Genomic DNA, 115,343 nt, shown 5'->3' with positions numbered 1-115,343 from the left:
TAGAATAGCATAACAACAACGCCAAAGAGCCGTAAAAAAGCGCTGAAGCTAAAGCATGCCCGCTAGGGAAACTAAAGCCATGCGCGAAAACCAATTCGCCATTGGTTACAGGCCGTGGGCGCGCCACTAAAAGCTTAAGGGATTTTAAGGTGAATTCACCTAATAAGATGCTAAAGAAAAACCACACCCCCAAAGCGATGCGTTTTTGAAACCCAAACCACAAGCCAATGAGTAAGGCTATAGGGGTGGTGAGCTTGCTTTGCGCAAACCAAGTGCTAAAAAACACGAAAGAAAGCCACGCACTTTTTTGAATGGGGGCAGGGTTGCGGATCAAATCTATAAAAAACAAATCCAATTGTTGCACCCACTCTTTTTGAAAAGCCACCCCGCTTATCACAATGCCAAACAAAATAAAAAAGACCACCCCCACTATTCCAAGTGCCTTAGCCGCTTTTTTCTCTCTCACGCTGATTGTTCTGTCAAATACCATTCAAACCCCTTTTAAAAATGACTTTTAAAAATGGGATTATAGCTTATTTACCCCACAAATACAGAGCAAACGCAAGGAATAAAAAAATAATATTCTTTGATATAATGAAGCCTTTAAAGGGTGTGCGCCCAACGCCAAACAAAACCGCCAATCAAAAAACACAAAAAAGGGGCTTATATCATGGAAAACAACCCAAACAATAACCAAGCGTCATTAGAGCGCAACGAATTGCACAATACCATTTGGAAAGTGGCTAATGAATTGAGAGGCTCAGTGGATGGTTGGGATTTTAAGCAATATGTTTTAGGCATTCTTTTTTACCGCTACATTTCAGAGAACATGGCTCATTATATCAATAAAGAAGAGCGAAAGCGTGATCCGAGTTTTGATTACGCTTTATTAAGCGATGAAGAGGCCGAGAGTGCAAAAGAAGGCCTGATTGAAGAAAAAGGCTTTTTCATCCCGCCAAGCGCTTTATTTTGTAATGTGCTAAAAAACGCGCCCCATAACGAGGATCTCAATGTAACCTTACAAAATATTTTTAACGAAATAGAAAAATCCAGCCTTGGCACTCCATCAGAAGAAAACGTCAAAGGCTTGTTTGCGGATTTAGACGTCAATAGCAACAAATTAGGGAGCTCTCATTCAAAAAGGGTGGAAAAATTGACTAAAATCCTTCAAACCATAGGGGGCATGCAATTAGGCGACTACCAACAAAGCGGGATCGATGTTTTTGGCGACGCTTATGAATATTTAATGGCCATGTATGCAAGCAATGCCGGCAAAAGCGGAGGGGAATTTTTCACCCCCCAAGAAGTGAGCGAACTGCTCGCTAAAATCGCCCTGCACAACCAAGAGAGCGTCAATAAAGTTTATGACCCATGCTGTGGGAGCGGGAGCTTACTCTTGCAATTTTCTAAAGTGCTAGGCGATAAAAATGTTTCAAAAGGGTATTTTGGGCAAGAAATCAATTTGACCACTTACAACCTTTGCCGTATCAACATGTTTTTGCATGACATCAATTATTCTAAATTCCACATAGCGCTAGGGGACACGCTTTTAGACCCAAAACATGAAGACGATGAGCCTTTTGATGCGATCGTTTCCAACCCTCCCTATTCCACTAAATGGATAGGCGATAACAACCCCATTTTAATCAACGATGAGCGCTTTAGCCCGGCCGGTGTGTTAGCGCCCAAAGACAAGGCCGATCTCGCTTTCACCATGCACATGCTTTCTTATTTATCCAATAGCGGCACTTGCGCGATCGTGGAATTTCCCGGGGTGCTTTATAGGGGGAATGCTGAAGCAAAAATCAGAGAATATTTAATCAGAGAGAATTTCATTGACTGCGTGATCGCTTTACCAGAGAACCTCTTTTTTGGAACGAATATCGCTACTTGTATTTTAGTGCTTAAGAAAAACAAACCAGACGACACCACGCTTTTTATTGATGCGAGTAAGGAATTTGTCAAAGAGGGCAAGAAAAACAAGCTCAAAGAACACAACCGAGAAAAGATTTTGCAAACCTATATTGAAAGGAAAGTAATCAAACATTTTTCCGCCCTAGCCAATATAGAGAAAATCCAAGAAAACGATTACAACCTCTCCGTCAACCGCTACGTGGAGCAAGAAGACACGAAAGAAGCCATTGACATTAAGGCGCTTAATGGTGAGATTTCTCAAATCGTAGAAAAACAAAGTGCTTTAAGAAACAGCCTTGAATTTATCATCAAAGAGTTAGAAGGGGAGCAAAATGCATAAAATAGAGCGCTTACTCCAAACCTTAGCGCCTAAGGGGGTGGAGTTTAGGAAATTGGGGGAGGTGTGTGAAATAATTAGAGGTAAAAGGGTTACAAAAAAAGAAATATTAGATAAAGGAAAATATCCCGTTGTATCTGGTGGAATAGGATTTATGGGATATTTAAATGAATATAACAGAGAGGAAAATACAATCACTATAGCTCAATATGGAACTGCCGGATTTGTCAATTGGCAAAATCAAAAGTTTTGGGCAAATGATGTTTGTTTTTCTGTCATTCCAAAAGAAACCCTAATCAATAGATACCTTTATTATGTATTGACAAACATGCAAAATTATTTATATTCTATTTCAAATAGAAGCGCTATACCTTATAGTATTTCTAGTAATAATATTATGCAAATAACAATCCCCATCCCACCCCTAGAAATCCAACAAGAGATCGTTAAGATTTTGGACGCTTTCACAGAATTAAACACAGAATTAAACACAGAATTAAACACAGAATTAAAAGCGCGAAAAAAGCAATACCAGTATTACCAAAACATGCTTTTAGACTTTAAGGACATCAATCAAAACCACAAAGACGCAAAAATGAGCGCAAAAACCTACCCTAAACGCTTAAAAACCTTACTCCAAACCTTAGCGCCTAAGGGGGTGGAGTTTAAAACGCTTGAAGAGGTTTTTGAAATTAAAAATGGTTACACCCCATCAAAAAACAATCCTGAATTTTGGGAAAAAGGGACTATCCCTTGGTTTAGAATGGAGGACATTAGAGAAAATGGGAGGATTTTAAAAGACTCTATCCAACACATTACCCCAAAGGCTTTAAAGGGTAAGAAATTATTCCCTAAAAATTCTATTATTATTTCTACAACAGCAACCATAGGCGAACATGCCCTTTTAATCGTTGATTCGTTAGCGAATCAACAATTCACTTTTTTAAGCAAAAAAGCGAATTGTGATATTGCTTTAGACATGAAATTCTTTTTTTATCAATGTTTTCTTTTGGGGGAATGGTGCAAAAAAAATACTAATGTTTCAGGTTTTGCTTCTGTGGATATGACTGCTTTTAAAAAATATAAGTTCCCCATCCCGCCCCTAGAAATCCAACAAGAGATCGTTAAGATTTTGGATCAATTTTCACTTTTAACCACCGATTTATTAGCCGGTATCCCAGCTGAAATAGAAGCGAGAAAAAAGCAATACGAATATTACAGAGAAAAACTACTGACCTTCAAACCACTAACCCCCCATAAAGAAGTTGAAAAATGCTAAAAGCATTTTTTAATACTAAATAGCAAAGAGCTTGCGTAAGCAAGTGATAGTCTCTTGAAAAAAAGCGGTCTTGGGGGGTTAGGGGGATTTTAAGGGGGTTAAGGGGGGTGTTATCGCAAAATACCCCCCTATCCCCTTAAAAAAATGAGTTTGAAATATTTTTTAAAAGGAATAACATGCATTACGAAACGATCGCAGAAAGCAATGAAAGCACGGTAGTAGCGGAATTTCATAGCGATAATGAAAGGAAAAGCGCTTATGAGAGCGAGGCAGAGCTAGAAAGGGCGTTTATTAAGCTTTTAGAAAAACAAGGTTATGAATTTAAAGAAATCCACAAAGAACAAGAATTAAAAGACAATTTAAAAGAGCAGTTAGAAAAGCTTAATAATCATCATTTCACGCCTAAGGAATGGGAGATTCTTTATTCTCAATTCATCGCTAATAAAAACGATGATTATAAGGCTAAAACGAGAAAAATCCAAGAAGATCCGATTTTTAACCTAACACTTGAGGATGGGAAAACCAAAAACATTAAAATCATTGATAAGAAAAATATCCATAAAAACGCCTTGCAAGTGATCCACCAATACAGCGCTAAAGGGAAGTATGAGAACCGCTATGATGTGAGTATCCTTGTGAATGGCTTGCCTTTGGTGCATGTGGAATTGAAAAAAAGAGGCGTGGCGATTAGAGAGGCGTTCAATCAAATCAAGCGCTATAAAAGGGATAGTTTTAGCGCTGAAGACGGGCTTTTTGATTTCGTGCAGATTTTTGTTATCAGTAACGGCACGAGCTCTAAATACTATTCAAACACCACAAGAATAGCCCAGCTGGAAAAAAACAATAAAGCCGATACTTTTGAATTCACGAATTATTGGGCGGATAGCAAGAATAACAATATTGAAGATTTAATGGATTTCGCCCAGTCGTTTTTTGCAAAGCGCAGCCTTTTGAATGTTTTAACGCGCTATTGCGTTTTCACTAGCGAAGAGGTTTTATTGGTGATGCGGCCTTATCAAATCGTGGCGGCCGAAAGGATTTTAGAAAGAATCAAAGCCGCGCATGATAGTAAAACTTATAAGAAAAGCCAAAGCGCAGGCTATATCTGGCACACGACAGGGAGCGGTAAAACCTTAACGAGCTTTAAAAGCGCGGCTTTAGCTAAAGAATTAGAAGGCGTTTCAAAGGTTTTGTTTGTGGTGGATAGGAAGGATTTGGACTATCAAACCATGAAAGAATACGATAAATTCCAAAAAGATTTCGCCAATTCCAACACAAGCACTAAGATTTTAAAAGAACAGCTTGAAGATTCTAACGCTAAAATCATTATCACCACGATCCAAAAATTAGACAAATTCGTTAAATCCCACCTTAAAGGGCATGCGATTTTTAATGAAGAGGTGGTGGTAATTTTTGATGAATGCCATAGGAGTCAGCTAGGCTCAATGCATCAAGCCATCACTAAAGCGTTTAAAAAAACCCACCTTTTTGGCTTTACTGGCACGCCCATTTTTGCAGCTAATTGCGATAAAAGCAACCCTTTAGGCACGACAGAGCAGAAATTTGGGGATTGCCTCCACCAATACACCATTATTGATGCGATCAGGGATAAAAATGTTTTGCCCTTTAGAGTGGAATACCACAACACCATTAAAGCTAAAGAGGGCATTATAGATAATAAGGTCAGAGCGGTTGATGAAAAAAACGCCCTTTTGGATACTAGGAGGATCAAAGAAATTACTAAATGCATTGTAGAGCGTTTCAATCAAGCCACTAAAAATAAAAAATTCAATTCCATTCTGGCATGCTCTAATATAGAAGCGCTGAAAAAATACTACTTGGCTTTTAAAGAAGAAAAACACGACCTTAAAATCGCTATCATTTTCAGTTATAGCGCTAATGAAGAAATTGAAACGCTAGAAGATGAAAACAATGAAAGCGCTAGCGGGCTAGACAAAAGCTCAAGGGATTTTTTAGAGGGCGCGATTGCGGATTATAACGGGATGTTTAAAACTTCTTTTGACACTTCGGATCAAAAATTCCAAAGCTATTATAAGGATCTTTCTCAAAAAATGAAAAATCGTGAAATCGATCTTTTACTGGTGGTGAATATGTTTTTGACCGGGTTTGACGCTACAAGACTCAACACCCTTTGGGTGGATAAAAACCTCAAATACCATGGGCTAATCCAGGCTTTTTCACGCGCAAACCGCATTCTAGATAGCGTTAAAACGCATGGGAATATCGTGTGTTTCAGGGATTTAGAGCAGGATTTGAATGATGCGCTCATGCTTTTTGGCAATAAGGAAGCTCAATCTATTGCGCTATTAAGAAAATATGAAGATTATTTGAAAGGCTACACGGATAACAATAAAGAATACGAGGGCTATGAGGGTTTGATTGAAAGGCTTTTAAGCGAATTTCCCTTAAAAGAGCCAATCATTTCAGAAAGCCAAAAGAAGGATTTCATTAAGCTTTTTGGCAAGATTTTGAAATTAGAAAATATTTTAAACAGCTTTGAAAATTTTAACAAAGACGATTGCATCAACCCCAGGGATTTTCAAGATTATCAAAGCAAATACCTTGATTTTTACGATGAAATGAGGTCAGAAAAAGGGAAGGATAAAGAAGAGATTAACGACGATTTGATTTTTGAAATTGAACTCATTAAGCAAGTGGAAGTCAATATTGACTATATTTTAAACTTGATTGAAAAGTTCGCTAAAGAGCATGGGGTGGAAATTCAAGGCGTTAAAACCCAAATAGAGCCAATCATCAATTCCAGCATAGAATTAAGGAATAAAAGAGATTTGATCATGGGTTTCATTGACAAATACAACAAAGACCAGGAAGTCCATGCGCATTTTCAAAACTATATCCACCAAAAAAGAGAAGAGGAATTCCAAAATATCATAAAAGAAAACCGCTTGAATGAAGAAAAAGCCTATTCGTTCATGCAGCATGCCTTTAGTGGGGGTGAAATTAATTTCAGCGGGACAAAATTCCCTGAAATCATTGAAGAAAAACCCTCCATGTTTAGCCAAAATTCGCGCTATCAAGAGGTGAAAGAAAAAGTCGCTGCAAGCCTTTCTCGTTTTTTCCACCGCTTTTGTGATCTCACTAGCGCTATATTTAAGAAAAATGGGGTCAAAAAAGATGAGGTTAATGAAAAATAGTTCATGAACGCTTTTGTATTAAAACTCAAAAAAAGCGCCGTTTAATGGATTTTTTGTATAAAATAAAAAAAAATTTAAGGAGGTTCATCAAAATGTTGAAAGAATTACGCCAAAAACGCCCTTTAGTGCATAATATCACCAATTATGTGGTGGCGCAATTTGTGGCTAATGGTTTATTAGCCTTAGGGGCATCGCCTTTAATGAGCGATGCGATTGCTGAAATGCAAGATTTAGCGAAAATTTCTGACGCGCTCGCTATCAATATTGGCACCCTTAATGATCGCACTATTTTATGCGCTAAAGAGGCGATCAAACATTACAAGGCTTTGGATAAACCCATCGTGTTAGATCCTGTGGGGTGTTCAGCGAGCGCTTTGCGTCATGACACAAGTTTAGAGCTTTTGAAAAGTGGTGGGGTTAGCGCGCTTAGGGGCAATGCTGCAGAATTAGGCTCTTTGGTGGGTATTTCTTGCGAAAGTAAGGGGTTAGACTCTCATGATGCCAATACGCCTGTAGAAATAATCAAACGAGCGGCTCAAAAATATTCCGTGATAGCGGTAATGACGGGTAAAATAGATTACGTGAGCGATGGGAAAAAAGTTTTTAGTATTACTGGGGGGAGCGAGTATTTAGCGGTGATTACTGGGGCTGGGTGTTTGCATGCAGCAGCGTGCGCGAGCTTTTTGAGTTTGAAAAAAGGCCCCCTAGATTCTATGGTGCAACTTTGCGCTTTCTATAAACAAGCCGCTTTTAATGCGCAAAAAAAAGTGTTGGAAAATAACGGCTCTAATGGTTCGTTCTTGTTTTATTTTTTAGACGCTCTAAGCTTGCCCATAAAGTTAGAAAATAGTCTTATTAAGGAAGAGTTGTGAAAGTTTATCCGCAAGTTTTAAGCATTGCTGGCAGCGATAGCGGTGGGGGCGCTGGGATACAGGCCGATTTGAAAGCGTTCCAAACTTTGGGCGTGTTTGGGACAAGCGTGATCACTTGCATCACCGCTCAAAACACACAGGGCGTGCATGGGGTTTATCCATTGAGCGTAGAGAGCGTGAAAGCACAAATCTTAGCCATTAGAGATGATTTTTCCATCAAAGCGTTCAAAATGGGGGCGTTATGCAACGCTAAAATCATTGAATGCGTGGCAGACGCTTTAGAAACTTGTGATTTTGGGTTGTGCGTTTTAGATCCGGTGATGGTGGCAAAAAATGGGGCTTTGCTTTTAGAAGAAGAGGCGATTTTAAGCTTAAAAAAACGCCTTTTACCTAAAACCAATTTACTAACCCCTAACCTCCCTGAAGTCTATGCGCTCACAGGCGTTCAAGTGCGAGATGATAAAAGCGCTTCAAAAGCGATGGGCATTTTAAGGGATTTAGGCGTTAAAAACGCTGTGATTAAAGGGGGGCATACAGAGCGTTTTCAAGGGGAATTTAGCAACGATTGGGTGTTTTTAGAAGATATTGAATTTATCTTAAACGCCAAGCGATTCAACACCAAAAACACGCATGGCACGGGTTGTACTTTGTCTAGCTTGATTGTGGGCTTACTCGCTCAAGGGTTGGATTTAAAAAACGCTATCACAAAGGCTAAAGAGCTTTTAACTATCATCATTCAAAACCCCTTAAACATTGGGCATGGGCATGGGCCTTTGAATTTGTGGAGCATTAAAAAGCATGTTTGATGCGAATTGTTTGAAACTCATGTTTGTGGCTGGTTCGCAAGATTTCTACCACATAAAGGGCGGCAAAAACGATAGGATAAACGCGCTTTTAGACACTTTAGAATTAGCTTTACAATCTCAAATCACAGCGTTTCAATTCCGCCAAAAGGGCGATTTAGCCTTACAAGATCCCATTGAAATCAAACGATTAGCCCTAGAGTGTCAAAAATTATGCCAAAAATACGGCACGCCTTTTATTATTAATGATGAGGTGCGACTCGCGCTAGAATTAAAGGCTGATGGCGTGCATGTGGGGCAAGAAGACATGGCTATAGAAGAGGTAATAACTTTATGCAAAAAGCGCCTTTTTATCGGTTTGAGCGTCAATACTTTAGAGCAAGCCCTAAAAGCGCACCATTTAGATCATATAGCCTATTTAGGGGTAGGCCCTATTTTCCCCACACCATCTAAAAAAGACGCTAAACAAGTTGTAGGCGTAGAGCTTTTAAAAAAAATACGAGACAGCGGGGTAAAAAAACCTCTCATAGCGATTGGGGGCATCACGATGCATAACGCTCCAAAATTGCGCGAATATGGGGGTGTCGCAGTCATTAGCGCGATCACGCAAGCCAAAGATAAAGCCTTAGCGGTTGAAACACTTTTAAAAATGCGTGAGGGATTCTAAAATTTTGCAATGAAAATTTTTCTACCCTAGTGTGTCTAATAAGCGCTCTTCAAAAGCAAAAAGCATGGGGGTTTTTTCGCACACGATTTCCACAAAAGAAAAGCCTAAAAGGGTGTTTTGAGCCTCTTTTAAAACCTCTTTAGTCCTTTGGAGGGTGGTTTTTAAAAAAAGCTGTTTTTCTTTTTCTTTCAAGTAAATAACGCCGCCGATCTCGCCCAAGTTAGGATACAGAGCGTAAAAATCAACGCTTTGTTTTTTGGCTTTCATCTGTAAAAAGGCTTTTTTGCGTTCGTTTTCAACCACAAAGCTTAAAACCTGCGATTGCAAGCTTAAAAGCATGTTGGCTGTATTCAAAAATTCTTGAGAGCTTTTAGCATGGACTAATTTTTCGCTCAAAAGTTCTTTGTATTCTTTTAAAGGGGTGTTGTCTTTGGCGCTCAATATTTCTTTTAATTTCTTCATTTCAAGAGCGGGCAAATCGTCTAATGCGTCTAAGATTTTTGGGGCAGGCACTAAATTTTTAAGCACAATATCGCCCAGCTGATTTCTTTGCATAGTCGCAAAATAAGGCTGATTGATTTTTAATTCCTGTTCGCTTTTGGTGGGGATAATTTTATTACCCACTTGCAAAAGAAAAAGATCTTTATCTTGTTTTTCTAGCACTTTTAAAAGAATGGGTAAAGTGGCGTTAAAATGGTGCGCAGCGTTTTTGGAATGAAGAGCGTTAAGCTGGTTTAGGGCGTTTAGGGCTTCTAGCATTAAAGGGCGTTGTCTTTGATAAAATCAAGGATTTTAAAGCTCGCTTCTAATTTGTTCATAGAAGGGATTTTTTGGGTTTTTTTATGGCTAAAAAGCCACAATTCATTTTCTAATGATCCAAAAGGGCGTGAATCTTTAATGAGATTCAAAGCAACCACAGAGCAACCCTTGCCGTTATCTTGAAAAGGTTTTAAAAGATTTTGAGCGTTTTTGATAGCGTTTTGTTGATCGTCTTCAGCTTTAAAGCCGATTTTAACGAATTGGTTAGGATTGACAGAAGCCAGTAAATCCTTATTTTGAACGCATTCAATATTTAGGGTTTCGCCGATTTCGCTTTTTTTAAGCTTATAATTAAAAGAAGTTTTAGGCAAATAATCGCTAATGGCGGCTAAATTAAAGAGTAGGGGTTTTAAGGCATATTTTTGCAAGTTTTTAGCGGCGTTATTCAGGGCGTTTTCATAAGAAGCGGTGTCGCTAACGGGAACGCTTGTGATTTCTTTAGGCAAAGGGGTGGGGAAGTTGGATGCAATCAAAGTCACTTTGGCTCCCTTAAAATATAACGCTAAAGCCAAAGCGCTCGCTTGAATCCCGCTAGAAAGATTGCTAATAACTCTAACGCTGTCAATCTTTTCCATGCTCGCGCCGCCCATGACTATGACTTCTCTGCTTTCAAAATAAGCGTCTTTTAAGAGCGTTTGAGCGGCTTTAAAAAGGATTTCTAAAGGCTCAGCCATCGCTCCGTCGCCTTTAGTGTCGCATGCTAAAAGGCCGTTTTGCGTGTCTAAAATAATGTGGTTGGAATCTTTCAAGCGTTTTAAATTACTTTGAGTGATAGGGGAATTGAGCATGTTAGTGTTCATGCTAGGGGCTAGGATTTTAGGGGAAGCGCAAGCTAAAAAAGTCGCGCTGATGGTATTATCCGCTAAAGCGTGAGCGATTTTAGACAGGCTGTTAGCACTCAAAGGGGCAAAGATGAGTAAATCAGTACTAGCAGCGCATGCGATGTGGTTATGGTGCAAGGCGTTTTGGTGGTTGTAATACCATTTTTCATTACGATCATGCAAGACCTTATGGTGGCTCAAAGCTTCAAAACTTAAGGGTTTGATGAATTTTTTCGCACTCTTGCTCATCACCACTTGAATACTAGCCCCGCTTTTAAACAACAAACGCACTAATTCTAGGGATTTATACGCCGCAATAGAGCCGCTCACGAGCAATAAAACACGCTTGTTTTCTAACAATCTTAAGGGGTAAAATAAATCTTCTAAAAAATTCATAATAATTTTAACAAATCATCAGGCTCTAGCCATTGGTTATTAGTATGGCTGCTGTATTCAAAATCAGGGGCGACTTTTTGACCCTTTTCGTGGAGTTTGGTGAGCGTGTAATCTTTAGGCGTTTGGAAGCTTATAGTGGGCTGAATGATAAAAAAGTCTTCAAATTCTAGGGCTAAATGGCTTTCATCTTTAGGGATCATCACTTCATGGAGTTTTTCGCCCGGGCGAATGCCGATGATTTTAGTAGGGGTATTGGGGGCTAGGGCTTTAGCGAGATCCGTCATTTTCATGCTAGGGATTTTAGGCACAAAAATTTCACCCCCATGCATTCTTTTCAAGCTTTTAAGCACAAAAGAAACCCCCTCATCTAAGGTGATCCAAAATCGTGTCATGCGAATATCGGTAATGGGGATTTCACTCGCTTGGTTTTGGACTAATTTTTTAAAAAACGGCACCACGCTCCCACGACTCCCCACCACATTACCATAACGCACCACGCCAAATTGCGTTTGAGAAGAGCCTTTAAAGTTATTCGCGCTCACAAAGAGCTTGTCGCTGCACAATTTCGTTGCACCGTAGAGGTTAATGGGGTTAGCGGCTTTATCGGTACTTAGGGCGATGACCTGGCTCACTTCGTTTTTTAAGCATGCGTTAATCACATTGCTCGCTCCCATAATGTTAGTTTTAATGCATTCTAGGGGGTTGTATTCAGCGATAGGCACATGCTTGAGCGCGGCCGCATGGATACAAATATCCACGCCCTCTAAAGCGTAATTCAAGCGTTCTAAATCCCTCACATCGCCGATAAAAAAACGCATCCTAGGATCATTAAATTCCATGGCCATTTCGCTTTGTTTCAATTCATCTCGGCTATAAACGATGATTTTTTTAGCGTTGGTGGTGTCTAAAACTTTACGCACAAAGCGTTTGCCAAAACTCCCAGTGCCTCCGGTGATTAAAATCGTTTTGTTGTCTAGCATGTTTTGATGATTTGGCATGTTTTACCAGCGATAGCCTAAAGAGGCGCTAAAGATCCTCAATTGCCCAATGGTTGGGGATTGATACAAGCTGGAGCGGTTGCTTTTAAAAGTGAAACTCCCCGCTACGCCCAAATCAAAGCCCCTAAAATTGTATTTAGTCCCAAAAGCCACGGTATATCCATTAGAATCTGGGATACCTATCGCATCTTGGGGGCTTGGGGCTTGGTCATAATCAATAGCACCCATCAAACGCAAGCTTTTGCCCATGTAAGTTACCCCTAATCTAAAGGTGTTGGTGTCCCTCCAGCCAGCCCCCATGTTCATCACGCTTTTAAAATTCGCTAAGCCTACCATTTTTTTAAGCGTCTCAGAGTCTAGTGAAGCCACCGTTCCGCTCAAGCCCTTGTAAGTAGCGTTCGCAAAATCAGGGGTTACTAAAAATTTATTCCCTTGACTCCAAAAAGTGCGCTCAAACACCCCCTCTATTCTTAAATGGTCTTTAAAAAATTGGTGGGCGTAGGCTAGGCTTAGGGTTTGGGGGAGTGAAACATTGATATTCAAGTTGCCTTTAGTCAAAACGCTCCCTAAAGAAGGGCCAAGCTCTGTGATAGCCACTAAACCGCCTTTCATGTTGAATGTAACTGAAGAATTATACACCACCGAAAACATGCCATGATCAAACACACGCAAACTCGAACCCACTCTATACCCCCCTGATACGCCTTGCCCGTTAGATTTTTGCACGACTTGAGTCGTGCCATAAAGATTGGCGCTCGCTTTGATTAAACCGCTATAACCCATGATTTTTTTCAAGCCGTTGTAAAACTCTTGACAGCTCTGATCGCTCATATCCCCACCGGCTTTTTGGCAATTAAGCGCCGGTTGGTAGCCGATATTGCCCAATAAAGTCATCATGTTGCTTGGCACTTGATCGGCAAAAACATTGTTGGGTAAATTTAAGATTTGCTCCGCGCTCAAAACTGAAGCGCCTTCTAAAGGCACATAAACGGTGTTATTAAAGCTCCCGGTCGCATAAAGCCCTCTTAAGCCTACACCCACAGAAAAGCGTTTATTAATAGTATAGCTCATGCTAGGAGCAAGCTCTACCATCATGATAAACACATCATGCAAAAATTCCCCCCCTTTACCATTCCATTTCATGCCCAACCCGCTAGGAGCGGTGAAACTCCCCCCAAAAGTGAAGCCGTTATGCGTGCGCGTTTTATAAAAGAATTTGGGTAAAACAAAATTAGTCGTGCCCGTCCAGCCATTCACGATTTGAGTGTCAGGTTTTGAAGCGAGAGTTACGACTTTTTGATTGGTCAAGTTCATAAGCCCTTGAACACGATTGATAGCTTGTTGCAGGCCATTGGTAGCGGCCGTATTGCCAAGCGCTTTAAGGATATTGCCAAGCCCTATAGTGTTGATGATGCCTAAAATATTTTGTTGGTTTTTATCAATTTCTAAACTCGTAACCGAATACAATCCTTGATTAGTCGTAGGGACTTTAAAGCTAAAGGCTGGGATATTGATCACGGTGGTGGTCATTTCAAATTCGCTTCTGTTTTCACCCCAATCGTTAGTAAAGCCCATATTCGCCGGATTGTAAAAAGAAGCATCAGCCCCCCTAGCCCCAGCGACATACGCCGAGCCTAAAGCCGTGCCATTCAGGCTTTGCTCTTGGATTTTAAAGCCATTGGCATAAGAAAGCAAAGGCAAGCTCAAAGCGATTAAATGGCGTTTTTTGAGCTTTTTAAAACAACAAAGTGGGGAAAAGTTTTTCATTGAAGCTCGCTATCAGCGTTTTCATTATCTTCTAAATCTTGCAAAGAAGGCTCATAGGGTTCAATCCTAATAGCAATTTTTTGCGTCAAATTCTGGAAAGAAATCAGGCCATTTTTTCTTTCATAAAGGATAATTTCCCCGCTTTTTTGAAACCTTTGGATCACGTATTCAGGGGTTAGGTGGCGTTTCCCTAAGCCTTTAAAAATATCTCTCCCTAAAACAATGTCATCAAACAAATCCCCATAGCTCACCTTACCAAACAAATCCCTTGCAGCAATCCATTTAGCCGAACATTTTTGGCTAAAACAAATGTTTCGTTTAGTCATATAAATATCGCCCACTCTTTGGCTGAGCTTATAAAGGGTTACTTCAATATTATGGTCTTTATCGGTTTTAATCGTGCCGTAATCATAAAAGCGAAAAACCGGCGTGTTAATATAAATGAGCCTGAATTGGCGCAAGGCATTCAAAGTCTCTTCTCTTTTTTTATTGGCTTCTTCTTGTCTGATTTGCTCCCTAGTTTTGGGGGTTTGCTTAGAAAAAGGGTGCTTGGAGCAAGAGACAAAAAAAAGCGTCATGAAAAATAATAAAAAAGCGTTTTTAAAATACCGCATGATTATAGAGTAAGAGGGTTTATCCTCTCGCTCCGCTCAAAATACGATACCAAATCCTGCCGTCTAATTTAAGCTCCATGCTCACTTGACACAAACCATCTTTATAGATGGTCTCAGTGATTTCAGCGTTACGAATGAGAGCGTTGACTCTCGTTTTAATCACGGAATTTTGTAAAACCATGTCTTTGACGGTGTCTTGAGCGTTCACCCTAATACCATACATTTTTTCACCCAATTGGCGGTAGCCATCAACGATAGCCGCCCGCTTGGCCAAAGCTAGGGCTTGAGAGGGCGAAATGGTGGATTCTGGAGCCACGCCCATGCCCACTGCGTTCAATTCAATGACATTATTAGGCGTGAGAATGGGGGTGTTAGGGATAGCGTTAGTGGGGTTAGAGCTAATGATGGGCTGATTGTTATTCTCAAAGCGTGGGCTTGGGAGAGGCTGAATGCTCTTTCTGGGGGTGAAATTGGTTGGAGGATAAATGGGGGCTTGCAAGCCATTAGCTGAAGGGGGGATTAGCTGGGCGTTAGTGTTACGCTTTTTAAAGAGACTGCAACCGCTTATCAAAAGAGCGGCAACAAGCAACGAATTGATACCAAAAAAGGCAGAGTGCAAACGCATGGGCATTTCCTTAAAATGAGTTGATCAAGTCTATTATATCATTTTTGAATGGATTTGTCATGCGGATATTCTTAACTAATCTTATAAGGCTAGTGAGCTTTAAGTTTAAAGTCTAGGGGGTTATGATTTATTTTTTGGCTTTCCTAAAATTTTTAATAGGGATCACTCAATTTTTTAAAAAAGGGATTTTAATGGCTTGATTGTATCGTTTTGAGGTTTTATTTTACGATAAAACTCATTTTTTAAGTTTGATTTTTAAACCCATTTTCTTAATAGGATAGGGGGCATTTTGAAAAATCCTCCCCTACAACCCACAACTAAAATCCCCTTAAAGAGCGCTTTTTTAAGAGGTTATCGCTTGTTTTTTGAAAGATCTTTTTAATTATAAAAAATGCTTTGAATATTTTTTAAATAAGATTGGAAATAAAATAAAATTTTTTTAAATTCCTATGATAGTAAAAATAGTGCGAATGGTGTCCTTGGCGGGATTCGAACCCACGACCTTACGATTAGGAATCATACGCTCTATCCAGCTGAGCTACAAGGACATTTTATAAGAAAGCAAGAAGCTTACCATCTATTGATAAGCCCCTTGCTGAGTGGATCAAATTTACTTGCCTTCTTCAACTTTTTGTTTAAGGATTTTGCCGGGTTTGAATTTAGGTACTCGTTTGTCTTCGGTTTTATAAGTTTTATCGCTTCCTGGAACTTTACCCTCTTTGCCTTTTTGCTCTGCGGTTTCAAATTTGCCAAAACCAATCAACTCCACGCTTTCACCCTTGCTTAAAGCTGTTTCTACCGCTAGAGTAAAGGCGCTGATCGCTTCTTCGGCTTCTCTTTTGCTGCTGTATTTACCCGCTTCTTTAACCAAATCAATAAATTCCGCTTTGTTCATGTGGATAACCCCTTTTCTAATAGATGCCAAAACCAAGCGATTTAATCGCCTAGCCTGACTGATTGAGCGGTAATTATAATCAAATCCTAAAGATAAATCAAGCAAAAACGCTTTTTTAAGGGGGTTTAACGCATAAAAAATTTAATTTTGTTGGGTGCTCTTTTTATCTTTAGCGTTAAGGATTAAAGGCGTGCCTAAAAAATTAAATTCTTTCCTTAAGGTGTTGATCAAATAGCGTTTGTAACTGAAATGCAAGGCTTTAGGGCGATTCATAATAAGAGAGATTTGAGGGGGTTTGGTGGCAAATTGCGTGGCGTAATACACTTTCACTAATTTCCCTCCATCGCTTGGTAAGGGGTGTTTTTGGGTGGCTTGAGAAATCACGCTATTGAGCAAGCTCGTGGGAATGCGTTTGGAAAAACACTCATAGACTTCTATGATTTTATGCTTGATTTCATCTATATGGTGCGCTTTTAAGCAGCTGGTTGTGATCACAGGGGCGTATTCTAAAAAGCGGAATTTCCTTTTTAAGGTTGCCATGATCTCTTCATAAGGGGCGTAGCGGATGTCCCATTTGTTTAAAATGAGAATGATGCCTAAAGAGTGTTTATCCGCTAAAGAGCTGATCTTTTCGTCCAATTCCACAAAAGGAGCGCTCACGTCTAAAACTAAAAGCGCGATGTGGGATTTTTCTAAGGCTTTTTGCGTGCGTTCTAGTGCGTATTTTTCAATGCCTAAGATTTTACCCCTATGCCTGATGCCAGCGGTATCCACAAAGCAGATTTTTTGATCGCCTATTAGAATAGTTTCATCTATGGGGTCAATAGTCGTGCCAGCCACGCTAGAGACAAGGCTCCTTTCTTTTTTCGTGAGTGCGTTTAAAAGCGAGCTTTTGCCCACATTCACTCTCCCAATGATGCCTACTTGAATGATTTCTTCTTCTTTATTTTCTTCTAAAGCGTTATTAGGGGTTTCTAAGCTTTCTAAAATATCCGCATCCAAATCTTGCTCTATGATTTGGTTTAAATTCAATGCGTTCAATACCGCATCAATTAATGCGCTAATGCCTCTATTGTGCGAAACGGAGATGTTAAAACTCTTTGGCATGCCAAAAGAAGAAAACGCATAAGCTCGCTCTTTTTCTTTGTCGTTATCAATCTTATTGATCACTAAAAAGCAGTTAGGGTTGATCTTAAAAACCTCTCTAAAAAGCTTGATGTCTTCATCGCTAGGGATAGACTTGCCATCCACAACGTATAAAATCAAATCGCTCATTTGAGCGGCTTTTAAATTAAGGGCTTTGATTTCTTTAGACAAAAGAGCGTCTTTAGCCATGCCCCCTGTATCTAACAATTCCACTTCATGACCATTCAATGCGATTTTTCGTTTGTTAATGTCTCGTGTCGTGCCTGCAAAATCTGAAGTGATAGCGATCCTTTCTCTAGCTAAGCGGTTAAATAACGAGCTTTTCCCCACATTAGGCTGGCCTAAAATCGCAATGGTTTTTAAAGTTTTAGGGCTTGTATTCATCTTTTTTATCGCTTCAATTTAATCAAAATTAGATTACAATATTATAGTTATTTAAAGCTTAAATAAGGGTCTAGCATTGTTTTTAGTCAAAAAAATAGGCGTGGTAATAATGATTTTAGTCTGCTTTTTAGCTTGCTCGCAAGAGAGCTTTATCAAAATGCAAAAAAAAGCCCAAGAGCAAGAAAATGACGGCTCTAAACGCCCTAGCTATGTGGATTCGGATTACGAAGTCTTTAGCGAAACGATTTTTTTACAAAACATGGTGTATCAGCCTATAGAGGAAAGAAACGCTTTTTTCCAACTGACTAAAGATGAAGACAATTCTTTTAACCCTGAAACTTCTGTGATTTTATTGAATGAGCCAAGCGATAATAATGAAAAAAACCCGCCCTTATACCCAAATGATCCCAACAACAACGCTAATAATGCCAATAATGAAAAAAACCCGTTCCTTTACAAAAAAAGAAAAGCCAAAAATCCAAAACTCATTGAATATTCCCAACAAAATTTCTACCCCCTAAAGGATGGGGATATTATCATGAGTAAAGAAGGGGATCAATGGTTGATAGAAATCAAATCCAAAGCCTTGAAGCGTTTTTTAAAAGATCAAAACGATAAAGATCGCCAGATCCAAACTTTCACTTTTAATGACACTAAAACGCAAATCGCGCAATTTAAGGGCAAGATTTCTTCGTATGTTTATACCACCAATGACAGCGATTTGAGTTTAAGGCCTTTTTATGAATCCTTTTTGTTAGAAAAAAAGAGCGATGATCTTTATACGATAGGGGATAAGGCTTTAGACGCCATTGAGATTTCAAAGTGTCAAATGGTGTTAAAAAAGCATTCAACCGATAAATTAGACAGCCAGCATAAAGCCATCAGTATTGATTTGGATTTTAAAAAAGAGCGCTTTAAGAGCGATACGGAACTTTTTTTAGAATGCCAAAGTTAGGGCGTTTATTACGACAATTTAGATTTTTTTGGGTAGCATGTTAGCGTTTCAAAGGCATGGATATTGTTAAAAAGTAAGGAATGTTTATGTGGATCACCCAAGAAATCACGCCGTATTTGCGTAAAGAATACACCATAGAAGCGAAATTATTAGATGTTAGAAGCGAGCATAATATCTTAGAGATTTTTAAATCTAAGGATTTTGGTGAAATTGCAATGCTTAACCGCCAGTTGCTGTTCAAGAATTTTTTGCATATTGAAAGCGAGTTGCTCGCTCATATGGGGGGTTGCACCAAGAAAGAGCTTAAAGAAGTTTTGATTGTGGATGGGTTTGATTTGGAATTAGCCCACCAGCTTTTTAAATACGACACGCATATAGATTTTGTGCAAGCGGATGAAAAGATTTTAGACAGCTTCATCAGTTTTTTCCCCCATTTCCATGAAGTGAAAAATAATAAGAATTTCACGCACGCTAAACAACTATTAGATTTAGACATTAAAAAATACGATTTGATCCTTTGCTTGCAAGAGCCGGATATTCATAAAATAGATGGTTTAAAAAGAATGCTTAAAGAAGATGGGGTGTTTATTTCGGTAGCCAAACACCCATTATTAGAGCATGTGAGCATGCAAAACGCTCTTAAAAACATGGGTGGGTTTTTTCCTATTGCCATGCCTTTTGTAGCACCTTTAAGGATTTTAAGCAATAAAGGTTATATTTACGCTTCTTTTAAAACCCACCCCTTAAAAGATCTAATGACGCCAAAAATAGAAGCGTTAACAAGCGTGAGATACTATAACGAAGACATTCATAGGGCCGCATTCGCTTTGCCTAAAAATTTACAAGAAGTCTTTAAAGACAATATCAAATCTTAAAATGATCTTAAAAAACGCTATCGCTCTCACAGGGGGGATAGGCACCGGTAAAAGCACCACCATTAAAATATTGGAATCGCAAGGCTATGAGATTTTAGATGCGGATAAGATCGCTCATCAATTATTGCAAGAGCATCGGTTAAAAATCGCCCAACATTTTGGATCAGATATTTTAGAAAAAGATATTTTAAACAGAAAAAAACTTGGCGCGATCGTGTTTCAAAAGGCTAATGAGTTAAAATGGCTAGAGGATTTTTTACACCCCTTAATCCGTGAATGCATGCTTAAAAAAGCCTATGAATTAGAAAAGAATCATCAAGCGTATTTTTTAGACATCCCTTTGTTTTTTGAAGTGGGGGGTAAAAAACGCTATCCTGTGAGTAAAGTGGTTTTAATCTATGCGCCCAGGGCCTTACAAATTGAGCGCCTTTTAGAGCGAGACACACTCAAAGAGGCTGAAATCTTGCAACGCTTAGCTTGTCAAATGGATATAGAGCAAAAACGCACCATGAGCGATTATATTATAGACAACAGCTCCAGTTTAAAAGATTTAAATAAGCGAGTTGAACGCTTTTTAAAAACGCTCTTATAAGCTCGTTTTATATGTAAGCATGTTAAACTACTATTAAATTTTTTGTAAGGCTAAAAACATGATCACTTTAAAACAAGCCCTTTCTTTATCCCAAGATGAATTAGAAACCCTTAAAAACGAAATTGACGCTAAGGTTAGAGCTTCAGATTTGAACGCTTATATTAAAACCCCTAGCCTTAATGGCGCTAGCGCTAAAGGCGTGCCGATCCTTATTAAAGACAATATCAGCGTTAAAGGGTGGGAAATCACTTGCTCCAGTAAGATTTTAGAAGGCTATGTCGCTCCTTATCATGCGAGCGTGATGGAAAACTTGCACCAAAACAGCATGGCAGGGTTTGGGCTTTCTAACATGGACGAGTTTGCGATGGGAAGCACCACAGAGTCTAGTTGCTATGGGATCACCAAAAACCCACGAGACAAAAACAGAGTGCCTGGAGGGAGCAGTGGGGGGAGTGCGGCAGCGGTAGCGGGTGGATTAGCGGTGGCGGCTTTAGGGAGCGATACGGGCGGGTCTATCAGGCAACCGGCGAGCTATTGCGGGTGTGTGGGGTTAAAGCCCACTTATGGGAGGGTGAGCCGTTATGGTTTGATCGCGTATTGCTCTAGTTTTGATCAAATCGGGCCTATCACGCAAAATGTAGAAGACGCTTCTATTTTATTTGACGCTATTAGCGGGTATGATAATAAGGACTCCACGAGCGCGAATCTCAAACCCACGCAAACCTTTAAAAACCTTAACAGAGACAAACGCTTTAAAATCGCTATCTTAAGGGATCACATTAAAGACGCGAGCAATGAAGTGCAACTCGCTTATGAGAACACCCTTAAAGCCTTGAAAGAAATGGGGCATGAGATTGTAGAAAAAAAGATGTTGGATTCGCATTATCAAATCTCTATCTATTATATTATCAGCATGGCTGAAGCGAGTTCGAATCTGGCCAGATTCGATGGGGTGCGTTATGGGAGGAGGGCTCAAAACATTAAAGATTTGAAAGAATTGTATCTCAAAAGCCGCAGTGAAGGTTTTGGCGATGAGGTGAAACGGCGCATCATGTTAGGGAATTTTGTCTTAAGCAGCGGGTATTATGACGCTTATTATTTGAAAGCCCAGCAAATGCGATTGATAATCAAAGAGCAATACAACAAGATTTTTGAAGAAGTGGATTTGATTTTTACCCCTGTAGCCCCTACGAGCGCTCATTTATTCAACTACCATGCAAGCCCTCTAGAAATGTATTTGAGCGATATTTACACGATTGGGGCGAATTTGAGCGGTTTGCCAGCCCTTTCCTTGCCGGTCGCTAAAGATCCTTTAGGCTTGCCCATAGGGATGCAATTCATTGCTAAGGCTTTTGATGAACAAAGCCTTTTAGACGTTTCTTACGCTTTAGAGCAAGAATTGGATTTAAAATTAGATTAAGGATAGAAAATGAGAATTTTACAAAGGGCTTTGACTTTTGAAGACGTGTTGATGGTGCCTAGAAAATCCAGCGTTTTACCTAAAGACGTGAGCTTAAAATCTCGCTTAACTAAAAATATTCGTTTGAATATCCCCTTTATTAGCGCGGCTATGGATACGGTTACAGAGCATAAAACCGCTATCGCTATGGCGCGCCTTGGGGGTATTGGCATCGTGCATAAAAACATGGATATTCAAACGCAACTCAAAGAAATCACCAAGGTTAAAAAAAGCGAGAGCGGGGTGATTAATGATCCTATTTTTATCCATGCGCACAGGACGCTAGCGGACGCTAAAGTCATCACGGATAATTACAAGATTTCAGGCGTGCCTGTGGTAGATGATAAGGGGTTGTTGATTGGGATTTTAACCAACAGAGATGTGCGCTTTGAAACCGATTTGAGTAAAAAAGTGGGCGATGTGATGACTAAAATGCCTTTAGTTACCGCTCATGTGGGTATTAGCTTAGATGAAGCGAGCGATTTGATGCACAAGCATAAGATTGAAAAATTGCCTATTGTGGATAAAGATAATGTCTTAAAAGGCTTGATCACGATCAAGGACATTCAAAAACGCATTGAATACCCTGAGGCCAATAAAGATGATTTTGGGAGGTTGAGAGTGGGGGCGGCTATTGGAGTGGGGCAGTTGGATAGGGCTGAAATGTTAGTTAAAGCGGGGGTGGATGCACTGGTGCTAGACAGCGCGCATGGGCATTCAGCCAATATCTTACACACTTTAGAAGAGATTAAAAAAAGCTTGGTAGTGGATGTGATTGTGGGGAATGTGGTGACTAAAGAGGCCACAAGTGATTTGATTAGCGCGGGAGCGGACGCTGTTAAAGTGGGTATTGGGCCAGGAAGCATTTGCACCACTAGGATTGTGGCTGGGGTGGGAATGCCCCAAGTGAGCGCGATTGATAATTGCGTAGAAGTGGCGTCTAAATTTGATATTCCTGTGATTGCCGATGGAGGGATCCGCTATTCAGGCGATGTGGCTAAGGCTTTGGCTTTGGGGGCATCAAGCGTGATGATAGGCTCTTTACTCGCTGGCACAGAAGAATCTCCTGGGGATTTTATGATTTACCAAGGGAGGCAATATAAAAGCTATAGGGGCATGGGTAGCATTGGGGCTATGACTAAAGGGAGCTCTGATAGGTATTTTCAAGAGGGCGTGGCGAGTGAAAAGTTAGTCCCAGAAGGCATTGAGGGGCGTGTGCCTTATCGTGGTAAGGTTTCGGATATGATTTTCCAATTAGTAGGGGGCGTGCGCTCTTCTATGGGGTATCAGGGGGCGAAAAATATTTTGGAATTGTATCAAAACGCTGAATTTGTAGAAATCACTAGTGCGGGGTTAAAAGAAAGCCATGTGCATGGCGTGGATATTACCAAAGAAGCCCCTAATTATTATGGGTGAATTTTAAAAGAAAACAAGACAAATCGTTTAAAAACTCGTTAAAAAGCTTGGTTTAATGAGTTTTTAAAACTTAATTGCTACAATTAAGGAAATTTTCAATAAGGCTTAGAGAAACTTTTTCATGGAACACAGAGTATTTACTATTGCTAATTTTTTTAGCTCCAATCATGATTTTATCACCGGGTTTTTTGTCGTTTTGACAGCGGTTTTGATGTTTTTAATCTCGCTTGGCGCGTCGCGCAAAATGCAGATGGTGCCTATGGGTTTGCAGAATGTGTATGAGAGCATCATTAGCGCGATTTTGAGCGTGGCTAAGGATATTATAGGCGAAGAATTAGCCCGCAAATACTTCCCCCTAGCAGGCACGATCGCTTTGTATGTCTTTTTTTCTAACATGATAGGCATCATTCCTGGCTTTGAATCCCCTACGGCTAGCTGGAGCTTTACGCTGGTTTTAGCGCTGATTGTGTTTTTTTATTACCATTTTGAAGGCATTAGAGTGCAGGGCTTTTTTAAGTATTTCGCTCATTTTGCAGGTCCTGTGAAGTGGCTCGCTCCTTTCATGTTCCCTATTGAGATCATCTCGCATTTTTCTAGGATTGTGTCTTTATCGTTTCGTTTGTTTGGGAATATTAAGGGCGATGACATGTTCTTGCTCATCATGCTTTTATTAGTGCCTTGGGCGGTTCCTGTAGCGCCCTTTATGGTTTTGTTTTTTATGGGGATTTTACAAGCTTTTGTTTTTATGATCCTCACTTATGTGTATCTGGCAGGGGCTGTTTTAACCGATGAAGGGCATTAAACAAAGCGTCCTTGTTTGGCTTTAATGTTGTTTTTTAAAACTTTGTTTTATGGTAAAGCTTTTAAAAGGATAGGGGGGTGGTTTTGAAACCATGCTCCCCTTATCCCTTAATAACGCTTTTTAAAATTACCGCTTGCTTGTGTAAGTTCTATTTTATTATCAATACCCAATTTTAATAGCTTTTATAATTTTTTAAGCAATCATTAGATAAAATCCACCATACTTCTGTTTTGGATGTGTTTGGGTTTTAGAAGTGTTACTTTTTTATAACTTTTTCATATTCTTATGGGTATGTTGTCATTTTTTTACCGGAGAATTTTATCTTGAAAAACATTTATGTAGGGAATTTGGTTTATAGCGCTACCAGTGAGCAAGTCAAGGAGCTTTTCAGTCAATTTGGCAAAGTTTTTAATGTCAAACTGATTTATGACAGAGAAACGAAGAAACCTAAAGGTTTTGGCTTTGTAGAAATGCAAGAAGAGGGCGTTAGGGAAGCGATTGCTAAATTGGACAATACGGATTTTATGGGCAGAACGATTAGGGTAACCGAAGCCAATCCTAAAAAGTCTTAATCTTAAAGCATTAGAAAATTAGAAAATAATTTTCTGATGCACTTCATTTTCTTAATGCGTCTTATCTAGATCGTGCATAGAAGCTAAAAGAGGCTACAAACTCTTTTGAAATCCATTTAAAAATTCAATCCATTCTTAAAAGCGGTTAAAAACTGGTTTTGTTCCAATCAAATAGGGACAACTTTAAAACGCTCTTTAGTATTTTTATTATTGATTATACAAACTGCCAATATTTCAAATATTTGAAATGGAGTTCTCTCATTAGGGCGATTTTAGGGCTATAGGGTTCTTCTTTTCGCGCTATCGTAGAGATTTGCTCATCATCAGCGATCACAAAAGGTTGTAACACCAGATTTTTCACGCCATGGATAAAAGTAGCGTCCATTATCGTATCCACAGGAACAACCCATTTTCGGCTGTGTTTCAAAAAAACTTTGGCAATCTTGGGCGTGATCACATAGCCTTGAGTCCCCACCCCATGACTATAAGCCTTAATGATTCCCACACGCTCTTGTATCTCGTGGTTTTTATGGCTCAATGGCTCACTTTTCACACTGGCATCATACAATAAATGCATCAAGCGGATATAGCCTAACTCTTGGATGTGTTTTTCTAAAAAATCCAAGCCCTCTTTAAAATCCTCTTTCAAGGTTATATCGTCTTCTAAAATACAGATCGCTTCATTGAGCTCTATGCATTTTTGCCACAAGGAATAATGACTCGCATAGCACCCAAGCTCCCCCAAGCTCATAAACTTCGCATGGTATTTTAAAGCGTAATAAAATTTAGAAACCTCACTGATAGGATTGGTTATAATCCCCATGTCTTTGATGTTTTGCGTGATGAAATAAGGGTGTAAATGCTTTTTCACTAAGGGGTGCAACCCGCCTTCAAAAGTTTTAGAATAAATCGCATCAAAAATTTCGGCTTTGTGGTGGGTGGCATTGATGTTATTGAGTAAAGTTGTGGTGTCTCTAAAAACCAAACCAAATGTATCGCACACTTTTTGATTTAAAGAAATGACAAAAACACGCAAAGCTTAGACTCCCATAATTTTTAATAGAGTATATCGTTTTTGGCTCTGTTTTACAATAAAACTCTTAAGAGAATAGGGGGTATTAAAATAGTTCTCCCCCCTACAACCCCCAACTAAATCCCCACAACCCCCTAAGGAGCGCTTTTTTGATCAAACAAGTTCTTTTATTATATTGATTGTAAAAAATGTTTTGAGCGTTTTTAAATTTTGTGATCAATATTTAATTAAAACAAAGCAAGAGAACGAAATCGCATTGCAACTAAACAAAAAACTAAAATACCTTACAAGTTTTGAAGATCCAATGAATGTTTGAAGCGAGAACTTATAACCCTAAATCTAGGGTTATAAGCTTGATTTAATGGTGTTCTAAATAAGAAATCACGCTTAAGGCTGCCGTAGCGCCATCGCTTGCAGCACAAACCACTTGCTTAGGGGCAAAAATGCGAATATCTCCTGCCGCAAACAAGCCTTGAACATTCGTTTTCATGGAAAAATCCACGACAATAGAGCCGTATTCATCGCATTTGCACAGCATAGAGCCGTCTTCTTGTTTTAACACAGCGTTATTCACATCATAACCCACAAAAATAAAAAACCCCGGCACGACTAATTCTCTTTTTTCGTTAGTGGCTGTGTTTTTAATGCTTAAAGAAGACACGCCAGAAGCATCGCCCTTGATTTCTTCCACCACATAAGGGGTTAAAAACTCAATCTTATCATTGTTTTTAGCATGCTCTAAAGTGATAGGTGCGCACCTAAAACCATCTCTTCTGTGGATGAGATAGACTTTTTTGCAGATGTTGGCTAGATAAATCGCCTCTTCTACGGCGGTATCGCCTCCACCAAGCACCGCTACTTCCTTATTTTTGTAAAAGAAGCCATCGCATGTCGCACAAGTGCTAACGCCTTTACCCCAATATTCTGACTCGCCTTTGATGCCTGTGCGTTTAGGGCTACCACCGGTAGCGATAATCACGCTTTTAGCTTCAAAAGTCTTGCCATCTTCTGCCAAAATAACAAAATGAGAGTCTTTTTTAGAAACTCTTTGAACAGCGGTCATCTCATGCTTTAAGCCAAAGCGAAAGCATTGCTCCTGCCATGGTTGCATGAAATCCAACCCGCTCACCACTTCCTTAACGCCCGGATAGTTTTCAATCTCACTACTACCAGTGATTTGCCCTCCAGGCATTCCTTTTTCAAATAAAACGGCGTTTTTAACACCGCCTCTAGTGGCATAAAGCCCCGCGCTCAAACCTGCAGGACCACCTCCAATAATCGCGCAATCTATCATGGCTACTAGCCTAGAAGTTTGTTCAATTGCTCTTTTAAAGCAACTTTAGTTTGCACACCCACCAACTGATGGACGACTTCGCCATCTTTTGTGAATAAAAGCGTAGGAATGCTTCTAATCCCAAATTTCGCGCTCAATTCTTCTTGCTCATCGGTATTGACTTTACAAATCTTAGCCTTACCTTGATATTCGCTAGCTAATTCATCAATCACAGGGGATAGCATCTTGCAAGGACCACACCATGGCGCCCAAAAATCCACTAACGCAACCCCTTTTTTAATGGTGCTTTCAAAATTTTCTTCAGTTAATTCAATATAGTGACTCATTGGTTACTCCTAAATATTCTATGATTTTGATTAACGAGAATTATATTAGCTTAAGAATGTTAATGAAACCGCATTGATTTTGGATAAAAATCTAAAAAGTGATATTTTCTAAAAGTTCAAATTTACCATTTTTCACAATAATAGCGTCAATGCAAAAATCTCTATTGGGATCTTTTTGAGACAAATAACAGCGGATCGTTTTAATCATCTTTTTTAATTTGCTCGGCGTGATCGCATAAATGGGATCAAAATTTTCCCCGCTTTTGACTTCAATGAAATGCAAAACCCCTTTTTTCAAAGCGATGATATCAATTTCGCCAAATTTTGAAAAAAAATTCCTCTCCACCATTTCAAAACCCAGCGTTTTTAAAAATCCGCAAGCTTCTTCTTCAGCCTTTAAGCCCTTTTCTCTATGTTTGTTGTTCAAAAAACGCATTCAATTTTCCAAACGGATCATTTTAGGGGTATCCAACACGCTTTGTAAATTTTCAAGCTCTTTAAGGGCGTTCAGCATAGACTTTTCGTTGGTGGTGTGCGTGGAAAATAAGATTTTAGCCTTGTTGGATTGCGGGATTTCTTTTTGCAAGACATTGTTGAGCGAAATATCATTTTTAGCTAAAATCGCGCTGATTTGAGAAAAAACGCCTTTTTCATCGCTCACTAACAAGCGCGCATAATAAGCGCATTGGATTTCTTCTTTGGGTTTTAGGGGGAGTTTTTGAGGGGTTTCAAAGCCCAGCATTAGAGAGCTTTTTTTCCTTGCGATTTCTATAATATCGCTAATGACCGCGCTTGCGGTAGGCTCTCCTCCAGCCCCAGCCCCATAATACAAAGTCTCGCCCACCTTATCCCCTATGACGCTGATAGCGTTCATCACCCCATCCACTTTAGAGAGCATGCATTCGTTTTTAATCATGCTTGGATGCACCCTTAATTCAATGCAATCTTGGTGTTTTTTAGCGATGCCTAAAAGTTTGATGCTATAACCAAATTCTTTAGCAAACTCCATGTCGTCTGGCTCTATCTTTTCAATGCCTTCAATCAAAATTTCTTCTAATTTCGCATCAATGCCATACGCTAAAGACGCTAAAATCAATAATTTGTGCGCCGCATCAATGCCCTTAATGTCAAATTCAGGGTTCAATTCCGCATAGCCTAAATGCTGCGCGTCTTTCAAAGCGTCCTTAAAGCTCGCTTGATTTTTAAACATCTGGCTTAAAATGTAATTGCTCGTGCCGTTTAAAATCCCTTTAAAAGAAAGGATGTGATTAGCGCTCAAGCCGTCTTTTAAAGCCTTGATAATGGGGATACCCCCACACACGCTCGCTTCAAAGCCTATGGGGGTGTTTTTAGCGGTTTGTTCTAATTCATAGCGGTGGTACGCTAACATGGCTTTATTGGCCGTAACGAAGGCTTTTTGCTTGGCTAAAGTTTTTTTAGCTAAAAGATAAGGCGCTTCAACCCCACCCATAAGCTCCACAACAATATCAATCTCTTCATCTTCTATCAAGCTTTCTAAATCATCGCTGATTTCAAAAGCATAGCCTTTGTGCTTTTTCACGTCTCGCACCACCGCTTTTTTAATTTTAATTTCCACGCCGGCCCTGTCTTTAATGATTTCTTGATTTTCTTGTAAGATTTTAGCGACCGCGCTCCCCACACACCCTAAACCCACAAGCCCTATATTCAATTTTTTTTTCATGTTTTTTCCTTTATTTTCGTTTTTTTAAAACGGCGTTTTTTTCCTGCTCGCTCGCTTTTTCTATCGCTTCAAAACTCCCAAAATAATCCAATAATTTTTTCACGCTGGCTTCTCCTATGCCCTTTTCTTTTAAAAGAGCGATTTGTTTCATGTCTTTAAGTTTAGTGGATCTATGGAAGTTTATCGCATACCGGTGGCTTTCATCGCGCAATTTTTGCACCCATTGCAAGCGTTTGTCGCTAGGGAGCAATTTAAAAGTATGGCTGGGCGTATGGATGATGTCTTTAGCGCCCCCTTTAGCGCGATAAGCTTTAGAATCCCTTTTTTCTTTAGAAATAGCGATCACTTCTACAAAACTCCCGCTACTTTTTAAAATTTCTAAAGCGATGTTTAATTGCGCCCTCCCTCCATCAATCACCCACAAATTAGGCGGTGGCTCTTTAGCAAAGTCTAAGGCTCTTCTGGTGAGCAATTCGCTCATTTGATCGTATTCGTTAGAGCCTTTTAAATGGTAACGCCGATAAGAGTTTTTTTGAAATGCATTGTTTTCATACACGACCATTCCCCCCACGCATTGGCTGTTTGAATGGTGGCTTGTGTCAAAGATTTCCACCCTATAAGGCACGCACTCTAAATTGAAGAGCGATCGCGCTTCTTCTAAAATCCGATCTTCATTAGAGGTTTTTTCTTGGCTAAAAATCTCTTGAGCGTTTTTCATAGCGATTTCTATTAAAGCGAGCTTATCGCCCTTTTTAGGAATGCTAAGAGCGATTTTTTTAGAGTATTGATGAGAGATAAACTCTTGCAATTCTTTAAGCACTTCATTAGAACAAGCGCTCAATAAGATCTGTTCAGGCATCAAAGGCAAATGCGATTGGTAATGGTTGATAATGGCTTGTTTCATCGCCTCATCGGTGTCAAACCCATTGAGGGAGTGGATTTTTTCAAACGCAGAAGAAATGATTTTACCCCCACGCATAAACATTTTCACTAACACCGCCTTATTGTTCCCACTATAAAAAGCAAAAATATCCAAATCGTAGAGTTTGGCTAAATCCATGCAAGTGAAAGGGGCGATTTTTTGGATTTTTGCAATCCTATCCCTGTAAATTAGGGCTTCTTCAAAACGCAAGTTACTAGAAAGGCGCTCCATTTTCAATTCAAGCTCTTTGATGAGCCTGTCTTTATTTTCAATCATTTCTAAACATTCTTTAGCGATTTTTAAATACTCTTCTTTGGTGATTTTATTCTCACATGGGGCTTTACAACGCTCTATTTGATAAAACATGCATGCCTTTTTATCCTTGATGCAATTTTTCTTTTGAACCAAAGGGAGCAATTCATACAAGCTATCCAAAATATCCTTAGCCCCGCTCGTAAAAGGGCCAAAATATTTAACGCCAGGCTGTTTTAAAATTTTTCGTGTGATTAAAGGGATAGGGAAATCAGTGGAAAAATCCATGTAAATATAAGGGTAAGTTTTATCGTCTCTTAAAAGAATATTGTATTTGGGCTTGAGCTGCTTGATTAAAGAATTTTCTAAAATCAAAGCGTCTTGCTCGTTTTCCACTAAAATGGTTTCTAAAAAAGCGATTTGTTTGACCATCATTTGGATGCGTAAGCTTACGCGAGGATTGGGCGTGATTTCATTATTACGGATGGAAAAATAGCTTTTGATGCGCTTTTTTAAGTTTTTCGCCTTACCGATATAGAGTAATTGGCGGTTTTTATCAAAATATTGATACACGCCACTGCTATTAGAAAGGTTTTTCAAACTGGACAATAAATCAGCCATTCATTCCTCAAAAAAACTGCGTTGGTAGTGGATCAAAGCGCGTGCTTTTTCAAAACATTCATGCAAACGAGCGTCTTTAATGGGGTTATGGAACAACCCTAAAGCACTAGGGCGAAAAAAACGGGCTTGTTTTTTAATGGGGGCATAAAAATTGGCTTTTTCTAAGGAATCTTTAGGCACATAACCTAAAATTTCTAACCCATTCAACCCGTCAAACCCATAAGCATGCCCTTGCGTGTTTAAAAAACGGCTGATTTCTTTAGCGAATCGCTGGTTAAATTCCTTAGAAGCCCAAAGATCTTTAAACGCAAAAAGCAATTTAGAGTCTTTGATGAAGATAAAAAGCAAATTTTCTTGTAAACTTAAAGGCATAAAAACCTTAAGCTTTTTGAGTTTCAAAAGAGTTTCAAGCTTTTTATAAGACTTTTTTTGAATGAGTAAGGAGAAAATATTTTGTTCCATAAACTGATCTTAACATGCTTTTTAACGCTTGTGGCAATAACGATTCAAGCTTGCGGCTATAAAGCCCCCCCATTCAATGAAAAACCTGCTAAAAAAACTTCAAACAGCTCTAATTCTTCTATGCAAACGCCTGCTAACAACACCACGCCAGAATTTTTAAACGAGCCTTAAAAATCACTGCTCTTGTTTAAGGGCTTTGATTTCTAGGGTTTTTGTGGCCAACTTTTGCGCCTCTTCCTCATCATGCGTTACCATAATGAAAGTAGCGCAAGAATTTTGGTGTATTTCTTTGATGAGATCTTGCAAATTCTTACGATTAAAACTATCTAAAGCACTAAAAGGCTCATCTAATAAAATGAGTTCTGGCTTGTGGATAATCCCCCTAATAATGCCCACTCTTTGGGCTTGCCCCCCACTCAATTCATTGGGGAATTTATCCATAAGGCTCTCGTCTAACCCCATTTTTAACGCTAAGGCTTTGGCTTCTTTTTGAGCGGCTTGTTTGTTTATGCCTTGTAAATTAAGGCAAAAAGTCATGTTTTGCATGGCGTTTAAATGAGAAAATAAGGAATTGCCTTGAGCGATATAGCCTATTTTTTGGCGTAAAAAAGCGTTGTTTGAAAGGGTCTCATTAAAGATTTTAACGCTCCCAAGATTAGGTTTTAAAAGCCCTAAAATCAAGCCTAAAAGCGTGCTTTTACCGCTCCCGCTCTCCCCTAAAACGCATAAAAAATCCCCTTTTTCAATGCTTAAATTAAAATCCTTAAAAACAGCACGATTGTGGTAGTTAAAAGACACATTCTCTATTTTGACGATTTCTTTCATGCTTATAACCCCAAGCTTTCTAAAAAATCTTTAGCTACGATTTTAGGGCTTTTTTTCAACACTTCCACCTGATAGTTTAAATCTTGCATTTTTTCATCGTTAATTTTTGAATCCAATTTTTCTAAGATTTTTAACGCTTCAGGATACTTTTTGACAACTTCTTTTCTTATGATGATGCCGGCTTGATAATTAGGGAAAAACCCTTTATCGTCCTTAAGCACCTTTAAATCCAATTCTTTGATTTGAGCGTCTGTGGTGAAAACGTCTAAAGCGTTGATCTTATGAGATTCAAAACTTTTATAACGCAAATTAATATCCATTTCATGCAAACTTCTAAAATGAAAGCGATAAGCTTTCACTAAGCCCTTAAAAGCGTCCTCTCTTTCAAAAAAGTCAAACTCCGCTCCAAAATCAAAATTTGGGCTATGAAGGGCTAAATCGCTGAAAGTTTCAATCGCGTATTTTTGAGCGTCTTCTTTAGAAATCGCTAAGGAATAGGTGTTATTAAAGCCCAAAAGCCCCACCCATAAAAGATTAAATTCCTTCTCATAACGCTTTTTAATCGTTTCAAAATCCACTTTTTGAGTCAAAGGGTTTTTGAGCGTGTTCACCCAAGCGGTGCCGGTATATTCCACATACAAATCAAAATCGCCCCTAAGCAATGCCGGATGGATATTCATCGTCCCCCCGCCAATGCCGAACGCTCGCTTGATAGGGATATGGTGTTTTTCTAACAAAAGGCTTAAAATCTCGCCCAAAATATACTGCTCGCTGCTAGGTTTTGTCGCTACGACTAAGGGCTTTTCTTCTATGGCGTTTCTAGGAATGAGCCATAAAGCGCTCGCTAGCAATAAAAAAAGAAACACTGCTAAATTAAGATAAACTCTTCTTTTTTGTTTTTGGGTGGCGTTTTGAGAAAATAGGCGTTGCAAAGCGTTTTCATGCTGAAACACGCTCACAAATTGATCCGCTAAAACACTAAAAAGAGCTATGATCAAACTGCCAGCCACTAAAAGCGTGGTGTTTTGCGTGTTTAGCCCTCTAAAAATCGCCTGCCCTAAGCCTCCAGCCCCAATGAGTGCCCCAATTCCAGCCATCGCCACTAGCATCACCACCGCAATCCTTAAGCCCGCTAAAATTTGGGGGATAGCGAGCAAGAAGTGCACCCTAAAAAACAACTCTTTGGGGTTACACCCTAGCCCAATAGCGGCCTTAATCACCTCTTCTCTCACCTCTTTTAAAGCGTTATAAGTGCTATGGACAATGGGTAATAAGCCGTATAAGACCAACACTAAAAGCGCGTTTTTTAACCCCACCCCAATCACAGGAATGAATAACGCGAATAACGCCAACGATGGGATGGTGTAGAGGAAATTCACCACAGGGAGCAAAAACGCTCTAGCCTTTGAGTTATAAAACACCAAAACCCCAATCAAAACCCCAAACACCAGCACGAGAAGACTAGAAAGCGCAACGATGATAAAATGTTGCGCAATCAAGTCTATAAAGTAAATGAAGCGATCATGAAATTCTTTTATCAAATATTTTACCACGCTTATTTTTAACACCATAGCAACTAAATGCTGGATAACCATATCTATAGAATGGAGCAACCATTCATACAATTCTTTGATCAATTGTTTAAAAACGCCCATTTTTGGCATTATAACCAAATTTATTTGATATAAAAAGGTTTTTCTTAATTGGGTTTAAATCAAATTTTTACCATCAACAATAAGCGCAAACTTTTTTAAAACAAAGCCAAAAACGAGTAAAATTAAAACTGAAAGGTGCGTTTGCCTAAATTGGTGCTCACTTCTATCCATAGCGGCTGGTTTTCGCATAAAATCTCATAGGCTACGCTTTGATTCCTCACTAAAGAAACGCTTTTAGGCGTGGGGTAGAGCGAGCAAGAACGCCCCTGATTGATGTCAATCTTTAAAATAACCACGCTCTCCACTACAGCGCTCACTTTCAAATAATACGACTCCCTAGCCCCTTGCCATTCTAAATAGGGCGTTTCTTGGGGGACAATCTCTAACGCCACTAAAGGGCTTTGAGCCAGTTTCAAGCGTGTTTTTTGCTCCTGCTCTTTCAATTCTTGTTCTCTGTTGATCCCCTTATCAATCAAATCAAAAAGGTTTGAAGAAGCGTCCTTCTCTCTAGCAATAAGGCTCGCTAACAACAAAAAGATTAACAAAAAAATTGGTTTCATGCGATTCATTTTTGCTGTTTGTGGGGATTGAATTCTTCATCTAAAATAGAATGGATCTTGCTCAAATCGTTCGCATCGGTTGAAAAAAAGATTTCCACACGATTGTTTTTCATTCTGTTTTCTAGGGAATCATTAGGCGCGATAGGGTTGGTAGATCCGTAAGAAGAAAAAGACAATTGGTTAGGATCCACGCCGTATTGTATAAGGACTTTCATCACCCTATAAGCGCGATTGGCGGCTAATTCATAATGGCTTTTAAAACGGGTTTTATTTAAAGGCGTGTTGTCTGTAAAACCCCTTACATTAACATGCACCCTTTTAGGGAGTTTTTGAATGATTTTAGCGATCCGTTCAATATAGAGCATCATGTCTTGATTGATTGCATCTGATGTGGCGTTTTCAAACAGCAAACTAGAGGGGAGTTTTAAAACAGAGCCTTGATCAATTTGCTCTAAAACACTGCCTTCGCCTTTGCGAGCGATAGTGGCTTTTGTTTCGGTATTTTGCGAAGCCGGTTTGGAGCTTTCGCTCGCCATTTGCTCTTCTTCTTTCCCTGAATCAGGGGGGATCACTACAACCGGCTGCATCGCCTCTGGCTTTGGGGCGTAATTAAAAATCTTAATAAATTCGGTTTTTAAGGCTTCCACTTTGGATTTATTGACCGCTGAAATGGCATAAAGAGCGATAAAAAGCGCGAGCAACAACGACAAAAAGTCCGCATAAGGAACCGCCCATTTTTCGCCGGCGGGGCATTCGGTGGGTTTGTTTTTCTTAGCCATGTTTAGCCCTCAAATTGAGATTTTTTAGGCTCACCGGGAGCGATGTAGTTTAAGAGTTTGTTTTCTAAATCCCTTGGATTTTCCCCATTAGCGATGCCTAAAATCCCCTCTAAAAGAACGGTTTTTTCTTTGATAATGTCTTTAGACTTAGCCTTGAGCTTATGCCCAAAAGGGCCAAAAATCGCATAAGAACACATAATCCCTGTAACAGTAGCCGTAAATGCCCCAGCGATCCCTGCTGCCATTTCAGCCGGGTTGTCTAGTTTTTGCAAGGCTAACATAAGCCCCATAACCGCCCCCACTAACCCCATAGTAGGAGCGGTCTCACCGGCAGTCTCCCAATAATGAGCGGCGCCGTGGTAATACTCTTCCATTTCTTCAATGCTGATTTCTAAACTTTCCTTAACGGATTTTAGATCCTTGCCATCTATGATCATAGACAAGCCGTTACGGGTGAAATCGTCTTCAATTTGCGCCACTCGCCCCTCCAAACTCAACACCCCATCTTTTCTGGCTAAAGTGGCTAATTCCACTAAATTTTTAATGGTTTCGTTTAAATTGATTTTAGGGTTTAAAAAAACAATTTTTATTTCTTTATAAGCGGCTTTCACGTAACGAGCATGCGTGCCTGTCATGGCGGCAAAAAGCGAAGTAGGCACGATGATAATGACTGAACTCAAATGGATAATGTGCAACGGGTTACCATCTTCTAAAATATCGCCTAACGAAATAGAAGCGACCGCCAATACCAAGCCTAGTATGGTTGATAGATCCAAAACTTACCCCTTAATCTAAATTTCATAATCTTGTAAATGCGTGATTTTATGCGTGCCACAAACCCTACAATCAGGGTTTTTGGGTGCTTGAATTTTTTTAAAATCCATCGTTTTAATATCGGCTATAAGTAAAGTATTTATAAGTAAAGTTTCAAACCCTAAAAAATATTTAAGGCATTCGCTCGCTTGGATACACCCTAAAACTCCGGGTAAGACCCCAAAAAGCCCTGAAGTAGGATTCAATCCTTTTTTAGGGGGCTTATCAAAAACACACGCTAAGCATGCACTATGGGGTAAAACGCTCATGCTTTGCCCCCTGTATTTTAAAACCCCAGCATGCGAATAGGGTTTTTGGGCTAACACGCAAGCGTCATTGATCAAAAATTTAGCGTTAAAATTGTCCGTGGCGTCTATGATAAAATCATAAGGCTCTATGAGAGGAAGAGCGTTATGGGCCTTAAAGCGTTCTTCAAAAGCCTCTATTTCAATACTAGCATTGAGTTGTTTTAAGCGTGCTTTCGCGCTAGAGGTTTTAGAATGGTTTAAAAAATCCTGTGAATGGATGATTTGGCGTTGCAAATTACTCATACCCACCACATCAAAATCCACAATGCCTATTTTTCCTATCCCAGCAGTGCACAGATACATCAAAACCGCTGATCCAAGCCCACCGGCTCCAATGACTAAAACGCTAGATTTTAAAAGCTTCAATTGGCCTTCTTCGCCCACATCTTCTAGCATGATATGGCGCAAATAACGCTCTTTGTCTAGCCGGCTTAGCAATTAAGCCATCCTTGAAACCCAAATTTTAGAATGCTCTCTTTCGGCAAAAAAACTTGTTTTATCCCCATGCCCTGGATAAATCTCCATGTCTTTAGGGAAATCTAAATTTTGAAACCTTAACAGGGACTCTTTCATGTCTTTTTCATTAGAATAAGGGAAATCGTAACGGCCAATGCTGCGATAAAAGATAAAATCCCCGCTAAAAATCACCCCTCCAATTTCTACGATAGAACAACCGGGCGTGTGTCCGGGAAAATGCCAGTATTTAATGGTGGTGTTTGCTATCTCTAAAGTGGTGCAACCCTTATTACAAGGCACGCTAAATGTGGGGCTAAAAACCGGCATGCCCAAATGGAAAATATCATTTTCTAGCATGAACACATCGTCTTTGGGGGCGTAAATGGGGGTGTCTTTAAGGGCTTTTGACAATTGAGCGCTATCCCATACATGATCATAATGCCCATGCGTGATTAAAATCGCCTTAGGGTTTTTGGCGTTTTTTAACACCCATTCGCTGCTAGAAAATCCGGGATCGATAATAAAATCTATCCCACTAGAAAGCTTCACAATATAAGCGTTTTCTTCCACCGCCCCACATTCTCGCCTTAAAATTTCCACACTACTAACTCCCTACTAAACTAGCTTAAAAAGTCTTTATTATTGAATATCATAGCGCAAAAATAAGGCGATTTTGACTAGAATAGCGCTCTCTTATTGTTGGTTGAGATGAGTTTGAATAAAAGGAAAATCGTGCGTTCGTTTGGGAATTACATGCAAGAGTGGCTTTATGGAGAAAAGGGGTATTACAGAAAGGCGCTAATCGGTCCAAAAGGGGATTTTTACACTTCGGTGTCTTTGAGTAAGTTTTTTGGGGGCGCTATTGCGTTTTATATCATTAGGCTTTTAGAAGAAGAAAAATTATTTTTGCCTTTAAAAATTGTAGAAATTGGCTCTCATCATGGGCATTTTTTGAGCGATATAGCCAGTTTTTTAAACGCTTTGAGCGTGGGCGTAATGGAAAAATGCGAATTTGTCAGCTGTGAGCCTTTAAAGGAATTGCAAAATATCCAACGAACTATTTTCAAGCAAGCCACGCAATTGGATCTGATCAGTTGCGCTTTAGAAGAACTTGATTTTAAAGAAAAAAAAAGCGCGTTCGTTGTCTCTAACGAATTGTTTGACGCGTTCGCTTGCGAGATTGTTAAAGACAATCAAATGCTTTTTATCACCCATGATCATCAGGGCGTTTGGGGCGGTATTGATGAACCCACTAAAGAACTTCTTAAAAATTTGAATTTAAAAGAAGGGTGCGTGCCGTTATTTTTGAACGCTTTCATTAAAAATTTGTTAGAAAAATTGAACGAAGCTTCTTCTTGGGTGTTTTTGAGCTTTGATTATGGCGATGAAATAGAGCGAAAGGATCTGCATTTAAGGGCTTTTAAAAACCACCAAGCGCTGGATTTTAAGGATATTTTAAACCATCTGGCTTCTTTGTATCAGCAAAGCGATTTGACTTATGATGTCAATTTTTCTTTGGTGCGCTTTTTGTTTGAAAAACACGATGCGCGATTTTCATTCTTTAAATCGCAGGCTAACGCTTTGCTGGATATGGGGCTTATGGGATTGTTGGAAGCGTTTTCAAAGAGCGTGAGTTATGAAAGGTATTTAAAAGAAGCGGCTAAAATCAAGCCCCTAATTAGCCCTGGGGGTTTGGGGGAGCGCTTCAAGGCGTTGGAGTTCGTGAAAAAATAAAATATAAAAAAATGATCAAAAGTATTTTTACAATCTAATAACAAAGAGCTCGCGTATTTTTGAAGAGGGAATTGGTATTTTAGATTTTTTAGAATATTAAATACTAAGTATTTACTATTAAACGCTACGCTTTTGGGACTCGGTTTGTTTGAAAAGTTGGAGAGGAACTAATCCGCTTTCTCAGTTTAAAGGTAAGAGCGTCAGGACATTTTAATGAAAAAGTTGATTAAAATGCTAAGTTATAGTAAAGAAGGAAGGAATATAATACGCCTTTCGCTCTTACCTTAAGCGGCATTATACCAAAAAAAAAGATGTTATTTGAGCTTTATTTTTAACATTCTATTTTTCTTTTTTATAAAATGAAATACTTTTTGAGTTTATTTATTTATTTAATATTGGTGTTTAAAAGAAAGAATCGCTATAATTTTGAAACAATTTAAGCCTATTGATGGGATAAAGGGGGTTTTTTGAAAATTTTTCTTTCTTGCAAGTCTTTGTTGATTCAAAGGAGTTTGGAATTTTATTTGAGCGATTGTCTCTCTCCTATGGGAGTTTGCGATTTTGTTTTAAGCGATGATGAAACCCTAGAAACCAATAAGCCCCTATGCTTTATAGAAGAACGCTTAAGAAAGCCTTTCACCAAACAGAGCGTGAAAGAAGATGTCAAAAATTTTTACCGTGCTTTAAAAGAGAGCGAAAAACCTTGCGAAGAAATCCAATTTTCTAAAGAGCAAAAGATTCAGCAATTACTAGAAGAATACACCCAAAAATTATGCCAAATCATCAGCCAGTAAAAAAATTTAAGATTATTGGGGGGGCTTGTAAGGGATTGGGCTTGAATTTGCCTAACATTTCTAGCACGCGCCCCACGAAAGCGATCGTAAGAGAGTCGTTTTTTAACACCTTGCAAGCAGAAATTAGTGGAGTGCATTTTATAGAAGTGTTTTCAGGCAGCGCTTCTATGGGTTTAGAGGCTTTGAGTAGGGGGGCTAAAAGCGCGGTGTTTTTTGAGCAAAATAAAAGCGCTTATGCCACGCTTTTAGAAAATATTTCCCTTTTTAAAAACCGCCTGAAAAAGGAAATTGAAATTCAAACCTTTTTAGATGACGCTTTCAAGCTTTTGCCCACTCTGTGTTTAAAAAATGGCGTTTTGAATATCCTTTATTTTGATCCTCCTTTTGAAACAAGCGGGTTTTTAGGGATTTATGGAAAGTGTTTTCACGCTTTAGAAATGTTATTGAAACGCTCTAATCCAAAAAATCTTTTAGCGGTTTTTGAGCATGAAAGCGCGCATGAAATGCCTAAAAGTCTTGTAACTTTAGCTATAATCAAACAGAAAAAATTTGGAAAAACCACTTTAACTTATTTTCAATAGGAATAGGCATGGCAGAAGAACAAGAAAATACCGCGCAACAACCTCCCAAAAAAAGCAAAGCCCTTTTATTTGTCATTATTGGAAGCGTGTTAGTGATGCTTTTATTGGTAGGGGTGATTATCATGCTACTTATGGGGAATAAGGAAGAATCTAAAGAAAACGCCTCTAAAAACACCCAAGAAGTTCAAGCTAATCCTATGGCGAACAAAAATCAAGAGGCCAAAGAAGGCTCTAATATCCAGCAATATTTGGTGCTTGGGCCTTTGTATGCGATTGATGCGCCTTTTGCGGTGAATTTGGTTTCTCAAAATGGCAGACGCTACCTTAAGGCTTCTATCTCGTTAGAATTGAGTAATGAAAAGCTTTTAAATGAAGTCAAGGTTAAAGACACAGCGATTAAGGATACGATTATAGAGATTCTATCGTCTAAAAGCGTGGAAGAAGTGGTTACTAACAAAGGCAAAAACAAGCTTAAAGATGAAATTAAGAGCCATTTGAATTCGTTTTTGATTGATGGCTTTATTAAAAATGTCTTTTTCACTGATTTCATTATTCAATAATTTTAAATGATTGGCATAGATATTGTCTCTATTGCTAGGATAGAAAAGTGCGTGAAACGCTTTGAAATGAGATTTTTAGAGCGTTTTTTATCGCCAAGCGAGATTGTTTTGTGTAAGGATAAATCCAGCAGTATCGCCGGGTTTTTCGCGCTTAAAGAAGCTTGCTCTAAAGCCCTTCAAGTAGGCATTGGTAAGGAATTGAGCTTTTTAGATATGCGTATTTCTAAAAGCCCTAAAAACGCCCCCTTAATTACCCTTTCCAAAGAAAAAATGGACTATTTTAACGTCCAAAGCTTGAGCGCGAGCATCAGCCATGACGCTGGTTTTGCGATAGCGGTTGTAATGATCTCTCCGTAAAATTTATCAATAACGCGCCCTAAAACCCCCATAACATCCTGTTTTTAAAAAAACGCTTAGCAGCTTGTTTAAAAAACACTAAAAACCTTTTTCAAATCGTTTTGATAACGAATTACAAATAAAAAAATCAAACTTCAAAATTTAAGTTAATTATAATAATTATTTTTATAATATGCATCGGTTTGAATTAAATAAGAAAGGTTATCATAATGAATGGTTATTTGAGGGTAAAAACCCCGTATTTTTTAGCGTCGGTCGTTTTACTTTTTTGTTTTTTTAATTCTTTGGTATTAGCAAAAGATAAGCACCATTTTTTAAAAAAAGTGACAACCACCGAGCAAAAATTCAGTTCTAACGCCCCACTTTCATGGCAAAGCGAAGAGGTGCGTAATTCCACAAGCTCTCGCACGGTGATTTCCAACAAGGAACTCAAAAAAACGGGGAATTTGAATATTGAAAACGCCTTGCAAAACGTGCCAGGGATTCAAATCAGAGACGCTACAGGCACAGGCGTTCTGCCTAAAATTTCGGTGCGCGGTTTTGGTGGGGGCGGTAACGGGCATAGCAATACCAACATGATTTTAGTCAATGGTATCCCCATTTATGGTGCGCCGTATTCCAATATTGAGTTAGCGATTTTCCCTGTTACTTTCCAGTCAGTGGATAGGATTGATGTGATTAAGGGGGGAATGAGCGTCCAATACGGGCCTAACACTTTTGGAGGCGTGGTGAATGTCATCACTAAAGAAATCCCTAAAGAGTGGGAAAATCAAGCGGCTGAAAGGATCACTTTTTGGGGGCGATCTTCTAATGGGAATTTTGTAGATCCCAAGGAAAAAGGCAAGCCTTTAGCCCAAACTTTAGGAAACCAAATGCTGTTTAACACTTATGGGCGAACGGCTGGAATGTTGGGTAAGCATGTAGGAATTAGCGCCCAAGGCAATTGGATTAATGGGCAAGGTTTCAGGCAAAATAGCCCCACAAAGGTGCAAAACTACTTGCTTGATGCGATTTATAAGATTAATGCGACCAATACTTTTAAAGCTTATTACCAATATTATCAATACAATTCTTACCATCCAGGCACTTTGAGCGCGCAAGATTATGCCTATAATCGCTTCATCAACGAGCGCCCTGACAATCAAGATGGAGGGCGAGCCAAACGCTTTGGGATCGTGTATCAAAATTATTTTGGCGATCCGGATAGGAAAGTGGGGGGCGATTTTAAATTCACTTATTTCACGCATGACATGAGCAGGGATTTTGGCTTTTCCAACCAATACCAAAGCGTGTATATGAGCAGTCAAAATAAGATTTTACCTTTTAATGGCAAAGGAAAAATTAGCGCGACTAACCCTAATTGCGGTTTGTATTCTTATAGCGATACGAATAGCCCTTGTTGGCAGTTTTTTGATAATATCCGCCGTTTCGTGGTGAATGCCTTTGAGCCAAAACTCAATCTTATCGTCAATACCGGTAAAGTCAAACAAACTTTTAACATGGGAATGCGGTTTTTAACCGAAGATTTATACCGCCGATCCACCACCAGGAAAAACCCTAGTGTGCCTAATAATGGCAGTGGGTTTGATGCAGGAACTTCACTCAATAATTTCAACAATTATACCGCCGTGTATGCCAGCGATGAAATCAATTTCAATAACGGCATGCTAACGATCACGCCAGGATTGAGATACACTTTTTTAAATTATGAAAAAAAAGACGCTCTCCCTTTTAAAGCAGGCCAAACAGGAAAAACCATCAAAGATCGTTATAACCAATTAAATCCGGCAGTCAATGTCGGCTATAAACCCATTAAGGATTGGTTGTTTTATTTCAATTATCAAAGGAGCTATATCCCGCCCCAATTCAGCAATATCGGTAATTTTACAGGCACAAGCACGGATTATTTTCAAATCTTTAATGTCATGGAAGGCGGCTCAAGATATTATTTCAACAACCAAGTGAGTTTTAACGCGAATTATTTTGTGATTTTTGCGAATAACTATTTTACTGGGCGCTATGGGGATAATAAAGAGCCGGTCAATGCGAGATCGCAAGGAGTGGAGCTAGAACTCTACTACACGCCTATTAGAGGGCTTAATCTCCATGCGGCTTACACTTTTATAGACGCTAATATCACCAGCCACACAATGGTTACTAACCCTGCTAATCCTAAAGGGCCTAAAAAAGATATTTTTGGCAAAAAGCTCCCTTTTGTCAGCCCGCACCAATTTATTTTAGACGCGAGCTACACTTACGCTAAAACCACGATTGGGTTGAGTTCTTTCTTTTATAGCCGCGCTTATACAGATGTGTTAAACACCGTGCCTTTCACTCAATACGCGCCCACGATTAAAAACGGGGCTATCACTACCAAAACAGCGGGCATGACGCCGTGGTATTGGGTGTGGAATTTGCAAATTTCTAGCACTTTGTGGGAACGCAAAAAGCAAAGCGTTAGTGCGAGCTTGCAAATCAATAACATTTTTAACATGAAATATTGGTTTAGCGGGATAGGCACTAGCCCTAACGGGAAAGAAGCCGCGCCTCCTAGAAGCATCACAGCGTATGTGAGCTATAATTTTTAAGGCTTAATCTTTATGGCTGTAGTTGCTTAAGCAGTTGGGTATAAAAAACAACTCTTTGTTTTAAATGCTCTCTTAGAGCGCGGTAATTAGGGCAAAAGATTTTTACGCAACGCCAGAAATTTTTGGAATGGTTTTTGTGGATCGTGTGGGCGAGCTCATGGATGATGACATAATCAATCGCTTCTTTTTGGGCGCAAACCAATAAAAGAGCGAAACTCAAGCGGTTATGATAAGAGCAGCTCCCTAAAACTTTGGCGTTGTTTCTAACACTAAAACCGGTATAGGAAGTTTGCATTTTTTGAGCGATTAAGGGGAGTTTTTGCTCCAAATAAGTTTTTAAGATTTTTTTAAGTTCTGTTAGGGTGTAATCGTTGGCGTTTTTCACCTCATCAAACACAAGGATTTTATTTTGATAGGTTTGCGAGTGTAAAAGGGAGTATTTTTCTTGCATCGCTAAAAGGGTTTTTTTTAGCCAAGCTTCTTGTTCTTTTAAAAAAGCGCTCGCCCTAGCTTGAGGGCAAGAATCAGGCATTTTTAGAATCACTTCTAAAGAAGGCGTGATATTCAAGCTTAGGGTTTTGATTTTTTTACTTTTTTGAATGGTAATAGGAATATCATCTAACATGATGCGTATTTTACTAAAATTTGTGCTAGAATGTAAGTCTGTTTAATATTGATTTTATTTGTATTAAGAATTAAGGCTAGTATGCGTGTTTTTATTATTCATTTAAGCCCAAAAACCTGTCACAATTTTTCTTTAAAAGAAACTCATATAACCCCCCTTTTAGAGAGCCTTAAACTTCAAGGGATCTCTTATGAAATTTTTGATGCGATCTATTCTAAAATCTCTCCCACTCAATTACACCCCTTGATTTTAGAGCATTTGCACCCTTCTTTTATGATTGAAGATTTATTGGCTTTTTGTAAGAATAAAAAACACCCCCCTTGCGCGTTAAAAAATTTCTTTCATGCGATCAAGCATTGCGGGAAGAGGATGGGGTTTGGGGAGCTTGGGTGCTATGCGAGCCATTATTCCTTGTGGCAAAAATGCATAGAGCTCAATGAAGCGATCTGTATTTTAGAAGACGATATAACCCTAAAAGAGCGTTTTAAAGAAAGCCTAGAGTTTTGTGATAAACACATCAACGAATTAGGCTATATCCGCTTGATGCATTTAGAAGAAAATGTGGCTAAACAAAAAACTCCCGTTAAAGGGGTTTCTCAAATCCTAAATTTTAAAGATGGCATTGGCACTCAAGGGTATGTTTTAGCCCCAAAAGCCGCGCAAAAATTATTGAAATACAGCGCGAAAGAATGGGTGATGCCTATAGATTGCGTGATGGATAGGCATTATTGGCATGGGGTCAAAAACTATGTGTTAGAGGAATTTGCGATCGCTTGCGACGAGATGAACGCTCAAAACTCCAACACAGAAAAACAAAGGCCTAAAAAATTACCTTTAAGCATTAGGATTGGCCGTTCTTTGCATAAAAGCGCGGTTAAAATTTTGGATAAAGTTTTTAGGTATAGCCCAAAATTAATCATTAGAAAAAACTAATCATTAGGCTTTGCAAACATTAGAATAAGTCTTTGAGCATTTCTTGCATGATAGGGGAAGTTTCATTCAATTGATTTAAAGGTTTTAGCGGTTTGCTAAATAAAGCAATAAAGTAATCATCGTTATTAAACATGCTATATTTCTTTTTTCTATAAAACTCAATATTATTGAATAAAACTAGGGAGTTAGAATGATCTTAAGAAGAGTTACTGAAGCTTTAGAAGCGTATAAAAATGGCGAAATGCTCATTGTCATGGACGATGAAGACAGGGAAAATGAGGGGGATTTGGTTTTAGCTGGGATTTTTTCTACCCCTGAGAAAATCAATTTCATGGCTACGCACGCTAGGGGGTTGATTTGCGTGTCTTTGACCAAAGATTTAGCGAAAAAATTTGAATTGCCCCCTATGGTTAGCGTGAATGATTCTAACCATGAGACCGCTTTCACGGTTTCCATTGACGCTAAAGAAGCCAAAACCGGGATTTCTGCTTTTGAAAGGCATTTGACGATTGAATTATTGTGTAAAGACACCACTAAACCGAGCGATTTTGTGCGCCCGGGGCATATTTTCCCTTTGATTGCAAAAGATGGAGGCGTGTTAGCGCGCACAGGCCATACTGAAGCGAGCGTGGATTTATGCAAATTAGCTGGATTAAAGCCCGTGAGCGTGATTTGTGAAATCATGAAAGAAGACGGCTCTATGGCGAGAAGGGGGGATAAATTTTTGAGCGACTTTGCCCTTAAACACAACCTTAAAACTCTCTATGTCTCTGATTTGATTAGCTATCGTTTAGAAAATGAAAGTTTGCTGAAAATGTTTTGCCAAGAAGAGAGAGAATTTTTAAAACACCAAACGCAATGCTACACTTTTTTAGACCACCAGCAAAAAAACCATTACGCTTTTAAGTTTAAAGGCGCAAAAACCCATGATTTAGCCCCTTTAGTGCGTTTCCACCCTATCAAAGAGGATTTTGATTTTTTGACGACTGATGCGTTTGAAGTGTTTTTTAAAGCGTTAGAATATTTAAAGCACGAAGGGGGTTATTTGATCTTTATGAACACCCATTCTAAAGAAAACAATATCGTTAAAGATTTTGGGATCGGGGCGTTAGTGTTAAAAAATTTAGGGATAAAGGATTTTAGGCTGTTAAGCTCTTCTGAAGACAGGCAGTATAAGGCTTTGAGCGGGTTTGGGCTTAAGCTTGTAGAAACGATTAGCCTTTGAGGCTTGTTGAGCTTCATTGAATGTGTTGTAATGTTTTTAAGGTATAATAAACTCTTTTTAAGTCAAGCAATAAAGTTTGCAACCTGATGAGAGTAATAATAGAGTTTATGCTGATTTCATTAAAAACATTCCTAAAAATATTATTGAAAATATTCCTAAAAACCTTCCAAAAGATTTGGATGGTTTGCGTGGTGGTTTGGGGGTTGGGCTGTAGTTTTTTAAACGCTAACAGCATTCAATTAGAAGAAACGCTCAAACGAAGCCCTAAAAATCTTATTTGGCAACACTTTAAAAAGAAGTTTAAAAAGAGCAACACGATCCCTTATGCCCCAAATAGCCGTTGGAAATATTTAGGCACAAGTATAGGGATTTTGGGCGTGTCGTTGGTGATAGGGATTGTAGGGCTGTATCTCATGCCAGAGAGCGTAACGAATTGGGATAGAGAAAAGTTTGGCGTCAAAAGTTGGTTTGAAAATGTCCGCATGGGGCCAAAACTAGACAATGATAGTTTTATTTTTAATGAAATTTTGCACCCTTATTTTGGGGCTATGTATTATATGCAACCGCGCATGGCTGGGTTTGGTTGGATGGCATCAGCGTTTTTTTCTTTTATCACTTCTACGCTTTTTTGGGAATATGGCTTGGAAGCGTTTGTGGAAGTGCCTAGCTGGCAGGATTTGGTGATCACCCCTTTATTAGGCTCCATTTTAGGGGAAGGGTTTTACCAGCTCACGCGCTACATCCAACGCAACGAAGGCAAGCTTTTTGGCTCTTTATTTTTAGGGCGTTTGGTTATCGCTCTTATGGATCCTATCGGTTTTATCATTAGGGATTTAGGGCTTGGGGAAGCTTTAGGGATTTATAATAAACATGAAATCCGTTCTAATTTAAGCCCCAATGGTTTGAATTTAACTTACAAATTTTAAGAATTTAAAATTTAAGAAAATTATAAAGAGTTTTGATAGAATACCTTTTTTTAAAAGACGCGTTTTAAAACTAATTTTAGGAGTATCCTTGAAACGATTAGAAGTCTCTAACCAAGCCAAATTACCCACTCAATTTGGGGAGTTTTGTATCCAGTGTTTTAGAGAAAAGGGTTCTAATGGCTCTAAAGATCATTTAGTCATTTTCACCCCTAATTTTTCTCAAAACCCTTTAGTGCGTTTGCATTCAGAATGTTTAACCGGTGATGCTCTAGGCTCTCAAAAATGCGATTGCGGAGGGGCGTTGCAAATGGCGTTAGAAAGGATTTCTAAAGAGGGGGGGCTAGTGATTTATTTGCGCCAAGAAGGGCGTGGGATAGGGCTATTTAACAAAGTCAATGCCTACGCTTTACAAGACAAGGGCTATGATACCATTCAAGCCAATGAAATGATAGGGTTTAAAGACGATGAAAGGGATTATAGTATTGCGGGTGAGATTTTAGAATATTACCATATTAAAAAAATGCGCTTGCTCACGAATAACCCTAAAAAAATCGCCGCTTTAGAAAAATACGCTGAAGTAACAAGGGAGAGCTTGATCGTGTGCGCTAATGAGCACAATCAAGGGTATTTGGAAGTCAAAAAGCTCAAAATGGGGCATTTATTGTGAAAACTAAAAGCGCTTTTCAAAGAGGTTTTAAAAATATTTAAAATCATGCTTTTAAAAGATTCAATATAAGGGTAAATGATGGTAGAAGTGCGATTTTTTGGACCCATAAAAGAAGAAAATTTTTTCGTCAAAGCGGGTGATTTAAAGGAATTAAGAGCGATTTTACAAGAAAAAGAGGGCTTAAAAGAGTGGTTGGGCGTTTGCGCGATAGCCCTTAATGATCGTTTAATAGACAATTTAAACACGCCTTTAAAAGATGGCGATGTGATCAGTTTGTTGCCACCGGTTTGTGGGGGCTAGGTGTTAAAAATCATTCAAGGGGCATTAGATACGGAGAAGCTTTTGAAAGCCTACCAAGAAGAAGCTCACATGAAAAACTTTGGAGCGTTTTGTGTGTTTGTGGGGATTGTGAGGGAAGAGGGTAACATTCAAGGCTTGAGTTTTGATATTTATGAGGCGCTATTAAAGACTTGGTTTGAAAAATGGCACTATAAAGCCAAAGATTTGGGTGTGGTGCTAAAAATGGCGCACAGCTTGGGCGATGTTTTGATAGGACAAAGCTCATTTTTATGCGTTTTAATGGGAAAGAATAGAAAAAACGCCTTAGAACTATACCAAGATTTTATTGAAGATTTTAAGCGTAACGCTCCTATTTGGAAATACGATTTGATTGATAATAAACGCATTTACGCTAAAGAAAGAAGCCACCCTTTAAAAGGGAGTGGGCTTTTAGCTTAAAAAGGAATTAAAATGCAAACGATTCATATAGGCGTTTTGAGCGCGAGTGATAGGGCGTCAAAAGGGATTTATGAAGATTTAAGCGGCAAGGCGATACAAGAAGTGTTGAGCGAATACTTGCTCAATCCTTTAGAATTTCATTATGAAATTGTCGCTGATGAAAGGGATTTGATTGAAAAATCGCTGATTAAAATGTGCGATGAATACCAATGCGATCTGGTCGTTACTACAGGAGGCACAGGCCCTGCTTTAAGAGACATAACCCCAGAAGCCACAGAAAAAGTGTGCCAAAAAATGCTTCCTGGTTTTGGAGAGCTTATGCGAATGACTAGTTTAAAATACGTGCCTACAGCGATTCTATCGCGCCAGAGCGCTGGCATCAGGAATAAGAGTTTGATTATCAATCTCCCTGGTAAGCCAAAAAGCATTAGAGAGTGTTTAGAAGCGGTTTTTCCAGCGATTCCTTATTGCGTGGATTTGATTTTAGGGAATTATATGCAAGTGAATGAAAAAAACATTCAAGCGTTTCGCCCCAAACAATAGGATAAAAAAATGCCGCTCACTCATTTGAACGAAGAAAATCAGCCTAAAATGGTGGATATAGGGGATAAAGAAACCACTGAAAGAATCGCTCTAGCAAGCGGTCGTATCAGCATGAATAAAGAGGCTTATGACGCTATTATCAATCATGGCGCTAAAAAGGGTCCGGTGTTGCAGACTGCGATTATTGCTGGGATTATGGGGGCTAAAAAGACAAGCGAGCTCATTCCCATGTGCCATCCAATCATGCTCAATGGGGTGGATATTGATATTTTAGAAGAAAAAGAGACTTGCAGTTTTAAACTCTATGCGAGAGTCAAAACTCAAGCTAAAACGGGCGTAGAAATGGAAGCGCTAATGAGTGTGAGTATAGGGCTTTTAACCATTTATGACATGGTGAAAGCCATTGATAAGAGCATGACAATTAGCGGTGTGATGTTGGAGCATAAAAGTGGAGGCAAAAGCGGGGATTATAACGCTAAAAAATAGAAAAAAACTGATAATCTAAAGATGTTAGGGTAAAATAACATTTTGACAACAAAAGCGTGTTGGTTGCTTCGGGTTTGTTGTTATAGAAGTCTAAAATATTACAATCAAGGATAGAACGATGAAAGCAAATAATCATTTTAAAGATTTTGCATGGAAAAAATGCCTTTTAGGCGCGAGCGTGGTGGCTTTGTTAGTGGGATGCAGCCCGCATATTATTGAAACCAATGAAGTCGCTTTGAAATTGAATTACCATCCAGCTAGCGAGAAAGTTCAAGCGTTAGATGAAAAGATTTTACTTTTAAGGCCAGCTTTTCAATACAGCGATAACATCGCTAAAGAGTATGAAAACAAATTCAAGAATCAAACCACGCTTAAAGTTGAAGAGATCTTGCAAAATCAGGGCTACAAGGTTATTAGCGTAGATAGCAGCGATAAAGACGATCTTTCTTTTTCGCAAAAAAAAGAAGGGTATTTGGCGGTTGCTATGAATGGCGAAATTGTTTTACGCCCCGATCCTAAAAGAACCATACAGAAAAAATCAGAACCTGGGTTATTATTCTCCACCGGTTTGGATAAAATGGAAGGGGTTTTAATCCCGGCTGGGTTTGTCAAGGTTACCATACTAGAGCCTATGAGTGGGGAATCTTTAGATTCCTTTACGATGGATTTGAGCGAGTTGGACATTCAAGAAAAATTCTTAAAAACCACCCATTCAAGCCATAGCGGAGGGTTAGTTAGCACTATGGTTAAGGGAACGGACAATTCTAATGACGCGATCAAGAGCGCTTTGAACAAGATTTTTGCAAATATCATGCAAGAAATAGACAAAAAACTCACTCAAAAGAATTTAGAATCTTATCAAAAAGACGCCAAGGAATTGAAAAACAAGAGAAACCGATAAAGACAAATAACGCATAAGAAAAGAACGCTTGAATAAACTGCTTAAAGGGGGTGTTTTAGCGTTCTTTTTGAGCGTGTATTTAAGGGCTGATGATTTGGTTACTTACACCATCATCAAAGAAAAAGATCTAGGATACCAGCGGTTTTTAGCCAAGAAGTGTTTAAGGGGTAAAACCCACCCTCCGTGTTTTACTAAGCCTAAAAAGCCTAAAAGAAAACTTTTTAACATAGACAAAAGCTCCCACTATTATGGCACAAGCGTGGTGCAAATGTCATGGCTACAGAGTAGGGAAAGATTTGAAAACCATTCAAAATACCGAGACATTCCTTTTGCTGAAGTCAGTTTGATTTATGGCTATAAACAATTTTTTCCTAAAAAAGAGCACTATGGTTTCCGCTTTTATATTTCTTTGGATTACGCTTATGGCTTTTTTCTTAAAAATAAAGGCGCATTAGGCGATAGTTTGAGGGAGAGTTCGCAAATCCCTAAAAGCTATAGAGAAAAATTGCAAAGAAAAGAGACTTTTATTAACGCTATTTTTTATGGTGTGGGGGCTGACTTTTTATACAAACGCGCTTTCGGGACGCTGATTTTAGGGATGAATTTCGTGGGAGAAACCTGGTTTTATGAAACAAAGATTTTTAAAAAGTGGGCTAAAGATCCTTCAAGCGTTTATCACCCTTACATGTTTCAAGTGATGTTAAATGTAGGGTATCGTTACCGCTTTTCAAGGTATAAGAATTGGGCGATAGAATTTGGCGCGCGCATCCCTTTTTTAACCAATGATTATTTTAAAACCCCTTTATACACCCTTCATTTCAAGCGCAATATTTCTGTCTATCTCACTTCAACTTATGATTTTTAGTTTTTTCAATTTTTGAAAACTAGAATTAAAACCGCTTTTTATAAACCAGAATTAAAACAAATTAAGCTATAATGATACAAAAATTTAATTTTTTAGCCATTAAGGAAAAAAATGAATCTTGAAGTGAAAAAGATTGACACCGCTAACGCCCGTTTGAGCGCTAAACTTTCCATTGAAAATTTAGAGAAGCGTTATGATAAAATCGCTCAAAAAATCGCCCAAAAAGTTAAGATTGATGGCTTTAGGAGAGGTAAAGTCCCCCTTAGTTTAGTGAAAACCCGCTATCAAGCCCAAATTGATCAAGACGCTCAAGAAGAGATGATTCAAGAGGTTTTAAAAAACGCTCTTAAAAAATTAGGGATTGAAACTAAGGATCTCATCGGTAGCCCCAATTTCACTAAATTTGAAAAAAAAGACACGCATTTTGAAATAGAAGCGGATATTGGCTTAAAACCCACGATTGTTTTAGACAAGATCAAAGAGTGCGTGCCTAGCGTGGGAGTGGAAATCCCCAATGAAGAAAAAATTAATGAGCGTTTGAAACAGCTCGCTAAAGATTATGCGAAATTTGTGGATACTGACGCTCAAAGAAAAGCTCAAAACGACGATAAATTGACGATTGATTTTGAAGGCTTTATAGATAATGCGCCTTTTGAAGGGGGCAAGGCTGAGAATTTCAATTTGATTTTAGGCAGTAAGCAAATGCTAGAAGATTTTGAAAAGGCTCTTTTAGGCATGCAAGCGGGCGAAGAAAAAAAATTCCCTTTGACTTTCCCTAGCGGATACCACGCAGAGCATTTAGCCGACAAAGAAGCCCTTTTTAAAGTGAAATTACACCAGATCCAAGCGCGTGAAGCGTTAGAAATCAATGACGAACTCGCTAAAATCGTGCTAGCTAATGAAGAAAATGCGACTTTAAAGCTTTTAAAAGAAAGGGTTGAAGGGCAGTTGTTTTTAGAAAATAAAGCCAGGCTCTATAACGAAGAGCTGAAAGAAAAATTGATTGAAAATTTAGATGAAAAGATCGTTTTTGATTTGCCTAAAACGATCATAGAGCAAGAAATGGATTTGTTGTTCAGGAACGCTCTTTATTCCATGCAAGCTGAAGAAGTCAAATCCTTACAAGAAAGTCAAGAAAAAGCCAAAGAAAAGCGTGAGAGCTTTAGGAATGATGCGACAAAAAGCGTGAAAATCACTTTTATCATTGACGCTTTAGCGAAAGAAGAAAAAATTGGCGTGCATGACAATGAAGTCTTTCAAACTTTGTATTATGAAGCGATGATGACAGGGCAAAACCCAGAAAATCTCATTGAACAATACCGCAAAAATAACATGTTAGCGGCGGTGAAAATGGCGATGATTGAAGATAGGGTGTTGGCTTATTTGTTGGATAAAAATTTGCCTAAAGAGCAGCAAGAAATTTTAGAGAAAATGAGGCCTAACGCTCAAAAAACTCAAGTGGGTTAAACGATTAAAAGGGAAAAATGATGGGATACATTCCTTATGTAATAGAAAATACAGAGCGTGGCGAACGCAGTTATGATATTTACTCACGCCTTTTAAAGGATCGCATTGTTTTATTGAGCGGTGAGATTAACGATAGCGTGGCGTCTTCTATCGTGGCCCAACTCTTGTTTTTGGAAGCTGAAGACCCTGAAAAAGACATTGGCTTGTATATCAATTCTCCCGGTGGGGTGATAACAAGCGGTCTTAGCATTTATGATACGATGAATTTTATCCGCCCTGATGTCTCCACGATTTGCATCGGTCAAGCGGCTTCTATGGGGGCGTTTTTATTAAGCTGTGGGGCTAAGGGCAAGCGCTTTTCATTGCCTCATTCAAGGATTATGATCCACCAGCCTTTAGGGGGGGCTCAAGGGCAAGCGAGCGATATTGAAATCATTTCTAACGAGATCCTTAGGCTTAAGGGTTTGATGAATTCTATTCTGGCTCAAAACTCAGGGCAGAGTTTGGAGCAAATCGCTAAAGACACGGACAGGGATTTTTATATGAGCGCTAAAGAAGCTAAAGAGTATGGCTTGATTGATAAAGTGTTACAGAAAAACGTGAAGTGATTGCATGGCGTTATTAGAGATTATCCATTACCCTTCTAAAATTTTAAGAACGATTTCTAAAGAGGTCGTTTCTTTTGATGCAAAACTCCACCAACAACTAGACGACATGCATGAGACTATGATCGCTAGTGAGGGGATAGGGTTAGCCGCTATTCAAGTGGGTTTGCCTTTAAGAATGCTCATTATCAATCTCCCGCAAGAAGACGGCGTGCAACACAAAGAAGACTGCTTGGAAATCATTAACCCTAAGTTTATAGAAACTGGGGGATCAATGATGTATAGAGAAGGGTGCTTGTCTGTGCCGGGATTTTACGAAGAAGTGGAGCGCTTTGAAAAGGTTAAGATAGAGTATCAAAACCGCTTCGCTGAAATGAAAGTTTTAGAAGCGAGCGAGCTTTTAGCGGTAGCCATTCAGCATGAGATCGATCACCTTAATGGCGTGTTATTCGTGGATAAATTATCCATTTTGAAGCGTAAGAAATTTGAAAAAGAACTCAAAGAGCTGCAAAAACAACAAAAACGCGAGTAACAACCATGATCAACACGATATTTTGCGCGACCATGCAAAGGGGGGTGGCAGAAATCGTGGCTGTGGAAGCGACTTTCACAAGGGCTTTGCCGGCGTTTGTGATTTCAGGCCTGGCTAATAATTCTATCCAAGAAGCCAAGCAACGGGTCCAATCGGCTTTACAAAATAACGATTTCACTTTCCCGCCTTTAAAAATCACCATCAACCTTTCCCCTTCAGATTTGCCTAAATCCGGGAGTCATTTTGATTTGCCTATCGCTCTTTTAATCGCTTTGCAAAAACAAGAGCTGGCTTTTAAAGAGTGGTTTGCTTTTGGGGAGTTAGGGCTTGATGGCAAGATCAAACCCAATCCTAACATTTTCCCCATGCTTTTAGACATTGCCATTAAACACCCCCATGCTAAAGTCATTGCTCCTAAGGCCAATGAAGAGCTTTTTTCGCTCATTCCTAATTTGCAATGCTTTTTTGTGGAGCATTTTAAAGAAGCTTTAGAAATCTTACAAAACCCTGAAATCAGAGCAGACACCCACACGAAAAAACTACCCTTTAAAACGATAGAATTGGACGATAAAGAGTATTATTTTTCAGACGCCTATGCCTTAGATTTTAAAGAAGTTAAGGGGCAAGCTGTCGCTAAAGAAGCCGCTTTGATCGCTAGCGCTGGGTTTCATAATTTGATTTTAGAGGGAAGTCCAGGGTGTGGGAAAAGCATGATTATTAATCGCATGCGTTATATCTTGCCTCCATTAAGCTTGAATGAAATCCTAGAAGCGACAAAATTACGCATTTTAAGCGAGCAAGACAGTGCCTATTACCCCTTAAGGAGTTTTAGAAATCCCCACCAGAGCGCTTCAAAATCCAGCATTTTAGGCTCAAGCTCTCTAAAAGAGCCAAAACCTGGCGAAATCGCGCTCGCGCATAACGGCATGCTTTTTTTTGATGAATTGCCTCATTTTAAAAAGGATATTTTGGAAGCCTTGAGAGAGCCTTTAGAAAACAATAAATTGGTGATCTCACGAGTGCATAGCAAGATTGAATACGAAACCTCTTTTTTATTTGTAGGGGCTCAAAACCCTTGCTTGTGCGGGAATTTACTCAGCGCAACCAAAGCATGCCGTTGCCAAGATAGAGAAATCACGCAGTATAAAAACCGCTTAAGCGAGCCTTTTTTGGACAGGATTGATTTGTTTGTGCAAATGGAAGAGGGGAATTATAAAGACACGCCGTCGCATTCTTGGACTTCAAAAGAGATGCATCAATTAGTATTATTAGCTTTCAAACAGCAAAAATTAAGGAAACAGAGCGCTTTTAATGGTAAGCTTAATGAAGAGCAGATCGAACGATTTTGCCCTTTAAACGCTGAAGCAAAAAAGTTGTTAGAGCAGGCGGTTGAAAGGTTTAATCTGTCCATGCGCTCTGTTAATAAGGTCAAAAAAGTCGCTAGGACGATTGCGGATTTAAACGCTTGCGAGAATATAGAAAAATCTCACATGCTTAAAGCGCTGAGTTTTAGAAAGATTTCTTAAAAGGATTTTTATAAGGGAGAGAAAATGCAAGAATACCACATTCATAATTTGGATTGCCCTGATTGCGCGTCTAAATTAGAAAGGGATTTAAACAAACTAGATTGTGTGAAAAAAGCTCAAATCAATTTCAGCACTAGTAAGTTGTTTTTGGATACGAGCGATTTTGAAAAAGTTAAGGCTTTCATCAAGCAAAATGAACCGCATTTGAGCCTGTCTTTTAAAGAGGCTGCAGAAAAGCCCTTGAGTTTTACGCCACTCATGATTACGATCATTGTCTTTTTGGGCGCGATTTTAATCTTACACCTAAACCCTAGCCCTTTGATTGAAAAAGCGGTGTTTGTGGTTCTCGCTTTAGTGTATTTAGTGAGCGGTAAAGATGTGATTTTAGGGGCGTTTCGTGGGCTTAGAAAAGGGCAATTTTTTGATGAAAACGCTTTGATGCTCATTGCGACTATTGCGGCTTTTTGCGTGGGGGCTTATGAAGAGAGCGTCTCTATTATGGTGTTTTATTCAGCGGGCGAATTTTTGCAAAAACTCGCTATCGCTCGCTCTAAAAAATCCCTTAAGGCTTTGGTGGATGTCGCTCCTAATCTGGCTTATTTAAAAAAGGGCGATGCATTAGTGAGCGTTGCGCCTGAAGATTTAAGGGTTAATGACATTGTGGTGGTGAAAGTCGGCGAAAAAGTGCCTGTTGATGGCGTGGTGATCAAGGGCGAAAGTTTGCTAGATGAAAGGGCGTTGAGTGGGGAGTCTATGCCTGTTAATGTCAGCGAACGCTCTAAAGTTTTAGGGGGGAGCTTGAATTTAAAAGCGGTCCTTGAAATTCAAGTAGAAAAAATGTATAAAGATTCTTCTATCGCTAAAGTGGTGGATTTAGTCCAGCAAGCCACGAATGAAAAGAGCGAAACAGAGAAATTTATCACTAAATTTTCACGCTACTACACCCCAAGCGTTTTATTCATCGCCTTAATGATCGCTGTATTACCGCCCTTGTTTTCTATGGGGAGCTTTGATGAGTGGATTTATAGAGGGCTTGTGGCTTTAATGGTGAGCTGCCCTTGCGCGTTAGTGATTTCTGTGCCTTTAGGGTATTTTGGGGGCGTGGGAGCGGCGAGCCGAAAGGGCATTTTAATGAAAGGCGTGCATGTTTTAGAGGTGCTTACCCAAGCTAAAAGCATCGCTTTTGATAAAACCGGCACTTTGACTAAAGGCGTTTTTAAAGTAACAGATATTGTGCCGCAAAACGGGCATTCTAAAGAAGAAGTTTTGCATTACGCTTCTTGTTCGCAGCTCTTATCCACGCACCCTATCGCTTTATCCATTCAAAAAGCATGCGAAGAAATGTTAAAGGACGATAAGCACCAGCATGACATTAAAAATTACGAAGAAGTGAGCGGGATGGGGGTTAAAGCGCAATGCCATACGGATCTAATCATCGCAGGGAATGAAAAAATGCTCGATCAATTCCATATCGCGCACAGCCCTTCCAAAGAAAACGGCACGATCGTGCATGTGGCTTTTAACCAAACTTATATAGGCTATATCGTCATTAGCGATGAGATTAAAGATGACGCCATAGAGTGTTTAAGGGATTTAAAAGCGCAAGGGATAGAAAATTTTTGCATTTTGAGCGGGGACAGAAAAAGCGCGACTGAGAGCATCGCTCAAGCTCTAGGCTGTGAATATTATGCGAGCTTGTTGCCTGAAGAAAAAACGAGCGTGTTTAAAACCTTTAAAGAACGCTATAAAGCCCCAGCGATTTTTGTAGGCGATGGCATCAATGACGCTCCGACTCTAGCGAGCGCTGATGTGGGGATTGGCATGGGGAAAGGCTCAGAGTTGAGCAAGCAAAGTGCGGACATTGTGATCACTAATGACTCCTTAAGCTCTTTAGTTAAAGTTTTAGCGATCGCTAAAAAAACTAAAAGCATTATTTGGCAAAATATCTTGTTCGCTTTGGGGATTAAGGCGGTTTTTATCGTGCTAGGGCTTATGGGGGTAGCGAGCTTGTGGGAGGCGGTCTTTGGCGATGTGGGGGTTACGCTTTTAGCCTTAGCCAACTCCATGCGCGCGATGAGGGCTTAATGATCGCATTATCAAAGAGTTAGAAGGGGGGGGCAAAATGCATAAAATAGAGCGCTTACTCCAAACCTTAGCGCCTAAGGGGGTGGAGTTTAAAACGCTTGAAGAGGTTTTTGAAATTAAAAATGGTTACACCCCATCAAAAAACAATCCTGAATTTTGGGAAAAAGGGACTATCCCTTGGTTTAGAATGGAGGACATTAGAGAAAATGGGAGGATTTTAAAAGACTCTATCCAACACATTACCCCAAAGGCTTTAAAGGGTAAGAAATTATTCCCTAAAAATTCTATTATTATTTCTACAACAGCAACCATAGGCGAACATGCCCTTTTAATCGTTGATTCGTTAGCGAATCAACAATTCACTTTTTTAAGCAAAAAAGCGAATTGTGATATTGCTTTAGACATGAAATTCTTTTTTTATCAATGTTTTCTTTTGGGGGAATGGTGCAAAAAAAATACTAATGTTTCAGGTTTTGCTTCTGTGGATATGACTGCTTTTAAAAAATATAAGTTCCCCATCCCGCCCCTAGAAATCCAACAAGAGATCGTTAAGATTTTGGACGCTTTCACAGAATTAAACACAGAATTAAACACAGAATTAAACACAGAATTAAACACAGAATTAAAAGCGCGAAAAAAGCAATACCAGTATTACCAAAACATGCTTTTAGACTTTAAGGACATCAATCAAAACCACAAAGACGCAAAAATGAGCGCCAAAACCTACCCTAAACGCTTAAAAACCTTACTCCAAACCTTAGCGCCTAAGGGGGTGGAGTTTAGGAAATTGGGGGAGGTGTGTGAAATTTTAGATAATCGGCGTATCCCAATTGCGAAAAATAAAAGAAATCCGGGAATTTATCCTTATTATGGAGCAAATGGAATTCAAGATTATATTGATAGCTATATTTTTGATGGGGATTTTGTGCTAGTTGGTGAAGATGGGAGCGTTATCAATAAGGATAATACTCCTGTTGTGAATTGGGCAAGCGGAAAAATATGGGTGAACAATCATGCTCATGTGCTTCAAACAAAAAATGAACTAAAATTAAAGTTTTTGTATTTTTATTTACAAACGATAGATGTTAGCTATTGTGTTGCTGGAACTCCGCCAAAAATCAACCAAGAAAATTTAAAAAAAATAACAATCCCCATCCCACCCCTAGAAATCCAACAAGAGATCGTTAAGATTTTGGATCAATTCTTGGCCCTAACCACCGATTTATTAGCCGGTATCCCCGCTGAAATCAAAGCCCGAAAAAAGCAATACGAATATTACAGAGAAAAACTATTAACCTTCAAACCCCTAACCCCCCATAAAGAAGTTAAAAAATGCTAAAAGCGTTTTTACAATTAATTAAAAGAGCTTGCGTAGCAAGTGATATTTTCTAAAAAAAAGCGCTCTTTGGGGGGTTAGGGGGATCTTAAGGGGGTTAAGGGGGGTATTATCGCAAAATATCCCCCTATCCCCTTATAAAAAGAATTTGAAATATTTTTTAAAAGGAATAACATGAATTATGAGATTATCGCAGAAAGCAATGAAAAGCCCATTTTTAAAAATAAAAGTTTTAGTATCACAGAGCCAAAAATAGCGTAATAAAAAAGTTTAAAATTCTAACGCTTTTTTAAAAACAAGCCCTAAAATAGGCGATAAAGCGTTTTTTAGTGGCTATTTTTTCTAGGCGTTTTAACAAACCCTTAAAGGGTTGTTATTTAAAGAGGGTTTAGAGCTTCCACACGATTTCGGTGAAAATGTGGCTCCTGTCTTGATCGGTGGCGGGCTGGCTGTCTAATTTTGGCCCGTTCCACCCCATTTTATAGCCTTGATGCATCAACACATTATAATATTCAAATTTAATGTCGGCTGAGAAATTTTTAGTGAATTTATAACCCAAGTTGAGCGATAGGACTTGTTCGTTCGCCCTAGGCCCATAAGTCAAACGCCCCAATAAACCCCAAAGGAATTTCCTATGCACCCCACCGCCAAAGGCAAACACAGTAAAAGCGTTCGCATCCATCATGTAAGACAAAGAGTTAAGGGTGTTTGCATAAACGGTGTTCGTCCAAAAGTCAAAGCCCAAGCGGTTACCATGGTAGCCTATCATCCAGTTAGCGTTCCCAAAGGATTTATAAATCCCAAAACCAAAATTGTATTCATTCCATTCAAACTTTTGTTTGATCATCAAGCTGTGCGCGTTCTTACCGGCTGGCATGCCAAATTGATAGGTGTCCCAAAATCTTTTAGCATAAAAGGGATTAAGCACGGTAACATCGGTTTGAGAGCGAAACCCTAATCCAGTAAAAGTGGGGTTACTATCATAAGTGATCGTAAAGTTAGGGTCGTATTCGTTAAAGGGTGAAAAATAGACAAAAGGCTGAATGCTGAAACCCTTGTAATTCCAAATGATATAAAAGGCATGCACCCCAGGGTTTATGGTTTGCCCGTTTTTAAGAGTGTAGGTTTTAGGCGAATAGAAATTATAAAGCCACTCGTTATAGGCAAAACCACGACCAAAAGAGCTAAACCACCAGAATTTGAAATTCCCTAAATTTAAGGTCATGTCCAAGCCTTGGTTGTAACCACTCATATAGTCCGCCGGGGATTCGTATCTTCCGCCCCTAATTTCAAAAATATCTTTGTAGTTGTAGCGCAAGTAAGCGTTATAAATCACATAGTTTCTGGTGTGATCGGCATAACTTTTAGCGCAAGTGGAAGCCTCTAAAGCTTCTTGATTAGACAGCTGCGTCATTTCAGCTTGAGTCATCTTATCGTATTGGCCTTGGGTTAAATTCCCTGTGGCTAACCCGCAACTAGCCCATGGCTTTTGCCCCACAAGACCGCCCCAATAGCCCACATAGTTCCACGCCATAGCCCCATAGGTTTTCCCTGTAACTTCGTTAATAAAATCCTTAGTGGTATCATAAATTACAGCACCCCCCCAACCCCCAAGACTCCCGTCTAAATGGTGCCCGTTGGCCGTAGCGCTTTTGGGCAAAAGCTCCGTAAAATCCACTTGCATGTAAGCCATGATCGTCATAAAGGTTTCGGTAGGGTAAAGCCCTTTATTAGTGTTGATAGGTTTGTTATTGAAACCGACTTTAGAGAAACTTTCAGCACCCGCTTTAATTTTAGCGATTTTACCCAAATCAAAAGCTTGACTTTGAGAAGAGAATAAAAAAAGAAGCGTTGCAATATTTTTAGCAGATGCAACTTTGTAGTTCATGCGTTTAACCTTTAGTATAAACCAAAAATTCTAAATAGAGTAAGCCAACACCGTTCAAAGAAAATTTTTTCTTGCAGATCTTAAACATCTAATCAGTCTGTTCATCTTCCGTCCTTTTTTCTACGAAGTCCGACTTGCAAAGTTAATTCTTAACTAAGTCGTGCGTTAATACTAGCATAATATTATGGTTTTTTTTAATTTTGAGAATAAAATTTTTCTTTGTTAGTTAAATACAGACACTCAAAGCCTTATTTCATCTCAATATTATTTAATTTTTTAATTTATTCATTCCTCAACACGCTTAAAGCGTCAATAGTAGAAGCTTTTTTAGACGGGTAATAAGAAGAAAGGGCTACGATAATCACAGAGCCTATTAGAGTGAGCGTAAAATCCATTAAAGACAAATCCAAAGGCAAAGTGTTGATGCCATAGACATCAGCCGGGAGCGAGATGATAGGGAACACGCTTAAAAGATACATGCTTATAAACGCTAAAACCACCCCAAGAATCACACCGCCCAAACCAATGATATTACCCAAATAAAAAAAGGTTTTTTGGATTTCTTTTTGACTGCTCCCCATGCTAAAGAGTAGAGCGATTTCTTTACGCCTGTTCATCACCACCATTAAAAGCGAGCTGATGATATTCAAAGACGCCATTAAAATAATGAGCATGAGCACAATGAATAACGCTCTTTTTTCTAATTCCATCGCCGAGAAAAAATTCCCGTTTTGCTGCCACCACCCTTCAATGCCTATGCCATGATGGTTGATGGTTTTTAAAGCGTTGCGTAAAATTTCAATATCCTTCATAGGCGTTTTAGAATAGACATGCACCCCATCATAAAGCCCTAAAGGTAACCTCCTGATCGCGCTTATAGCTTGAAGGCTCGCATACATGTAGCTCATGTCGTAAGATTTTAGCCCTGAATCAAAATCACCTTTGATAGTAAAACGCTTCATGATAGGGGAGAGCGTGAGACCGGTTGGCTCTAATTCGGTGAAAAACAAATCGGCTTTTTGATTGAGATCTAAATTCAAGCTGTATCTCAAGCTTTTCCCCACGATCAAATTAAAAGGGTTTTTGAATAGATCGTTTTCATTAATGTTTTTTAAAGCGTCGTTTAAAACTTCATTGATGCGCCTTTCTTTAGAAAAATCAACCCCAAACACCACGCCACCATTCATGGAATGCGCGCTTTTAATCAAGCTTTGGGTTTGCAAATAGGGGCTAAAAAGCAAATTAGGGAACTTTTTTTCCAAAGCTTGAACCACTTCTTCGCTGATCCCATAAGGGCTTGTGGTATAGAGCGTTAAGGGGTAGTTCATCACAAAAAGCTTTTTTTCAAATTCCTTACTCATGCCGTTCATGATCGCCATAGCCACAATTAAAACCATCACGCCAACCGCCACGCCAAAGAAAGCCAACAAAGCGGTGATGCTAATAAATGGCTGGCTTTTATCAAAACGCAAATAACGCTTGATAAGGAAAAAAATCAACGATCTATTTGGCAAATAAGCCCTTTTTAGGCCCGCTTTTAGCGCAACAATCTTTATATTTTTTGCCGCTCCCACAAGGGCAAGGCTCGTTCCTTTTAGGGGTTTTAGCGAAAGCTTTCATGGCCACATTCAAATCTTCATCTAAGGCTTCTTCATGGCGGTAAGTTACGCTCTCATGCTCTCTTTCTTCGCTAAAGTTATCCAAATAACGCTCCGCATCGCTAGAATCTTGCTCATTTTCAAACTGGATCTTAGAAAAGGTTTTGATCGCTTCCACTTTAATGTCTTCAATGAACTCTAAGAAAAGGTTGTAACTCTCTTTTTTGTATTCTACAAGGGGGTCTTTTTGGTTATAGCCTCTTAAATTGATACCGGTTTTGAGATTATCCATCGTATAAAGGTGCTCTCGCCATGCGTTGTCTAAAATCTGCAAATACACGATGCGTTCGATCCGGCTTCTTTGTTCGCTGTCTAAAACTTTCATTTTGTTTTCATAATCGCTTTTTAATTTTTCTGCGACAAACTTTTCAATAGGGGAGGCTTTTTCTAAATCTTCTAATGCAACATGAGCGTTAAAATCTTCTTTTAAGATGTTTTTAAGCCCTAAAAGCTCCTCTTCAGACAGGTTTTGATGGTCAAAGGCTTTGAGTTTAGAAAAGATTTGATTGAGCGCGTATTCTCTGTTTTCAGCGATTTTAGCGCTAATATCGTAATTGATGTCTAATAATTCATCTCTAAATTTATACACGCTTTTTCGTTGCTCATTAGCCACATCATCGTATTCTAACAAATGCTTACGGCTTTCAAAATGCAAGTTCTCCACTTTTTTTTGCGCGTTTTCCACCGCTCTTGTTACGAGCTTGGATTCAATGTGTTCGCCGTCTTTAAGCCCTAATTTTTCCATCACCCCCTTAATCCTATCGCTCCCAAAAATGCGTAGCAGATTGTCTTCTAAACTCAAATAAAATTGACTCACCCCCGGATCGCCTTGGCGCCCGCTTCGCCCCCTTAATTGGTTGTCAATCCTACGGCTCTCATGCCTTTCAGTGCCAATGATATACAGCCCCCCAAGTTCTTTGATTTCATCAGTGAGTTTAATATCAACGCCTCTGCCTGCCATGTTGGTCGCAATCGTAACCGCCCCTTTAAGCCCGGCGTCTTTGATGATTTCAGCTTCTTTGGTGTGCTGTTTGGCGTTTAAAACGGTGTGAGGGATGCGTTCTTTTTTGAGTAAAGCGTGCAAGGTTTCACTTTTTTCAATGCTAGCCGTGCCAACTAAAACGGGCTGACCCTTATCGTGCAATTCTTTAATTTTGAGGATCACAGCGTCAAATTTTTCTTTTTCACTCTTATAGATCAAATCGTTCAAATCTTTGCGCTTGATCGCTAAATTAGTAGGGATAGACACCACTTCTAAATTATAGATTTCTAAAAATTCTGTGGCTTCGGTTTGAGCCGTGCCTGTCATGCCTGAAAGTTTAGAAAACATCCTGAAATAATTTTGGAAAGTAATATCGGCTAAGGTTTGGCTCTCTTCTTTAATGCTCACGCCCTCTTTAGCCTCTAAAGCCTGATGCAGGCCCTCACTAAAGCGCCTCCCCTCAGACAAACGGCCGGTAAATTCATCTACAATCACCACTTCATTATTGGCTACAATATAATCTTTATCAATAAAAAAGAGGTAATTCGCTTTCAAAGCCTGGTCTAAATGGTGCGATAGGGCGGCGTTTTCAATCTTGTATAAATTATCCACTCCAAAGAGGTTTTCGGCTTTTTTAATCCCCTCTTCAGTGATTAAAATCGCGCGGTTTTTTTCGTCTATGGTGAAATCTATTTCCACCTGCATGCTTTTAGCGACTTCATCAGCCTTGTTGTAATTTTCCATGCGCCTATCCACAGGCCCTGAAATGATTAAGGGGGTTCTCGCTTCATCAATTAAAATGGAATCCACCTCATCAACAATAGCGAATGCATGCGATTTTTGCACCTTATGCTCTAAAGAATATTTCATGTTATCCCTTAGATAATCAAAGCCAAATTCATTATTAGTGCCATAAACAATGTCTTTAGAATAAATTTCTAAGCGCTCATCATCATCTCGCACACTCGCGGTGATCGTGCCTACGCTATAACCTAAGAAGTGATACAGCGGCTCCATTTCTTTAGAATCCCTATGGGCTAGGTAATCATTAACGGTTACCACATACACGCTCTCGCCCTTTAAAGCGTTCAAAGCCACCGCTAAAGTAGCGACTAAAGTTTTACCCTCTCCAGTTTTCATTTCGGCGATTTTGCCATCGTTTAAGACCATGCCCCCAATGAGTTGCACGTCAAAATGGCGCATCTTTAAGATCCTTTTACTCGCTTCTCTAGTGATAGCAAAACTTTCTGGTAAAACTTCTAAAAGGGTTTTTTCTTGCAAATCTTTTTCTGTGGATCGCACTCGTTTTTTTAACTCTTCAAAAGCGTTTTGCAACTCAACATCGCTCATTTTTTCATAAGTAGGCTCTAAGGCGTTGATAGTTAGGACTTGTTTTTTGTATTGTTTGATCCAGCGATCGTTTCTGGTGCCAATGATTTTTCCAATGATTGCTTTTATCATAGTAGTAATAACCTTATTAAGAGTGCTTTAATCTTATTTATTTTATTAAAGCGTCAGTTTTTAGTCCCATTTTAGCATGGATAAAATAAAAGTCTTGTAAAATAAAGGGTTTTATTAAAGATGAGAGATTGTTTTAAGGTTTGATTAATGAAAGCTTTTTTAAAGATTGTAATGGTTTTGGTTTTTATGGGCGTCGCTCATGCTAAAAATCCTCCAACCCTTTCTAAAGAAGAAGAGGTCTTGCAGCATTTACAAAGTTTTAGCGCGCATTTCAAGCAGGTTTTAAAAAGTGAAAAGCCCTTAGTTTATTATGGGGTTTTAAAGGCTAAAGCCCCTAATTGGGCTTTATGGGTTTATGAAAAGCCTTTAAAAAAAGAAATTTACATGAACGATAAAGAAGTGGTGGTTTATGAGCCTAATTTGTTTCAAGCGACCATCACGCCCTTAAAAGACAAGACGGATTTTTTCACCATCCTCAAGCGCTTAAAAAAGCAAGATGACGGATCTTTTAAAACGACTATCAATAAAACCACTTATCGTTTAGTTTTTAAAGACGGCAAGCCTTTTTCGCTGGAATTTAAAGATGAAATGAACAATCTTGTAACGATCACTTTTTCTCAAGCAGAAATTAACCCTAAAATTCCTAATGAGATCTTTGTCTTTAACCCTAAAGATGAAAATATTGATATTGTGCGCCAATGATTTTTAGCCGCTCATTAATAAAAGTTAGTTACAATAACCAAGCTTTTAAAATCATGGGGCTGACTTGGATTTCGACAGATTTCTTGTCGCACAGATAGCATGCCAAGCGCTGCTTGTAAAACAGCAACAAAAATAACTGTAAACAACACAGATTACGCTCCAGCTTACGCTAAAGCTGCGTGAGTTAATCTCCTTTTGGAGCTGGACTGATTAGAATTTCTAGCGTTTTAATCGCTCCATAACCTTAAGCTAGACGCTTTTAAAAGGTGGTTCGCCTTTTAAACTAAGAAACAAGAACTCTTGAAACTACCTCAAGGTTTTAGAAAGTTGGACCAGAGCTAGTTTTAAGGCTAAAAAACTAACCAATTTTCTAAGCATTGTAGAAGTTTGTGTTTAGGACAAGATTTTTGGACTGGGGTTCGATTCCCCACAGCTCCACCATATTAAAAAGTATCGTTTTTAAGCGTATTTAAGGAAGGTAAATGCAGAAGTTTTTCTCTCGTTTTAGAAGGTGGGCGTTGCCCTTTTATTTTGTGAGCGCTTTAGCAGCGATTGATATTGATGAAGTAACAGAAGCTCAAGCCAACAGCATTAAATTAAGCGATCAGTTGGTAAGCCTGAGCGATAAGCTTTTAGAAAAAGCGGTTGATAGGGGGCGCAATACCGATCACTTAAAAGATCTTAACGATTTGCATGAAAAAATCAAACATTTGCGCTTGATCTTAGAGCCTAAACCTAAGGATAAAGAAAATAATCCTAACTTAAAAGATCATCAAGGCTCTGAAACGATTGAAATCGGCGAAGCGATTAAAAAGGCTTTAGGCGATCCGGTATTCCCCCAAGACGCGCTAGATGCCGCTTTGCAAATTGACAAACAACTGGATTCTTTCAAGCAAGATAATTTGATTAATGTTAAGCCCTTAAAAGATGTTTTAGCCCAACTAGAAGCCGAATTGAGAAAAGCCGTTGATTTCCAAAAACAATGGCTCAATTCTACCAAACCTAATTGATGGGGTTTAAAAAAAGAACTTCAAACTCACTATGAGGTTGCTCCTGTCTTGTGTGTTCGCTTTAAAGGCTTTATCAAAAGGGCTAGTGAGATCATTAACCTTATAGCCGTTGTGCATGCTCACCGCATAGTATTGTAAATTCACATCAACGCTAGCAAAAGAACCCCATTTATAGCCCAAGTGCAAGTTAATGGATCTTTCGCTCGCTCTAGTGGCGTAAGTGTATCTGCCTAAGATCCCCCATAAAAACCCTCTATACACGCCCCCACCAAAGACATACCCGCTAACAGAGTCTGCGGTAACAGCGTTACTAAAAACCAAACCATAAATGCTGTTGCTTCTTATGTCAAAAGGGATCGGGTTACCATACCAGCCAATCCTTGCGTTAGCGTTGCCAAAATTTTGGTAATAACCAAAGCCAAAGTTAAATTCGTTGTAGTCAAAGCGTTGGTGGATTAAAAGCGATGCACCCCATTCGCCAATCTTAGAGTTACGCCAATACACATCGTATAAATCTTTAGCATAAACGGGGAAAATCACATTGATAAGGGTTTGAGATCGTAACCCTAAACCTCTAAACTTCGGGTTGCTGTCAATATGGATTTTAATCCCGGGCGCTTCGTAAGTCTTAGGTGAAAAATAAAAAAAGGGCGTGGCTTGAACATGTTTATTAGAAAAATAGAGTTGCACTGCATGAATGCCATAATCAACATCTTTTCTGCCATCTTCAGTAACAATAGGGGCATACCAATCTCGTATCCATTGCCCCGCAGCTAAAGCCCTCCCAAAAGAGCTGAACCATTTTAACGCTATTTTAGAGTTGATTTTATAATCCAGTTCAAAGCCTTGCGTATAACCGCTCATAAAATCCATGTTAGAAAGGTAACGCCCTAGTTTTAGGTGGAATTTATCGCCGTAAGAATAAAACAAATAAGAATTATACAGCACATAATTACGGGTGTGAGCGTCAGATTCTATGCGGGAGTCTTTCCAAGGAGCGTCGCCTAAATACCCCCACCAACGCCCTATGAAGAAAAAAAGTTCTGATCCATAGACTTGATGCGTGGCTTGGTCTATGAGCGTTTTGGTAGAATCGTAAGCGAGCGCTCCTAAAATCCCGCCAACGCCTATTTTTAAGCTGTGTTTTTCAATGTTTTTAGGGAGCAGATTGGAATCCACTTGAAGCTTGATCGTAGCGGTTACAAAAGTGGCTGTAGGGAAAATCCCTTCTTTGGAATTGAGTTTGGAATGGTTAAACCCCACTTTAGAAAAAGATTCCGCTACCCCACTAAACTTATAATCAAAAGCCAACAAAGGGCTTTGATTGTAAAGAATGGAAACAAACAATAAGGGTAATTTTTGAAATTTTAACACAGAATAACCTTTGTTTAATTTTCGCTCGTATCACATTCCAATTTTATTAAAAAACCCATTAAAAATAAAAGTATTCAAATAATTATCTAAATATTATTCTTTTTTTGTTCCGCTTTCATTTTTTATCGGCTCAAAAGAATACCCTAAAGCCTGATAAATTTGATTGTGGTAACGGACCTGATTGTCTTCTAAACTTTCTTGAAAAGACTTTTTAAAATGCGGATCCAGTGTGTTTAAAAACACCTCTAGCCCTATCGCGCTGGAATAATTCACCCAATCATGCCTTAAATCGCTCTCCAATAAGGAGGCGTATTCTATCAGCGTTTCATCGCTATTTTGCAAGGCATTGACAATGAATAAATTCTTTCTGTCTTTAGGCTGGGTGAGTAAGAGTAAAGAGGGGTTGAAATTGATTTGTGTGGAAAGGATTTTAAAGGGCTTGTATTCTAAAAGCCCTATTTGAGAAAGGATCAGGCCGCTTTTAGTGGTAGGGGTGTTTAAAATCAAAATAGAATTTTTAAAAAACGCATCGTTTTTTCTAAAATTTTTAGAAAAACTGGTGGCTTGCTTGTAAGAAATATTTTCTTGGTGTTTGACTTCAATGCTTAAAGACTCCGTGATTTGCCTCAAGCGTTCGCCTATCAGGCCATCGTCATCGTATTCAATCACGGGCGAATTAGGGCTAATGAAAGTTGCGAGCATGCCTAATTGCTCTTTATAATCAATCCCCCCAAAATACAAGCGCTCGCTTAAAGAACGCTCAGTATGATTTTCTAATTGCGCTCTATTCACGGTAGGCACATAAGTAGGGGTGCTAATGGTCGTGTTTTGGAGCAAATTTTCCACGCCCTCTTTAGTCAATAAAGCTATCACAAAAGGGAATTTTTCTTTTTCAATTTCTTTATAGGTTTGCTCTAATTTTTCAGGGCTTTCTTCATCGCTGTCAAAGACTTGGATATTGAAATCGTTGTTTCTGGTGTTCAAATACGCTAAAAGGGTGTTCATCACCGAAATCGCATAACGCCCCACCACCTTTTTAGGCAGTAAAACCGCTAATTCAATCTTAGGCTCATAGCTTTCTTTAGCTGGAGTTTGAGAAGCGATGAATGCAGGGTTGAGTTTATTGAGTATGTCATGATAATAAGTTTTAAGGCTCTCATCATGGTTATTGTCATCGTATTGAGAAACAAAAGAAAAAATTTGATTTTGCAGCATCAAGTCTTTCAAGCATTCCAAAGAGCAAGGCTCTGTCTTAATGATTTGTTGGTGCGCTGGGGGCAAAGGGGAAAACAGATAGCTTTTAGCGTTCAAGCTTATTGCGCAAAAAGTGGAAACAATCAGCGCAAGGCGTTTGAAAAATCTTTTTCTTAAGGCGTATGGCATTTTTTAATATCTTTAAACTGAATTTCCTAAAATTTTATTATAGAATATTTAACCCTAACAAAGAGACTGATTTTACCCCTACAAAACTTGAGAGGATTTTCTAAAGCATGCGAGAGTAAACACGCTTGGACGCTCAAACCCTGTAAAATTCCCATTATATAAGGACACAGAGCGAGAACCAAACCCCCCAACTTTAATTTTTCAACCATTAAAGGATTGCATCATTGAATGGTGCATGCTTTCATGTTTGGATTATCCCTAGCGCCAATTATAAATATAAGGCCTTAAGCTAATGCAATAATCCCTAGTGCTTAATATATCCTTACGCATGTCCACTAATTGCCCAGATAAGACTTCTTGCACTTTTCTTAAATTGTTGATCTCAGTGTTTTGCGCGCTGATGATTTTTTTTAAATCCCTTATCTCTTTAATCAAATCCGCATTACTGATCGCCTTATTGGCCTGCACTGGATCCGCGCTTAAAAAACCTAACGCCACGCATAAACTCACAACGACTTTTTTCATCGCCACTCTCCTTTTTTATCCTCTCTCAACACTCAGTCATAGCCAAAGGGATCACCCCTTTTAATGGAAACAAAACTAGAGCCTGAAATTCTCCATTAAGTTAAAGTTCATGTAGCGATAGATCTTGTCTTTTTGGCTTTCTAGCTTTTCGCTCACTAAATTCATGTATTCTTCTTTAGTGGGGATTCTCCCTAGTAAAGCGCACGCCGCCCCAAGCTCCGCGCTGCCTAAATACACTTTAGCCCCTCTACCCATACGATTATCAAAATTGCGCGTGGAAGTGGAAAAGACGACCGCATTATCCCTAACCCTCGCTTGATTGCCCATGCACAAGCTACAGCCTGGGACTTCAGTCCTTGCCCCGGCAGCCCCAAAAATCGCATAATAGCCCTCATTAATAAGCTCTTGTTCGTCCATTTTACTGGGTGGCACTACCCAAAGGCGTGCTTGACTAGGGGGAGCGTTTTTAACGATTTCGCCAAAGGCTCTAAAATGCCCGATATTCGTCATGCAAGAGCCAATAAACACTTCATCAATAGCGTGGGGTCTTTTGCCGGTCGTATCCGCTAAAACTTCGCTCAAAGTAGCGACATCATCAGGGTCATTAGGGCATGCCAAAATAGGCTCCGTGATTTCTGCCACATCAATTTCAATGACAGCGGCGTATTGAGCGTTACTATCTGGCTCTAACAATACCGGATTATCCACCCAAGCTTGCATCGCATCTTTGCGTTTTTTCAAAGTCTCTTTGTCTTCATAACCGCTCGCAATCATCTCATCAATCAGCTTGATATTGGATTTCAAGTATTCAATCATCGGCTCTTTATTCAAACGCACCACGCAAGCAGCCGCACTCCTTTCTGCGCTTGCATCGCTTAGTTCAAAAGCCTGCTCCATTTTAATATCAGGCAAGCCTTCAATCTCCAAAATACGCCCGTTAAAGACATTGATTTTACCCTTTTTCTCCACCGTGAGTAACCCTTTTTTAATGGCATAATAAGGGATCGCATTCACTAAATCCCTTAAGGTGATCCCAGGATTCATTTCCCCTTTAAAACGCACTAACACGGATTCTGGCATGTTCAATGGCATCGTGCCTGTAACCGCTGCAAAAGCGACTAACCCGCTCCCTGCCGGGAAACTAATGCCTAAAGGGAAACGAGTGTGGCTATCCCCCCCTGTGCCTAAAGTGTCAGGCAGTCCCATGCGATTTAGCCATGTATGGATCACACCATCGCCCGGATGCAACGCCACACCGCCTCTTTGAGTGATAAAGCTAGGCAAGGTTGCATGCAAACTCACATCGCTAGGCTTTGGGTAAGCGGCGGTATGACAAAAACTCTGCAACACAAAAGGCGCATCAAACTTCAAACTCGCTAATTCTTTAACCTCATCTCTAGTCATCGCCCCTGTGGTGTCTTGACTGCCCACGGTGGTAACCTTTGGCTCACAATAAGTCCCAGGCAAGATCCCTTTTACCCCACAAGCATGGCCTACGATTTTTTGGGCTAAAGTGTAGCCTTTAGCGTCGCTTTTAGGAGCGGCCGGTTTTTTAAACGCTTCAGATTCGCCTAGCCCTAAAAATTTACGTGCTTTATTAGTCAAACCCCTACCGATGATTAAAGGGATACGCCCAGAAGCCCTAACTTCATCTAATAAGGTTTCAGGCTCTAGCTTAAAGGAGCTAACCACTTTATCGTTCAGCGTGATTTCGCCTTTATAAGGATAGATTTTAATCCTATCGCCCTCTTTTAAATCCTTAACGTCAGCCACAATGGGTAACGCCCCGCTATCTTCACAAGTCGCAAAGAAAATCGGAGCGATCACCCCCCCAATCACAATGCCCCCACTCCTTTTATTAGGCACAAAAGGAATGTCCTTACCAAAATGCCACATGATAGAGTTTGTCGCGCTTTTTCTAGAGCTTCCTGTGCCAACCACATCGCCCACATACGCTACAGGAACGCCTTTAGTTTTAATGGCTTTTATGCGTTGTTCGTAATTTTCAATCCGGTTTTTTAGCATGGCTTTGGCGTGTAAAGGAATATCGCTTCGTGTGAAAGCATCGCTCGCTGGGCTTAAATCATCAGTATTGGTTTCGCCATCAATCTTAAACACGCACGCTTCAATGCATTCATTCAAAGGCTCTTTATTCAAAAACCATTCGGCGTTCGCCCAAGACTCTAGCACTTCTTTAGCCAGAGCGTTAGTTTTGCTCATTGCGGCGATTTTATCAAACGATCCATAGACTAAAAGGGTGGTTTTTAAAGCTTTCGCGCTCTCTTTAGCGATGTTTTTGTCTTGACTTTCTAAGCCCACAATCAAAGGCTCTACATTATACCCCCCAAGCATCGTGCCTAAAAGAGTGGTCGCTTCTAAAGCGCTAATGTGTGCGCATTCTAGTTTTTTTTGAGACAATTGGGCTAAAAATTCCGCTTTCACTTTCGCCCCCTCATCAACCCCAGGGCTTACTCTATGAATGAGTAATTCTTTAGCGAAAGCGGCGTTTGTGGGATCTTTTGTTAAAATCTCAACGACGGCTTGAACTTGTTTAGCGTTTAAAGGGAGTGGCGGAATACCCTCACTTTCTCTTTCTAAAACGCTTTTTTTGTAATCTTCTAAAAAATCTTTCATCATTTCTCCTTTTTAAATAGCATTATTGGCTAATGCCCTAATCATTTTCCCCATGATAACAAAACTCTTTTTACTTTTAGTTAAGTTGTAAGAAACTTTAGCTACCATGCGATACAAAAAAGGATTTTAAGTGCGTTTTGGTAAAATTGATTATTTGAACATGCTCCCTTTTGATGTGTTTATCAAATCCTACCCCACCCCTTGTTATTTCAAACAATTCTTGCGGCTTAAAAAAACCTACCCCTCCAAACTCAATGAGAGTTTTTTATTCAGGCGCATTGATGCGGGGTTTATTTCTTCTATCGCTGGCCATTCATTCGCTCTTTGTTCTTATTCTCTAGGCATTGTCGCTTATAAGGAAGTTTTAAGCGTGCTGGTTGTAAATAGAGAAAACGCTTTTGACAAAGAAAGCGCTTCTTCAAACGCCCTCTCTCAAGCGCTAGGGTTAAAGGGCGAAGTTTTAATCGGTAATAAAGCACTGCAATTTTACTATTCTAACCCCAAAAAAGATTTTATAGATTTAGCCGCTCTGTGGTATGAAAAAAAACGCTTGCCGTTTGTTTTTGGGCGTTTGTGCTATTATCAAAACAAGGATTTTTACAAGCGTTTGTCTTTAGCTTTCAAACACAAAAAAACAAAAATCCCTTACTACATCCTTAAAGAAGCCACTTTGAAAACCAACTTGAAACGCCAAGATATTCTAAATTACTTGCAAAAAATTTACTACACTTTAGGCAAAAAGGAACAATTAGGCCTTAAAGCGTTCTATCGTGAATTGTTGTTCAAACGCATCCAAAAACCCAAGCGTTTTTAGTCATTCGCCAAGTAAAAAATTTTAGAAAGGGTGTTTTTAAGCAAGATTAGGTTACAATCACAAGTTTTATTAAAATTTTATTAATTAATTAAGAAGGGATCATGCAAGCAAAGATAAAAAACAAGCGGGTTTTGGTGAAATTTTCTGGGGAAGCGTTAGCTGGGGACAACCAGTTTGGGATTGACATTCATGTGTTAGATCACATCGCTAAAGAAATCAAAAGCTTAGTGGAAAACGATATTGAAGTGGGTATTGTGATTGGTGGAGGCAATATCATTAGGGGGGTTAGCGCGGCTCAAGGGGGGATTATCAGGCGTACCAGTGGGGATTATATGGGCATGTTAGCCACCGTGATTAATGCGGTAGCGATGCAAGAAGCTTTAGAGCATATCGGCTTAGACACAAGAGTGCAGAGTGCGATTGAAATCAAAGAGATTTGTGAAAGTTATATTTATAGGAAAGCGATCAGGCATTTAGAAAAGGGTAGGGTGGTGATTTTTGGCGCTGGCACGGGAAACCCGTTTTTCACTACGGATACGGCTGCCACTTTAAGAGCGATTGAAATCGGATCGGATCTAATCATTAAAGCGACTAAAGTGGATGGCATTTACGACAAAGACCCTAACAAATTCAAAGACGCTAAAAAATTAGACACTCTAAGCTATAACGATGCCTTGATAGGGGATATTGAAGTGATGGACGATACCGCTATTTCTTTAGCTAAAGACAATAAGCTCCCCATTGTGGTGTGTAACATGTTTAAAAAAGGGAATTTATTGCAAGTGATCAAGCACCAACAAGGCGTGTTTTCTATGGTAAAATAAGCCCTTTAACATTGGATAGAACTCAAAATAAAAGGATCAGTTTGAAAAAAGAGAGAACAGAGAGTTTAGTCGCTCAAGCCTTAAAAAATATCGGAAACGACCGCTACATGCTAGATAATTTAGTTTTCGCTCGTGTGAAGCAATTAAACGCCGGAGCCAAAACTTTAGTGAATATGGACCCTAAGCGTCATAAATTAGTGGATATTGCCATTAGAGAAATCGCTGAAGGGAAAATTGATATAGACAGGATAGATGAACGAAATTGACAAATCCGTTGATATCGGATTCTTACGGATTCTGGATGTTATCAAAAAAGTTACGACCCCAAAGGGTGGCATTGAAATCTTAAGGACTTTAATTGATTTCACGCCCAAAATTGAAAACGCCCTAAATTTAGCGACCAAAAGCCATAAGGGGCAATACAGAAAGAGCGGCGAGCCTTATATCGTCCATCCTATTTGTGTGGCAAGCGTGGTGGCGTTTTGTGGGGGCGATGAGGCGATGGTGTGCGCTGCGCTTTTGCATGATGTGGTGGAAGACACGCCTTGTAAGATTGAAACGATTGAGCGAGAATTTGGGCAAGATGTGGCTAATTTAGTGGATGCGCTCACTAAAATCACTGAAATCAGGAAAGAAGAATTAGGAGTGAGCTCTCAAGATCCTAGAATGGTGGTCTCAGCGCTCACTTTCAGAAAGATCCTTATTAGCGCGATACAAGATCCAAGAGCCTTAGTGGTAAAGATTAGCGACAGGTTGCACAACATGCTCACCTTAGACGCCTTGCCTCATGACAAGCAAGTGCGTATTTCTAAAGAGACTCTAGCGGTGTATGCCCCTATAGCGAGCCGATTGGGCATGTCTTCAATCAAAAATGAATTAGAAGACAAGAGCTTTTATTATATTTATCCGGAAGAATATAAAAATATTAAGGAATATTTGCACAAAAACAAGCAGTCTTTACTCTTAAAGCTCAACGCTTTTGCGAGCAAGTTAGAAAAAAAGCTTTTTGATAGCGGGTTTAGCCATTCGGATTTTAAACTCGTTACAAGGGTGAAACGCCCCTATTCTATCTATCTTAAGATGCAACGGAAGGGCGCGGTTAATATTGATGAAATTTTAGACTTGTTAGCCATTAGGATTTTGTTGAAAAACCCGATTGATTGCTATAAAGTTTTAGGGATTATCCATTTGAATTTCAAACCCATTGTTTCTCGTTTTAAAGATTACATCGCTTTACCCAAAGAAAATGGCTACAAGACGATACACACGACGATTTTTGATGAATCTTCTGTTTATGAAGTGCAGATCCGCACCTTTGATATGCACATGGGGGCGGAGTATGGTAATTCAGCCCATTGGAAGTATAAAGCTGGGGGCGTGGATAATGAAGAACATCATGAGGGCATGCGGTGGTTGCAAAATTTTAAATACCATGACAGCGATTTGAAAAACGACCCTAAAGAATTTTACGAACTCGCTAAGAACGATTTGTATCGTGAAGATATTGTCGTTTTTTCGCCTCATGGGGACACTTACACCTTACCGGTAGGAGCGATTGCTTTAGATTTTGCTTACATGGTGCATAGCGATTTGGGCGATAAAGCCACGGACGCTTATATCAATAGTAAAAAAGCCTTACTCAATCAGGAATTAAGAAGCGGAGATGTGGTTAAAATCGTTAAGGGCGATAAAGTAATACCTCGTTTCATTTGGATGGATCAGCTTAAAACTTCTAAGGCTAAAAACCATTTGCGCATCCAAAGAAGAAACCGCTTGAAAGAGATTGACACTAAGAGCATGATCAATATCTTAGCGACTTTTTTTGGGCGCTCTGTTTTTGAAGACATGGATTTAAAGGATTATAAAAACTTTGAAGAAAAATTAACAGATTGTGGGGTGGAGACCACTTTAACAGAAGCGATGAAAAGCTTTGAAAATTTAGCCAAGCTCACTGAAGAAATTGAAAATAAGGTGTTTTCTTTAAAAGAAGATGCGATTTTAGAATACCAAGAGATGAGTTTGTGGACTCGAGGTTTGAGGTATTTGGGTTTTAAAACCAATGTCTTGAATTTTTTAGCCCCCAATCGGCAGTGGCAGTGTAAGGAATTAGAACATTTTAGCGTTTGTTCAAGCAACGCTTTAGAAATCAAACAGGTGTTGTTGAATGATTGTTGTTACCCTAAATATGGCGATGAAATCATTGCGATTGTAACGGATTTAAAAGATCCAAAGGCGGTTGCGCACCATAAATTTTGCAAAAAAGCGATGGCGGAAGTGGACGCTAAAGCGCCTATGGTTTATATAGAATGGCACAATCGGGATCGAACGATTTATAAAATGATGTTTTATTTAGGCGAAAAAAAGTCGGTTTTAGCGGGTTTGTTAACTTTTTTAAACAGGAATGAATGCAATATTGTGGGCGTGTCTTACTTAGGCTATAAAGACAAATATTCTAGCCATTGCGAAGTGAGTTTTGAAATAGCCACGGATAAGGCGGATTGGATGAGGGCTTTAATCAATCGCAAATACCAGGATAGGATTGTAGAATTATCCAGTCTGGATGACGCTTATGAGCTACAATAAGCCTAATTAAGGGATAAACATGGAACAAAAAATCAGTGTGGCCTTAAAAGAGATCAAAAGAGGCGCTAATGAAATCATTGGATTAGAATACATTGAAAAGCTGGTTAGGAAATATTATGAAACCAATGAACGCTTTATCGTTAAGGCCGGTTTTGATCCTACCGCTCCCGATTTGCATTTAGGGCATACGGTGTTGATCCAAAAACTGGCTTTGTTGCAGCAATATGGGGCTAGGGTTAAGTTTTTGATTGGGGATTTTACCGCTATGATAGGCGATCCTACAGGGAAAAATGAAACGAGAAAACCCCTAAACCGGGAGCAAGTCTTAGAAAACGCTAAAACTTATGAAGAGCAAATCTATAAGATTTTAGATCAAAAACACACCGAAGTGTGCTTTAATTCCACTTGGTTGGATACTTTAGGCGCAAAGGGCATGATAGAATTGTGTGCGAAGTTTTCAGTCGCTAGAATGCTAGAAAGGGACGATTTTGCTAAACGCTATAAAGAAAACCGCCCCATTAGCATCGTGGAATTTTTATACCCTTTATTGCAAGGCTATGATTCAGTGGCGATGGATGCGGATATTGAGCTTGGGGGCAATGATCAAAAGTTTAATTTGCTGGTAGGGCGCTTTTTGCAACGAGCTTATGGCTTGAATAAAGAGCAATCTATTATTACCATGCCTTTATTAGAGGGGCTTGATGGGGTGCAAAAAATGAGTAAAAGCTTGGGGAATTATGTAGGGATCACTGAAGAACCTAATGCGATGTTTGGGAAGATCATGAGCGTGAGCGATGATCTTATGTGGCGCTACTACACCCTTTTGAGCGCTAAGACTTTAGAAGAAATTGAAGACTTAAAACATGGTATTTTAAATCAGACCTTGCACCCTAAAGCCGTTAAAGAAGATCTCGCTAGTGAAATCGTGGCTCGTTATTATGATAATGATCAAGCCATCAAGGCTAAAGAGCAATTTTCTAAAGTGTTTAGCGCAAACCTTTTGCCTGAAATTTTATTAGAGAGCGATTTTGATGAGGGGGTGGGGATTTTAGATGTTTTAAAACAGATTGGCTTTTGCCCATCCACTTCACAAGCCAGGCGCGATATTCAAGGGGGAGGGGTAAAGATTAATCAAGAAGTGATAAAAAATGAGAGTTATCGTTTTGTTAAAGGAAATTATGTTATACAGCTTGGTAAGAAAAGATTTATGAAATTAAATATTAACTAAGGAAAGAGCTATGGTATCAACACTCAAACCGCTAAAAATCGGTAAGCACACCATAAAATTCCCTATCTTTCAAGGGGGAATGGGTGTGGGGATTAGTTGGGATGAACTAGCTGGAAATGTTGCCAAAGAAGGGGCTTTAGGAGTGATTTCAGCCGTAGGGACTGGTTATTATAAAAACATGCGTTTTGTAGAAAGGATTGTGGCTAAAAAACCCTTTGAAGCCTTGAATTTTTATTCCAAAAAAGCGTTGAATGAGATTTTTGCAAACGCTAGGAAAATTTGTGGGAACAACCCTTTAGGAGCGAATATTTTATACGCTATCAATGACTATGGCCGTGTTTTAAGGGACTCTTGTGAGGCGGGGGCGAATATTATCATTACAGGGGCTGGTTTGCCCACCAACATGCCTGAATTCGCTAAGGATTTTAGCGATGTGGCGCTCATCCCTATCATTTCTTCAGCGAAGGCTTTAAAAATCCTTTGTAAAAGATGGAGCGATAGGTATAAAAGGATTCCGGACGCATTCATTGTGGAGGGGCCTTTGAGTGGGGGGCATCAGGGCTTTAAATACGAAGATTGTTTCAAAGAAGAATTCCGATTAGAAAACTTAGTGCCTAAAGTCGTGGAAGCTTCTAAGGAATGGGGGAATATCCCTATCATCGCAGCTGGGGGGATTTGGGACAGGAAAGATATAGACACCATGTTAAGCCTTGGAGCGAGTGGGGTGCAGATGGCGACTCGTTTTTTAGGCACGAAAGAATGCGACGCTAAAGCGTATGCCGATCTTTTGCCCACGCTCAAAAAAGAAGATATTTTACTCATTAAATCGCCTGTAGGCTATCCGGCTAGGGCTATTAATACGGGGGTGATCAAGCGCATTGAAGAGGGTAACGCGCCCAAAATCGCATGCGTGAGCAATTGTGTAGCGCCTTGTAACAGGGGTGAAGAAGCTAAAAAGGTGGGCTATTGTATCGCTGATGGTTTGGGGCGCAGTTATTTAGGCAACAGAGAAGAGGGGCTTTATTTTACCGGGGCTAATGGCTATAGAGTGGATAAGATTATCAGCGTGCATGAATTGATTAAAGAGCTTACAGAGGGTTAATTTGTAGTGCTTGTGAGATTAGGGGTTGTTGCATGTCTTTTGTGGTTGCATTTTGCTTATGCTACAACCCTTAAAATTACCAACATTGTGCCTTTTGGCTCTAGCAGTGTTAAAATCTCGTTCAATCAAGAGGTTAAAAAATTCAAAGAAGTTCCGCTCAAAAATTTTAAGAGTTATTTGGAATTAGAAGCGATTCTAACCATTCCTAAAAAGCATTACCAATTTTCTAAACAATCGTTCATCACGATCGCGCAATTCAGCCCTAAATTAGCGCGAGTGGTTATCGGCTACGCTCCTAAGATGACTTATGAAGTCAAGATTCTTAAGGACAAGCTCTATGTTTCTATCGTGGAGAAAAAGCCCTTAATCAGGCATCAAATGGCGTTAAAACCACCCAAACACCATGCACTCAAACACCAGACTCCAAAACCCACCCCTAAGCCCATTAAAAAAGAGGCTAAAAAGTCTAAAGAGACCAAAGAGAAAACGCCCATTAAGCATGCGCGCTCAAAACATGCGCATTCTCCATTGAACGAAAGGAGCGCTAAAAAAGAAATTCCTAAAAAAGAAGCGGAAAATGAGAGTAAGAACCAAGTCTTTATAGCAGAAAAAAATGATACTTTCATCAAAACCAAGCGCAAAAAACACAAAAAAATCGTTTTAGACGCTGGGCATGGGGGGAAAGATTGCGGGGCGATGAGCGCGAATTTAGTGTGTGAAAAAGACATTGTTTTAGAAGTGGTGAAGTTTTTGCATAAAGAGCTTAAAAAAAGAGGTTATAGCGTTTTATTGACAAGGGATAAGGACATTTATATTGATTTAGTGGGGCGCACGGAATTAGCCAATAGAAAAAGCGCGGATTTATTCATCTCAGTGCATGCCAATTCCATCCCCAAGCATTCCACTTCTAACGCTCATGGCATAGAAACTTATTTTTTATCCACCGCAAGGAGCGAAAGGGCTAGGAAAGTGGCTGAGCAAGAAAATAAAGACGATGTGAATTTAATGGATTATTTTTCTAAAAGTTTGTTTTTAAATTCATTGAACACGCAGCGATTGATTGTCTCCAACAAACTGGCGATTGACGTGCAATACGGCATGCTCCAAAGCATCCGCAAAAATTACCCTGATGTGGTGGATGGGGGCGTGAGAGAGGGGCCTTTTTGGGTGTTAGCCGGGGCTTTAATGCCTTCAATCTTAATAGAAATTGGTTATAATTCCCATGCGATAGAATCTAAACGCATCCAAAGCAAACCGTATCAAAAAATCTTGGCTAAGGGCATTGCTGATGGCATTGATAGTTTCTTCAGCAAGAATGATTAGGCAATGATTAGGTTGTAGATGAATTTTTATCAAAAAATATACACGCATAAAGTCGTTTTTTCTTCATTGTTTTTTTTGTTGTTTTTGTTCAATGCGGAAACTTTGTTGTTTTCGCATTTCAGCGATGATTTTTCGCAATTGTTTTTTTTGTTTGAAAACCATGTTTATGATTTCATTGTCAAATTAGATTATTTAGGGTTAATAGGCGTTTCTTTAATTTATCTGCTTGTGCTTATTCTAAAGCCTTTCACCCTCACGCGCCAAAAATGCGCTTGCGTAGGGATATTATGCCTTTCTTTCTACGCTTGGAATTTTCCTGTTAAACATTCTTTAATCGTGCTTTATCTTTTCTATTTTGCGCTGTTAGCGACTTTATTGTGGCGTTTTTTAGGGGCTAGCATGAAGCAATCTTTCTTGCCCTCTATGAACATTTGCGTCGTGTGGGTTTTTGCTTCTTCTTTACAGAGCTTTAGATTTTTAAGCGTGTCTGATTGCGTGGATTTTTCCCTTTTTACACTCGCTCTTTTTTTATTGATACTGGTTTTAATCTATCACAAACGCCTTTTTGGGCTGTATGAATACGCTAACACGCTTATTTTGATCGTGGGGCTTTGTGTGGTCGTGCTATGCTCTAGCATGTTCATTCAAACTAAAGAATACTATGGCATGCGATTGGGTTTTTATTTTTTAGGCTTGTTGGGGTGGCTTTTAGAATACATCCATAACACTTTAAGGCGTTTGGAGCATAAGATTTAAAGGCTTAGTTCTCATTCAATAGGGATAGTTAAAGTTTGTTGGTTGAGTGTCCTTGATTGAGTGTCCTTGATTGAGTGTCTTTTTGGGGCTTAAAAGCGGGTTTAAAAAATCTTAAAGAGGTTTGATGATCTTTTGTTTTTGGCGTTCTTGCTCTAATTTAGCCACTTGAGCGAAGACAATCGCTACCGCTTCAAACAATTCTTCTGGTATGGTGGCGTTTAATTTCACGTCTCTATAAAGCTCTCTGGCGAGCGTTTTATTTTCTATAATTTCTATATCATGCTCTCTGGCGATGCCCTTAATCCTAATGGCTAAATAATCCGTGCCTTTAGCCACCACCACAGGCACAGGGTGTTCTTCATCAAATTTGAGAGCGACGGCATAATGGGTGGGGTTAGTTACCACGACATTGGCTTTGGGGATTTCTTGCATCATTTTATTCGTGGCGTTTTTTACCATCATTTGGCGGATTTTGGCTTTGATTTCTGGGTTCCCTTCTTGCTGTTTGTATTCGTCTTTAACTTCTTGTTTAGTCATTTTTAAAGAGTTAGTGTATTGGCGGCGCTTGATCACTAAATCTATAAAAGCCAAGACAAAAAATAAAAATAAAAGCGAAGAAATGAGTAATAACGCCTTGCTCTTAAACCACAATAACTGGCCTTGCAAATTCAAAAGAGCCGCATGGTTTAATTCCCCTAAAAACAAGGAAAAGATAAAAAACCCCAGAAAAAAAGCTAAAAAAACTTTCAAAGTGATCAAACTCCCATCAAGGAGTTTTTTTAAAGAAAAAAGGTTTTTGACGCCATTGATAGGGTTGATTTTAGAAAATTTGGGCTCAATGACTTTAGGGGCAAAGAGCCAGCCAAATTGCAAGACATTGGATAAAAACGCCACCACCATTAGAATGATTAAAATCGGTAAAAGCAATAAAAAAGTGTCTTTAGCCAGTTGGTTAAACAGCTCTTGAACGCTTTCTTTATTGAAATCTAGGGAAAAATCTTTCAATACATGGCGATACATTTCGCTAAAGCCATCCACCCACCATATAAAAAAAATAAAAATACTCATTAGCCCAGCCAACAACCCCAAAACCCCCACCACTTCCATGCTCTTAGGCACATTGCCTTCTTCTCTGGCTTTTTGGATTTTTTTCGCGCTAGGGAGTTCGGTCTTTTCTTCTTCAGCCATTTGATTTCTCTTTTAAAATTTGAACGGCTAATTCATAGTCTTTTAGGGTGTTGAGGTTTAAAAACTCTTCTTCTTTATCAAAATGGATAGCGACTGAAGAGGTATTTTTCACAAGATCGCTCAAGCGATAATTTTGCGTTTTAAGAGCGTAACTAAGAGCGTTAAGGCTATTTTGATGCCACAAAGAAATCAAATAATGTTCTTTTGTAGGGCTTTTAGCATAGACTACGCTAAAGTTTTGAATCCCACAAAGAGTTTTAATGCTCTCAAAGGACACTAAAGGCGTATCTATAGGGATAAAAAAAATATAAGGGGTTTGCAGCGTTAAAAAAGCGTTATAAATGCCAACAAGGGGTGAAAAAAGATCGCTCTCTTTTTCTAAAAGGTAGGGAGCGTTTAGTTCATACGATTTTTTAGCGCTGATAATGACTTGTTTGAAAAGTTTTAAAAGGTGCGAGTATTGGTATTCTAAAAGGCTAGAATACGATTTTAAAGGCGCAAGAGCCTTATTGATTTGAACATTATTGATGATGAAACGAGAGCTTTTGCCTCCAGCTAATAAAACGCAAGGAACGTTATCAATGATAGGGTTTTTCAAAAGATTTATCCATGTTTAATGTTGTTAAGTCGTTGTTTATTATGTTACACTAAAAGCTTAAATAAAGAGCATAAGGGATAAAGGGAGTGTTAGTAGATAGTTTTAATAGGGTTATTGATTATATTAGGGTGTCTGTAACCAAACAATGTAATTTCAGGTGTCAGTATTGCATGCCTACCACGCCATTAGATTTTTTTGATGATGAAGAATTATTGCCTTTGGATAATGTTTTAGAATTTCTTAAAATCGCCATTGATGAGGGCGTTAAAAAAATTAGAATCACGGGTGGGGAGCCGCTATTACGCAAGGGTTTAGACGAGTTTATCGCTAAACTACACGCTTACAATAAGGAAGTGGCATTAGTTTTAAGCACTAATGGTTTTTTACTCAAAAAAATGGCTAAGGATTTAAAAAATGCCGGGTTATCACGGGTGAATGTTTCATTAGATTCTTTAAAAAGCGATAGGGTTTTAAAAATCTCTCAAAAAGACGCTCTTAAAAATGCACTAGAAGGGATTGAAGAGTCCTTAAAGGTGGGTTTAAAACTCAAATTAAACACGGTTGTGATGAAAAGCGTTAATGATGATGAAATCTTAGAGCTTTTAGAATACGCGAAAAATAGGCGCATACAAATCCGCTACATTGAATTTATGGAAAATACGCATGCTAAAAGTTTGGTTAAAGGCTTGAAAGAGGAAGAAATTTTAGATCTGATCGCTCAAAAATACAAAATCATTGAAACAGAAAAACCCAAACAAGGGTCTTCTAAAATCTACACGCTAGAAAATGGCTATCAATTTGGCATTATCGCTCCGCATAGCGATGACTTTTGCCAATCTTGTAATCGTATCCGTTTGGCTTCTGATGGCAAGATTTGCCCATGTTTATACTATCAAGACGCCATAGACGCTAAAGAGGCGATCATCAATAAGGATACAAAAAATATAAAAAGGCTTTTAAAACAATCTGTCATCAATAAACCAGAAAAAAACATGTGGAATGATAAAAACAGCGAAACTCCCACAAGGGCGTTTTACTACACAGGGGGGTAGGGAAAATATTTATTATTTTAAACCTTTTTATTAAAAATAAGGCGGTTTGTTTAGGATTTTTGGTTATAGTGGCTAGGATCAAACAATAAGGATGTCTTTATGGAAAAAGTCCTAGCGTTTTTTATTTCCGGCTTTTTTAGTTTCCGGTCTTTCGGGGGGGGGGTTACTTATAAGCCTACCCTAAACCTTTTAAAATCCCCAAAATCTCTCGCTTTTTTTAAATCTCACCTATTAACACCGCTAAAGAGAGGGTAATTCATGTTAGAAAACATGCAAGATATTTCATTGCAAAGCTCTCATGAAGCAGGGGTGGTTGCTTTATGTCCTGAATTATTGGGTGGTTTTGTTTCATCCATAAAGAGTATCTATGAATGTCAAAAAAAAGGAAAAGACCACAAAGAAGCACTCAAGCACACCGCCATTGCTACCCTAAAGGGTGGAGCGCTTAGTTATGGTAGCGCGTTTGCAAGCTCATCTTTGGGAGGTTTGATGCAAAGCAGCGCTAATAAATTCGTCCAAAGCCTTGGCAAGGGTTCATTGCCTGCGATGATTGTGGGTGCTTGCGTGGCAAATGCTACGGTTTTAACTCGCTATCTTTCTGGAAAGATTGATAAAACAGAGCTTCTTAAACAGCTTGGGCAAGCTAACACCACTCTTGTAAGTAGTGGGGCTATGGCAGTTGCTGGTCAAGCGCTCATCCCCGGAGGTGTTTGAGCGATATTTTCATGAAACTACCAAGTTTTTCAATCAGAGTTTTGATGAGCTTGAGAGGGCGCTTTATGCAGGGGATGCAGATCTAGGTATAGGAATCAATAACAAGATCCAAGAAAGACTAGGCCAAAAGGCGTTATTTGATAATTCCAAAGAGGGTTGGGATTTCATAACTAGCCGTGGAAGAATAGAAATTTAAAGGAGAAGTGTGATAAAGTCATTTGTAGCCACTGTGATAGAGTCATCTATAACCGCTATGATAGAGTCATTGGAAAAGGGTGGTTCTTTCAATCAAAGAGATCGTGAGAAATTCATGCAAACCGCTAGAACGCTTGGGATTGAAGACAGCGTTATTGAAGAAATGATTGATATTTATCAAACGCTTCATTTTGCCTATCTCCATGAAGATCTGATTGGTGCAAGCGGTTTGCCAAGAGAACAAAAGAAAGTCGTGCACACTGAGCTTCAAAAAAGCATTAATGAAAATCTAAAAGCTTTAGAAAATATCAAAAATAACATTTAAGGAGAAAACATGCCATTACCATTTATTTTAGGGGGGCTCGCTGCGAGCGGTCTTGCAGGTATGGCAGTATTTGGAGGACTTATAGCCGGACCCGCACTCGCTATTTTGGGGGCTGTGAGAGCTGATGACATGGAAGAAAAGCTAGAAAACGCCAAGGCTTATTGCTCTCAAGTTGAAGCAGCCGTCAAAAAAGCGGATGTGATGGTTGATCAGTTTCAAGCCGTTAGGAAAATGGCAGATCTTTTCACCAGGCAGATCACAAAGTTTGATGCGCTGTTTTTCTCGCTTGCTCAAGATGCCATCGCTACGATGAAAAAGCATCACTACGATACCTCTCGTTACAATCAAAAAGAAAAAGATCAACTCTGCGTTACCGTTTCAACTCTTATGACTTTGAGTGCTTTTTTGGAAGTTTCTATCATGGACGAACACCAAAAGCTCACTGAAAAAGCAAAAAATGCGCTCATTCTCATGCGAGATCAGACGGATAGCTTAGAAAATGGGAATTATAGCTTGGATGGTATCGGATTTAGGCAGGCACGACTTGAAGATCTAATAGATGATAAGACTTCTTAAGACTATAGAGCTTTAAAAGAGGAAAAAAGGGCGCGAAAGAGAGGGTATAAAGAAGCGAGCATGGAAGAATCAAAAAAGCGAACAACTCCTAATCGTTTCCCTTGCACCTTTTGTGGGCTTTGCTGTAAAAATATCACTGGGATTATTGAGCTTGTTGGGTTTGACGCTGGCAATGGGGTGTGCAAGTTTTTGGATTTAGAAACGAACTTGTGCAAGATTTATGAATCGCGCCCGTTAATTTGCAGGATTGATGAAGCGCACAAAAAGCTTTATTCCCATATTCCGCTTAAGGAGTTTTATACCAAAAACGCAGAGGTTTGCAACGCCTTACAAGAAGCAAACCATATGGATGCAAGTTTTAGGGTTATTATTGCAAAATAACATAGTTTTTAGAAGTTTAGCTAACGATCGCTATGGCTTGCAAAAATGTCTGATCACAATCAAAAAGAATGAGTTGGGTTATATTTTAAAATTAGTTAAAAATGAGAAAACAAAGCTAAATTAACCCCAATTTTACCCCCATTTTGAGCCAAAAATTAAGCGAATTACCTCTTATAAAAATGTTAAAAAGCGTTTTTTATAATCAATAATAAAAGAGCTTGAAAAAACAAGCGGTAGCTTTTAAAAAAGCGGTCTTTTGGGGTTAGTGGGGTTAGGGGTTTTTAGTTTATTGTTCCACAAACACCGCATCAACCAAGTCTTCTATGAAGCGTTCTTCATCAAAAGCGATCAAATCGTCTTCTTTTTCGCCCATTCCTAAATAAAGAATGGGTAATTTCAACTCATACAGCACGCTTAAAATCGCCCCGCCCTTAGAAGTGCCATCAAGCTTAGTCATAATCACGCCATCTAGCGCCAAAGTCTCATGGAAAATTTTGGCTTGCGTGAGCCCAGAACTCCCTTGCGTGCCGTCTAAAATAAGGAATTTATAAAAGGGGGCGTCTTTTAAAACTTTAGAGCAGGTGCGCGCGATTTTAGAAAGCTCGTTTTTAAGGTTAGTCTGGTTGTGTAGCCTCCCGGCGGTGTCTATAAAAACTTCATCTATATTTTTAGCGATCGCGCTTTCTATGGTGTTATAAGCTAAAGAGCTTGGATCGCTCCCTTCTTTAGCGCTAATGACTTGAATGTTAAGCTTTTCGCCCCATAATTGCAGCTGTTTGACTGCGGCCGCTCTAAAGGTATCGCCGGCTCCTAAAAGCGCTTTTTTATGCTGTTTTAAAGAAAGCTTGGCTAATTTAGCGATCGTTGTGGTTTTACCCGCCCCATTAACCCCCACGATCAAATGCACTAAGGGCTTTGTAGTGATAGTCTTTAGGCGGGTTTTATCATAATAGCTTTCCCCACGCACAAAACGCAACAAAGCGACTTCTAATTGCTTGGGCGTAACCAAATCGCCTAAATGCTTTAACAAGCTCTCTATCAAATCGTATTGGATGTCAAAGCCAATCAAAATTTCTTCTAATTCCTCTTTAGGAATATTTTCACGCTTTTTTTCTTTAGCCTCTTCGCCTTTAATTTTATTGACAATTTTTTTGAAAAAATTAAACATAATTTTTAATCCTTTAAATTAGAAATATCAAATTGGAGCATTTCTGCTGGCACGATCCCTTGATACATTTTAATCAATTGGTGTTTGTGATATAAGAGCATGTTAAAGGAATGGTTTAAAGCGTCATACTTTAAATGATCAAAAAGAGCGGTATCTTTAGGGTTTAAAATCATCAAATCAGCTTGAAAGGGTGCAATAAAGTCTTTGATTGCATCGCTTGAATAGGGTTGATTGAGTAAAATAAGCACCCTCAAACGATCTTTAAAAGTTTTTTTTAAGATGTTAAAGCTGGGGGCGTAATCTTTTAAAGAATTATCTAAAGCGCTTAAAACTAATAGGGTAGGGGCGTTAGGATCCGGGCTGATGTTTAGGGAATCTAAATCGCCTGTAATCGTGTATTCTTGGTTATTTAGATCCATAGCGGTGTAGGTTTTAGGGCTATCTTGTTGGGTGGTATTGTTTTGAGAATCTTGAGATTTTTGAGAGTTTTTACAAGCGCTAAAACCCAACAAAACGATAAAAACCAGCGCGATAAAACGCAAAAAATAAGTCTTAATTCTCATTATAAACACATCCTTAAGAATAATAAAATGGTAACTAATAACCTAAAATTATACTATAATGTAAGTCTAAAATTTAAGGATTATAACCATTAAAACGATTTTTAGAGATTTTTGTAAAGAACGCTTGAAAAGGGCTAAAGCAAAAAATAAAGTCAGGGATAAATTGGCTTGCAAGCTTTTGTTTTGGAAACTCAAAGATTATCAAAATATTTTATTGTATAGCCCATTAGGGCATGAGCTTGACATCAGGCCTTTGATTTTTAGGTTAAGACAAAAAAATAAGTGCGTGTGGTTGCCTAAAAGCATCAAAAAAGGTGCTGATTTTTCCAAAGAGGTTTTCAGTATCGCACCCTTTAGGTTGCCCTTAAGGCGTTTGGGGTGGTTTGATGAGCCGAGTTTGTCGCGCTGTTATAAGCGGGAATTAGATTGCATTGTCGTGCCGATCTTAGGAATGGATACAAGCTTTAGGCGCGTGGGTTTTGGGCTAGGCATGTATGATAGGAGTTTGCCAAAATTACTCAAAAAGCAACTAAAACGCCCCTTAATCATATTTGTGAGTAGGGAGTTAGCGATCGCTAATAGTATCCTTACAGACGCTTATGACATTGAAGCGAATCTTTACATGAATGCTCGTATCGTTATGAAGAATAATAAAAGGAAACATTATGAGCAGCGGGTTAATTTACATTTCATTAGAAGTTTTGGTAGCGTGTTTGATTACCGCTCTAATCATGTATTATGTGATGAAAAAGATCTATTATGTTAGAGGGCAAGCCATTTTAAAAGGCGCTTCAGCCAAAGCCAAATTAATGGAATTTCAAGCGAAATCTTTCGTGGAAGCTGAGGAAATGCGCATGAAAAGCCAAGAATGCAAGTTGCAACAGCAATATGAAAATAAGAATTTGCAACTCCAAACCCATTTTGAAAAAAAAGAAGCGCATTTGAAGCATTTAGAAGCGCAACACAAAGAATTTGTAAGAGATGAAAAACGCTATTTGGAAAAGGAAAAAAAAGAGCTTGAAAAAGAACGCCAAATTTTAGAACAGGAGAAGGAAAATTTTAAAAAACAGCGCGCTATTTGCAAAGAAGCTCAAGCCAAAGCGCTAGACGCGATGCTCAATTACATGGCTTACACTAAAGATGAAATTAAAAGCATGATCTTGGAGCAATTAGAAGAAGAATTAGAAGCCCAAAAAAGCGCGTTGATCAGGCGTTATGAAAAAGAAGCCAAAGAAGAGGGTAAGAAAAAATCGTATGCCATTTTAGCGGAAGCGACAGCCCGTTTTGCGGGCGATTATGCGACAGAGAATTTAACAACTCGTATCGCTTTGCCTTGCTCAGATTATGTGGGTCGTGTGATAGGCAAAGACGGGAAAAACATTGAAGCGTTTAAAAAGATTAGTGGGGTGGATATAGAATTTAGCGAAGACAGCAGTGAATTGTGTTTGTCTAGTTTCAATCTTTATCGGCGTGAAGTAGCGAGCGAGACGCTTAAGATTTTAATAGAAGACGGCCGTATCCAGCCTAACAGGATTGAAGAGGTTTATCATAGAGTCGCGCGCAACCTGGAAAAAGAATTGCTTTCTGAAGGGGAGAGCGTGGTGTTAGAGTTAGAACTTGGGGCTATGGAAGATGAGCTTAAAATTTTAATAGGCAAAATGCGTTACCGCTCTAGTTTTGGGCAAAACGCTTTGCAGCATTCTAAAGAAGTCGCTCTTTTAGCCGGCCTGATTGCAGAACAGCTTGGGGGGGATAAAAAACTCGCCAGAAGAGCCGGTATTTTGCATGATATTGGTAAAGCGCTCACTCAAGAGCTTGGGAGAGACCATGTGAATTTAGGCGTTGAGGTGTGCAAGCGCCATAAAGAAGACCCGATTGTGATCAATGCGATTTATGCCCACCATGGGCATGAAGAAATCATGAGCGTGGAGTGCGCGAGCGTGTGCGCGGCTGATGCGCTTTCTGCAGGGCGTCCGGGCGCTAGAAGAAAGAGCGATGAAGAATACGCTAAACGCATGCAAGCTTTAGAAGAGATCGCGCTAGAATTTGATGGGGTGGAAAAAGCGTATGCGATGGAGAGCGGGCGAGAATTAAGAGTGATTGTCAAATCCAACCAAGTCAGGGACAATCAAGTGCCTATTATTGCCAGAAAGATCGCTAAAAAGATAGAAGAGAGCGCTCAGTATGTGGGCGAAGTGGGCGTGCAAGTGGTGCGAGAAAATCGTTTCAAAACGACCGCTACGCTCAAGCAATAATCAAGCCTTTTTCCCGCACCTTTTCCAAATGCCTTTAGAAAAAACTTTGTAATAGATGAATGAGCGCAAAAAAGTTTCTAAAGTGATCACTACAAAAATAAAATCCACTTTAAAGTGGTAAGTGAGGAGCAAGTAAATGGGTATGATCCTTAACCCCCATAAGCTTAGGGTGTTAATATACAGTGAGACTTTAGAAATGCCAGCCCCTCTAAAAACTCCATCCAGCACAAAATACCCAATTAAGGGGGCTTGAGAAAGACCCACAGCGATCAAATAAGATCGCGCCACTTCCAAAACTTCTTCATCTTGAGAAAAAAGACTCGCAAATTCTTTAGCGAATAAAACTAAAACAATCCCTAAAACCCCCATTAAACCCATAGAGATTTTTAAAATCAAATGCGCGTATTCTGTGGCGATTTTTGGCTTGTTCGCTCCTAAATTTTGCCCCGTTAAAACCATCGCTGCGATCATAAACCCAAATCCGGGCATGAACGAAAAGGTTTCAACCCTAATACCTATTTGCATGCCCGCTAACACTTTATCCCCATAGCTCGCTACAAATTTGGATAAGAGGATTAAAGAAAACAAGCTCAATAAGCGTTCAAACCCGGCCGGCCAACCCACTCTAAACATGGTTTTTAAAAAAGAAAAATGAAAGGTTATTTTGAATTTTAAAGGGATTTTTTTGATTTGTATCCAAACGCCAAGCGCGAGTAATTCCAAATAAGAGACAACCACATTCGCTAAAGCAGATCCCACGATCCCCATTTCTTTAAAACCAAAATCCCCAAAAATCAAGGCTTGATTCAAGAAAATGCATGCAATGACCATGATGATTTTGACAATAAAGGGGGTTAGGGTGTCTGAAAAACTAGCGAGCGCTGAAACTAAAACATTTTTTAAAAAAATACTCGGTAGCGCGATAACTAAGACTTCTAAATAATCTTGCGTCAATTGGCGCGAAGGATTTTGTAATTGCATCCAATTTAAAAAAGGCTCAATCAAAAAATAAGAAACAAACAGCACGCCCAAACAAATCACAAACGCCCCTATAAAAATACTTGAAAAGGCGTGATTGATTTGAGCAAAATCCCTAGCTCCCACAAGCCTAGAAAGAATGGCGTTAGTGCCGGTGTATAAAATCGTGTTGATGCCATAAAAAAGCATCAAAAATTGCAAGCCCACCCCCAAAGCCACAATGTGATGGTGCGAAATCTTGCCCACAAAAAAAACCGAGAGCGCGACCACCAGCACATCTAAAAAAGCATTGACCCCAGAGGGTAAGGCTAAAGAAAAGATTTTCTTAACTTGATAGATTAGCCTAATAGTAACGCTCCAACCACCCCAAAAACAATCAAAGGGAGGTTATAGACTAAAAAAGTCGGCACGCATGTGTCATAGATATGATTGTGTTGGTTGTCTGCGTTAAGCCCGCAAGTAGGCCCCATGGTGCTATCGCTAGCCGGTGAGCCTGCATCGCCTAAGGCTGCGGCTATGCCGATGAGTAAAATCGTAGATTCTATGCTAAAACCTAATTTCGTGCATAAAGGGACATAAAACACAGCGATGATAGGGATAGTGCCAAAAGAAGTCCCTATCCCCATAGTGATAAACAGCCCTACAACAAGCATTAAAAAAGCCCCTAAAAACTTCCCTTGGATCACGCTTGTGATCGCATTCACTAAGCCATCTATCGCATGCACTTTTTGCAACACTTCTCCAAACCCGCTAGCCACTAGCATCACAAAAGCGATAAATGCCATCATCTTCACGCTATCATCCATAAGCGAGTCGGTTTCTTTAAACTTAATGCCACGGCCTAGTAAGATGATCGCTAACGCTAAAAAGGCGGCTAAGGGCATCGAATCGGTGGCTAATTGGATCACAAACGCTACGACAATCCCTATAAAAGTCAAATAGTCATGGTAGTTTAATTGAAGCGAGGCGTAATCTTCTATATTAAAAGATTTTTCTTTGTAGCGCCTGGGTTTTTTGTATAGCGTTAATACCGCTAAAAATAGCCCAACAACCATCGCTAACCCCGCTATCCACATCACTCCTGTGATTTGCGCTATGGTGGTGCTCACGCCATTAGCTTTTAATTGCTCTAAAATAGTGGTTTGAAAAATCAAGCCAAACCCTACAGGAAGCGCCAAGTAGGGGGCTTGCAAGCCAAAGGTTAAAGCGCAAGCGACCGCTCTTCTATCCAATTCTAGCCGGTTCATCAAATGCAAAAGAGGGGGGATTAAAATAGGGATAAAAGCGATATGCACCGGCACTAAATTTTGCGAAAAGCATGCGATGAAAGCGATCAAAAAACAAAAAGTGGATCGCTTGTAATCCATTAAGCCTATTAATTTACTCAAAGCGACTTTAATGAGATTGCTTTTAGCGATCGCTACCGCTAAAGCCCCTAAAAGGATGTAGCTTAAAGCGATGTTTAAATTGCCTTTCATGCCATCTATCATTGCATTAAAACTCTCCGTGATCCCAAGCCCTCCCATAAGTCCTGCTATGAGAGTCGCGCTAATCATAGAAAGCATGACATTGAGCCTTAAAAGGCTAAGAACGCACATGCAAATGATAGCCACAAAGGCAGGATTGCTCCATATAGAGCTATTTTCTAGCATTTTTGCTCCTTGTTAAAATAAAGATACCGTGCAAAAATGATAGAATTTTTGCACTTGTTTAGCGCAAAAAATTGCATCTACCATGTTTAACCCTTTCTAACCTTATTTTCTAATCTTAAATGGACTAGATATAGCGTTTCAACAAATCGTCATAAAAATCAATGCGCCTGTCTCTTAAAAACGGCCACATTCGGCGCACTTCTTCGGTGCGTTCTAAATCAATTTCCGCATACAAAATCTCTTCTTTATCGCTCGCTTTAGCTAAAAATTCGCCCAAAGCCCCCACCACAAAACTAGAGCCAAAAAAAGTAATGCCCCCCTTAATCGCGCCGCTAGGATCTAACTCCACGCCCACTCTGTTAGTCGCAATCAAAGGCAAGCCATTAGCGATCGCATGCCCTCTTTGGATCGTCTCCCATGCGTTTTGCTGACGCTTTTTTTCTTCATTAGAATCTTCTTCTAAAAACCCTATCGCGCTAGGATAGATTAAAATTTCTGCCCCTTTTAAAGCCATGATCCTTGCTGCTTCAGGATACCACTGATCCCAACACACCATAAGCCCTAATTTGCCCACGCTTGTAATAATAGGCTCAAAGCCCAAATCCCCCGGCGTGAAATAAAATTTTTCATAAAACCCCGGGTCATCAGGAATGTGCATTTTGCGATACACCCCAGCGATTGATCCATCTTTTTCAAACACAACCGCGCTGTTGTGATACAACCCTTTAGCGCGCTTTTCAAATAAAGAAGTAATAAGCACCACTTGAAATTTTTGAGCTAAAGCGCTAAAAAAAGCCTTATCTTCTTCAAAATATTCGCCCAAATCAAAAAATTTAGGGTTTTCGCTCTGGCAAAAATAACTATAAGGGTTCAATTCTTGCAACACCACTAAATTGGTCTTAGGGTGTTTTTTTAGCGCTTGTTCAAGCAGGTTGGCTGTATGCTCTATAGTCTTTTTTCTAGAGCCGCAATAAGCATGCTGGAGGATGCCTGCATAAATCATTTTTCACTCTTCTTCATAATCAGAATTATAGTCTTCATAATCGTCATCATCATAGACATTCTTATAATCATTATACTCTTCATCTTCTTCTTCAAAGCCCTCTAATTCTTCTTCTTCAAAATCTTCCAATTCGTCTTCGTAATCTTTCATTTCATTGCCTTTCATTTTTGATAATATCTTGCACGACTTCACTCGCTATTTGCAAACCAAAACTCGCCGTAACTGCATTAAAACTCCCAAGCTCTATGCAATGCGGGACTTCAGGGCTAAAAACCACCTTAAAATCCCCCTTAAAACGGCGTTTTTTTAAAAAATCCCTAAATTTACGCCCGAATTTATCGCCATAGCTTTCCCAAACGCTCCCCACTTGGATGTGTTTAGGATTCAAACGCTTCGCGCTCCCCATAGAGCTGATAAACTTCCCGTAAGCGAAATTTTGACATTTTATCGCTAGGCTTGTTTTAATAGGCAAATCGTCCATGCAATCTAAAATGTAATCATAATCTCTAAAATTAAATGAATTTAAAAACGCTTCATCTATGCGACAATTGAAAGCTTGAACGCCCTTATAAAGATCTTGCAACACCAACACTTTAGATTCTCCTATCCTTTCTGATCCAATCTGGCGGTTTTGATTGGTAACATCAAACACGTCTTTATCAATGATAGTGATTTGCCCTATCCCCACACGATACAAAGCGTCTAGCGCAAAGCCCCCGACACCCCCCACGCCACAGATTAAAACCCTTTGTTGGCGGATTTTTTCAAAATCGTTTTTAAACAACCACCTTATGCGCGTGAATCTATCTATGGGTTCAGACAATCTTTAGCCTTCAATAAAAATAGTGCTTTTATTGTATCGTAGTTTAAAAAATCTTAAGACAAAAATTTTTGGATTTGCTTAGCCTTATGCATTTGTGATTGCAGTTCTTCTTTTTCTTTTTCTAATAGTTCAATGCTTTGGGCTATCATTTCCTTAAGGCTTAAAAGCGTGTCTAAATCTAAGCTTTTTATTTGCTCTAAAGAAAGGCGCTCTATCAATGAAAAGGCGAGTTTGGAATCCTTTTTAACAAGAGCGATTTTAAAGGAATCTAATAACATGTCAGGCGAGTTCATCTGAATGGATTTCCCTCCATGCTTCTAACAACCCCCTAGCCACATTCAACACCAAATCAATCTTACTCGCATCATTTTCCACATTGGCTTGCGTTAAAACTTTGATTTGATGGGTGTATAAGCCTGTAAGATACACCGCCACTTCCCCCCCTTTTTCATAGTCCAAAATATTCAACAACTCCGTGAAAATATCCGTAACCCTATTAATATAATAGATCTTCTTTTCAATGTCTTCATTTTCAATACAGCGTTTGGCTTGCGAGGAAAATCTCAAAATCCCTTCATAAAGCATTTCAATGAGTTTTGCCGGGGATTCCACACTCACTCGGTTATGCTGGTAGGCTTGGTAAGCGTTAGCGTATTGCATAATGTTCCTTTATCCTTTAAAATTGATAACTCTCTGTTTTTTTAATTCTTTTTAGCCGCCGCTTGATCGATCATCATTTGCACGGAATTGAATTTTTGATTCGCTTTAGAAATTTGGCTGTCATAAGCCGCAAAACGCTCCGCCATGATGTTGTAGCGGGTTTTTAAAAGCTCTTGAGCGTTTTCTTTGTCTTTGGTTAAGCTTTTAGCGTCTCTGTCTAGGGAATCTTCATAAATCTTTAATTTAGCGTTCCCTCCGTCTATGAGGTTAGCGATAACTTGATTGAATTTAGAAAAAATACCCTCTTGGTGGATTTCCCTGCCCCCCATATCCTTGCTGTCGCTCCCATAAAAAAAGTCTTGAGTCGCTTTAGGGTTAGAATTTAGCGCACTACTCAATTTAGCTTCATCCAAACTCATCACGCCCTTATCGTCTAAACTAAGCCCGTATTTCATCAAGCTTTCTACCCCATTATCCGTATGCACGCTATAAGAAAACACGTTATTAAGAGAAGAACGGATCGCGCGAATATCGCCCACGCCGTTGAAAATCCCAGCGATTTTAGTGTCCGCATCATAACGCGTGTCTTCGTCTAATTTAGGGATAAGCTCGTTATAGGCTTTGACAAATTCACTAAGGCTGTCTATAATGGCTTGATTGTCCCTGCTCACGCTGATAATGGCAGGCTTATTAGGCTCTGTGGTTTGCTCTAAAGTGATATTAACCCCGTTAATCACATCATTGACCTCATTAGTGGGGCGCGTGATGCTCACCCCATTATAAGTGAATTCTGAATCGCTCGCTTTTTGCAAATTTTTAGACATAAAAAGCGTGTTTTGTGAAGCTTCATAAGATTGCACCATGCCAGCGTTCAAACCCAAATCCTTCAAACTATTCTTGCCTAAAGCGTCCTCGCCCTTAATCGTTAGCATTCCGGTTTTAGAATTGATCACAAGCTTGCCTTCGGCGTTTTTAAACGCACTCAAGCCTTCTTTAGCGTTAATCGCTTGAATGATAGCGTCTGTGTTTTCTTCACTAGTGTTACTCGCTTTGGTTAAAGCGCTCAAATCCAGTTTTTGGCCATTCAAGCTAACCACCCCTTCTAATTTACCCTCTTTTATGGTGCGAGAACTTTTCAATAAATCGCTTTCTTGGGTGGTGGTTTGCAAAAACCCAAGCTCTTTAGCCTTACTCCCTTTAACTTCAATATTTCCCCCACGCCTGTCATTAATGATTAAAGATTCCCCCCCATGAAGAGTGTCTACGGAAATATCCCCATTAGCGATCAAATCTTTAAAATTAGGGTCATTTTCTAAAGCCTGCTCCATCGCTTTTTGGATTGCGGTGTTTTTTTGTTTGATAGAAGCGCTTTCAGGGAGCTCTAGCATGATAGGGATTTCATGCATGTTCCCATCAGCCCCCTTTAAATTCAAACTCACTTCGCTTTTCCCGCTTCCATCAACCCCCAAAGAAAGGGCGTTTTTGTTAGTGAGCGTGGATTGGAGGTGTGAGCCAAAATAGATGCGGTTGTCTTCGCCGGTGTTTTTGGTATTCACCATTAATTGGTAGGGGTCATTCCCTCCTGTTTTCATCACAATGCCCATCACTTCACCATTGGTAGCGTCTGTGATGCTTTGAGCCACATCGCCTAAAGTCATTCCTGCTTTAATATCAACGGCGTAGTCCTTGTTTTGCGTGTAAAACTTGAGCGTGGTATCCACTTGGCTAAAAATATCATCTCTTGAAGAAAATTTCGCCCCTAGTTCGTTAATATCGCCTTGCGCTAAATTTTGCACATCCACTTTAATATCTTGAATAGGCACGCCAGCCCCCACGCTCGCACTCAACGCATCGCCTGTAACATTGCTTTTCCTACTGATATAAGTGGAATAATCCGAAAGCGTTTTAACCGGGCCTTTTAGAGAAGAAAGGAGCGTTTTAATTTCTACTAGGGCTTTTTGTTTTTCAACATTTTGCTCCATTTTCTTGTCTAAGGGGGCGATTAACGCTTTTTCATCGGCGTCCTTAAGCTTGTCAATCACATCGTAATTCAAAACCTTACTGCCAAGCCCTAATGAGCTTAATGAACCTATTGCCATGTTTTACCTCTAATTTTTAGCCTTTTTCATCAAAGATAATGCCTATCACATCGCGCATTCTTTGCATAAGCTCTACGGCTTCTTTAGAGGGTATTTCTCTTATCACCTTATCCCCATTAGCGTCTTTGACTGAAACCACTAACCCTTTGATCGTATCGTTATAACTAAAATTAATATCCGTGCCGATGCGTTTCATTTCTTCATTCAGACGCTCGCTCAATAATTCCAGTTTGGGTTTGTATTGCTCAGGGTCTATCGTTGTTTTAGATTCATCAATAGTGTTTATCGTATTTGTGCGACTGATCTCTTTTGTGGGGGTTGTTTGAACGCTTGCATGAGATGCGGGAATCCCAATCCCTTGAACTTCATTGACCATAAAAACCTCCAAATTTTTCCATGCCTAATAAATGTAACTATTTCTTTGTTTGTTAAATTCTTTAGCTAATATCGGCAAAAAGACGATTTGTTAAATCTTAATTGCGTGCGATGAGTTCTAAGGGGTTGATGTGTTTTTCTTTCATGGTTACTTCAAAACCCAAGCGTTGCTCAATGCGCCCTAAAACATAGCCTTTTTGGATCCGCATGCCGCTTTTAATGGTGGGGGCGATTTTATCCAATTGAGAATAAATCGTGCGGATGCCGTTTTTATGCTCAATGATAACGACTTTTTTAAGCATGTTGATTTCTTTAGCGAACACGATTTTCCCGTCTAAAACGTTACGCACCAAAGCGTTTGGGGTTTTTGACACTAGCGTGATAGACTCGCTAAAAATTTTTAAATTATAAACTGGGTCAATATAGGGGCCAAATTTTTGCACCACTTCATAATCGTTCAAGGGAGCGATCGTTTTTGGCCCGTTATAGCTCGTGGTGTTGATGTTTTGATAAGAGCTAGCCACTTGTTTGACTTCTAAAGCTTGAGAAGATTTTTTCAAACTGACTTTTTCTTCATTTTCTCTATTTTGTTTGATGATATTCAAGCGTTTTAAAAGGGCGTTTAAATTCTGGCGCTCTTTTTCTAAAAGGGTTAGCCGTTGGTTATAGATCGCGTAATCTTTTTGCATGCTCAAAATGAGCTTATTTTGTTCGGTTTGCAAGGATTTTAAGGTTGATTCACGAGTTTTTTGCTCATCTATGACAGATGAGATTTTTTGAATGCTGTTTTTGACTTTTAAAGCTTGCACATTGAGCTCCTTTTCTTCTTGGCTTAGTTGCGACATTTTAGACAGAGTGCTTTGGTGCAAGTTTTCAAACGCTACTTGTAAAATCACATCATTAGAAGAGGCTAAATTCTGCCCCTTTAAGGCTTGTGAAAAAAGAAAATCCTCTAAAAGCGTATCAAACACCCTCTTTTGTAAAAACGATCGTTGTTTTTGCAAATGATCTAAAGACTTGCGGTAGTTGGTTAGGACTTTTTCTTGAGCCAAACTTTCGTTACGATTTTTTTCAAGACTCTTTTTTAAGGCGGCCATTTGGCGCTCAATCTCAACCTTTTGAAGCTCTTTAGAGCGGATCGCTTCGCCTAAAGAACTCAAACGGCTGTTTAGTTGGTTTTTTTCTTCATGGGTTTTTTTTAAAAGGGTTTCTTTGTGTTGAATGTCTTTAGCAATATCGCTCACTTTTTGCGTGTTAGCTGATAGTAAGATGGCTAACAAAAATATTCCTAATTTATACATGCCTAGTCCTCCAAGCTACAAGTAAAACAGAAACAAATGAGACTACAAGGCTAAAAAGTAGTCCCCATAAAAAATGGTTTAAAACAAACGCGTCTCCTATAATACCCAAAGTATCCATTGTTCTTTCAAAACCTTTTTGCGAAGTGATATAAAGCATGAACATGGGGGCTAAAAAGCTAGCGATTAGAGAATCCATTAAAGCTATTCTATACAAAAACCCGTTTTTAAAAGACACCGAAGCCCCTAATAAATCCATGATCTCTAACCTCTCATGGTATTGATAGATCCAGATGCGGACTTGCTTGAACATCAATAAAACCGATAAAACAAAGACCACTAACGCAAAGACATAAATCGTGGCTTTAATCAAGCTTAAGAGATCATACACTTGCATGTAAGTTTTGGCAAAGACTTCAACTTTTTGAACGCCAGGGATTTTGAGCAATTTTTCTTTAATGTTTTCTAAACGCTCTTGAGTGGGGAATGTGGAAAGTTGTAAAGAATAAAAAAAGGGTAAATTTTTCCTTAATTCCTTAAGCCCGTCTGTGCCTAAAGTTTTTTGAAGAGGTTCTAAAGAATAATTAGGATCAATCTCTTTTAACGCTATGATTTCGTTAAAATTTTGACGCAACAATTCCAAGCCTAATTTTTGCGTGCTAGCCAACACGATTGAATAATCTTCAATCAATTTTTTTTCTTTCTGTTCGATCGCTTGATTGATAAACAACACACACTCCAAGCTAAACAATAACGCCACTAGGGGAATGATAAAGGCTAAATGCTTTTTAAGAGTATTCATAAACTTCCCCCTCTTCTATGTAAAATTTTCGGTGATAAGCGCTAAAATTTTTAGGGAATTTGTGCGTAACCACCACGATCGTAGCGTTTAATTGCGTGTTCATGCCCCTTAATAAGCTCCAGATTTTATCGCTAGAATAATCGTCTAAGTTCCCGGTAGGTTCATCGGCTAAAATGAGTTCAGGGCAGTTCGCCATAGCCCTAGCCATAGCCACTCGCTGTTGTTCGCCCCCACTGAGCTCTTTGGGGTAGCGGTTAGCCTTATGGCGTAAATCAATATGCCCTAAAAGTTTTTCTAGCTGCAAGTGGCATTCTTCTTTTTTAACGCCACAAATCACCATCGGTAGTTTGATGTTTTGCTCAATCGTGTAATCTTGGATCAGTTTATAATCTTGGAAAACCACGCCAATATTTTTACGTAAATCTAAAATCGTTGATTTTGAAGCGTTATTCATGTTGGTATTGCAAACTTCTAATTTACCGCTAAAAACCTTCAAATCCCCATAAAACGAGCGCAAAAGCGTGCTTTTACCGCTCCCGCTAGGCCCTGAAATGAACACAAAGTCTTTTCGTTTGATGCGTAAATTGGCATGTTTAATGACCGGCTCGTTTTGCTGGTATTGTAAGCATAGATTATTCGCTGCGATGATCACACTCATCCAATTCCCTTTTGGCTTAGGATATTTTGAAGCAAAAGGTGCGCTTTGTGGTTGTTTAAGGTTTTTAAGGGGCTTTTATTGAGATAAAAAAGCTTATTTTCTGCCAATAAAACAAACAAACGCACAGGCCAATCAAAATCCCCCATGCTCAATTCCACTAAAAAATCCCCCTTATTTTCATAGATATTGCAAACATGCACAAAATACCCCTCTTGGATGATTTTTGGGGTTTTTAAAATCGTTTTAACGCTCTTTTTACTCATTGTTATTGTATCAAAAGAAAAATCAAATGCATGGTTATCAAAAGGGGTTTCATCCAATTCTAAAGAATAAATTCTTAAATCATAAATATCTTTTTTGAGTTTGTTCCAACGCGCTTCATACTTGCTGACAACCGGTATTTGAGCGTTTTTTTTGATTTCTATCTCGCATTGAAAGTTTTTTAGGGCTAATTTTAGGCTGTCTTCAAAATAAAGGCTATCATCGGTTCGTAATTCCAAAAACCCTTTAGGTTTTAAAACTCTTAAAGCTTCGTTTAAAAACTTTTCGCTTAGCACTCGGCGGTGTTTTTTATCATTCCATGGCACAGGGAAATGCACAAAAATTTTTTCGCATTTGTGATTTGGCATGCTCTCTAAAATTAAACGGCCATCGCCTTGCAAGATGTGCAGATTTTTTAAATCTAACAACTCCATTTGCTTTAACGCTTGCGCGATAGAGGGGGTGTGAATCTCTATCCCTAAGCATGTTTTAGTGGGGTTGTTTTTGGCTAATTCTATCAAATGCCTCCCACTCCCAAAACCAATTTCTACTAAAATAGGGGCTTGATTTCTTTGAATAAAGTCTTCAAAAGTTCCTAAATCAAGGGCTTTTTTTCCGCTCGCATGTTTAGAATTTTCTTGCAAATTATGCGAAATGACTTCAAAAGATTGCGAATAAATCCTTAAAGCTTGTTTTAAAATCTCTCGTTTTAAGGGCGTTGCTTTTTCGCTTTTGATCAAAAAATCATTCGCTCGCCGGATTTTTTGCAATAAAAAAATATGATCCTTAAAACTCGCATACACACAGCTTTTAGTGGGGTTTTTTAAGCTTAAAAATTCCTTATGAAAACAAAAATCCCCTGCAATTAAGGGGTATTCTAAAGGCTTGGAGTCTAGCTTGGCTAAAAAATGGGACATTAAAACCCTTTTAGCGCTCTAAAAACAAACGCACTTCTTTGCTGGGGTGCGACTCTAAACCATCTTTATCCACGCTCACCACTTGATAGCGGTAAGCCACGCCCACTTTCATGTCCTTATCCACGAATTGGTTTTTGGTGATATTCCCAAAACGCAAAGGGGTTTTAGAATTGGCTTCAAAACGATACACCGCATAGGTGGCTATTTTAGCGCTTGGGTTATTTTCCCATTGGATAAAGGCTGAAGAATCTTGAATAGTCCCTTTAGTGATGATAGGGGCTTCGGGTCTGTCAGCGGTCTCACCCATTGCAGGCTCTTTGGGTAATGCCCCTTCAAGATGCGTTTTATCAAGGGCGACGACTTTATAATAACGAGTGAGGTTGTCTTTTTCTATTTTATCCACATAGGAAGTGTTGGTGGTTTGAGCGATGAATTTGTATTTATCGTTGCGGTTATTGGAAGCGTAAATGCGATAAGCTATCACATCTTCTTCGGGGGATTTGTCCCAACTCAATTCAATTTGTCGCGTGAGGTTTTGGCTCACTCTAACGTTAGCGATTTCTTTGGGCAAGTCTTTGGTTTTCCCCTCCACTATGACGCTAGGCCTGGATTTATCCCCCATGAAATTTTCGGCGATGACTTGGTAGCGGTATTTTTGCCCATCTTCTAAATCTTTATCAAAAAACTCCACGAATAAGCGGTTTTTTACAGCCCCTACATTTAAAAATTTGCCGTCTTTATTCTGCCTTTGAATGATGTATTTAGAAACGCTAGGGTTAGGGTGCGGACTCCAAAAGACTTTCACGCTTTTAGGGTATTCAAGGCTTGCAAAAACGCTTTCTACAGGATTGATAAAAGAGGTTTTTACTAAAACAGGCTCTGAAAGGTTAGAGATTTTATCGCCCTTGTAAGTAGCGAGCTGGTAAGTGTAAGAACTCTCTGTTTCTAGCCCCTCATCATAATAATGAGTCGCATAAGGGTTTTTAATCGTGGCGATTCTTTTAAGCTTGGAGTCTTTTTTCAAACGATACAAAATAAACCCATCAATGTCATAAGTATCAGCGATTTTAGGCCATTCAAAACCCACTGAACTCACATCGTTAATGGTTTTAATAGAATGGACTACCGGAAGCTTAGTGTCTATATTTTCTTGATTATTAAGGGCTGAAAAAGTATGATTCCTGGTAGAAGAGCACCCTATAAAAACCGCTAATACCACACTACTTTGCAATAAAAGCGTGAAGTATTTTTTCTTCATCCAAGACCTCATCTAAATTCTCCTTGTCAAAAACTTTTTTAAGATATTCTAACATATCCTTTAATAGGGGAACTTTAAAGCGCAGTTTTTGCTCGCTTCTAGGGTGTTTGAACTCTATCAAATAGGCATGCAGCATGATCCTTATTTCTTCTTTAGGAAGCACCCCATTAAGCCCGTAAAGGTTATCGCCTATGATGTGTCTGTTCAAATATTCTAAATGCGCTCTGATTTGGTGCGTGCGCCCGGTGAACAATTTAGCCCCTATCAAATCCATGCCATTTTGAGAAGTCAGCAAGCTAGTAAATTCGCTTTTAGAATAGCGGCTTTTTTCTTTTTTAGCCGCTTTGAGCGCTATCATTTTTAAGCGGTTATTAGGGTTTCTTGCCAAATAACATTCCACGCTCATTTTTTCTTCTTTTAAGGGGGTTGAAAGCAAGGCGATATAGTAGCGCCCCATTGTTTTAGTTTTGAGTTGCTCGCTCAAATGAACATGGGTAAAATTGTTTTTAGCGATGACAATCCCTCCGCTCGTATCCTTATCCAAACGATGCACAATCCCATAGCGCTCTTTTAAGCCAAGATTGGAAAGCTCGTAATTTTGAGATTTTAACCAATCCACTAAAGTAGGCTCTTTCACGCTTGGGGCTTTATGGATGACTAAATTAGGGGGCTTATTCAACACTAACAAGTCTTCATCTTCAAAAATGACTTCTATTTCTAAATCAAGCCCTCTTTTTAAGGGTTTGGGCGCGATTTTGGGTGTTAAAAGCGTGATTTCATCGCCCTCTTTTAAGGCTAGCCCCCCTTTTTTAACCTCCTTTTTTTGACAAAACACTAACCCTTCTTTAATCAAATTCAATACCTGGTTTTTAGAAATTTGCAATTCTTTGGCTAAAAATTCATCAATGCGTTTGTAATGGGTAGGGGCGATGAAAACTTTTTGCATTCAAACTCTTTTTGCATTTTTAAAAACCATTATTCTACTCAAAACCTTAAAAAAATCCTATTTCATTATTTGAATACACTATAATCGGTACGCCAACATTTTGTGGCTCAAATCATTTTTAAAAGGGGTTTTATAATGGAAAACAACGAAAACTATTCCAAAAAAGGTGCATACAATGAAGAAACAAAGGAATTAGATCTAAGAAAATTGTATGACAATATTAAAGAAACAACACAGATGCCGTTCATGAACATTTTGCTCATGGGGGGTACTGGGGTGGGTAAAAGCTCGCTCATTAACGCTCTATTTGGTAAAGAAATCGCTAAAGCAGGCGTAGGAAAGCCTATCACTCAGCATCTTGAAAAATTCATTGATGAAAAGAAAGGCTTGATTTTGTGGGACACTAAAGGCATTGAAGCTGCAAGTTACCACGACACCATGCAAAAGAATTAAAGAAAAAATGGAAGAAGTTCCTCGTTCAAAAGGACATGATAAAAAAGAGGCTGAAGAAGAGATTATTCATATGGCGTATTTGTGCATTCTAGAGTCTTATCCTAGGATTGAAGAAAGAGAAAGAGAGTTATTAGGCTTCGCTAAAAAATGGAATATCCCAACGATTGTCGTTTTTACAAACACAGCCAAAAGGTACGATACATTTGTCCAAAAATCTAAAGAGATCATAGGTGAAAAATGGGGGTTTAAAGATTTTGTCAGAGCTTATGTGAGGGTTAATTCGGTTAAATATTTATCTGATGATGATAAAGAAATCCCTATTAAAGGTTTAGAAGAATTGGTAGATGAAACAAAAAAATGTCTTTCAGATGCTATGAGAAACCATTTTTTGCGTGTTCAAAAAATTAAGATTCAAGAAAGAAAACAAGCTATGATCGATGAAAGTAAAACCATTATCCACCTTGCATCAGGAGCGGCTGGAGCGGCTGGAGTTAGCCCTATACCCTTTAGCGATATGCCCATTATTACAGGTGCTCAGATGACGATGATTTATAAAATGAATAGGGCGTTTGAAGTGAGTTTGGATAACACTGCGTTCATGACATTATTCACAGGGTTGTTAGGTTTTACCGCTATTGGGCAAACAGCAAAAACGATTGTTGCTAATTTGATCAAATTAATTCCTGGTGCGGGGAGTGTTGTGGGGGCTGTAATTTCTGGAACGACCGCTGCGGTTATCACAGAAGGCATTGGGTTTGCTTATTTGAAAGTGCTAGAAAAGTGCTTTAACGATGAAACAGGCGAAGTGGATTTGCCTGGTGAAGTTGACATGATAATCTCTCTCTTTAAGGAGAATTATCTTAATTTGGATACAATCAAGAAATTAATACAATAAGATTAGGGGTTATGAAAAACGCATGGCATTAGACAAAAGGATTTGGATGCATTTTGATCTTTTGCCTTTTGTGTTTATCATCCCCTTGTTGGTGGTTTCTTTTTTATTGATTTTTGAGAGCAGCGCGGTTTTGAGCTTGAAACAAGGGGTTTATTATGCCATAGGGTTTATTCTCTTTTGGGTAGTGTTTTTTATCCCTTTCAGGAAGCTCGATCGGTGGCTCTTTGTGCTTTATTGGGCGTGCGTGATTTTACTAGCGTTAGTGGATTTTATGGGATCGAGCAAGCTTGGGGCGCAGCGATGGCTAGTCATTCCTTTCACTTCTATCACCTTACAGCCCAGCGAGCCTGTGAAAATCGCTATCCTTTTATTATTGGCGCATTTGATTAAAATAAACCCGCCCCCTTTTAAGGGCTATGATTGGGGCATGTTTTTAAAGCTTAGTTGTTATATTTGCTTACCGGCGGCTTTGATTTTAAAACAGCCTGATTTAGGCACGGCTCTTATTGTGTTGATCATGGGTTTTGGGATTTTACTTATCGTGGGTTTAAGGACTAGGGTGTGGCTCCCTCTTTTTATCGCTCTTTTAGTGGCTTCGCCTATCGCTTATCACTTTTTGCACGATTACCAAAAAAAGCGCATCGCAGACTTCCTTTCTGAAAAGCCTAATTACCATGTCATGCAATCCATTATCGCTATAGGATCGGGCGGGTTTTTAGGCAAATCTAAAGAAGCTTGCACACAAACCAAATTCAAATTCTTGCCTATTGCAACGAGCGATTTTATCTTTGCTTACTTCGTGGAGCGTTTCGGGTTTCTAGGGGCTATGTTGCTTTTTGCGATTTATATAGGCTTGAGTTTGCATTTATTTTTTTATCTGTTTGAGAGCAACAGCGATTGGTTTTTAAAGATTGTAGCCCTTGGGATTTCTATTTTAATCTTTGTTTATTCCAGCGTGAATATCGCCATGACTTTAGGGTTAGCCCCTGTGGTGGGGATTCCCTTACCCTTATTCAGCTATGGGGGGAGCAGTTTTATCACTTTTATGATCCTGTTTGCAATCCTAGAAAACCTGCTTGCTTTTCGCTATATTTTTGGATACAATAGCAAACCATCCTTTGGGAATTTTGGATTCTTAGCTCAGCTGGTCAGAGCGCTCGGCTCATAACCGATTGGTCGTAGGTTCAAGTCCTACAGAATCCACCACTCCCACTTTTTATCATTTTTTTAACCGCCTCCTTTTCAACTGCTCCTTTTTTAAGTGAAAAGCGATTGGACGCTTTCGTTATGATAAATCCTTCTGATCACTTCCGCAAATAAGGGTGCTACGCTTAAAGTGGTGATTTTATCGCATTTTTGAACTAAAGGGATAGAGTTAGTTACCACCACTTCATCTAACGCGCTTTCTTTAATGCGCTTGATCGCATTCCCACTCAAAACCGCATGCGTGCCTAACGCCATGACAGAAGTCGCCCCTTGTTCTTTTAAAGCCAAAGCGGCTTTACAGATCGTGCCTGCGGTATCAATCATATCATCCACTAAAATCACATCGCGCTCCTTGGCTGAGCCGATAATATTCATCACTTCGCTTTCATTAGCTTTTTCACGGCGCTTATCCACGATGATTAAATCTAACCCCATTTGATTGGCAAAATACCTAGCCCTTGTAACCCCACCCACATCAGGGCTGGCGATTATAGGGTTTTTTAACGCTTTAGAGCGGATATAGTCTCTAAAAACGATAGATCCGTATAAATTATCCACCGGCACATCAAAAAATCCTTGGATCTGCCCGGCATGCAAATCCATCGTAATGATCCTTTCAATCCCCACTTCTTGCATCAAATTAGCGACCATTTTAGCCGTGATAGGCACTCTTGGAGCCGCTTTTCTGTCCTGTCTGGCATAGCCAAAATACGGCAACACCGCTGTGATAGAATTGGCCGAACTGCGCCTTAAAGCATCTACCATGACTAACAATTCCATTAAATTGTCATTGACCGGCACGCAAGTGGGCTGGATGATAAAAATATCCTTACCGCGCACCGATTCGCTGATTTGGATATTGATTTCGCCATCGCTGAATTTGCCTATCACCGCTTTGGATAAGGGAAAGCCTAAATGCTTTGACACTTCTTTGCCAAATGCAGGGTGAGCACTCCCTGAAAAAATCTTAAAACCACGCATCTTTGTCTTAAACCCACGCGCCTTCATCGCTTACACTCCCTAAAATGAATTAAAATCAATTGTAGCGCACCCAAACTAAAAGCGTTTGTTTTCAACCAAGCTCCTTTTCTAATAAGTTTTTTAAGGTAAGATAGGTTTCATTTAAATCAATCCCGCACACCCTGGTTTGAGCGATAACGCTCATAAAATTGCTATCGCCTAAAAACCTAGGCACTAAATGCATGTGCAAATGCTCAGGAATCCCTGCTCCGGCACTTCTGTGCAAATTCAAACCTAAATTAATCCCTTGAGCGCCATAAGCATACAACGCTTTTAACGCTTTAGGTGCTAATGCATTCATATTGAGCCAAGTATTAAGCTCTAAAAGTTCAACGCTCGCCTTGTGCGCATGGGGAATGATCAACAAATGCCCTGGGTTATAAGGGTAGGCGTTCATCACGACGAAGAGATCGCTATTTCTATAAAGCACTCTGTTTTCTGAATCTTTTGTAGGGTTTTGAGAAATTTCACAAAAGACACAACCCTTATTTTTCTCTTTCAAATAACTTTCGCGCCAAGGGGCGTATAAATGTTGCATGTTCATTTCCTAAATGTAATTAGGGGCGTCATTAGCGAATAAAATCAAATCGCCTTGAATCGTGGTGGCTTGTAAGATATTTTCCAATTGCGCCTTATCCTTGAGTAAGATTTTTTGGGGGGTTTTCAATTGTGAAGCAATCGTTTTGGAATTCAACTCCCCTGTGATAATAGCGACATCAAAAACCCCGTCTATTTTTTGCGCTAAAGTTTCATTACTTTCTGTATTGCTTTCCACTAATCCCGGTGTTACAATGACTTTACGCCCTTCATACAAGCTCGCTAAACGAATGCCCTCTAACATGCCCTTTAAATTCCCATTGAAGCTATCGTCTATGATGATTTTTTGATTCACTTCCAAAAGTTGCAAACGATGGGCAATAGGGTTGAGTTCTAAAACAAGCCGTTTGATCCTTTCTGTCTCTAAGCCTAAATGCTTAGCGATTAAAATGGCTGAAGCGATATTGTAAGCGCTAAATTCCCCTAAAACCTTCGTTTCAAATCTTTCCCAAACGCCATCGATAAGCGTTTCAAAAGAAGTGCCTTTTAAAGTGGATTGGACGTTTCTAACCAGGCTAGAAATGTCTGTTAAAGGGCTATCTTTAGAGATGTAGGGTTTGATTTTTTCCACAGAATAGCAAAAGGCTTTTTCTAAGCGTTTGGAATCCAATAATTCCGCCTTAGTCTCGCAAATATTTTCTAAAGTTTTAAAATATTCTAAATGCTGTTCGCCCACTTCTGCGACCACGGCAAGGTGCGGCTCAATGAGACGGGTGATTTCTTTAATATCGCCCTTATTCCTTGCCCCGGCTTCAGCGATATAGATTTCACTCCTATCGTCTAAATTCTGGTTAATATCGTTCGCAATGCCTAAAAGGGTATTGACGCTTTTGGGGCTTGCATGCGCGTTGAATTGGGTTTGTAAGATTTGATGCAAGAAATTTTTAGTGCTGGTTTTCCCAAAGCTTCCGGTAATGGCGATGACTTTTAAATTTTTTAAAGAGGCGATTTTATCTTTAGCGGTTTGCAAATACTGCTTGGATAGGACTTTTTCAAAGATTAAAGAAGCGCTTAAAACGAGTATGAACAAGCACAAATAGCCCAGCGCGAGCGAAATCCCATTTAAAGGGGCTAATTCTGTGTTTAAGATTTCATGCAAGATTAAAAAGAGTAATAAGAATATGAAAAAGCGCTTCACCCTTGGCGTGAAAACTAAAGGCTTGTCGTTGCGTTTGGCCCAGATAATGAGCATGGGCATTTGAATCACGCCGCAAAAGAAATCAAAAACAAACGGCATTTTGAAAGCATACGATAGGATAAACACCCCTAAAGGCAATAAAAAATAAATCCCATGCCAACGCATCTTGTGGTGTTTGGTTAAGATCCTAAACACGCTGTAATGATACCATTGCAATAAAGTCATCATATAATAGCCAAGCCCTGTTATAAAGAGCCAACGAAACGCTAAATTCAGCCAACTAAGACTTTGCATGATGATATTTCTCCACTAGTTTTTCAATCTCTTTTGCTTGGTTTAAAAAAAAGAAATGATCCCCTTCTAACACGAATAATTCGCTCTTTTTCAATAAGGTTCGCATTGTTTGAGCGGAGCTTAAGGGGGTTGCTTTATCATCTTTACCCCAAAATAATAAAACTTCTTTCTCGCATCGTTTGAAATGATCACTAAAGTCTTCGCTAACTACTTTTTTAAAGGTTTCATACATCGCTTGATTAAGCCCCATAGCGTCCTTACTCCTCAAAAACCCTAAATTCAAGCCTAATTTTTTAAAGATTTTAGCTAAAAGGATTTTACAACGCACTTTTAAGGGTTTTGGCTCTAAGATCCCTGCGCTGCTCAATAAAACAATGCGTTCGTTTTCACACAAGATCGCTACTTTCCCTCCAAAGCTATGCCCAAAAACGACATGCGCTTTTTTACCCACGCTTTTTAAGAATAAATTGATGATATTAGCATAATCTTTAGTTTCTAAAACTTTTTCATCGTTAGGGCTTTGATTGAAACCGGGTAAATCCACATACAAATGGTTGTAATTCAAAAAACAGCCTTGAAACGCTTGTTGCATCACTTCTTTAGAACTCCCCCAACCATGCAAAAACAAGGCGTTTAAAGGGCTATGGTGGTCTATAAAAGTGTAGGAAATGTCAAAAACGCTATCCAAATAAGCGATACTGCGTTTGGCCATTACTTATTCTTTTGGATTTGCAACAAATAAGAGTTTTTGATTGGGATTTTAGGGGTTTTGGGTAACGATTGCGCTAAATTTTCTAGCGTTGTTTTAAAATCATCAAACAAATAATTGGCCAAACTGCCAGGAATGGGGTTGATCTCATTAAGATACACTTCATTTTCTATGACAAAAAAATCGCAACGGATGATCGCACCATCAAACAAATCGTTATAGAGTTTTTTAAAATTCTCTTTTAGTTGTTCTTCTAGGGCGTTAGAAAGGTTCGCTTTAGGGGCTTTGGTGCGTGAAAAATCCAAATATTTTTGTTTGAAATCTAAAAATTCCTGTTTGTTAGGCTCTTCAATATAGGAAAAACAAAAATCCTTTTTGATCTTACAACCGGCTAAATTGTATTCTTTCACGCCCTGAATGAAAGGCTCTATTAAAACTTCTTTAGAATATTCAAACGCGCTGTCTAAAGCGTAATTTAATTCTTTTTCTTCTTTCACAACATTCACCCCTAAAGAGCTCCCAGCGTTACTGGGTTTGACAATGAAAGGGAAATTAAACCCAATCAAATCCAAGGCGTTAGCGCGGTTTTTTTCATTCAAAAGAACATAATCTAAAGTCTTTACCCCTAAATCTTTAGCGTAAAGCTTGGTTAAATATTTGTTATAACTCAGCACGCTCGCTTCAACCCTAGGGCCTATGAAAGCGATACGATAAAATTCTAACAAGCTCGCTAATTTCCCGTCTTCGCCATCGCCCCCATGCACGAGATTGATTACTAGTGGCAGTTCTATAATCTTAGCGCCTAAAAACGAGTTTTTGAGCAAGCCATTATGCGTAAGGATTAGGGGGGGTAATTTTTTTTCTTTGATTTGAGCGAAGTATTTTGAATGCATGTTAGATGCTTCAATCAAATAAAAATGATGGTTTTCATCTAAAAAAATAAAATATTTAATCCTATCCTTTAACACTTCTTTAAGCGCGATCGCGCTCACAATGCTGATTTCATGCTCAAAACTCGCCCCACCAAATAAAACGCAAAACTCCACGATCAAACTCCCTAAAAACGATTGCAATAAAGTCTATCTACATTTACCTAAAAAAAGGCTTTTGAATTTTCTTAAAATTAAAGTTTAATGTTAAAAAATCCTAAAATATGGATGACTAATAACGCGCTCAAGCCGGCTAAAACACCCGCTAATGCGTCATCAGCCACAACCCCTAAACCCCCTTTAACTTCTTTGTCTATTTTGCCAATGAGTGAGGGTTTAGTGATATCATAGATCCTAAAAAAGATAAAACTCAAAACCACACCCGCTAACGATAACCCGCTAATCGCCATCGCAAGCCACATGCCCACTAACTCGTCTATCACAATGTAAGAGCTGTCATGCCTCTTACTCTCTTCTTCTTCCTTGTCTATTTGAGTAATAGCGATAAGCCCAACAAAAATCGCCCCTAAAAACAAAGTGTTAGCCGAAAAAGCTAAAATGGGTAAGCCTAATAACAACGCCACCAAACTCCCTATCGTTCCAGGAGCTTTTTTAGAATACCCGCTAAAAAAAAGGGTTAGAAAACACGCACGCCAACCAAATTTATCCAATCATTGCCTTAAATTCTTTTTAAATCATGGCATTTTAGCATTTTATTTGCATTAAAAAGCGAATTTATTGAACAATAAGGCTTAATTTTAAGCGCGTTTTAGTATGATACCTTTTAAATTCTCTCAAAAATTAAAGGTTAATTTTAAAATGTTGCTTTTCACTCCAGGCCCTGTAGCCATTAATGAAGAGATGCGCTCAAGCTTTTCTCAGCCAATGCCCCACCACCGCACTAAAGATTTTGAAAAGATTTTCCAAAGCGTGCGAGAAAATCTTAAAAAAATGACCGGTTTAGAAGAAGTTTTGCTTTTAAGCAGCAGCGGGACGGGGGCTATGGAAGCGAGTGTGATTTCCTTATGTCAAAAAGAGTTGCTGTTTGTTAATGCGGGCAAGTTTGGCGAAAGGTTTGGCAAGATCGCTAAAGCCCATTTTATCAAAGCTCATGAATTAGTTTATGAATGGGACACACCGGCTCAAGTGGATAAAATATTAAACGCGCTTAAAGCCAACCCTAACATTGATGCGTTTTGCATTCAAGCATGCGAGTCTAGTGGGGGGTTAAGACACCCTGTAGAAAAAATCGCTCAAGCCATTAAAGAAACTAACCCAAATGTTTTTGTGATAGTAGATGCGATCACCGCTTTAGGGGTTGAGCCTTTAGAAATAACGCATGTTGATGCACTCATTGGAGGGAGTCAAAAAGCGTTCATGCTACCCCCTGCGATGAGCTTAATCGCATTGAGCCAAAAGGCGATTGATCGCATAGAAGAACGCAATGTGGGGTTTTATTTCAATTTGAAGAGCGAATTGAAAAACCAAAAAAACAACACCACAAGCTACACCGCTCCTATTTTACACACTTTAGGGTTGCAGCGCTATTTTGAATTGGTGCAAAATTTAGGGGGCTTTGAAGCGCTTTATAAGGAGACTAAACGAGTCGCTTTAGCCACTCAAAAAGCTGTTTTAGCGCTAGGTTTAAAGATTTTCCCTAAAAGCCCGAGCTTGAGCATGACAACGATTGTTAGCGAGCATGCCAAAGAATTAAAAAACCTTTTGAAAGAAAAATACCAGGTGCAATTTGCGGGCGGTCAAGAGCCTTATAAAGACGCACTCATTCGCATCAACCACATGGGGATCATTCCTGTTTATAAAACCGCCTACGCCTTAAACGCCCTAGAATTAGCCTTAAACGACTTGGATTTAAGGGAATTTGATGGCGTGGCGAACGCAACTTTTTTGAAGCAATATTATGAAATTTAAGGACTATAATGCATTATTCTTATGAAGCCTTTTTGAAAGACAGCCTGGAGTTAGCTAAACAAGTGGAGCGAATTTGCGGTGTCCCAGAATCCCTTGTGTGCGTGATGCGAGGGGGCATGACTTTGACGCATTTTTTGAGTTTGCATTGGAATTTAAGGGAAGTTTATAGCATCAATGCGATTTCTTATGACACCACCAAGCAACAAAACGCCCTAAAAATTGAAAATATCCCCACGATTAAAGAGCGTCTAAAAACCATTTTGGTGGTAGATGAAATCGTAGATAGCGGTAATTCTTTAGAAGCGGTGCTTAAAGTGCTGCAAGACAAACACCCTAATAAAAAGTTTTATAGCGCGAGTTTGTTCCAAAAGACAAGCGCGAAATACAAAGCCGATGCGTTTTTAAAAGACGCTCCTGAATGGATTGATTTCTTTTGGGAAGTGGATTTGAAAAACTTAAAAAGCCATTAACATGCAAATTAAAGAAAACAAACAACTCTGCCTGATCTCATTAGGTTGCTCTAAAAACTTGGTGGATTCAGAGGTGATGTTAGGCAAGCTTTATAATTACACGCTCACTAATGACGCTAAGAGCGCTGATGTGATTTTGATCAACACTTGCGGTTTTATTGAAAGCGCTAAACAAGAGAGTATCCAAACCATTCTCAACGCCGCCAAAGACAAAAAAGAGGGGGCGATTTTGATTGCGAGCGGGTGCTTGAGCGAGCGCTATAAAGATGAAATCAAAGAGTTGATCCCTGAAGTGGATATTTTTACCGGCGTGGGGGATTATGACAAGATTGATATTTTGATCGCTAAAAAACAAAACCAGTTCAGCGAGCAAGTGTTTTTAAGCGAACATTATAACGCGCGCATTATCACGGGATCGAGCGTGCATGCTTACGTTAAAATTTCTGAGGGTTGTAACCAAAAATGCTCTTTTTGCGCTATCCCTAGCTTTAAGGGAAAATTACAAAGCAGGGAATTAGACTCTATTTTGAAAGAAGTAGAAGATCTAGCCCTTAAAGGCTATAAGGATATGACTTTTATCGCTCAAGACTCTAGTTCATTTTTATACGATAAGGGGCAAAAAGACGGCTTGATCCAGCTCATTAGAGCGATTGACAAGCAACAAGCCTTAAAGAGCGCTCGAATTTTATACCTCTACCCCTCTAGCACCACTTTAGATCTGATTGGCGCGATTGAAGACTCGCCCGTTTTTCAAAATTATTTTGACATGCCCATCCAGCATATCAGCGACTCTATGCTTAAAAAAATGCGTCGCAACTCCAGCCAAGCGCACCATTTAAAGCTTTTAAACGCCATGAAGCAGGTTAAAGAAAGCTTTATCAGAAGCACGATCATTGTAGGGCATCCAGAAGAGAATGAGGGCGAATTTGAAGAATTGAGCATGTTTTTAGACGAGTTCCGGTTTGATAGATTGAATATTTTTGCTTTCAGCGCTGAAGAAAACACGCATGCCTATTCTTTAGAGAAAGTGCCTAAAAAAACCATCAACGCCCGCATTAAAGCCTTGAATAAAATCGCTTTAAAACACCAAAACCATTCTTTTAAGGCTTTGTTGAATAAGCCCATTAAGGCGTTAGTGGAACATAAAGAGGGCGAGTATTTTTACAAAGCAAGGGATCTCAGGTGGGCGCCTGAAGTGGATGGGGAAATTTTAATCAATGACAGCGCCTTAACCACCCCTTTAAAACCCGGGCATTACACGATTATGCCTAGCGCGTTTAAAGACAATATCTTACTCGCTAAGGTTTTAAGCCCTTTTTAAAAGCTAGCCATAAGGCTAAAAGCACGGCTAGAGCGTAGTTAGAGCGTGGGGGTTTGCGTTTTTTTTTTTTTTTTTTGTTAGAATGCACGAGAAAAATCCGCTTGAGGCAGGCAAAATGAAAGCATTTATCTTGGCGTAGAAAAGAGCATTAAAGATCTTCAAAATATCTTCAAAAACGCTGATGACAAAGATGAAAAACTGAAGCGATTCAACCAAGAAGCGTTGGAGTTGTTTCAAAAATTAGAGCGTGAAAGTTTAAAAGAGCTTGAAAGCTTGAAAAATAATGAAGAGTGGGAAAATTTTACCATTGCTTTTTATGGGGAAACCGGTGCGGGGAAATCAACCCTTATTGTAATGTTTGAGGATGTTTTTTAAAGAACAAAGTAAAGTAGTTCAACAAGAACGATTCAAGCGGCTTTATTCCAATTACCAAAACAACTATCAAAATGATGAACGCAAAAAACAAGCTATTTTAAACGAACTCCATTCATTGCAAGATGGAGCGATTATAGGCGATGGGAGGAGCGATTTCACTTTAAAAACACGATCTTATCCTTTCCAATACAACCATCAAAACTTTATTTTGCTGGATGTGCCAGGGATAGAAGGCAATGAAAAAAAAGTGATTGATCAGATTTCTAACGCAACGCAAAAAGCCCATGCTATTTTTTATGTTACCAAAACGCCTAATCCTCCGCAAAAAGGAGAAGAAGGGAAAAGGGGAACGATTGAAAAAATCCAAAGACAGCTTGATTCGCAAACAGAGGTATGGACGATTTTCAACAAACCGATTAATAGCCCAAGAGCCTTAAAAGATAAGCTTATTAATGACGAAAAAGAAAGCTTAAAAATTTTAAATAAAGAAATGAAAAACATTTTAGGCAAACACTACAAGGGCTATAAAGCAGTGAGTGCCCAAATGGCTTTTTATGGCCTTGTGCAAGCTTTGATCCCAGAGACTGATTTTGATAAAAAGAAACAAAAATTTCTAGAAATTTTTTAAACCCCCCAAGCAGAAATCCCAAATATCTTTAGTGTTTGGGATGAATGCTTTAGTTCCGCTAGGAACTATATAAAAACCTTCAGTGAAACTAACCTTGATTTTCTATATACGCCTTGATAGT

Annotated in this window: 114 protein-coding genes, 2 tRNA genes, 1 other RNA gene and 4 pseudogenes (1 of these 121 running past the window's edge); 64 read left to right on the top strand and 57 right to left on the bottom strand. The window is 39.3% G+C overall.

Translation table 11 applies throughout. The annotated features are described in order from the left end of the window. On the bottom strand, positions 1 to 490 hold the 5' portion of the coding sequence (locus H7N69_RS04105; protein WP_187884887.1) for a phosphatase PAP2 family protein. The gene continues 194 nt to the left of window position 1, outside the view; 490 of the gene's 684 nt are visible here — the first part of the coding sequence; the start codon lies at positions 488 to 490; the stop codon falls past the left edge of the window. 17 nt (positions 491 to 507) lie between these two features. Between H7N69_RS04105 and H7N69_RS07890 the strand changes: the two genes are divergently transcribed. The 7 genes from H7N69_RS07890 to thiE all read left to right on the top strand — a co-directional run bounded on the left by H7N69_RS07890 (position 508) and on the right by thiE (position 9,048). Then, positions 508 to 693, top strand: coding sequence for a type I restriction endonuclease (locus H7N69_RS07890; RefSeq protein ID WP_232260195.1), 186 nt, complete (start codon positions 508 to 510; stop codon positions 691 to 693). Next, the gene (locus H7N69_RS04100) at positions 671 to 2,254 is read left to right on the top strand and encodes a type I restriction-modification system subunit M (RefSeq protein ID WP_187884886.1); all 1,584 of its coding nucleotides are present in this window, start codon (positions 671 to 673) and stop codon (positions 2,252 to 2,254) included. The genes H7N69_RS07890 and H7N69_RS04100 overlap by 23 nt, the downstream gene beginning before the upstream one ends. Beyond that, a complete protein-coding gene (locus H7N69_RS04095; protein ID WP_187884885.1) occupies positions 2,247 to 3,530 on the top strand; it encodes a restriction endonuclease subunit S in 1,284 nt (427 codons plus the stop codon). The genes H7N69_RS04100 and H7N69_RS04095 overlap by 8 nt, the downstream gene beginning before the upstream one ends. A 176-nt stretch (positions 3,531 to 3,706) precedes the next feature. Then, the gene (locus H7N69_RS04090; protein ID WP_187884884.1) at positions 3,707 to 6,706 is read left to right on the top strand and encodes an HsdR family type I site-specific deoxyribonuclease; all 3,000 of its coding nucleotides are present in this window, start codon (positions 3,707 to 3,709) and stop codon (positions 6,704 to 6,706) included. Between the two features lie 92 nt (positions 6,707 to 6,798). Further along, positions 6,799 to 7,578, top strand: a complete 780-nt coding sequence (gene thiM, locus H7N69_RS04085; protein ID WP_187884883.1) for a hydroxyethylthiazole kinase — start codon at positions 6,799 to 6,801, stop codon at positions 7,576 to 7,578. Then, complete coding sequence (gene thiD, locus H7N69_RS04080; RefSeq protein WP_187884882.1) at positions 7,575 to 8,384, top strand: bifunctional hydroxymethylpyrimidine kinase/phosphomethylpyrimidine kinase; 810 nt, start codon at positions 7,575 to 7,577, stop codon at positions 8,382 to 8,384. Before thiM ends, thiD begins: the two co-directional genes overlap by 4 nt. After that, a complete protein-coding gene (gene thiE / locus H7N69_RS04075) occupies positions 8,377 to 9,048 on the top strand; it encodes a thiamine phosphate synthase (RefSeq protein WP_187884881.1) in 672 nt (223 codons plus the stop codon). The genes thiD and thiE overlap by 8 nt, the downstream gene beginning before the upstream one ends. 21 nt (positions 9,049 to 9,069) lie before the next feature. On the opposite strand, the gene H7N69_RS04070 is transcribed toward thiE, so the two are convergent. The 9 genes from H7N69_RS04070 to der form a co-directional block, all read right to left on the bottom strand. After that, the gene (locus H7N69_RS04070) at positions 9,070 to 9,807 is read right to left on the bottom strand and encodes a hypothetical protein (RefSeq protein ID WP_187884880.1); all 738 of its coding nucleotides are present in this window, start codon (positions 9,805 to 9,807) and stop codon (positions 9,070 to 9,072) included. Further along, the gene (gene coaBC, locus H7N69_RS04065; protein ID WP_187884879.1) at positions 9,807 to 11,084 is read right to left on the bottom strand and encodes a bifunctional phosphopantothenoylcysteine decarboxylase/phosphopantothenate--cysteine ligase CoaBC; all 1,278 of its coding nucleotides are present in this window, start codon (positions 11,082 to 11,084) and stop codon (positions 9,807 to 9,809) included. Before coaBC ends, H7N69_RS04070 begins: the two co-directional genes overlap by 1 nt. After that, positions 11,081 to 12,064: a UDP-N-acetylglucosamine 4,6-dehydratase (inverting) gene (pseB, locus tag H7N69_RS04060; RefSeq protein WP_187884912.1), complete on the bottom strand. Its 984-nt coding sequence runs from the start codon at positions 12,062 to 12,064 to the stop codon at positions 11,081 to 11,083. The genes coaBC and pseB overlap by 4 nt, the downstream gene beginning before the upstream one ends. Positions 12,065 to 12,085: 21 nt before the next feature. Then, a complete protein-coding gene (locus H7N69_RS04055) occupies positions 12,086 to 13,849 on the bottom strand; it encodes an OmpP1/FadL family transporter (protein ID WP_187884878.1) in 1,764 nt (587 codons plus the stop codon). Beyond that, the gene (locus H7N69_RS04050) at positions 13,846 to 14,463 is read right to left on the bottom strand and encodes an HP0838 family lipoprotein (protein WP_001268507.1); all 618 of its coding nucleotides are present in this window, start codon (positions 14,461 to 14,463) and stop codon (positions 13,846 to 13,848) included. The genes H7N69_RS04055 and H7N69_RS04050 overlap by 4 nt, the downstream gene beginning before the upstream one ends. Positions 14,464 to 14,482: 19 nt before the next feature. Next, positions 14,483 to 15,088: an LPP20 family lipoprotein gene (locus H7N69_RS04045; RefSeq protein WP_001236579.1), complete on the bottom strand. Its 606-nt coding sequence runs from the start codon at positions 15,086 to 15,088 to the stop codon at positions 14,483 to 14,485. Between the two features lie 471 nt (positions 15,089 to 15,559). Beyond that, positions 15,560 to 15,636, bottom strand: a tRNA-Arg gene (locus H7N69_RS04040). 62 nt (positions 15,637 to 15,698) lie between these two features. Continuing rightward, positions 15,699 to 15,983, bottom strand: a complete 285-nt coding sequence (locus H7N69_RS04035; protein WP_001029098.1) for an HU family DNA-binding protein — start codon at positions 15,981 to 15,983, stop codon at positions 15,699 to 15,701. Between the two features lie 141 nt (positions 15,984 to 16,124). After that, complete coding sequence (der, locus tag H7N69_RS04030) at positions 16,125 to 17,513, bottom strand: ribosome biogenesis GTPase Der (protein ID WP_187884877.1); 1,389 nt, start codon at positions 17,511 to 17,513, stop codon at positions 16,125 to 16,127. A 76-nt stretch (positions 17,514 to 17,589) separates the two neighbouring features. Between der and H7N69_RS04025 the strand changes: the two genes are divergently transcribed. The 7 genes from H7N69_RS04025 (at position 17,590) to H7N69_RS03995 (ending at position 24,184) form a co-directional block, all read left to right on the top strand. After that, a complete protein-coding gene (locus H7N69_RS04025) occupies positions 17,590 to 18,468 on the top strand; it encodes a hypothetical protein (RefSeq protein ID WP_187884876.1) in 879 nt (292 codons plus the stop codon). A gap of 86 nt (positions 18,469 to 18,554) precedes the next feature. Next, the gene (locus H7N69_RS04020) at positions 18,555 to 19,343 is read left to right on the top strand and encodes a spermidine synthase (RefSeq protein ID WP_078260353.1); all 789 of its coding nucleotides are present in this window, start codon (positions 18,555 to 18,557) and stop codon (positions 19,341 to 19,343) included. Position 19,344: 1 nt separating this feature from the next. Beyond that, complete coding sequence (gene coaE, locus H7N69_RS04015) at positions 19,345 to 19,935, top strand: dephospho-CoA kinase (RefSeq protein ID WP_187884875.1); 591 nt, start codon at positions 19,345 to 19,347, stop codon at positions 19,933 to 19,935. Positions 19,936 to 19,993: 58 nt separating this feature from the next. Further along, the gene (gatA, locus tag H7N69_RS04010; RefSeq protein ID WP_187884874.1) at positions 19,994 to 21,355 is read left to right on the top strand and encodes an Asp-tRNA(Asn)/Glu-tRNA(Gln) amidotransferase subunit GatA; all 1,362 of its coding nucleotides are present in this window, start codon (positions 19,994 to 19,996) and stop codon (positions 21,353 to 21,355) included. 9 nt (positions 21,356 to 21,364) lie between these two features. Continuing rightward, positions 21,365 to 22,810, top strand: a complete 1,446-nt coding sequence (gene guaB, locus H7N69_RS04005; protein WP_001221704.1) for an IMP dehydrogenase — start codon at positions 21,365 to 21,367, stop codon at positions 22,808 to 22,810. 121 nt (positions 22,811 to 22,931) lie between these two features. Then, positions 22,932 to 23,612 (top strand): F0F1 ATP synthase subunit A, encoded by a 681-nt coding sequence (locus tag H7N69_RS04000; protein ID WP_000401225.1) that lies wholly within the window; start codon positions 22,932 to 22,934, stop codon positions 23,610 to 23,612. Between the two features lie 323 nt (positions 23,613 to 23,935). Beyond that, positions 23,936 to 24,184 (top strand): RNA-binding protein, encoded by a 249-nt coding sequence (locus H7N69_RS03995; protein WP_000790555.1) that lies wholly within the window; start codon positions 23,936 to 23,938, stop codon positions 24,182 to 24,184. A gap of 214 nt (positions 24,185 to 24,398) precedes the next feature. Here the strand turns inward: H7N69_RS03995 and H7N69_RS03990 are convergent, their stop codons facing one another. The 7 genes from H7N69_RS03990 to H7N69_RS03960 all read right to left on the bottom strand — a co-directional run bounded on the left by H7N69_RS03990 (position 24,399) and on the right by H7N69_RS03960 (position 30,796). After that, positions 24,399 to 25,220 carry a glycosyltransferase family 25 protein gene (locus H7N69_RS03990; RefSeq protein WP_078286595.1) on the bottom strand — a complete coding sequence of 274 codons (822 nt, stop codon included), beginning with the start codon at positions 25,218 to 25,220 and terminating at the stop codon, positions 24,399 to 24,401. A 355-nt stretch (positions 25,221 to 25,575) separates the two neighbouring features. After that, entirely contained in the window at positions 25,576 to 26,511 is a 936-nt protein-coding gene (trxB, locus tag H7N69_RS03985; protein WP_000564418.1) for a thioredoxin-disulfide reductase, read from the bottom strand. 5 nt (positions 26,512 to 26,516) lie between these two features. Next, positions 26,517 to 26,837, bottom strand: a complete 321-nt coding sequence (gene trxA, locus H7N69_RS03980) for a thioredoxin (protein ID WP_000020206.1) — start codon at positions 26,835 to 26,837, stop codon at positions 26,517 to 26,519. Between the two features lie 91 nt (positions 26,838 to 26,928). Further along, positions 26,929 to 27,273 carry a YraN family protein gene (locus H7N69_RS03975; protein WP_187884873.1) on the bottom strand — a complete coding sequence of 115 codons (345 nt, stop codon included), beginning with the start codon at positions 27,271 to 27,273 and terminating at the stop codon, positions 26,929 to 26,931. After that, the gene (locus H7N69_RS03970; protein ID WP_187884872.1) at positions 27,274 to 28,539 is read right to left on the bottom strand and encodes a homoserine dehydrogenase; all 1,266 of its coding nucleotides are present in this window, start codon (positions 28,537 to 28,539) and stop codon (positions 27,274 to 27,276) included. Between the two features lie 10 nt (positions 28,540 to 28,549). Further along, positions 28,550 to 30,334: an excinuclease ABC subunit UvrC gene (gene uvrC, locus H7N69_RS03965; protein WP_187884871.1), complete on the bottom strand. Its 1,785-nt coding sequence runs from the start codon at positions 30,332 to 30,334 to the stop codon at positions 28,550 to 28,552. Then, the gene (locus H7N69_RS03960) at positions 30,335 to 30,796 is read right to left on the bottom strand and encodes a hypothetical protein (protein WP_000437213.1); all 462 of its coding nucleotides are present in this window, start codon (positions 30,794 to 30,796) and stop codon (positions 30,335 to 30,337) included. Between H7N69_RS03960 and H7N69_RS03955 the strand changes: the two genes are divergently transcribed. Then, positions 30,788 to 30,967 (top strand): hypothetical protein, encoded by a 180-nt coding sequence (locus H7N69_RS03955; RefSeq protein WP_039082895.1) that lies wholly within the window; start codon positions 30,788 to 30,790, stop codon positions 30,965 to 30,967. The genes H7N69_RS03960 and H7N69_RS03955 overlap by 9 nt on opposite strands. A 3-nt stretch (positions 30,968 to 30,970) precedes the next feature. Here the strand turns inward: H7N69_RS03955 and egtV are convergent, their stop codons facing one another. The 7 genes from egtV to H7N69_RS03920 form a co-directional block, all read right to left on the bottom strand. After that, positions 30,971 to 31,621 (bottom strand): ergothioneine transport ATP-binding protein EgtV, encoded by a 651-nt coding sequence (gene egtV, locus H7N69_RS03950; RefSeq protein WP_187884870.1) that lies wholly within the window; start codon positions 31,619 to 31,621, stop codon positions 30,971 to 30,973. Positions 31,622 to 31,623: 2 nt separating this feature from the next. After that, positions 31,624 to 33,285: an ergothioneine transport permease/ergothioneine binding protein EgtU gene (gene egtU, locus H7N69_RS03945; protein ID WP_187884869.1), complete on the bottom strand. Its 1,662-nt coding sequence runs from the start codon at positions 33,283 to 33,285 to the stop codon at positions 31,624 to 31,626. 113 nt (positions 33,286 to 33,398) lie between these two features. Continuing rightward, positions 33,399 to 33,836 (bottom strand): hypothetical protein, encoded by a 438-nt coding sequence (locus H7N69_RS03940; protein ID WP_000802458.1) that lies wholly within the window; start codon positions 33,834 to 33,836, stop codon positions 33,399 to 33,401. Positions 33,837 to 33,841: 5 nt separating this feature from the next. After that, the gene (motB, locus tag H7N69_RS03935; protein WP_187884868.1) at positions 33,842 to 34,615 is read right to left on the bottom strand and encodes a flagellar motor protein MotB; all 774 of its coding nucleotides are present in this window, start codon (positions 34,613 to 34,615) and stop codon (positions 33,842 to 33,844) included. Between the two features lie 2 nt (positions 34,616 to 34,617). Continuing rightward, positions 34,618 to 35,391 (bottom strand): flagellar motor stator protein MotA, encoded by a 774-nt coding sequence (gene motA, locus H7N69_RS03930; RefSeq protein ID WP_000366185.1) that lies wholly within the window; start codon positions 35,389 to 35,391, stop codon positions 34,618 to 34,620. A gap of 15 nt (positions 35,392 to 35,406) precedes the next feature. After that, positions 35,407 to 36,174, bottom strand: a complete 768-nt coding sequence (locus H7N69_RS03925; RefSeq protein WP_187884867.1) for a HesA/MoeB/ThiF family protein — start codon at positions 36,172 to 36,174, stop codon at positions 35,407 to 35,409. Next, positions 36,175 to 36,792 carry an MBL fold metallo-hydrolase gene (locus tag H7N69_RS03920; RefSeq protein ID WP_187884866.1) on the bottom strand — a complete coding sequence of 206 codons (618 nt, stop codon included), beginning with the start codon at positions 36,790 to 36,792 and terminating at the stop codon, positions 36,175 to 36,177. Positions 36,793 to 36,900: 108 nt separating this feature from the next. Between H7N69_RS03920 and H7N69_RS03915 the strand changes: the two genes are divergently transcribed. The 6 genes from H7N69_RS03915 (at position 36,901) to H7N69_RS03890 (ending at position 42,806) form a co-directional block, all read left to right on the top strand. Then, positions 36,901 to 37,926 (top strand): class I SAM-dependent methyltransferase, encoded by a 1,026-nt coding sequence (locus H7N69_RS03915; RefSeq protein WP_187884865.1) that lies wholly within the window; start codon positions 36,901 to 36,903, stop codon positions 37,924 to 37,926. Positions 37,927 to 38,393: 467 nt separating this feature from the next. Then, positions 38,394 to 38,720, top strand: coding sequence for a dihydroneopterin aldolase (locus H7N69_RS03910; RefSeq protein WP_187884864.1), 327 nt, complete (start codon positions 38,394 to 38,396; stop codon positions 38,718 to 38,720). Next, positions 38,699 to 39,301, top strand: coding sequence for a 16S rRNA (guanine(966)-N(2))-methyltransferase RsmD (gene rsmD, locus H7N69_RS03905; RefSeq protein WP_187884863.1), 603 nt, complete (start codon positions 38,699 to 38,701; stop codon positions 39,299 to 39,301). The genes H7N69_RS03910 and rsmD overlap by 22 nt, the downstream gene beginning before the upstream one ends. Before the next feature lie 8 nt (positions 39,302 to 39,309). Further along, entirely contained in the window at positions 39,310 to 39,861 is a 552-nt protein-coding gene (gene fliL / locus H7N69_RS03900) for a flagellar basal body-associated protein FliL (RefSeq protein ID WP_000797017.1), read from the top strand. Positions 39,862 to 39,867: 6 nt separating this feature from the next. Further along, on the top strand, positions 39,868 to 40,218 hold the full coding sequence (gene acpS / locus H7N69_RS03895) for a holo-ACP synthase (RefSeq protein WP_187884862.1): 351 nt from the start codon (positions 39,868 to 39,870) through the stop codon (positions 40,216 to 40,218). Positions 40,219 to 40,427: 209 nt separating this feature from the next. Beyond that, the gene (locus H7N69_RS03890; protein ID WP_187884861.1) at positions 40,428 to 42,806 is read left to right on the top strand and encodes a TonB-dependent receptor family protein; all 2,379 of its coding nucleotides are present in this window, start codon (positions 40,428 to 40,430) and stop codon (positions 42,804 to 42,806) included. Positions 42,807 to 42,816: 10 nt separating this feature from the next. Here H7N69_RS03890 and H7N69_RS03885 read toward each other — a convergent pair whose 3' ends face one another. Next, positions 42,817 to 43,431 (bottom strand): M48 family metallopeptidase, encoded by a 615-nt coding sequence (locus tag H7N69_RS03885; RefSeq protein WP_187884860.1) that lies wholly within the window; start codon positions 43,429 to 43,431, stop codon positions 42,817 to 42,819. An 81-nt stretch (positions 43,432 to 43,512) separates the two neighbouring features. Here H7N69_RS03885 and H7N69_RS03880 point away from each other — a divergent pair, with 81 nt between their 5' ends. The 17 genes from H7N69_RS03880 to H7N69_RS03805 all read left to right on the top strand — a co-directional run bounded on the left by H7N69_RS03880 (position 43,513) and on the right by H7N69_RS03805 (position 58,269). Further along, positions 43,513 to 44,364, top strand: a complete 852-nt coding sequence (locus tag H7N69_RS03880) for a glycosyltransferase family 25 protein (protein WP_187884859.1) — start codon at positions 43,513 to 43,515, stop codon at positions 44,362 to 44,364. Positions 44,365 to 44,554: 190 nt separating this feature from the next. Continuing rightward, positions 44,555 to 45,589, top strand: a complete 1,035-nt coding sequence (locus H7N69_RS03875; protein ID WP_187884858.1) for a bifunctional 3,4-dihydroxy-2-butanone 4-phosphate synthase/GTP cyclohydrolase II — start codon at positions 44,555 to 44,557, stop codon at positions 45,587 to 45,589. Between the two features lie 76 nt (positions 45,590 to 45,665). Then, complete coding sequence (locus H7N69_RS07885) at positions 45,666 to 45,803, top strand: hypothetical protein (protein WP_232260194.1); 138 nt, start codon at positions 45,666 to 45,668, stop codon at positions 45,801 to 45,803. After that, the gene (locus H7N69_RS03870) at positions 45,769 to 46,515 is read left to right on the top strand and encodes a DUF3943 domain-containing protein (protein WP_232260193.1); all 747 of its coding nucleotides are present in this window, start codon (positions 45,769 to 45,771) and stop codon (positions 46,513 to 46,515) included. Before H7N69_RS07885 ends, H7N69_RS03870 begins: the two co-directional genes overlap by 35 nt. An 88-nt stretch (positions 46,516 to 46,603) precedes the next feature. Next, positions 46,604 to 47,182: a GTP cyclohydrolase II gene (gene ribA, locus H7N69_RS03865; protein ID WP_001912504.1), complete on the top strand. Its 579-nt coding sequence runs from the start codon at positions 46,604 to 46,606 to the stop codon at positions 47,180 to 47,182. A gap of 78 nt (positions 47,183 to 47,260) precedes the next feature. Continuing rightward, entirely contained in the window at positions 47,261 to 47,482 is a 222-nt protein-coding gene (locus H7N69_RS03860; RefSeq protein WP_000230615.1) for a MoaD/ThiS family protein, read from the top strand. After that, positions 47,483 to 47,920 (top strand): molybdopterin synthase catalytic subunit, encoded by a 438-nt coding sequence (locus H7N69_RS03855; protein ID WP_187884856.1) that lies wholly within the window; start codon positions 47,483 to 47,485, stop codon positions 47,918 to 47,920. It abuts the gene before it with no gap. Between the two features lie 12 nt (positions 47,921 to 47,932). Further along, positions 47,933 to 48,463, top strand: a complete 531-nt coding sequence (mog, locus tag H7N69_RS03850; protein ID WP_001193314.1) for a molybdopterin adenylyltransferase — start codon at positions 47,933 to 47,935, stop codon at positions 48,461 to 48,463. 9 nt (positions 48,464 to 48,472) lie between these two features. Beyond that, complete coding sequence (gene moaC / locus H7N69_RS03845) at positions 48,473 to 48,949, top strand: cyclic pyranopterin monophosphate synthase MoaC (RefSeq protein ID WP_187884855.1); 477 nt, start codon at positions 48,473 to 48,475, stop codon at positions 48,947 to 48,949. A gap of 118 nt (positions 48,950 to 49,067) precedes the next feature. Next, positions 49,068 to 49,850 carry a flagellar sheath lipoprotein HpaA gene (hpaA, locus tag H7N69_RS03840; protein WP_108168983.1) on the top strand — a complete coding sequence of 261 codons (783 nt, stop codon included), beginning with the start codon at positions 49,068 to 49,070 and terminating at the stop codon, positions 49,848 to 49,850. A 28-nt stretch (positions 49,851 to 49,878) separates the two neighbouring features. Beyond that, entirely contained in the window at positions 49,879 to 50,715 is an 837-nt protein-coding gene (locus H7N69_RS03835; RefSeq protein ID WP_187884854.1) for an outer membrane protein, read from the top strand. Between the two features lie 111 nt (positions 50,716 to 50,826). Then, positions 50,827 to 52,182 (top strand): trigger factor, encoded by a 1,356-nt coding sequence (gene tig, locus H7N69_RS03830; RefSeq protein ID WP_187884853.1) that lies wholly within the window; start codon positions 50,827 to 50,829, stop codon positions 52,180 to 52,182. 20 nt (positions 52,183 to 52,202) lie between these two features. Further along, a complete protein-coding gene (gene clpP, locus H7N69_RS03825) occupies positions 52,203 to 52,790 on the top strand; it encodes an ATP-dependent Clp endopeptidase proteolytic subunit ClpP (protein WP_000540576.1) in 588 nt (195 codons plus the stop codon). A 4-nt stretch (positions 52,791 to 52,794) separates the two neighbouring features. Beyond that, positions 52,795 to 53,319, top strand: a complete 525-nt coding sequence (def, locus tag H7N69_RS03820) for a peptide deformylase (RefSeq protein ID WP_120887760.1) — start codon at positions 52,795 to 52,797, stop codon at positions 53,317 to 53,319. 5 nt (positions 53,320 to 53,324) lie between these two features. Next, entirely contained in the window at positions 53,325 to 54,845 is a 1,521-nt protein-coding gene (locus H7N69_RS03815; RefSeq protein ID WP_187884852.1) for a YifB family Mg chelatase-like AAA ATPase, read from the top strand. A 24-nt stretch (positions 54,846 to 54,869) separates the two neighbouring features. Next, positions 54,870 to 56,930, top strand: coding sequence for a heavy metal translocating P-type ATPase (locus H7N69_RS03810; protein ID WP_187884851.1), 2,061 nt, complete (start codon positions 54,870 to 54,872; stop codon positions 56,928 to 56,930). A gap of 37 nt (positions 56,931 to 56,967) precedes the next feature. Beyond that, positions 56,968 to 58,269, top strand: a complete 1,302-nt coding sequence (locus H7N69_RS03805; protein ID WP_187884850.1) for a restriction endonuclease subunit S — start codon at positions 56,968 to 56,970, stop codon at positions 58,267 to 58,269. A 385-nt stretch (positions 58,270 to 58,654) separates the two neighbouring features. On the opposite strand, the gene hofF is transcribed toward H7N69_RS03805, so the two are convergent. From hofF to secA, 3 genes are all read right to left on the bottom strand, one after another. After that, complete coding sequence (gene hofF, locus H7N69_RS03800) at positions 58,655 to 60,154, bottom strand: outer membrane beta-barrel protein HofF (RefSeq protein WP_187884849.1); 1,500 nt, start codon at positions 60,152 to 60,154, stop codon at positions 58,655 to 58,657. A 281-nt stretch (positions 60,155 to 60,435) separates the two neighbouring features. Next, a complete protein-coding gene (locus H7N69_RS03795) occupies positions 60,436 to 61,668 on the bottom strand; it encodes an ABC transporter permease (protein ID WP_031244766.1) in 1,233 nt (410 codons plus the stop codon). Continuing rightward, positions 61,658 to 64,255, bottom strand: a complete 2,598-nt coding sequence (secA, locus tag H7N69_RS03790) for a preprotein translocase subunit SecA (RefSeq protein ID WP_187884848.1) — start codon at positions 64,253 to 64,255, stop codon at positions 61,658 to 61,660. Before secA ends, H7N69_RS03795 begins: the two co-directional genes overlap by 11 nt. A 147-nt stretch (positions 64,256 to 64,402) precedes the next feature. On the opposite strand from secA, the gene lolA reads away from it, so the two are divergent. The 3 genes from lolA to H7N69_RS03775 all read left to right on the top strand — a co-directional run bounded on the left by lolA (position 64,403) and on the right by H7N69_RS03775 (position 65,967). Then, on the top strand, positions 64,403 to 64,957 hold the full coding sequence (gene lolA, locus H7N69_RS03785) for a LolA-like outer membrane lipoprotein chaperone (protein WP_187884847.1): 555 nt from the start codon (positions 64,403 to 64,405) through the stop codon (positions 64,955 to 64,957). Between the two features lie 55 nt (positions 64,958 to 65,012). Next, positions 65,013 to 65,398, top strand: a transfer-messenger RNA (tmRNA) gene (gene ssrA / locus H7N69_RS03780). 41 nt (positions 65,399 to 65,439) lie between these two features. Then, positions 65,440 to 65,967, top strand: a complete 528-nt coding sequence (locus H7N69_RS03775; RefSeq protein ID WP_187884846.1) for a hypothetical protein — start codon at positions 65,440 to 65,442, stop codon at positions 65,965 to 65,967. 6 nt (positions 65,968 to 65,973) lie between these two features. Here the strand turns inward: H7N69_RS03775 and hofE are convergent, their stop codons facing one another. The 4 genes from hofE to acnB form a co-directional block, all read right to left on the bottom strand. After that, entirely contained in the window at positions 65,974 to 67,341 is a 1,368-nt protein-coding gene (hofE, locus tag H7N69_RS03770; RefSeq protein WP_187884845.1) for an outer membrane beta-barrel protein HofE, read from the bottom strand. A gap of 93 nt (positions 67,342 to 67,434) precedes the next feature. Then, on the bottom strand, positions 67,435 to 68,724 hold the full coding sequence (locus tag H7N69_RS03765; protein ID WP_187884844.1) for an IS701 family transposase: 1,290 nt from the start codon (positions 68,722 to 68,724) through the stop codon (positions 67,435 to 67,437). Between the two features lie 258 nt (positions 68,725 to 68,982). After that, positions 68,983 to 69,249 carry a hypothetical protein gene (locus H7N69_RS03760; RefSeq protein WP_000758357.1) on the bottom strand — a complete coding sequence of 89 codons (267 nt, stop codon included), beginning with the start codon at positions 69,247 to 69,249 and terminating at the stop codon, positions 68,983 to 68,985. 75 nt (positions 69,250 to 69,324) lie between these two features. Continuing rightward, positions 69,325 to 71,883, bottom strand: a complete 2,559-nt coding sequence (gene acnB, locus H7N69_RS03755; RefSeq protein WP_187884843.1) for a bifunctional aconitate hydratase 2/2-methylisocitrate dehydratase — start codon at positions 71,881 to 71,883, stop codon at positions 69,325 to 69,327. 130 nt (positions 71,884 to 72,013) lie between these two features. Between acnB and H7N69_RS03750 the strand changes: the two genes are divergently transcribed. The 8 genes from H7N69_RS03750 to H7N69_RS03715 all read left to right on the top strand — a co-directional run bounded on the left by H7N69_RS03750 (position 72,014) and on the right by H7N69_RS03715 (position 80,513). Continuing rightward, a complete protein-coding gene (locus tag H7N69_RS03750) occupies positions 72,014 to 72,697 on the top strand; it encodes an MqnA/MqnD/SBP family protein (protein WP_187884842.1) in 684 nt (227 codons plus the stop codon). Between the two features lie 101 nt (positions 72,698 to 72,798). Beyond that, positions 72,799 to 73,521, top strand: coding sequence for a UMP kinase (pyrH, locus tag H7N69_RS03745; protein WP_001148056.1), 723 nt, complete (start codon positions 72,799 to 72,801; stop codon positions 73,519 to 73,521). Between the two features lie 41 nt (positions 73,522 to 73,562). Beyond that, positions 73,563 to 73,787 carry a DNA-directed RNA polymerase subunit omega gene (locus H7N69_RS03740; protein ID WP_000712202.1) on the top strand — a complete coding sequence of 75 codons (225 nt, stop codon included), beginning with the start codon at positions 73,563 to 73,565 and terminating at the stop codon, positions 73,785 to 73,787. Further along, positions 73,774 to 76,104, top strand: coding sequence for a RelA/SpoT family protein (locus H7N69_RS03735; protein WP_187884841.1), 2,331 nt, complete (start codon positions 73,774 to 73,776; stop codon positions 76,102 to 76,104). The genes H7N69_RS03740 and H7N69_RS03735 overlap by 14 nt, the downstream gene beginning before the upstream one ends. A gap of 19 nt (positions 76,105 to 76,123) precedes the next feature. After that, positions 76,124 to 77,332 (top strand): tyrosine--tRNA ligase, encoded by a 1,209-nt coding sequence (gene tyrS, locus H7N69_RS03730; protein ID WP_187884840.1) that lies wholly within the window; start codon positions 76,124 to 76,126, stop codon positions 77,330 to 77,332. Between the two features lie 10 nt (positions 77,333 to 77,342). Then, on the top strand, positions 77,343 to 78,434 hold the full coding sequence (fabX, locus tag H7N69_RS03725) for a decanoate oxidase/trans-2-decenoyl-[acyl-carrier protein] isomerase FabX (protein WP_000255243.1): 1,092 nt from the start codon (positions 77,343 to 77,345) through the stop codon (positions 78,432 to 78,434). A gap of 6 nt (positions 78,435 to 78,440) precedes the next feature. Next, on the top strand, positions 78,441 to 79,757 hold the full coding sequence (locus H7N69_RS03720) for an N-acetylmuramoyl-L-alanine amidase family protein (protein WP_187884839.1): 1,317 nt from the start codon (positions 78,441 to 78,443) through the stop codon (positions 79,755 to 79,757). 18 nt (positions 79,758 to 79,775) lie between these two features. Further along, positions 79,776 to 80,513 carry a hypothetical protein gene (locus H7N69_RS03715; RefSeq protein ID WP_187884838.1) on the top strand — a complete coding sequence of 246 codons (738 nt, stop codon included), beginning with the start codon at positions 79,776 to 79,778 and terminating at the stop codon, positions 80,511 to 80,513. A 111-nt stretch (positions 80,514 to 80,624) separates the two neighbouring features. On the opposite strand, the gene flhB is transcribed toward H7N69_RS03715, so the two are convergent. Further along, positions 80,625 to 81,701 carry a flagellar biosynthesis protein FlhB gene (gene flhB, locus H7N69_RS03710; RefSeq protein ID WP_187884837.1) on the bottom strand — a complete coding sequence of 359 codons (1,077 nt, stop codon included), beginning with the start codon at positions 81,699 to 81,701 and terminating at the stop codon, positions 80,625 to 80,627. Beyond that, a complete protein-coding gene (gene mobA / locus H7N69_RS03705) occupies positions 81,694 to 82,299 on the bottom strand; it encodes a molybdenum cofactor guanylyltransferase MobA (RefSeq protein WP_187884836.1) in 606 nt (201 codons plus the stop codon). The genes flhB and mobA overlap by 8 nt, the downstream gene beginning before the upstream one ends. Before the next feature lie 86 nt (positions 82,300 to 82,385). On the opposite strand from mobA, the gene moaA reads away from it, so the two are divergent. From moaA to H7N69_RS03680, 5 genes and pseudogenes are all read left to right on the top strand, one after another. After that, positions 82,386 to 83,351, top strand: a complete 966-nt coding sequence (gene moaA, locus H7N69_RS03700) for a GTP 3',8-cyclase MoaA (RefSeq protein ID WP_187884835.1) — start codon at positions 82,386 to 82,388, stop codon at positions 83,349 to 83,351. Between the two features lie 294 nt (positions 83,352 to 83,645). After that, a pseudogene (locus tag H7N69_RS03695) lies at positions 83,646 to 84,261 on the top strand (hypothetical protein); the annotation flags it as partial. 57 nt (positions 84,262 to 84,318) lie between these two features. After that, complete coding sequence (locus H7N69_RS03690) at positions 84,319 to 84,585, top strand: hypothetical protein (protein ID WP_187884911.1); 267 nt, start codon at positions 84,319 to 84,321, stop codon at positions 84,583 to 84,585. 30 nt (positions 84,586 to 84,615) lie between these two features. Beyond that, a pseudogene (locus H7N69_RS03685) lies at positions 84,616 to 85,161 on the top strand (sortase); the annotation flags it as partial. 60 nt (positions 85,162 to 85,221) lie between these two features. Beyond that, positions 85,222 to 85,542 (top strand): YkgJ family cysteine cluster protein, encoded by a 321-nt coding sequence (locus H7N69_RS03680; protein WP_000392913.1) that lies wholly within the window; start codon positions 85,222 to 85,224, stop codon positions 85,540 to 85,542. Positions 85,543 to 85,828: 286 nt separating this feature from the next. Here H7N69_RS03680 and ftsY read toward each other — a convergent pair whose 3' ends face one another. Together ftsY and H7N69_RS03670 are read right to left on the bottom strand one after the other, a co-directional pair. After that, positions 85,829 to 86,710, bottom strand: a complete 882-nt coding sequence (ftsY, locus tag H7N69_RS03675; protein WP_060474583.1) for a signal recognition particle-docking protein FtsY — start codon at positions 86,708 to 86,710, stop codon at positions 85,829 to 85,831. A 5-nt stretch (positions 86,711 to 86,715) separates the two neighbouring features. Then, positions 86,716 to 87,273 carry a hypothetical protein gene (locus tag H7N69_RS03670; protein ID WP_187884834.1) on the bottom strand — a complete coding sequence of 186 codons (558 nt, stop codon included), beginning with the start codon at positions 87,271 to 87,273 and terminating at the stop codon, positions 86,716 to 86,718. 97 nt (positions 87,274 to 87,370) lie between these two features. On the opposite strand from H7N69_RS03670, the gene H7N69_RS03665 reads away from it, so the two are divergent. Together H7N69_RS03665 and rny are read left to right on the top strand one after the other, a co-directional pair. Next, complete coding sequence (locus H7N69_RS03665; protein ID WP_187884910.1) at positions 87,371 to 88,039, top strand: 5-formyltetrahydrofolate cyclo-ligase; 669 nt, start codon at positions 87,371 to 87,373, stop codon at positions 88,037 to 88,039. Beyond that, positions 88,017 to 89,528: a ribonuclease Y gene (gene rny / locus H7N69_RS03660; protein ID WP_232260199.1), complete on the top strand. Its 1,512-nt coding sequence runs from the start codon at positions 88,017 to 88,019 to the stop codon at positions 89,526 to 89,528. Before H7N69_RS03665 ends, rny begins: the two co-directional genes overlap by 23 nt. Here the strand turns inward: rny and H7N69_RS03655 are convergent, their stop codons facing one another. From H7N69_RS03655 to H7N69_RS03585, 15 genes are all read right to left on the bottom strand, one after another. Beyond that, on the bottom strand, positions 89,529 to 90,845 hold the full coding sequence (locus H7N69_RS03655; RefSeq protein ID WP_332246432.1) for an MATE family efflux transporter: 1,317 nt from the start codon (positions 90,843 to 90,845) through the stop codon (positions 89,529 to 89,531). Beyond that, complete coding sequence (locus tag H7N69_RS03650; protein ID WP_187884832.1) at positions 90,845 to 92,158, bottom strand: Na+/H+ antiporter family protein; 1,314 nt, start codon at positions 92,156 to 92,158, stop codon at positions 90,845 to 90,847. The genes H7N69_RS03655 and H7N69_RS03650 overlap by 1 nt, the downstream gene beginning before the upstream one ends. Positions 92,159 to 92,282: 124 nt before the next feature. Further along, complete coding sequence (locus H7N69_RS03645; protein WP_187884831.1) at positions 92,283 to 93,161, bottom strand: carbon-nitrogen hydrolase; 879 nt, start codon at positions 93,159 to 93,161, stop codon at positions 92,283 to 92,285. Between the two features lie 3 nt (positions 93,162 to 93,164). Continuing rightward, entirely contained in the window at positions 93,165 to 93,311 is a 147-nt protein-coding gene (locus tag H7N69_RS03640; protein ID WP_000656207.1) for a hypothetical protein, read from the bottom strand. 1 nt (position 93,312) lies between these two features. Further along, a complete protein-coding gene (locus tag H7N69_RS03635; protein ID WP_180374029.1) occupies positions 93,313 to 93,984 on the bottom strand; it encodes a tRNA threonylcarbamoyladenosine dehydratase in 672 nt (223 codons plus the stop codon). A gap of 53 nt (positions 93,985 to 94,037) precedes the next feature. After that, entirely contained in the window at positions 94,038 to 94,277 is a 240-nt protein-coding gene (locus H7N69_RS03630; RefSeq protein WP_156579206.1) for a hypothetical protein, read from the bottom strand. Then, entirely contained in the window at positions 94,264 to 94,644 is a 381-nt protein-coding gene (gene fliS / locus H7N69_RS03625) for a flagellar export chaperone FliS (protein WP_001199081.1), read from the bottom strand. The genes H7N69_RS03630 and fliS overlap by 14 nt, the downstream gene beginning before the upstream one ends. A gap of 41 nt (positions 94,645 to 94,685) precedes the next feature. Continuing rightward, entirely contained in the window at positions 94,686 to 96,743 is a 2,058-nt protein-coding gene (fliD, locus tag H7N69_RS03620; protein ID WP_187884830.1) for a flagellar filament capping protein FliD, read from the bottom strand. A gap of 16 nt (positions 96,744 to 96,759) precedes the next feature. Beyond that, positions 96,760 to 97,119, bottom strand: coding sequence for a FlaG family protein (locus H7N69_RS03615; protein ID WP_187884829.1), 360 nt, complete (start codon positions 97,117 to 97,119; stop codon positions 96,760 to 96,762). Between the two features lie 97 nt (positions 97,120 to 97,216). After that, a complete protein-coding gene (locus H7N69_RS03610; RefSeq protein ID WP_187884828.1) occupies positions 97,217 to 98,419 on the bottom strand; it encodes a murein hydrolase activator EnvC family protein in 1,203 nt (400 codons plus the stop codon). Next, on the bottom strand, positions 98,412 to 99,218 hold the full coding sequence (locus tag H7N69_RS03605) for an FtsX-like permease family protein (protein WP_078258491.1): 807 nt from the start codon (positions 99,216 to 99,218) through the stop codon (positions 98,412 to 98,414). Before H7N69_RS03605 ends, H7N69_RS03610 begins: the two co-directional genes overlap by 8 nt. After that, positions 99,205 to 99,876 carry an ABC transporter ATP-binding protein gene (locus H7N69_RS03600; protein ID WP_001950597.1) on the bottom strand — a complete coding sequence of 224 codons (672 nt, stop codon included), beginning with the start codon at positions 99,874 to 99,876 and terminating at the stop codon, positions 99,205 to 99,207. The genes H7N69_RS03605 and H7N69_RS03600 overlap by 14 nt, the downstream gene beginning before the upstream one ends. Further along, entirely contained in the window at positions 99,873 to 101,054 is a 1,182-nt protein-coding gene (gene trmB, locus H7N69_RS03595) for a tRNA (guanosine(46)-N7)-methyltransferase TrmB (protein ID WP_187884827.1), read from the bottom strand. Before trmB ends, H7N69_RS03600 begins: the two co-directional genes overlap by 4 nt. Before the next feature lie 10 nt (positions 101,055 to 101,064). Further along, positions 101,065 to 102,312, bottom strand: a complete 1,248-nt coding sequence (locus H7N69_RS03590) for a fibronectin type III domain-containing protein (protein WP_187884908.1) — start codon at positions 102,310 to 102,312, stop codon at positions 101,065 to 101,067. Beyond that, positions 102,275 to 103,258, bottom strand: coding sequence for an RluA family pseudouridine synthase (locus H7N69_RS03585; protein ID WP_187884826.1), 984 nt, complete (start codon positions 103,256 to 103,258; stop codon positions 102,275 to 102,277). The genes H7N69_RS03590 and H7N69_RS03585 overlap by 38 nt, the downstream gene beginning before the upstream one ends. A gap of 102 nt (positions 103,259 to 103,360) precedes the next feature. Here H7N69_RS03585 and H7N69_RS07875 point away from each other — a divergent pair. From H7N69_RS07875 to H7N69_RS03570, 4 genes and pseudogenes are all read left to right on the top strand, one after another. Further along, a pseudogene (locus H7N69_RS07875) lies at positions 103,361 to 103,835 on the top strand (GTPase); the annotation flags it as partial. Then, positions 103,818 to 104,606, top strand: a complete 789-nt coding sequence (locus tag H7N69_RS08075) for a YcjF family protein (protein ID WP_415751417.1) — start codon at positions 103,818 to 103,820, stop codon at positions 104,604 to 104,606. The pseudogene H7N69_RS07875 and the gene H7N69_RS08075, both read left to right, overlap by 18 nt. 22 nt (positions 104,607 to 104,628) lie before the next feature. Then, on the top strand, positions 104,629 to 105,774 hold the full coding sequence (locus H7N69_RS03575; RefSeq protein WP_187884907.1) for an FtsW/RodA/SpoVE family cell cycle protein: 1,146 nt from the start codon (positions 104,629 to 104,631) through the stop codon (positions 105,772 to 105,774). Further along, positions 105,736 to 105,812, top strand: a tRNA-Ile gene (locus tag H7N69_RS03570). The genes H7N69_RS03575 and H7N69_RS03570 overlap by 39 nt, the downstream gene beginning before the upstream one ends. 51 nt (positions 105,813 to 105,863) lie before the next feature. On the opposite strand, the gene H7N69_RS03565 is transcribed toward H7N69_RS03570, so the two are convergent. From H7N69_RS03565 to H7N69_RS03540, 6 genes are all read right to left on the bottom strand, one after another. Then, positions 105,864 to 106,820: a ribose-phosphate pyrophosphokinase gene (locus tag H7N69_RS03565; protein WP_000647439.1), complete on the bottom strand. Its 957-nt coding sequence runs from the start codon at positions 106,818 to 106,820 to the stop codon at positions 105,864 to 105,866. A gap of 64 nt (positions 106,821 to 106,884) precedes the next feature. Further along, on the bottom strand, positions 106,885 to 107,370 hold the full coding sequence (locus tag H7N69_RS03560; RefSeq protein ID WP_187884825.1) for an HIT family protein: 486 nt from the start codon (positions 107,368 to 107,370) through the stop codon (positions 106,885 to 106,887). Between the two features lie 9 nt (positions 107,371 to 107,379). Further along, a complete protein-coding gene (locus H7N69_RS03555; protein WP_187884824.1) occupies positions 107,380 to 108,861 on the bottom strand; it encodes a Mur ligase family protein in 1,482 nt (493 codons plus the stop codon). Beyond that, on the bottom strand, positions 108,848 to 109,573 hold the full coding sequence (gene estV, locus H7N69_RS03550; protein ID WP_187884823.1) for a lipase EstV: 726 nt from the start codon (positions 109,571 to 109,573) through the stop codon (positions 108,848 to 108,850). The genes H7N69_RS03555 and estV overlap by 14 nt, the downstream gene beginning before the upstream one ends. Beyond that, a complete protein-coding gene (locus H7N69_RS03545) occupies positions 109,573 to 110,616 on the bottom strand; it encodes a D-alanine--D-alanine ligase (RefSeq protein ID WP_187884906.1) in 1,044 nt (347 codons plus the stop codon). Before H7N69_RS03545 ends, estV begins: the two co-directional genes overlap by 1 nt. A 77-nt stretch (positions 110,617 to 110,693) precedes the next feature. Beyond that, positions 110,694 to 111,170, bottom strand: a complete 477-nt coding sequence (locus H7N69_RS03540; RefSeq protein ID WP_000357110.1) for a phosphatidylglycerophosphatase A family protein — start codon at positions 111,168 to 111,170, stop codon at positions 110,694 to 110,696. A gap of 148 nt (positions 111,171 to 111,318) precedes the next feature. On the opposite strand from H7N69_RS03540, the gene H7N69_RS03535 reads away from it, so the two are divergent. From H7N69_RS03535 to H7N69_RS03520, 4 genes and pseudogenes are all read left to right on the top strand, one after another. After that, on the top strand, positions 111,319 to 112,428 hold the full coding sequence (locus H7N69_RS03535; protein WP_187884905.1) for a pyridoxal-phosphate-dependent aminotransferase family protein: 1,110 nt from the start codon (positions 111,319 to 111,321) through the stop codon (positions 112,426 to 112,428). Between the two features lie 8 nt (positions 112,429 to 112,436). After that, positions 112,437 to 112,898 carry a phosphoribosyltransferase gene (locus H7N69_RS03530; protein WP_078261324.1) on the top strand — a complete coding sequence of 154 codons (462 nt, stop codon included), beginning with the start codon at positions 112,437 to 112,439 and terminating at the stop codon, positions 112,896 to 112,898. A gap of 1 nt (position 112,899) precedes the next feature. After that, positions 112,900 to 114,219, top strand: coding sequence for a 30S ribosomal protein S12 methylthiotransferase RimO (gene rimO / locus H7N69_RS03525; RefSeq protein WP_033584348.1), 1,320 nt, complete (start codon positions 112,900 to 112,902; stop codon positions 114,217 to 114,219). A gap of 123 nt (positions 114,220 to 114,342) precedes the next feature. Beyond that, positions 114,343 to 115,219: pseudogene (locus tag H7N69_RS03520) on the top strand (GTPase); the annotation flags it as partial. Between the last annotated feature and the right edge of the window lie 124 nt (positions 115,220 to 115,343).

The organism is Helicobacter pylori (assembly GCF_014497725.1).
GTDB classification, from domain to species: domain Bacteria; phylum Campylobacterota; class Campylobacteria; order Campylobacterales; family Helicobacteraceae; genus Helicobacter; species Helicobacter pylori_DE.
This window is presented reverse-complemented; position numbering and strand designations above follow the sequence as displayed.

Bases quoted from the DNA above. Each gene is read 5' to 3' on its own strand.
- H7N69_RS03975 (WP_187884873.1), bottom strand. From the start codon at position 27,273: ATGCGTTTTTTGAACAACAAACATAGAGAAAAGGGCTTAAAGGCTGAA.
- H7N69_RS04000 (WP_000401225.1), top strand. From the start codon at position 22,932: ATGGAACACAGAGTATTTACTATTGCTAATTTTTTTAGCTCCAATCAT.
- hpaA (WP_108168983.1), top strand. From the start codon at position 49,068: ATGAAAGCAAATAATCATTTTAAAGATTTTGCATGGAAAAAATGCCTT.
- H7N69_RS03565 (WP_000647439.1), bottom strand. From the start codon at position 106,820: ATGAAGGCGCGTGGGTTTAAGACAAAGATGCGTGGTTTTAAGATTTTT.
- H7N69_RS03885 (WP_187884860.1), bottom strand. From the start codon at position 43,431: ATGTTAGATGATATTCCTATTACCATTCAAAAAAGTAAAAAAATCAAA.
- H7N69_RS03875 (WP_187884858.1), top strand. From the start codon at position 44,555: ATGATCTTAAGAAGAGTTACTGAAGCTTTAGAAGCGTATAAAAATGGC.
- fliL (WP_000797017.1), top strand. From the start codon at position 39,310: ATGGCAGAAGAACAAGAAAATACCGCGCAACAACCTCCCAAAAAAAGC.
- pseB (WP_187884912.1), bottom strand. From the start codon at position 12,064: ATGCTAGACAACAAAACGATTTTAATCACCGGAGGCACTGGGAGTTTT.
- H7N69_RS03870 (WP_232260193.1), top strand. From the start codon at position 45,769: ATGGTTTGCGTGGTGGTTTGGGGGTTGGGCTGTAGTTTTTTAAACGCT.
- H7N69_RS03775 (WP_187884846.1), top strand. From the start codon at position 65,440: ATGCAGAAGTTTTTCTCTCGTTTTAGAAGGTGGGCGTTGCCCTTTTAT.
- pyrH (WP_001148056.1), top strand. From the start codon at position 72,799: ATGCAAGCAAAGATAAAAAACAAGCGGGTTTTGGTGAAATTTTCTGGG.
- H7N69_RS04035 (WP_001029098.1), bottom strand. From the start codon at position 15,983: ATGAACAAAGCGGAATTTATTGATTTGGTTAAAGAAGCGGGTAAATAC.
- H7N69_RS03640 (WP_000656207.1), bottom strand. From the start codon at position 93,311: ATGAAAGATTACGAAGACGAATTGGAAGATTTTGAAGAAGAAGAATTA.
- trmB (WP_187884827.1), bottom strand. From the start codon at position 101,054: ATGTCCCATTTTTTAGCCAAGCTAGACTCCAAGCCTTTAGAATACCCC.
- rny (WP_232260199.1), top strand. From the start codon at position 88,017: ATGAAAAAGATCTATTATGTTAGAGGGCAAGCCATTTTAAAAGGCGCT.
- H7N69_RS03575 (WP_187884907.1), top strand. From the start codon at position 104,629: ATGGCATTAGACAAAAGGATTTGGATGCATTTTGATCTTTTGCCTTTT.
- H7N69_RS04090 (WP_187884884.1), top strand. From the start codon at position 3,707: ATGCATTACGAAACGATCGCAGAAAGCAATGAAAGCACGGTAGTAGCG.
- H7N69_RS03860 (WP_000230615.1), top strand. From the start codon at position 47,261: ATGGTAGAAGTGCGATTTTTTGGACCCATAAAAGAAGAAAATTTTTTC.
- thiM (WP_187884883.1), top strand. From the start codon at position 6,799: ATGTTGAAAGAATTACGCCAAAAACGCCCTTTAGTGCATAATATCACC.
- hofF (WP_187884849.1), bottom strand. From the start codon at position 60,154: ATGAACTACAAAGTTGCATCTGCTAAAAATATTGCAACGCTTCTTTTT.
- def (WP_120887760.1), top strand. From the start codon at position 52,795: ATGGCGTTATTAGAGATTATCCATTACCCTTCTAAAATTTTAAGAACG.
- H7N69_RS03535 (WP_187884905.1), top strand. From the start codon at position 111,319: ATGTTGCTTTTCACTCCAGGCCCTGTAGCCATTAATGAAGAGATGCGC.
- H7N69_RS04045 (WP_001236579.1), bottom strand. From the start codon at position 15,088: ATGCGTTTGCACTCTGCCTTTTTTGGTATCAATTCGTTGCTTGTTGCC.
- H7N69_RS07890 (WP_232260195.1), top strand. From the start codon at position 508: ATGACTTTTAAAAATGGGATTATAGCTTATTTACCCCACAAATACAGA.
- H7N69_RS03690 (WP_187884911.1), top strand. From the start codon at position 84,319: ATGATAGAGTCATTGGAAAAGGGTGGTTCTTTCAATCAAAGAGATCGT.
- lolA (WP_187884847.1), top strand. From the start codon at position 64,403: ATGAAAGCTTTTTTAAAGATTGTAATGGTTTTGGTTTTTATGGGCGTC.
- tyrS (WP_187884840.1), top strand. From the start codon at position 76,124: ATGGAACAAAAAATCAGTGTGGCCTTAAAAGAGATCAAAAGAGGCGCT.
- fliD (WP_187884830.1), bottom strand. From the start codon at position 96,743: ATGGCAATAGGTTCATTAAGCTCATTAGGGCTTGGCAGTAAGGTTTTG.
- H7N69_RS03810 (WP_187884851.1), top strand. From the start codon at position 54,870: ATGCAAGAATACCACATTCATAATTTGGATTGCCCTGATTGCGCGTCT.
- moaC (WP_187884855.1), top strand. From the start codon at position 48,473: ATGCCGCTCACTCATTTGAACGAAGAAAATCAGCCTAAAATGGTGGAT.
- H7N69_RS04100 (WP_187884886.1), top strand. From the start codon at position 671: ATGGAAAACAACCCAAACAATAACCAAGCGTCATTAGAGCGCAACGAA.
- H7N69_RS03880 (WP_187884859.1), top strand. From the start codon at position 43,513: ATGCGTGTTTTTATTATTCATTTAAGCCCAAAAACCTGTCACAATTTT.
- H7N69_RS03805 (WP_187884850.1), top strand. From the start codon at position 56,968: ATGCATAAAATAGAGCGCTTACTCCAAACCTTAGCGCCTAAGGGGGTG.
- H7N69_RS04095 (WP_187884885.1), top strand. From the start codon at position 2,247: ATGCATAAAATAGAGCGCTTACTCCAAACCTTAGCGCCTAAGGGGGTG.
- H7N69_RS03645 (WP_187884831.1), bottom strand. From the start codon at position 93,161: ATGATTTATGCAGGCATCCTCCAGCATGCTTATTGCGGCTCTAGAAAA.
- H7N69_RS03630 (WP_156579206.1), bottom strand. From the start codon at position 94,277: ATGAACTCGCCTGACATGTTATTAGATTCCTTTAAAATCGCTCTTGTT.
- rsmD (WP_187884863.1), top strand. From the start codon at position 38,699: ATGCCAAATCATCAGCCAGTAAAAAAATTTAAGATTATTGGGGGGGCT.
- thiE (WP_187884881.1), top strand. From the start codon at position 8,377: ATGTTTGATGCGAATTGTTTGAAACTCATGTTTGTGGCTGGTTCGCAA.
- H7N69_RS03530 (WP_078261324.1), top strand. From the start codon at position 112,437: ATGCATTATTCTTATGAAGCCTTTTTGAAAGACAGCCTGGAGTTAGCT.
- flhB (WP_187884837.1), bottom strand. From the start codon at position 81,701: ATGGCTGAAGAAGAAAAGACCGAACTCCCTAGCGCGAAAAAAATCCAA.
- H7N69_RS03555 (WP_187884824.1), bottom strand. From the start codon at position 108,861: ATGCAAAGTCTTAGTTGGCTGAATTTAGCGTTTCGTTGGCTCTTTATA.
- trxB (WP_000564418.1), bottom strand. From the start codon at position 26,511: ATGATAGATTGCGCGATTATTGGAGGTGGTCCTGCAGGTTTGAGCGCG.
- H7N69_RS04050 (WP_001268507.1), bottom strand. From the start codon at position 14,463: ATGCGGTATTTTAAAAACGCTTTTTTATTATTTTTCATGACGCTTTTT.
- tig (WP_187884853.1), top strand. From the start codon at position 50,827: ATGAATCTTGAAGTGAAAAAGATTGACACCGCTAACGCCCGTTTGAGC.
- H7N69_RS03680 (WP_000392913.1), top strand. From the start codon at position 85,222: ATGGAAGAATCAAAAAAGCGAACAACTCCTAATCGTTTCCCTTGCACC.
- rimO (WP_033584348.1), top strand. From the start codon at position 112,900: ATGCAAATTAAAGAAAACAAACAACTCTGCCTGATCTCATTAGGTTGC.
- H7N69_RS03970 (WP_187884872.1), bottom strand. From the start codon at position 28,539: ATGAAAAAAAAATTGAATATAGGGCTTGTGGGTTTAGGGTGTGTGGGG.
- egtV (WP_187884870.1), bottom strand. From the start codon at position 31,621: ATGAAAGAAATCGTCAAAATAGAGAATGTGTCTTTTAACTACCACAAT.
- H7N69_RS04055 (WP_187884878.1), bottom strand. From the start codon at position 13,849: ATGAAAAACTTTTCCCCACTTTGTTGTTTTAAAAAGCTCAAAAAACGC.
- gatA (WP_187884874.1), top strand. From the start codon at position 19,994: ATGATCACTTTAAAACAAGCCCTTTCTTTATCCCAAGATGAATTAGAA.
- H7N69_RS03940 (WP_000802458.1), bottom strand. From the start codon at position 33,836: ATGAAACCAATTTTTTTGTTAATCTTTTTGTTGTTAGCGAGCCTTATT.
- H7N69_RS03765 (WP_187884844.1), bottom strand. From the start codon at position 68,724: ATGCCATACGCCTTAAGAAAAAGATTTTTCAAACGCCTTGCGCTGATT.
- H7N69_RS04020 (WP_078260353.1), top strand. From the start codon at position 18,555: ATGTGGATCACCCAAGAAATCACGCCGTATTTGCGTAAAGAATACACC.
- H7N69_RS03670 (WP_187884834.1), bottom strand. From the start codon at position 87,273: ATGAGAATTAAGACTTATTTTTTGCGTTTTATCGCGCTGGTTTTTATC.
- H7N69_RS03760 (WP_000758357.1), bottom strand. From the start codon at position 69,249: ATGAAAAAAGTCGTTGTGAGTTTATGCGTGGCGTTAGGTTTTTTAAGC.
- egtU (WP_187884869.1), bottom strand. From the start codon at position 33,285: ATGCCAAAAATGGGCGTTTTTAAACAATTGATCAAAGAATTGTATGAA.
- der (WP_187884877.1), bottom strand. From the start codon at position 17,513: ATGAATACAAGCCCTAAAACTTTAAAAACCATTGCGATTTTAGGCCAG.
- clpP (WP_000540576.1), top strand. From the start codon at position 52,203: ATGGGATACATTCCTTATGTAATAGAAAATACAGAGCGTGGCGAACGC.
- H7N69_RS03715 (WP_187884838.1), top strand. From the start codon at position 79,776: ATGAATTTTTATCAAAAAATATACACGCATAAAGTCGTTTTTTCTTCA.
- estV (WP_187884823.1), bottom strand. From the start codon at position 109,573: ATGGCCAAACGCAGTATCGCTTATTTGGATAGCGTTTTTGACATTTCC.
- secA (WP_187884848.1), bottom strand. From the start codon at position 64,255: ATGATAAAAGCAATCATTGGAAAAATCATTGGCACCAGAAACGATCGC.
- H7N69_RS03890 (WP_187884861.1), top strand. From the start codon at position 40,428: ATGAATGGTTATTTGAGGGTAAAAACCCCGTATTTTTTAGCGTCGGTC.
- ftsY (WP_060474583.1), bottom strand. From the start codon at position 86,710: ATGTTTAATTTTTTCAAAAAAATTGTCAATAAAATTAAAGGCGAAGAG.
- H7N69_RS03615 (WP_187884829.1), bottom strand. From the start codon at position 97,119: ATGGTCAATGAAGTTCAAGGGATTGGGATTCCCGCATCTCATGCAAGC.
- H7N69_RS04070 (WP_187884880.1), bottom strand. From the start codon at position 9,807: ATGCTAGAAGCCCTAAACGCCCTAAACCAGCTTAACGCTCTTCATTCC.
- coaBC (WP_187884879.1), bottom strand. From the start codon at position 11,084: ATGAATTTTTTAGAAGATTTATTTTACCCCTTAAGATTGTTAGAAAAC.
- H7N69_RS03960 (WP_000437213.1), bottom strand. From the start codon at position 30,796: ATGGAACAAAATATTTTCTCCTTACTCATTCAAAAAAAGTCTTATAAA.
- uvrC (WP_187884871.1), bottom strand. From the start codon at position 30,334: ATGGCTGATTTATTGTCCAGTTTGAAAAACCTTTCTAATAGCAGTGGC.
- H7N69_RS03915 (WP_187884865.1), top strand. From the start codon at position 36,901: ATGAGTTTGAATAAAAGGAAAATCGTGCGTTCGTTTGGGAATTACATG.
- fliS (WP_001199081.1), bottom strand. From the start codon at position 94,644: ATGCAATACGCTAACGCTTACCAAGCCTACCAGCATAACCGAGTGAGT.
- trxA (WP_000020206.1), bottom strand. From the start codon at position 26,837: ATGAGTCACTATATTGAATTAACTGAAGAAAATTTTGAAAGCACCATT.
- fabX (WP_000255243.1), top strand. From the start codon at position 77,343: ATGGTATCAACACTCAAACCGCTAAAAATCGGTAAGCACACCATAAAA.
- guaB (WP_001221704.1), top strand. From the start codon at position 21,365: ATGAGAATTTTACAAAGGGCTTTGACTTTTGAAGACGTGTTGATGGTG.
- H7N69_RS03610 (WP_187884828.1), bottom strand. From the start codon at position 98,419: ATGTATAAATTAGGAATATTTTTGTTAGCCATCTTACTATCAGCTAAC.
- H7N69_RS03560 (WP_187884825.1), bottom strand. From the start codon at position 107,370: ATGCAACATTTATACGCCCCTTGGCGCGAAAGTTATTTGAAAGAGAAA.
- H7N69_RS03650 (WP_187884832.1), bottom strand. From the start codon at position 92,158: ATGCTAGAAAATAGCTCTATATGGAGCAATCCTGCCTTTGTGGCTATC.
- H7N69_RS03735 (WP_187884841.1), top strand. From the start codon at position 73,774: ATGAACGAAATTGACAAATCCGTTGATATCGGATTCTTACGGATTCTG.
- H7N69_RS03585 (WP_187884826.1), bottom strand. From the start codon at position 103,258: ATGCAAAAAGTTTTCATCGCCCCTACCCATTACAAACGCATTGATGAA.
- coaE (WP_187884875.1), top strand. From the start codon at position 19,345: ATGATCTTAAAAAACGCTATCGCTCTCACAGGGGGGATAGGCACCGGT.
- acpS (WP_187884862.1), top strand. From the start codon at position 39,868: ATGATTGGCATAGATATTGTCTCTATTGCTAGGATAGAAAAGTGCGTG.
- H7N69_RS03815 (WP_187884852.1), top strand. From the start codon at position 53,325: ATGATCAACACGATATTTTGCGCGACCATGCAAAGGGGGGTGGCAGAA.
- acnB (WP_187884843.1), bottom strand. From the start codon at position 71,883: ATGAAAGATTTTTTAGAAGATTACAAAAAAAGCGTTTTAGAAAGAGAA.
- H7N69_RS03590 (WP_187884908.1), bottom strand. From the start codon at position 102,312: ATGAAGAAAAAATACTTCACGCTTTTATTGCAAAGTAGTGTGGTATTA.
- H7N69_RS03600 (WP_001950597.1), bottom strand. From the start codon at position 99,876: ATGAGTGTGATCATCGCAGCGAATAATCTATGCTTACAATACCAGCAA.
- mog (WP_001193314.1), top strand. From the start codon at position 47,933: ATGCAAACGATTCATATAGGCGTTTTGAGCGCGAGTGATAGGGCGTCA.
- motB (WP_187884868.1), bottom strand. From the start codon at position 34,615: ATGGCTAAGAAAAACAAACCCACCGAATGCCCCGCCGGCGAAAAATGG.
- H7N69_RS03605 (WP_078258491.1), bottom strand. From the start codon at position 99,218: ATGAATACTCTTAAAAAGCATTTAGCCTTTATCATTCCCCTAGTGGCG.